At 71.4% G+C, this 114,550-nt stretch carries 100 protein-coding genes, 1 tRNA gene and 4 pseudogenes (2 of these 105 cut by a window edge); 67 read left to right on the plus strand and 38 right to left on the minus strand.

The genetic code is table 11. The features are described from left to right. Together ACZ418_RS09445 and ssgD are read right to left on the minus strand one after the other, a co-directional pair. A protein-coding gene (locus ACZ418_RS09445; protein ID WP_468359490.1) for an ABC-F family ATP-binding cassette domain-containing protein crosses the window boundary here: on the minus strand, window positions 1–1,414 show its 5' portion. It extends 212 nt beyond the left edge of the window; 1,414 of the gene's 1,626 nt are visible here — the first part of the coding sequence; the start codon lies at window positions 1,412–1,414; its stop codon lies off the left edge, out of view. Window positions 1,415–2,238: 824 nt separating this feature from the next. Then, complete coding sequence (gene ssgD, locus ACZ418_RS09450; protein ID WP_468359493.1) at window positions 2,239–2,655, minus strand: spore wall synthesis regulator SsgD; 417 nt, start codon at window positions 2,653–2,655, stop codon at window positions 2,239–2,241. A 209-nt stretch (window positions 2,656–2,864) separates the two neighbouring features. On the opposite strand from ssgD, the gene ACZ418_RS09455 reads away from it, so the two are divergent. Both ACZ418_RS09455 and ACZ418_RS09460 read left to right on the plus strand, forming a co-directional pair. Continuing rightward, on the plus strand, window positions 2,865–3,968 hold the full coding sequence (locus ACZ418_RS09455; RefSeq protein WP_468359496.1) for a WD40/YVTN/BNR-like repeat-containing protein: 1,104 nt from the start codon (window positions 2,865–2,867) through the stop codon (window positions 3,966–3,968). Window positions 3,969–4,027: 59 nt separating this feature from the next. Then, on the plus strand, window positions 4,028–4,366 hold the full coding sequence (locus tag ACZ418_RS09460; protein ID WP_468359499.1) for a plasmid stabilization protein: 339 nt from the start codon (window positions 4,028–4,030) through the stop codon (window positions 4,364–4,366). Window positions 4,367–4,376: 10 nt separating this feature from the next. On the opposite strand, the gene ACZ418_RS09465 is transcribed toward ACZ418_RS09460, so the two are convergent. Continuing rightward, window positions 4,377–4,673, minus strand: a complete 297-nt coding sequence (locus tag ACZ418_RS09465) for a YciI family protein (RefSeq protein WP_468359502.1) — start codon at window positions 4,671–4,673, stop codon at window positions 4,377–4,379. 60 nt (window positions 4,674–4,733) lie between these two features. Between ACZ418_RS09465 and ACZ418_RS09470 the strand changes: the two genes are divergently transcribed. Next, on the plus strand, window positions 4,734–5,474 hold the full coding sequence (locus tag ACZ418_RS09470; protein ID WP_468359505.1) for an endonuclease V: 741 nt from the start codon (window positions 4,734–4,736) through the stop codon (window positions 5,472–5,474). A gap of 78 nt (window positions 5,475–5,552) precedes the next feature. On the opposite strand, the gene ACZ418_RS09475 is transcribed toward ACZ418_RS09470, so the two are convergent. After that, entirely contained in the window at window positions 5,553–6,752 is a 1,200-nt protein-coding gene (locus ACZ418_RS09475; protein ID WP_468359508.1) for a saccharopine dehydrogenase family protein, read from the minus strand. A gap of 353 nt (window positions 6,753–7,105) precedes the next feature. Between ACZ418_RS09475 and ACZ418_RS09480 the strand changes: the two genes are divergently transcribed. Genes ACZ418_RS09480 through ACZ418_RS09490 form a run of 3 tightly spaced genes read left to right on the plus strand, consistent with a single transcriptional unit; the run spans window position 7,106 to window position 11,749 of the window. Then, window positions 7,106–8,266, plus strand: a complete 1,161-nt coding sequence (locus tag ACZ418_RS09480) for a CaiB/BaiF CoA transferase family protein (RefSeq protein WP_468359512.1) — start codon at window positions 7,106–7,108, stop codon at window positions 8,264–8,266. 43 nt (window positions 8,267–8,309) lie between these two features. Next, window positions 8,310–9,524 carry an acetyl-CoA C-acetyltransferase gene (locus ACZ418_RS09485; RefSeq protein ID WP_351806995.1) on the plus strand — a complete coding sequence of 405 codons (1,215 nt, stop codon included), beginning with the start codon at window positions 8,310–8,312 and terminating at the stop codon, window positions 9,522–9,524. A 41-nt stretch (window positions 9,525–9,565) separates the two neighbouring features. Next, window positions 9,566–11,749, plus strand: a complete 2,184-nt coding sequence (locus ACZ418_RS09490; protein ID WP_468359516.1) for a 3-hydroxyacyl-CoA dehydrogenase NAD-binding domain-containing protein — start codon at window positions 9,566–9,568, stop codon at window positions 11,747–11,749. Here the strand turns inward: ACZ418_RS09490 and ACZ418_RS09495 are convergent. Then, window positions 11,735–12,451, minus strand: coding sequence for a MerR family transcriptional regulator (locus tag ACZ418_RS09495; protein ID WP_468359519.1), 717 nt, complete (start codon window positions 12,449–12,451; stop codon window positions 11,735–11,737). The two genes, ACZ418_RS09490 and ACZ418_RS09495, sit on opposite strands and share 15 nt — an antisense overlap. Before the next feature lie 236 nt (window positions 12,452–12,687). Between ACZ418_RS09495 and ACZ418_RS09500 the strand changes: the two genes are divergently transcribed. The 3 genes from ACZ418_RS09500 to ACZ418_RS09510 are packed head-to-tail and all read left to right on the plus strand — an operon-like array spanning window position 12,688 to window position 15,608. Continuing rightward, entirely contained in the window at window positions 12,688–14,163 is a 1,476-nt protein-coding gene (locus tag ACZ418_RS09500; protein ID WP_468359522.1) for an amino acid permease, read from the plus strand. 42 nt (window positions 14,164–14,205) lie between these two features. Continuing rightward, complete coding sequence (locus tag ACZ418_RS09505) at window positions 14,206–14,694, plus strand: macro domain-containing protein (RefSeq protein ID WP_468359525.1); 489 nt, start codon at window positions 14,206–14,208, stop codon at window positions 14,692–14,694. After that, a complete protein-coding gene (locus tag ACZ418_RS09510; RefSeq protein WP_468359528.1) occupies window positions 14,691–15,608 on the plus strand; it encodes a PfkB family carbohydrate kinase in 918 nt (305 codons plus the stop codon). The genes ACZ418_RS09505 and ACZ418_RS09510 overlap by 4 nt, the downstream gene beginning before the upstream one ends. Window positions 15,609–15,620: 12 nt before the next feature. Here ACZ418_RS09510 and ACZ418_RS09515 read toward each other — a convergent pair whose 3' ends face one another. After that, on the minus strand, window positions 15,621–17,123 hold the full coding sequence (locus tag ACZ418_RS09515; protein ID WP_468359531.1) for a M1 family metallopeptidase: 1,503 nt from the start codon (window positions 17,121–17,123) through the stop codon (window positions 15,621–15,623). Window positions 17,124–17,322: 199 nt separating this feature from the next. Here ACZ418_RS09515 and ACZ418_RS09520 point away from each other — a divergent pair, with 199 nt between their 5' ends. Further along, the gene (locus tag ACZ418_RS09520; RefSeq protein WP_468359534.1) at window positions 17,323–19,302 is read left to right on the plus strand and encodes a Xaa-Pro dipeptidyl-peptidase; all 1,980 of its coding nucleotides are present in this window, start codon (window positions 17,323–17,325) and stop codon (window positions 19,300–19,302) included. Between the two features lie 134 nt (window positions 19,303–19,436). Here the strand turns inward: ACZ418_RS09520 and ACZ418_RS09525 are convergent, their stop codons facing one another. Beyond that, window positions 19,437–20,351, minus strand: a complete 915-nt coding sequence (locus ACZ418_RS09525) for an FAD-dependent oxidoreductase (protein ID WP_468360747.1) — start codon at window positions 20,349–20,351, stop codon at window positions 19,437–19,439. Between the two features lie 101 nt (window positions 20,352–20,452). On the opposite strand from ACZ418_RS09525, the gene ACZ418_RS09530 reads away from it, so the two are divergent. Beyond that, the gene (locus ACZ418_RS09530; RefSeq protein WP_468359537.1) at window positions 20,453–21,484 is read left to right on the plus strand and encodes an oxidoreductase; all 1,032 of its coding nucleotides are present in this window, start codon (window positions 20,453–20,455) and stop codon (window positions 21,482–21,484) included. A 68-nt stretch (window positions 21,485–21,552) separates the two neighbouring features. After that, entirely contained in the window at window positions 21,553–23,193 is a 1,641-nt protein-coding gene (locus tag ACZ418_RS09535) for an ABC-F family ATP-binding cassette domain-containing protein (RefSeq protein ID WP_468359539.1), read from the plus strand. Window positions 23,194–23,204: 11 nt separating this feature from the next. Here the strand turns inward: ACZ418_RS09535 and ACZ418_RS09540 are convergent, their stop codons facing one another. The 3 genes from ACZ418_RS09540 to ACZ418_RS09550 form a co-directional block, all read right to left on the minus strand. Next, on the minus strand, window positions 23,205–23,993 hold the full coding sequence (locus tag ACZ418_RS09540) for a calcium-binding protein (RefSeq protein WP_468359541.1): 789 nt from the start codon (window positions 23,991–23,993) through the stop codon (window positions 23,205–23,207). Between the two features lie 98 nt (window positions 23,994–24,091). Beyond that, complete coding sequence (locus tag ACZ418_RS09545; RefSeq protein ID WP_468359543.1) at window positions 24,092–24,667, minus strand: DinB family protein; 576 nt, start codon at window positions 24,665–24,667, stop codon at window positions 24,092–24,094. A gap of 90 nt (window positions 24,668–24,757) precedes the next feature. After that, window positions 24,758–27,154 carry a Tex family protein gene (locus tag ACZ418_RS09550; protein WP_468359547.1) on the minus strand — a complete coding sequence of 799 codons (2,397 nt, stop codon included), beginning with the start codon at window positions 27,152–27,154 and terminating at the stop codon, window positions 24,758–24,760. Between the two features lie 278 nt (window positions 27,155–27,432). Between ACZ418_RS09550 and ACZ418_RS09555 the strand changes: the two genes are divergently transcribed. Together ACZ418_RS09555 and ACZ418_RS09560 are read left to right on the plus strand one after the other, a co-directional pair. Continuing rightward, on the plus strand, window positions 27,433–28,392 hold the full coding sequence (locus ACZ418_RS09555) for a GlxA family transcriptional regulator (RefSeq protein WP_468359551.1): 960 nt from the start codon (window positions 27,433–27,435) through the stop codon (window positions 28,390–28,392). Window positions 28,393–28,559: 167 nt separating this feature from the next. Next, a complete protein-coding gene (locus ACZ418_RS09560; RefSeq protein WP_468359553.1) occupies window positions 28,560–29,195 on the plus strand; it encodes a DJ-1/PfpI family protein in 636 nt (211 codons plus the stop codon). On the opposite strand, the gene ACZ418_RS09565 is transcribed toward ACZ418_RS09560, so the two are convergent. Next, window positions 29,182–29,937: an enoyl-CoA hydratase/isomerase family protein gene (locus ACZ418_RS09565; protein WP_468359556.1), complete on the minus strand. Its 756-nt coding sequence runs from the start codon at window positions 29,935–29,937 to the stop codon at window positions 29,182–29,184. The genes ACZ418_RS09560 and ACZ418_RS09565 overlap by 14 nt on opposite strands. A gap of 129 nt (window positions 29,938–30,066) precedes the next feature. On the opposite strand from ACZ418_RS09565, the gene ACZ418_RS09570 reads away from it, so the two are divergent. Continuing rightward, window positions 30,067–30,642, plus strand: a complete 576-nt coding sequence (locus tag ACZ418_RS09570) for an HdeD family acid-resistance protein (RefSeq protein ID WP_468359559.1) — start codon at window positions 30,067–30,069, stop codon at window positions 30,640–30,642. A gap of 198 nt (window positions 30,643–30,840) precedes the next feature. Beyond that, window positions 30,841–31,335, plus strand: coding sequence for an ATP-binding protein (locus ACZ418_RS09575; protein WP_468360750.1), 495 nt, complete (start codon window positions 30,841–30,843; stop codon window positions 31,333–31,335). A 484-nt stretch (window positions 31,336–31,819) separates the two neighbouring features. Here ACZ418_RS09575 and idi read toward each other — a convergent pair whose 3' ends face one another. The 3 genes from idi to galE all read right to left on the minus strand — a co-directional run bounded on the left by idi (window position 31,820) and on the right by galE (window position 34,715). Next, the gene (idi, locus tag ACZ418_RS09580; protein WP_468359562.1) at window positions 31,820–32,413 is read right to left on the minus strand and encodes an isopentenyl-diphosphate Delta-isomerase; all 594 of its coding nucleotides are present in this window, start codon (window positions 32,411–32,413) and stop codon (window positions 31,820–31,822) included. Between the two features lie 189 nt (window positions 32,414–32,602). Beyond that, a complete protein-coding gene (locus ACZ418_RS09585; RefSeq protein ID WP_468359565.1) occupies window positions 32,603–33,544 on the minus strand; it encodes a cation diffusion facilitator family transporter in 942 nt (313 codons plus the stop codon). 199 nt (window positions 33,545–33,743) lie between these two features. Then, window positions 33,744–34,715 (minus strand): UDP-glucose 4-epimerase GalE, encoded by a 972-nt coding sequence (gene galE / locus ACZ418_RS09590; protein ID WP_468359568.1) that lies wholly within the window; start codon window positions 34,713–34,715, stop codon window positions 33,744–33,746. Window positions 34,716–34,986: 271 nt separating this feature from the next. Between galE and ACZ418_RS09595 the strand changes: the two genes are divergently transcribed. The 18 genes from ACZ418_RS09595 to ACZ418_RS09680 all read left to right on the plus strand — a co-directional run bounded on the left by ACZ418_RS09595 (window position 34,987) and on the right by ACZ418_RS09680 (window position 55,244). Further along, window positions 34,987–36,822: a DUF5941 domain-containing protein gene (locus ACZ418_RS09595; protein ID WP_468359571.1), complete on the plus strand. Its 1,836-nt coding sequence runs from the start codon at window positions 34,987–34,989 to the stop codon at window positions 36,820–36,822. After that, window positions 36,819–37,571 carry a phosphocholine cytidylyltransferase family protein gene (locus ACZ418_RS09600; protein WP_468359574.1) on the plus strand — a complete coding sequence of 251 codons (753 nt, stop codon included), beginning with the start codon at window positions 36,819–36,821 and terminating at the stop codon, window positions 37,569–37,571. The genes ACZ418_RS09595 and ACZ418_RS09600 overlap by 4 nt, the downstream gene beginning before the upstream one ends. Next, window positions 37,559–38,620: an iron-containing alcohol dehydrogenase family protein gene (locus ACZ418_RS09605; protein WP_468359577.1), complete on the plus strand. Its 1,062-nt coding sequence runs from the start codon at window positions 37,559–37,561 to the stop codon at window positions 38,618–38,620. The genes ACZ418_RS09600 and ACZ418_RS09605 overlap by 13 nt, the downstream gene beginning before the upstream one ends. Next, the gene (locus tag ACZ418_RS09610; RefSeq protein WP_468359580.1) at window positions 38,598–39,377 is read left to right on the plus strand and encodes a CDP-alcohol phosphatidyltransferase family protein; all 780 of its coding nucleotides are present in this window, start codon (window positions 38,598–38,600) and stop codon (window positions 39,375–39,377) included. The genes ACZ418_RS09605 and ACZ418_RS09610 overlap by 23 nt, the downstream gene beginning before the upstream one ends. Then, window positions 39,374–40,258, plus strand: a complete 885-nt coding sequence (locus tag ACZ418_RS09615; protein WP_468359584.1) for a glycosyltransferase family 2 protein — start codon at window positions 39,374–39,376, stop codon at window positions 40,256–40,258. Before ACZ418_RS09610 ends, ACZ418_RS09615 begins: the two co-directional genes overlap by 4 nt. 59 nt (window positions 40,259–40,317) lie before the next feature. After that, window positions 40,318–41,247 (plus strand): ABC transporter permease, encoded by a 930-nt coding sequence (locus ACZ418_RS09620; protein WP_468359587.1) that lies wholly within the window; start codon window positions 40,318–40,320, stop codon window positions 41,245–41,247. Then, window positions 41,234–42,055: an ABC transporter ATP-binding protein gene (locus tag ACZ418_RS09625; protein ID WP_468359590.1), complete on the plus strand. Its 822-nt coding sequence runs from the start codon at window positions 41,234–41,236 to the stop codon at window positions 42,053–42,055. Before ACZ418_RS09620 ends, ACZ418_RS09625 begins: the two co-directional genes overlap by 14 nt. A 360-nt stretch (window positions 42,056–42,415) precedes the next feature. Next, a complete protein-coding gene (gene hpnC / locus ACZ418_RS09630; RefSeq protein WP_468359593.1) occupies window positions 42,416–43,312 on the plus strand; it encodes a squalene synthase HpnC in 897 nt (298 codons plus the stop codon). Then, the gene (gene hpnD / locus ACZ418_RS09635) at window positions 43,309–44,271 is read left to right on the plus strand and encodes a presqualene diphosphate synthase HpnD (protein WP_468359596.1); all 963 of its coding nucleotides are present in this window, start codon (window positions 43,309–43,311) and stop codon (window positions 44,269–44,271) included. Before hpnC ends, hpnD begins: the two co-directional genes overlap by 4 nt. 23 nt (window positions 44,272–44,294) lie before the next feature. Further along, entirely contained in the window at window positions 44,295–44,402 is a 108-nt protein-coding gene (locus ACZ418_RS09640; protein ID WP_468360753.1) for a DUF6380 family protein, read from the plus strand. Next, entirely contained in the window at window positions 44,399–45,832 is a 1,434-nt protein-coding gene (hpnE, locus tag ACZ418_RS09645) for a hydroxysqualene dehydroxylase HpnE (protein ID WP_468359599.1), read from the plus strand. The genes ACZ418_RS09640 and hpnE overlap by 4 nt, the downstream gene beginning before the upstream one ends. 71 nt (window positions 45,833–45,903) lie before the next feature. After that, window positions 45,904–46,968 (plus strand): polyprenyl synthetase family protein, encoded by a 1,065-nt coding sequence (locus ACZ418_RS09650; RefSeq protein WP_468360756.1) that lies wholly within the window; start codon window positions 45,904–45,906, stop codon window positions 46,966–46,968. Between the two features lie 121 nt (window positions 46,969–47,089). Continuing rightward, a complete protein-coding gene (shc, locus tag ACZ418_RS09655; protein ID WP_468359602.1) occupies window positions 47,090–49,117 on the plus strand; it encodes a squalene--hopene cyclase in 2,028 nt (675 codons plus the stop codon). Between the two features lie 2 nt (window positions 49,118–49,119). Beyond that, complete coding sequence (locus ACZ418_RS09660; protein WP_468359605.1) at window positions 49,120–49,761, plus strand: phosphorylase family protein; 642 nt, start codon at window positions 49,120–49,122, stop codon at window positions 49,759–49,761. Window positions 49,762–49,766: 5 nt separating this feature from the next. Beyond that, a complete protein-coding gene (gene hpnH, locus ACZ418_RS09665) occupies window positions 49,767–50,792 on the plus strand; it encodes an adenosyl-hopene transferase HpnH (RefSeq protein WP_468359608.1) in 1,026 nt (341 codons plus the stop codon). Between the two features lie 4 nt (window positions 50,793–50,796). After that, window positions 50,797–51,924, plus strand: a complete 1,128-nt coding sequence (gene ispG / locus ACZ418_RS09670) for a flavodoxin-dependent (E)-4-hydroxy-3-methylbut-2-enyl-diphosphate synthase (protein WP_468359611.1) — start codon at window positions 50,797–50,799, stop codon at window positions 51,922–51,924. Between the two features lie 39 nt (window positions 51,925–51,963). Next, the gene (gene dxs, locus ACZ418_RS09675; protein ID WP_468359614.1) at window positions 51,964–53,862 is read left to right on the plus strand and encodes a 1-deoxy-D-xylulose-5-phosphate synthase; all 1,899 of its coding nucleotides are present in this window, start codon (window positions 51,964–51,966) and stop codon (window positions 53,860–53,862) included. After that, window positions 53,859–55,244 carry an aspartate aminotransferase family protein gene (locus ACZ418_RS09680; RefSeq protein ID WP_468359617.1) on the plus strand — a complete coding sequence of 462 codons (1,386 nt, stop codon included), beginning with the start codon at window positions 53,859–53,861 and terminating at the stop codon, window positions 55,242–55,244. Before dxs ends, ACZ418_RS09680 begins: the two co-directional genes overlap by 4 nt. Window positions 55,245–55,309: 65 nt before the next feature. On the opposite strand, the gene ACZ418_RS09685 is transcribed toward ACZ418_RS09680, so the two are convergent. Continuing rightward, on the minus strand, window positions 55,310–55,600 hold the full coding sequence (locus tag ACZ418_RS09685; RefSeq protein ID WP_468359620.1) for a hypothetical protein: 291 nt from the start codon (window positions 55,598–55,600) through the stop codon (window positions 55,310–55,312). A gap of 125 nt (window positions 55,601–55,725) precedes the next feature. Between ACZ418_RS09685 and ACZ418_RS09690 the strand changes: the two genes are divergently transcribed. Next, on the plus strand, window positions 55,726–56,349 hold the full coding sequence (locus ACZ418_RS09690; protein WP_468359623.1) for a helix-turn-helix domain-containing protein: 624 nt from the start codon (window positions 55,726–55,728) through the stop codon (window positions 56,347–56,349). After that, window positions 56,346–56,468 carry a DUF6126 family protein gene (locus ACZ418_RS09695; protein ID WP_388626906.1) on the plus strand — a complete coding sequence of 41 codons (123 nt, stop codon included), beginning with the start codon at window positions 56,346–56,348 and terminating at the stop codon, window positions 56,466–56,468. Before ACZ418_RS09690 ends, ACZ418_RS09695 begins: the two co-directional genes overlap by 4 nt. Before the next feature lie 16 nt (window positions 56,469–56,484). On the opposite strand, the gene ACZ418_RS09700 is transcribed toward ACZ418_RS09695, so the two are convergent. After that, complete coding sequence (locus tag ACZ418_RS09700; RefSeq protein ID WP_468359626.1) at window positions 56,485–57,282, minus strand: tyrosine-protein phosphatase; 798 nt, start codon at window positions 57,280–57,282, stop codon at window positions 56,485–56,487. Window positions 57,283–57,456: 174 nt separating this feature from the next. On the opposite strand from ACZ418_RS09700, the gene ACZ418_RS09705 reads away from it, so the two are divergent. Next, window positions 57,457–59,529, plus strand: a complete 2,073-nt coding sequence (locus tag ACZ418_RS09705; protein WP_468360759.1) for an alpha-galactosidase — start codon at window positions 57,457–57,459, stop codon at window positions 59,527–59,529. 161 nt (window positions 59,530–59,690) lie between these two features. Next, window positions 59,691–60,476: an SGNH/GDSL hydrolase family protein gene (locus ACZ418_RS09710; RefSeq protein WP_468360762.1), complete on the plus strand. Its 786-nt coding sequence runs from the start codon at window positions 59,691–59,693 to the stop codon at window positions 60,474–60,476. Between the two features lie 143 nt (window positions 60,477–60,619). Here ACZ418_RS09710 and ACZ418_RS09715 read toward each other — a convergent pair whose 3' ends face one another. The 3 genes from ACZ418_RS09715 to ACZ418_RS09725 form a co-directional block, all read right to left on the minus strand. Next, on the minus strand, window positions 60,620–61,234 hold the full coding sequence (locus ACZ418_RS09715; RefSeq protein ID WP_468359629.1) for a TetR/AcrR family transcriptional regulator: 615 nt from the start codon (window positions 61,232–61,234) through the stop codon (window positions 60,620–60,622). Between the two features lie 242 nt (window positions 61,235–61,476). After that, the gene (locus ACZ418_RS09720; protein ID WP_468359632.1) at window positions 61,477–62,661 is read right to left on the minus strand and encodes a glutamate dehydrogenase; all 1,185 of its coding nucleotides are present in this window, start codon (window positions 62,659–62,661) and stop codon (window positions 61,477–61,479) included. Next, window positions 62,658–62,828, minus strand: a complete 171-nt coding sequence (locus tag ACZ418_RS09725) for a hypothetical protein (protein WP_468359635.1) — start codon at window positions 62,826–62,828, stop codon at window positions 62,658–62,660. Before ACZ418_RS09725 ends, ACZ418_RS09720 begins: the two co-directional genes overlap by 4 nt. Window positions 62,829–63,058: 230 nt before the next feature. On the opposite strand from ACZ418_RS09725, the gene ACZ418_RS09730 reads away from it, so the two are divergent. Further along, on the plus strand, window positions 63,059–64,252 hold the full coding sequence (locus ACZ418_RS09730; protein WP_468359638.1) for an MBL fold metallo-hydrolase: 1,194 nt from the start codon (window positions 63,059–63,061) through the stop codon (window positions 64,250–64,252). Between the two features lie 307 nt (window positions 64,253–64,559). On the opposite strand, the gene ACZ418_RS09735 is transcribed toward ACZ418_RS09730, so the two are convergent. Next, a complete protein-coding gene (locus tag ACZ418_RS09735; protein WP_468359641.1) occupies window positions 64,560–65,507 on the minus strand; it encodes a hypothetical protein in 948 nt (315 codons plus the stop codon). Between the two features lie 1,214 nt (window positions 65,508–66,721). Here ACZ418_RS09735 and ACZ418_RS09740 point away from each other — a divergent pair. Together ACZ418_RS09740 and ACZ418_RS09745 are read left to right on the plus strand one after the other, a co-directional pair. After that, window positions 66,722–69,451: a DEAD/DEAH box helicase gene (locus ACZ418_RS09740; protein ID WP_468359644.1), complete on the plus strand. Its 2,730-nt coding sequence runs from the start codon at window positions 66,722–66,724 to the stop codon at window positions 69,449–69,451. Next, complete coding sequence (locus ACZ418_RS09745; protein WP_468359647.1) at window positions 69,448–70,788, plus strand: SWIM zinc finger family protein; 1,341 nt, start codon at window positions 69,448–69,450, stop codon at window positions 70,786–70,788. The genes ACZ418_RS09740 and ACZ418_RS09745 overlap by 4 nt, the downstream gene beginning before the upstream one ends. Before the next feature lie 637 nt (window positions 70,789–71,425). Here ACZ418_RS09745 and ACZ418_RS09750 read toward each other — a convergent pair. After that, window positions 71,426–72,259: a PIG-L family deacetylase gene (locus ACZ418_RS09750; protein ID WP_468359650.1), complete on the minus strand. Its 834-nt coding sequence runs from the start codon at window positions 72,257–72,259 to the stop codon at window positions 71,426–71,428. 546 nt (window positions 72,260–72,805) lie between these two features. Next, a complete protein-coding gene (locus ACZ418_RS09755; protein ID WP_468360765.1) occupies window positions 72,806–73,276 on the minus strand; it encodes a DIP1984 family protein in 471 nt (156 codons plus the stop codon). A gap of 563 nt (window positions 73,277–73,839) precedes the next feature. Between ACZ418_RS09755 and ACZ418_RS09760 the strand changes: the two genes are divergently transcribed. The 3 genes from ACZ418_RS09760 to ACZ418_RS09770 are packed head-to-tail and all read left to right on the plus strand — an operon-like array spanning window position 73,840 to window position 79,699. Next, on the plus strand, window positions 73,840–75,855 hold the full coding sequence (locus tag ACZ418_RS09760; RefSeq protein WP_468359652.1) for a hypothetical protein: 2,016 nt from the start codon (window positions 73,840–73,842) through the stop codon (window positions 75,853–75,855). After that, the gene (locus ACZ418_RS09765) at window positions 75,852–76,676 is read left to right on the plus strand and encodes a hypothetical protein (protein WP_468359655.1); all 825 of its coding nucleotides are present in this window, start codon (window positions 75,852–75,854) and stop codon (window positions 76,674–76,676) included. The genes ACZ418_RS09760 and ACZ418_RS09765 overlap by 4 nt, the downstream gene beginning before the upstream one ends. A gap of 17 nt (window positions 76,677–76,693) precedes the next feature. Continuing rightward, the gene (locus ACZ418_RS09770; protein WP_468359658.1) at window positions 76,694–79,699 is read left to right on the plus strand and encodes a WD40 repeat domain-containing protein; all 3,006 of its coding nucleotides are present in this window, start codon (window positions 76,694–76,696) and stop codon (window positions 79,697–79,699) included. 408 nt (window positions 79,700–80,107) lie between these two features. Here ACZ418_RS09770 and ACZ418_RS09775 read toward each other — a convergent pair whose 3' ends face one another. Further along, window positions 80,108–81,166: a LacI family DNA-binding transcriptional regulator gene (locus ACZ418_RS09775; protein ID WP_468359661.1), complete on the minus strand. Its 1,059-nt coding sequence runs from the start codon at window positions 81,164–81,166 to the stop codon at window positions 80,108–80,110. Window positions 81,167–81,315: 149 nt separating this feature from the next. Here ACZ418_RS09775 and ACZ418_RS09780 point away from each other — a divergent pair, with 149 nt between their 5' ends. The 18 genes and pseudogenes from ACZ418_RS09780 to ACZ418_RS09865 form a co-directional block, all read left to right on the plus strand. After that, the gene (locus ACZ418_RS09780) at window positions 81,316–82,440 is read left to right on the plus strand and encodes a substrate-binding domain-containing protein (protein ID WP_468359667.1); all 1,125 of its coding nucleotides are present in this window, start codon (window positions 81,316–81,318) and stop codon (window positions 82,438–82,440) included. 128 nt (window positions 82,441–82,568) lie between these two features. Beyond that, window positions 82,569–83,603 carry an ABC transporter permease gene (locus ACZ418_RS09785; protein ID WP_450986336.1) on the plus strand — a complete coding sequence of 345 codons (1,035 nt, stop codon included), beginning with the start codon at window positions 82,569–82,571 and terminating at the stop codon, window positions 83,601–83,603. Next, window positions 83,600–84,382, plus strand: a complete 783-nt coding sequence (locus ACZ418_RS09790) for an ATP-binding cassette domain-containing protein (protein ID WP_468359671.1) — start codon at window positions 83,600–83,602, stop codon at window positions 84,380–84,382. Before ACZ418_RS09785 ends, ACZ418_RS09790 begins: the two co-directional genes overlap by 4 nt. Window positions 84,383–84,398: 16 nt before the next feature. Then, window positions 84,399–85,415, plus strand: a complete 1,017-nt coding sequence (locus ACZ418_RS09795; RefSeq protein ID WP_468359675.1) for an aldose epimerase family protein — start codon at window positions 84,399–84,401, stop codon at window positions 85,413–85,415. A 332-nt stretch (window positions 85,416–85,747) separates the two neighbouring features. Continuing rightward, window positions 85,748–86,245: pseudogene (locus ACZ418_RS09800) on the plus strand (hypothetical protein); the annotation flags it as partial. Window positions 86,246–86,371: 126 nt separating this feature from the next. After that, window positions 86,372–88,121: pseudogene (locus ACZ418_RS09805) on the plus strand (sensor histidine kinase); the annotation flags it as partial. 95 nt (window positions 88,122–88,216) lie between these two features. Next, window positions 88,217–88,651 carry a roadblock/LC7 domain-containing protein gene (locus ACZ418_RS09810; RefSeq protein ID WP_228619279.1) on the plus strand — a complete coding sequence of 145 codons (435 nt, stop codon included), beginning with the start codon at window positions 88,217–88,219 and terminating at the stop codon, window positions 88,649–88,651. Window positions 88,652–88,653: 2 nt separating this feature from the next. Further along, a complete protein-coding gene (locus tag ACZ418_RS09815; RefSeq protein WP_468359678.1) occupies window positions 88,654–89,025 on the plus strand; it encodes a DUF742 domain-containing protein in 372 nt (123 codons plus the stop codon). Continuing rightward, window positions 89,003–89,602, plus strand: a complete 600-nt coding sequence (locus ACZ418_RS09820) for a GTP-binding protein (protein WP_388626882.1) — start codon at window positions 89,003–89,005, stop codon at window positions 89,600–89,602. The genes ACZ418_RS09815 and ACZ418_RS09820 overlap by 23 nt, the downstream gene beginning before the upstream one ends. A gap of 61 nt (window positions 89,603–89,663) precedes the next feature. After that, complete coding sequence (locus tag ACZ418_RS09825) at window positions 89,664–90,239, plus strand: GAF domain-containing protein (protein ID WP_468359683.1); 576 nt, start codon at window positions 89,664–89,666, stop codon at window positions 90,237–90,239. A gap of 189 nt (window positions 90,240–90,428) precedes the next feature. Further along, complete coding sequence (gene tdh, locus ACZ418_RS09830; protein WP_468359686.1) at window positions 90,429–91,457, plus strand: L-threonine 3-dehydrogenase; 1,029 nt, start codon at window positions 90,429–90,431, stop codon at window positions 91,455–91,457. A 45-nt stretch (window positions 91,458–91,502) separates the two neighbouring features. Continuing rightward, window positions 91,503–92,696, plus strand: coding sequence for a glycine C-acetyltransferase (locus ACZ418_RS09835; RefSeq protein WP_468359689.1), 1,194 nt, complete (start codon window positions 91,503–91,505; stop codon window positions 92,694–92,696). Window positions 92,697–92,727: 31 nt separating this feature from the next. Beyond that, the gene (locus ACZ418_RS09840) at window positions 92,728–93,630 is read left to right on the plus strand and encodes a LysR family transcriptional regulator (protein WP_468359693.1); all 903 of its coding nucleotides are present in this window, start codon (window positions 92,728–92,730) and stop codon (window positions 93,628–93,630) included. A 48-nt stretch (window positions 93,631–93,678) separates the two neighbouring features. After that, window positions 93,679–95,040: a B12-binding domain-containing radical SAM protein gene (locus ACZ418_RS09845; protein WP_468360768.1), complete on the plus strand. Its 1,362-nt coding sequence runs from the start codon at window positions 93,679–93,681 to the stop codon at window positions 95,038–95,040. Between the two features lie 57 nt (window positions 95,041–95,097). Next, window positions 95,098–95,682: a helix-turn-helix domain-containing protein gene (locus tag ACZ418_RS09850; RefSeq protein WP_468359696.1), complete on the plus strand. Its 585-nt coding sequence runs from the start codon at window positions 95,098–95,100 to the stop codon at window positions 95,680–95,682. Beyond that, on the plus strand, window positions 95,679–96,209 hold the full coding sequence (locus tag ACZ418_RS09855) for a GNAT family N-acetyltransferase (protein WP_468359699.1): 531 nt from the start codon (window positions 95,679–95,681) through the stop codon (window positions 96,207–96,209). Before ACZ418_RS09850 ends, ACZ418_RS09855 begins: the two co-directional genes overlap by 4 nt. A gap of 30 nt (window positions 96,210–96,239) precedes the next feature. Then, a complete protein-coding gene (locus tag ACZ418_RS09860) occupies window positions 96,240–96,599 on the plus strand; it encodes an MmcQ/YjbR family DNA-binding protein (RefSeq protein WP_468359704.1) in 360 nt (119 codons plus the stop codon). 44 nt (window positions 96,600–96,643) lie between these two features. After that, window positions 96,644–97,009, plus strand: a pseudogene (locus ACZ418_RS09865) (MFS transporter); the annotation flags it as partial. Here ACZ418_RS09865 and ACZ418_RS09870 read toward each other — a convergent pair. Both ACZ418_RS09870 and ACZ418_RS09875 read right to left on the minus strand, forming a co-directional pair. Continuing rightward, complete coding sequence (locus ACZ418_RS09870) at window positions 96,907–97,821, minus strand: transketolase family protein (protein WP_468359709.1); 915 nt, start codon at window positions 97,819–97,821, stop codon at window positions 96,907–96,909. The pseudogene ACZ418_RS09865 and the gene ACZ418_RS09870 sit on opposite strands and share 103 nt — an antisense overlap. Before the next feature lie 50 nt (window positions 97,822–97,871). Continuing rightward, complete coding sequence (locus ACZ418_RS09875) at window positions 97,872–98,579, minus strand: transketolase (protein WP_468359712.1); 708 nt, start codon at window positions 98,577–98,579, stop codon at window positions 97,872–97,874. Window positions 98,580–98,704: 125 nt separating this feature from the next. On the opposite strand from ACZ418_RS09875, the gene ACZ418_RS09880 reads away from it, so the two are divergent. Beyond that, a tRNA-Pro gene (locus ACZ418_RS09880) sits at window positions 98,705–98,781 on the plus strand. Between the two features lie 28 nt (window positions 98,782–98,809). On the opposite strand, the gene ACZ418_RS09885 is transcribed toward ACZ418_RS09880, so the two are convergent. The 7 genes from ACZ418_RS09885 to ACZ418_RS09915 form a co-directional block, all read right to left on the minus strand. Continuing rightward, on the minus strand, window positions 98,810–99,853 hold the full coding sequence (locus ACZ418_RS09885; RefSeq protein ID WP_468359715.1) for an MASE1 domain-containing protein: 1,044 nt from the start codon (window positions 99,851–99,853) through the stop codon (window positions 98,810–98,812). 123 nt (window positions 99,854–99,976) lie between these two features. Then, the gene (locus ACZ418_RS09890) at window positions 99,977–101,311 is read right to left on the minus strand and encodes a PP2C family protein-serine/threonine phosphatase (RefSeq protein WP_468359718.1); all 1,335 of its coding nucleotides are present in this window, start codon (window positions 101,309–101,311) and stop codon (window positions 99,977–99,979) included. 158 nt (window positions 101,312–101,469) lie between these two features. Further along, window positions 101,470–102,264: a COG4705 family protein gene (locus tag ACZ418_RS09895; RefSeq protein WP_468359721.1), complete on the minus strand. Its 795-nt coding sequence runs from the start codon at window positions 102,262–102,264 to the stop codon at window positions 101,470–101,472. A 215-nt stretch (window positions 102,265–102,479) separates the two neighbouring features. After that, complete coding sequence (locus ACZ418_RS09900; RefSeq protein WP_351808182.1) at window positions 102,480–103,007, minus strand: NUDIX hydrolase family protein; 528 nt, start codon at window positions 103,005–103,007, stop codon at window positions 102,480–102,482. Window positions 103,008–103,023: 16 nt separating this feature from the next. Continuing rightward, on the minus strand, window positions 103,024–104,214 hold the full coding sequence (locus ACZ418_RS09905; protein ID WP_468359724.1) for an amidohydrolase family protein: 1,191 nt from the start codon (window positions 104,212–104,214) through the stop codon (window positions 103,024–103,026). Between the two features lie 2 nt (window positions 104,215–104,216). Further along, on the minus strand, window positions 104,217–105,620 hold the full coding sequence (locus tag ACZ418_RS09910) for a type I glutamate--ammonia ligase (RefSeq protein WP_468359727.1): 1,404 nt from the start codon (window positions 105,618–105,620) through the stop codon (window positions 104,217–104,219). An 80-nt stretch (window positions 105,621–105,700) separates the two neighbouring features. Further along, on the minus strand, window positions 105,701–106,513 hold the full coding sequence (locus ACZ418_RS09915; protein WP_468360771.1) for an SAM-dependent methyltransferase: 813 nt from the start codon (window positions 106,511–106,513) through the stop codon (window positions 105,701–105,703). Between the two features lie 193 nt (window positions 106,514–106,706). Between ACZ418_RS09915 and ACZ418_RS09920 the strand changes: the two genes are divergently transcribed. Next, on the plus strand, window positions 106,707–107,567 hold the full coding sequence (locus ACZ418_RS09920; protein ID WP_468360774.1) for a Cof-type HAD-IIB family hydrolase: 861 nt from the start codon (window positions 106,707–106,709) through the stop codon (window positions 107,565–107,567). Window positions 107,568–107,594: 27 nt separating this feature from the next. On the opposite strand, the gene ACZ418_RS09925 is transcribed toward ACZ418_RS09920, so the two are convergent. The 5 genes from ACZ418_RS09925 to ACZ418_RS09945 all read right to left on the minus strand — a co-directional run bounded on the left by ACZ418_RS09925 (window position 107,595) and on the right by ACZ418_RS09945 (window position 110,888). Next, entirely contained in the window at window positions 107,595–108,398 is an 804-nt protein-coding gene (locus ACZ418_RS09925) for an SAM-dependent methyltransferase (RefSeq protein WP_468359730.1), read from the minus strand. Between the two features lie 78 nt (window positions 108,399–108,476). Then, window positions 108,477–109,124 (minus strand): endonuclease, encoded by a 648-nt coding sequence (locus ACZ418_RS09930; RefSeq protein ID WP_468359733.1) that lies wholly within the window; start codon window positions 109,122–109,124, stop codon window positions 108,477–108,479. Window positions 109,125–109,126: 2 nt separating this feature from the next. Next, entirely contained in the window at window positions 109,127–109,471 is a 345-nt protein-coding gene (locus ACZ418_RS09935; protein WP_468359736.1) for a DUF3140 domain-containing protein, read from the minus strand. A 30-nt stretch (window positions 109,472–109,501) separates the two neighbouring features. Continuing rightward, window positions 109,502–109,993 carry a Dps family protein gene (locus tag ACZ418_RS09940; RefSeq protein ID WP_468359739.1) on the minus strand — a complete coding sequence of 164 codons (492 nt, stop codon included), beginning with the start codon at window positions 109,991–109,993 and terminating at the stop codon, window positions 109,502–109,504. An 85-nt stretch (window positions 109,994–110,078) separates the two neighbouring features. Continuing rightward, window positions 110,079–110,888, minus strand: a complete 810-nt coding sequence (locus tag ACZ418_RS09945) for an alpha/beta hydrolase (protein ID WP_468359742.1) — start codon at window positions 110,886–110,888, stop codon at window positions 110,079–110,081. Window positions 110,889–111,043: 155 nt separating this feature from the next. Here ACZ418_RS09945 and ACZ418_RS09950 point away from each other — a divergent pair, with 155 nt between their 5' ends. From ACZ418_RS09950 to ACZ418_RS09960, 3 genes and pseudogenes are all read left to right on the plus strand, one after another. Beyond that, window positions 111,044–112,231: a thiolase family protein gene (locus tag ACZ418_RS09950; protein WP_468359745.1), complete on the plus strand. Its 1,188-nt coding sequence runs from the start codon at window positions 111,044–111,046 to the stop codon at window positions 112,229–112,231. 300 nt (window positions 112,232–112,531) lie between these two features. Further along, window positions 112,532–112,990, plus strand: a pseudogene (locus ACZ418_RS09955) (AMP-binding enzyme); the annotation flags it as partial. Window positions 112,991–113,098: 108 nt separating this feature from the next. Next, window positions 113,099–113,872, plus strand: a complete 774-nt coding sequence (locus tag ACZ418_RS09960) for a sulfite exporter TauE/SafE family protein (protein WP_468359749.1) — start codon at window positions 113,099–113,101, stop codon at window positions 113,870–113,872. Here the strand turns inward: ACZ418_RS09960 and ACZ418_RS09965 are convergent. Beyond that, window positions 113,861–114,550: the 3' portion of an HAD-IIA family hydrolase gene (locus tag ACZ418_RS09965; RefSeq protein WP_468359752.1), read on the minus strand. It continues 90 nt past the right edge of the window; the window shows 690 of its 780 coding nt (coding positions 91–780); its start codon lies beyond the right edge, outside the window; it ends in the stop codon at window positions 113,861–113,863. The genes ACZ418_RS09960 and ACZ418_RS09965 overlap by 12 nt on opposite strands.

Genomic DNA, 114,550 nt, shown 5'->3' on the forward strand with positions numbered 1-114,550 from the left:
GTGCCGGCTCGGCGAGCATCAACGCGGCCAGGGCCGCCCGGAACCGCTCGCCGCCCGACAGGGTGGCCGCCTTCTGGTCGGCCCGCGCGCCCCGGAACAGGAAGCGGGCGAGCCGCGCCCGGATCCGGTTGTTGGTGGCGTCCGGCGCGAACCGGGCCACGTTCTCGGCGACCGTCAGCGTGTCGTCCAGCACGTCCAGCCGCTGGGGCAGGAAACGCAGCGGCACATGCACCCGCGCCTCGCCGGCCACCGGCGCCAGCTCTCCGGCGACGGTCCGCAGCAGCGTCGTCTTGCCGGCGCCGTTGCGGCCGACCAGCGCGATGCGCTGCGGCCCGCGCAGATCGAGGATGCCCTCCACGCGCGCGTGGTAGGCCATTTCCAGCTTCTCCAGGGTGAGCACCTGCCGGCCGGGCGGTACGGCGGTGTACGGCAGCTCGACGCGGATCTCGTCGTCGTCCCGTACCGCCTCCACCGCCTCGTCCAGGCGCTCCCGGGCCTCGGCGAGCCGCTCCTCGTGCATGATGCGGTGCTTGCCCGCCGACTCCTGGGCGGCGCGTTTGCGGGCACCCATGACGATCTTCGGTTCGCGCTTGGAGTCCCACATCTTCTGCCCGTACCGATTGCGCCGGGCCAGCTTGACCTGGGCGTCGGACAGTTCGCGCCGCTGCCTGCGCACATCGGCCTCGGCGACGCGCACCATCCGCTCGGCCGCCTCCTGCTCGACGGCCACAGCCTCCTCGTACGCCGAGAAGTTGCCGCCGAACCAGGTGACCTCGCCGGAGCGCAGTTCCGCGATCCGGTCGACCAGGTCGAGCAGTTCCCGGTCGTGGCTGACCACGACCAGGACGCCCGGCCACGCGGAGACGGCCTGGTACAGCCGCCGGCGCGCATACAGGTCCAGGTTGTTGGTGGGTTCGTCCAGCAGCAGTACGTCCGGGCGGCGCAGCAGCAGTGCGGCCAGCCGCAGCAGCACCGACTCGCCACCGGAGACCTCGCCGACCGTGCGGTCCAGGCCGATGTGGCCCAGTCCGAGCTCGCCGAGCGTGACCAGGGCGCGTTCCTCGACGTCCCAGTCGTCGCCGAGCGTCTCGAAGTGCTCCTCGGCGGCGTCGCCCGCCTCGATGGCGTGCAGCGCGGCCCGCCGTTCGGCGATGCCGAGGGCCCGGTCGACGCGGAGCGTGGTGTCCAGGGTGACGTTCTGCGGGAGGTAGCCGACCTCGCCGGAGACCTTGACGTTGCCGTCGGCCGGAGTGAGTTCGCCGGCCAGCAGCTTCAACAGGGTTGACTTCCCTGATCCGTTGATGCCGACGAGGCCGGTCCGGCCGGGCCCGAAGGCGATGTCGAGGCCGTCGAAGACGGCGGTGCCGTCGGCCCAGGTGAAGGACAGGGACGTACAGGTGAGGGAAGATGACATGAGGGCCTCGCGAGGGGTTTCGTGCGGTCGGGTGGACGCATGTCGAGACACCGCGAGGCGGGAACCGAAAGGTCGTGGGGCACGAAGGGGCCACGGAGAGGGGGCCTGTGCCCGAGGACGGCTCGGACGCCGAGGTCGTACGCCGCGCACACACCTCAACCGGTGCGACGCGATGCCTCAGGACCTCAGACGAGCAACGTCCTTCTCCAATCGACGGCAACAGGACCGGTGTACACCGTAGGAGGGGGCCTGAGGGCTGTCAACGCAATTAAGTACGCCCCTGATCCGCTGATCCGCCGTGGACCGCCGCCACGCAGACCCCGCCGACGGCGACCGGCTCGACCGCGACCGCGCGCTGGAGGCCGTGGCCCGCATCGCCGCCGTCGTACGCGTCCCGGTCAGCGCGGACATCGAGGCCGACTGCGCCACGGACCTGGCCGGGGGCGTCGGCACGTACGGGCTGTGCTCGCTGCCGACCCGGTCGGTGTCAACATCGCGGACGCCCGGCACCAGGAGGCGGCGAGCCGCTGCGGCCCGTCGCCGAGCAGGCGAGCGAAGCGAAATGGGGTCCCTGGGACGAAATCGGGGGGGAGGACAGCCGCGGCCCGAGCGGCCGCCGATGAGGCGGGAGTGCCGCTGTTCGTCAACGCGCGGGGATCGACACGTTCCTGCGCGGCGCCAGGGGAGTGGACGCCACCCTGGAGCCGGCCGCCCTCGGCGCCGCCCTGGTCAGCGCCGGCTCCGGACGCGCCCGGGCCGCCCGCGTCCGGGAACGTACGGGGCGTCGGCCGGCGGATACGACCACGGCGAGCCGAACACCCTGCTCAGCAGGCGTCCCGCATCAGCTCGGCCAGGTCGCGGTCCAGGTCGAGCTGGAGGTGTTCGAGGCCGACGGGGACGAGCTCGCTGGTCGCCTCCAGGAAGCGCCGGACCGCACCCGAGCGCACATGCACGATCGCGGTGCCCTCGGGGGCGTGGAACTCCAGCACGGTGCGGTCGTAGCCGTACGGCCGTACCCGGACGTCCCCGTGCCCCTCGGCCTGCTGCAGCCCGGCCGTGAGCAGCTCACGGGAGAAGGTCCAGCACACCTCGACCCCTTCGAGGGTGGCCGGGGCCGGGAAGGCCATGACGACGGCGAACGGATCGCGTCGGTCGTAGCGCAGCGTGGCGGGAATGTTCGGCATGCGCGGTGCGGCGGCGACGAGACGGGCCTCTACGGGCTGCTCGATGACGGTGGACAACGCCTTGCTCCCTCGTGACGGCTGGACTACGCCCGGGTGCGTGACACCCGGCACCGGAAGAGACGACGGATCCGGCCGATCCGTGCACAGGAATCACGAGTGACCTCGGTCACCGCGTTCATGCACGGCGCGGCCCTCTCGTTTCCGCCTGTGGCGAAGGGGAGTTGGCCGCTGGACGGCGCGCGGCCGGTGGGCTAGCTTCGCCCGCCATGAGGCGCTTGGGGAGCACGCGACGCAGAGGACGCAGGAGCAGGCTGGTGGCGGCGGGGGTGGCGTGCGGGGCGGCGCTGGCCGCGCTGACCGTGCCCGCCGCCGAGGCAGGGCCCCTCGGGCAGGGGAGTCCGCACTGGGCGGCCAAGGACCCGGGCACCCCGCAGGTCCGCTTCCGGGGCCTTGCGGCCGTCGACCGGCACACCGCCTGGCTGGCCGGTACCGGCGGCACGGTGCTGCGCACCACCGACGGCGGAGCGAGCTGGCGGAACGTCTCTCCGCCGGGCGCGGCCGATCTGCAGTTCCGGGACGTCGAGGCGTTCGACGCGCGGCGCGCCGTGGTGCTGGCCATCGGCGAGGGCGAGGCCTCCCGCGTGTACCGCACCGACGACGGCGGGGCGACCTGGACGGAGTCCTTCCGCAACAGCGACCCGAAGGCGTTCTACGACTGCCTGGCCTTCTTCGACCGCCGGCACGGCCTTGCGATGAGCGACCCCGTGGACGGCAGGTTCCGCATCCTGTCCACGAGCGACGGCGGCCGCTCCTGGCGGGTGCTGCCCCCGGCGGGGATGCCGCCCGCCCTGGACGGTGAGGCGGGCTTCGCCGCGAGCGGCCAGTGTCTGGTCACCTCGGGCGCGAAGGACGTCTGGCTGGCCACCGGCGGCGGCGCCCACGCGCGCGTGCTGCACTCCGCCGACCGCGGACTGACCTGGACGGCCACCGACACACCGGTCCCGGCCGGCGACCCGGCCAAGGGCGTCTTCGCGCTCGCCTTCCGCGACCGCGACCACGGTCTCGCCGTCGGCGGCGACTATCGCCCCGGCCAGGCCTCGCCACAGGCCGCCGCGGTCACCGCCGACGGCGGCCGCACCTGGGCACCGGCCGCCACGCCGCCGCCCGCCTACCGCTCCGGGGTCGCCTGGCTGCCGCACAGCCGCACTGCCGCGCTCGCCGTCGGCCCCACCGGCACCGACCTCACCACCGACGCCGGCCGCACCTGGCGCACGATCGACACCGGCTCGTACGACACCGTGGACTGCACGCCCGACCTCAGCTGCTGGGCGGCCGGTGAGCAGGGGAGGGTCGCGCGGCTGGAACGCTGAGCCGAGCAGCCGGAACCGGGTACTCGGGTCGCACGGGAACCGAGACGAAGGGAGCCATCATGCCCGCCGGTTCCAGCTCCAAGCGCGAGCGTCAGTACGAGCACATCAAGAAGAGCGCGCAGGACCGGGGCGAGAGCACCGGCCGCGCCAAGGAGATCGCCGCGCGGACCGTGAACAAGGAACGTGCCCGTTCCGGCGAGTCCAAGACCGCGAGCCGCAGCTCGAAGCAGGACATGTCGTCCAGCAAGCGCGGTGGTCAGCGGTCGGGCAACCGGGTCGGTTCCCAGGGCCCGACCCGCGACCAGCTCTACAACGAGGCGAAGCAGCGCGGCATCGAAGGCCGTTCGCACATGAACAAGGACCAGCTGCAGCGCGCGCTGAACGCCAAGAAGGGATGACGAGCGACAGTCAGGCCGGCGTCTGCCGGTGGCGGGCCAGCTCCGGAGCCGTCTTCGTGGCGACGAACTCGATGATGCGATACGTGCACACGCCGCCGACGGCGAACGGGTCGCCCGCCACGATCTCCTCGATCCGGGCGCGGTCCTCGGCGACGGCGAGGATGACCCCGCCGTCCCGGGGGTTCTTGCGCCCGGAGGCCAGGAAGAAGCCCTTCTCGTACTGCTCCTCGAGCCACGCCACATGGTCCGGCAGCAGCGCGTCGACGGCGTCGAGAGGTGCGGTGTAGGTCAGCTCCAGTACGAACATGATCGCGAGCGTACCCCCCGGGTCCGACAACGGGCCCCGGGATCTACAGTTCAGGTCACCATGACGACCGTTGGCGTACCCGCGGGCTGGCCCGCGTCCGAGGAAGAGGCCCGCGCCGTGCAGGACGAGCTGCGCGGGCGGGTGGTGCTCGACGAGCGCGGACCCGAGCCGGGCACGGGCCGGGTCACCGGGGTCGACGTCGCCTACGACGACGAGCTCGACCTCGTCGCCGCGGCAGCCGTCGTGCTCGACGCCGCCACCCTGGACGTGGTGGCCGAGGCGACGGCCGTCGGCCGCGTCTCCTTCCCGTATGTGCCGGGCCTCCTCGCCTTCCGCGAGATCCCCACCGTCCGGGCCGCCCTGGACCGGTTGCCGTGCCCGCCCGGCCTGGTCGTGTGCGACGGCTACGGCCTGGCCCATCCGCGCCGCTTCGGGCTCGCGAGCCACCTCGGCGTGCTCACCGGCCTGCCGGTCATCGGCGTGGCCAAGAACCCGTTCACCTTCACGTACGACGATCCGCAGCAGGCGCGCGGCGCTTCCGCCCCGCTGCTCGCGGGGGACGAGGAGGTCGGGCGCGCGCTGCGCACCAGGGACGGCGTCAAACCGGTCTTCGTCTCCGTAGGCCACCGGGTGAGCCTGGACAACGCCGTGGCCCACACGCTCGCCCTGACCCCGCGCCACCGGTTGCCGGAGACCACGCGCCGGGCGGACGCCCTGTGCCGCCGCGCGCTGCGGGAGGCGGCACAGAGCGCCGCAGGCGGCGCTCAGGAGGCGACGACGCGCCAGGCGCCGACCTCCTGACACGCCGAGTCCGCCCCAGCTCACCGGCGCGGTCCCGTGCCGGCGCTACCTCGTCCGGGGGTGTCGGCTGCGAAAGTCTCATACGGGGGAGGGGGCGCTTGGACCGGTGGCCGCGACCCGGAAGGTGATCCCCGCGGCGCGCAGCCGTTCGGTCAGGGCGTCACCCATCGCCTGCGCCGTGGTGACCTGTCCGGCCGTGGGCGGGAGGTCGTCGAAGGCCAGGCTGAGGGCCGCCTCGGCGAACATCTTCGCCGTCTCGTCGTAGCCGGGGTCGCCGCCCGAGACCTCCGTGAACACGCGCCGCCCGCCGCCCTCGCCGACGAAGCGCACCGCGAACCGGCTCCGCGCCCGCTTCTCCGCGCTCGGCCCGTCCCCCGGCCGCAGCCGGCCCGACAACCAGCGCCGCGCGGGTGGCAGTTGCGCGGCCGCCAGCACCGCGCCGACGGCGGCGACCCCGCCGAGGGCGACCGGCAGGTGCCGTACCGCTGCGTAGTGCCGATAGCGGAAGTCGGGGCCGTACCGGTCGAGCACCTTCGCCGAGCGGCGCACGATCTGCGGGTCGACGGTAGGCAGCGGCAGCGCCCACGCGCCGACCTCCTTGGCGAACCGCGGCACGCCCGTCGGCGCCGCGACCCGGCGCCCCATCAGCCGCGGCTCGTGCCGGCCCCGTTCGCGCGCGGCGGCCAGCAGCTGCCGGCCGCGGGCGAACTGGTTCAGTGCCGAGGCCAGGGTGCCGCCGGAGAAGGCCGCGTCGGCGGTCACGTATCCGTCCACGGTCAGCGGCACGCCCTCCGGCAGCTGCCGGACCGTGAAGTACACGCCCAGGTCGTGGGGGACGGAGTCGAAGCCGCACGCGTGCACCAGGCGCGCGCCCGTCTCCCGCGCGCGTGCGTCGTGCCGGACGTACATCAGGTCCACGAACTCGGGCTCGCCCGTCAGGTCCAGATAGTCGGTTCCGGTGTCCGCGCAGGCGGCGACCAGCTCCTCGCCGTAGAGCACGTACGGCCCGACGGTCGTGGCGACCACGCGCGCGTGCTCGGCGAGGGCGCGCAGGGTCGCGGGTTCGGTCACATCCGCCCGCAGGACGCCGACGTCCGCCCCGCCGGGCAGGCGCTCGCGCAGCCGCTGCAGCTTGCGTTCGTCGCGGCCGGCCACCGCCCAGCGCAGGCCCTCGGGCGCGTGCGCGGCGAGATACTCCGCCGTGAGGGAGCCGACGAAGCCGGTGGCTCCGAAGAGCACGAGGTCGTAGGGACGATCCGTCCTGTTCAGCCTGCTCATGACACCCCTTGGTCCCGCAGCTCGCGCCGCTGTCGGTGGCTGAGGCTAGCGTGAGGAGTGCGAGTGTCGACGACCAGCCCGGAGGCAGCGGTGGCCACAGCCAGGAACGCCCCGACGAAGCGGGAGAAAGCGCGCGGGTTCCTCACTGCGGACGACGGCGGTCACCCACAGGGCCTCGTCGTCGGGCTCCGGCGCGAGGTCGTCGGCGCAGCCGCCTCTCACCCTCCTGGGTGATCCGCGTGGAGCCGGGCACTTGGCTAAGCGCTTGCTCGTTGGGTCTTGTGTCCGGTGGAACGCGTTCCTAGCATCACCGGTGTTACATCAGTTGTGTCACACACACGCTTGGGGGCCGCATGACGACGGCAGGGACGCCGGCGACGCCGGACGGCGGGCCGCTCTCCGGCGTGCGCGTGGTCGAGCTGGCCGGCATCGGGCCGGGCCCGTTCGCCGCCATGCTCCTCGCGGACCTGGGCGCGGACGTGGTCCGGGTGGACCGGCCGGGCGGCCCCGGCCTCGGCGTCGATCCCGCGTACGACGTCACCAACCGCAACAAGCGCTCGGTCGTGGTCGACCTGAAGGCCCCGGACGGCCCCGCACGCGTGCTGGACCTCGCCGAGCGGGCCGACATCCTCGTCGAGGGCTACCGCCCGGGCGTCGCCGAGCGCCTCGGCGTCGGTCCCGGGGACTGCCACGCCCGCAACCCCCGCCTGGTCTACGGCCGCATGACCGGCTGGGGTCAGGACGGCCCGCTCGCCGACCGCGCGGGCCACGACGTGTCGTACATCGCGCTGACCGGCACCCTCGGCATGACCGGCCGCCCGGACGAGCCCCCGGTCTTTCCGGCCAACCTGCTCGGCGACTACGCAGGCGGCTCCCTCTACCTGGTCGTCGGCGTCCTCGCCGCCCTGCACCACGCGCGCGTGACCGGCACCGGACAGGTCGTCGACGCCGCCATCGTGGACGGCGCGGCCCACCTCTCGGCGATGATCCACGGCATGCTCGCGGCCGGCGGCTGGCAGGACCGGCGCGCCGCCAACCTCCTCGACGGCGGCTGCCCCTACTACGGCACCTATGAGACCGCCGACGGCAAGTACATGGCGGTCGGCGCCCTGGAGGGGCAGTTCTACGCGGAGTTCCTGCGTCTGCTCGGCCTGGACGACCTGACACCGGCCCACAAGGACTGGAGCCGCTGGGGCGAGCTGCGCGAGCGCGTCGCCGCCCGCTTCAAGTCCCGCACCCGGGACGAGTGGACGGCGCTCTTCGAGGGAACCGACGCCTGTGTGGCGCCCGTGCTGTCCCTCCGCGAGGCCCCGCACCACCCGCACCTGGCCGCCCGCGGCACCTTCACCGACCACGCCGGCATCACCCAGCCGGCCCCCGCCCCCCGCTTCTCCGCGACCCCGACGTCCGTCCGTACCGGCCCCGCCCTGCCGGGCGCCGACACGGAGGCGGTGGCGCGGGACTGGGGGATACCCGCACCCGTGAACGGCGACCCGGTCACCGACGCCGACTGACCCGGCCCACCCCGCTCGGCCCACCCTCCCGAAAGGCACACCAGTGAGCACCGAAGCGTACGTGTACGACGCGATCCGCACCCCGCGCGGCCGCGGCAAGGCGAACGGCGCCCTGCACGGCACGAAGCCCATCGACCTGGTCGTCGGCCTCATCCACGAGATCCGCGACCGCTTCCCCGGCCTCGACCCGGCCGCCGTCGACGACATCGTGCTCGGTGTCGTCGGACCGGTCGGCGACCAGGGCTCCGACATCGCCCGGATCGCCGCGATCGCCGCCGGACTGCCCGACACGGTCGCCGGCGTGCAGGAGAACCGCTTCTGTGCCTCCGGCCTGGAGGCCGTCAACCTGGCCGCCGCCAAGGTGCGTTCGGGCTGGGAGGACCTGGTCCTCGCGGGCGGTGTGGAGTCGATGTCCCGGGTGCCGATGGCCTCCGACGGCGGCGCCTGGTTCAACGACCCGATGACCAACCTCGCGGTGAACTTCGTGCCGCAGGGCATCGGCGCCGACCTGATCGCCACGATCGAGGGCTTCTCCCGCCGGGACGTCGACGAGTACGCGGCCCTGTCCCAGGAGCGCGCCGCCACGGCCTGGAAGGAGGGCCGTTTCGACCGCTCGGTCGTCCCCGTCAAGGACCGCAGCGGCCTGGTCGTCCTCGACCACGACGAGCATCTGCGCCCCGGCACCACCGCCGACTCGCTCGCCAAGCTCAAGCCGTCCTTCGCGGACATCGGCGAACTGGGCGGCTTCGACGCGGTCGCGCTGCAGAAGTACCACTGGGTGGAGAAGATCGACCACGTCCACCACGCGGGCAACTCCTCCGGCATCGTGGACGGCGCCTCGCTCGTCGCGATCGGCTCCAAGGAGGTCGGCGAGCGCTACGGCCTCACCCCGCGCGCGCGGATCGTCTCCGCCGCCGTCTCCGGCTCCGAGCCGACCATCATGCTCACGGGGCCCGCCCCCGCCACCCGCAAGGCCCTCGCCAAGGCCGGCCTCACCATCGACGACATCGACCTGGTCGAGATCAACGAGGCGTTCGCCGCGGTCGTGCTGCGCTTCGTCAAGGACATGGGCCTCAGCCTGGACAAGGTCAACGTCAACGGCGGCGCCATCGCCCTCGGCCACCCGCTCGGCGCGACCGGCGCGATGATCCTCGGCTCGCTCATCGACGAGCTGGAGCGCCAGGACAAGCGCTACGGCCTCGCCACCCTGTGCGTCGGCGGCGGCATGGGCATCGCCACCATCGTCGAGCGCATCTGAACTCCCCGCGGAATCACCAGACCTCAACGGAGACGACTGTCATGACCGAGAGCACCACCATCCGCTGGGAGCAGGACGACACCGGTGTCGTCACCCTCGTCCTGGACGACCCCAACCAGTCCGCGAACACCATGAACCAGGCGTTCCGCGCCTCCATCACGGCGATCGCCGCGCGCGCGGAGGCCGAGAAGGACTCCATCCGCGGCATCATCTACACCTCCGCCAAGAAGACCTTCTTCGCCGGCGGCGACCTCAAGGACATGATCAAGGCCGGGCCCGAGGACGCCCAGCAGGTTTTCGACACCGCGACCGAGATCAAGAACGCGCTGCGCCGCATCGAGACCCTCGGCAAGCCGGTCGTAGCCGCCATCAACGGCGCGGCCCTCGGCGGCGGCTACGAGATCGCGCTCGCCTCCCACCACCGCATCGCCCTGGACGCCCCCGGCTCCAAGATCGGGCTGCCCGAGGTCACCCTCGGCCTGCTCCCCGCGGGCGGCGGCGTCACCCGCACCGTACGCCTGATGGGCATCACGGACGCGCTGCTGAAGGTGCTGCTCCAGGGCACCCAGTACAACCCCCGCCGCGCCCTGGACAATGGCCTGGTCCACGAGGTGGCCGAGACTCCCGAGGACATGCTCGCCAAGGCCCGCGCCTTCATCGACGCCCACCCCGAGTCGCACCAGCCCTGGGACGTCCCCGGCTACAAGATCCCGGGCGGCACCCCCGCGAACCCGAAGTTCGCCGCCAACCTGCCCGCGTTCCCGGCCAATCTGCGCAAGCAGACCAACGGCGCCCCCTACCCGGCCCCGCGCAACATCATGGCCGCGGCCGTAGAGGGCTCCCAGGTCGACTTCGAGACCGCGATCACCATCGAGACCCGCTACTTCACCGAGCTGGTCACCGGGCAGACCGCCAAGAACATGATCCAGGCGTTCTTCTTCGACCTCCAGGCCGTCAACTCGGGCGCCAACCGCCCGAAGGGCATCGAGCCCCGCCAGGTGCGCAAGGTCGCCGTCCTCGGCGCCGGCATGATGGGCGCGGGCATCGCGTACTCCTGCGCCCGCGCGGGCATCGACGTCGTCCTGAAGGACGTCTCCGTGGAGGCGGCGACCAAGGGCAAGGGTTACTCCGAGAAGCTGTGCGCCAAGGCCGTTGCCAAGGGCCGTACCAGCCAGGAGAAGGCGGACGCGCTGCTCGCCCGGATCACGCCCACCGCCGAGGTTGCCGATCTCGCGGGCTGCGACGCGGTGATCGAGGCCGTCTTCGAGGACACCGCGCTCAAGCACAAGGTGTTCCAGGAGATCGAGTCCGTCGTGGCGCCCGACGCGCTGCTGTGCTCCAACACCTCCACCCTCCCCATCACCACCCTCGCCGAGGGCGTGGAGCGGCAGGCCGACTTCATCGGGCTGCACTTCTTCTCGCCCGTCGACAAGATGCCGCTGGTGGAGATCATCAAGGGCGAGCGCACCGGTGACGAGGCCCTGGCCCGGGCCTTCGACCTGGTCCGGCAGATCAACAAGACGCCGATCGTCGTCAACGACTCGCGCGGCTTCTTCACCTCCCGCGTGATCGGCCACTTCATCAACGAGGGCGTCGCCATGGTCGGCGAGGGCATCGAGCCCGCCTCCGTGGAGCAGGCCGCCGCCCAGGCCGGCTACCCGGCCAAGGTCCTCTCCCTCATGGACGAACTGACCCTCACCCTCCCGCGCAAGATCCGCAATGAGACGAAGCGGGCCGTGGAGGAGGCGGGCGGCACCTGGACCGCGCACCCGGCGGAAGCCGTCATCGACCGCATGGTCGACGAGTTCGGCCGCCCCGGCCGCAGCGGCGGCGCCGGGTTCTACGACTACACCGAGGACGGCAAGCGGGCCGGACTCTGGCCGGGCCTGCGCGAGCACTTCACCAAGCCCGGGTACCGGATCCCGTTCCGGGACATGCAGGAGCGGATGCTCTTCTCCGAGGCGCTCGACACCGTACGCCTCCTCGAAGAGGGCGTCCTGACCTCGGTCGCCGACGCCAACATCGGCTCGATCTTCGGCATCGGCTTCCCCGGCTGGACCGGCGGTGTGCTCCAGTACATCAACGGCTACGAAGGCGGCCTGCCCGGCTTCGTTGCCCGCGCGCGGGAACTCGCCGAGGCGTACGGCGAGCGCTTCACCCCGCCCGCACTGCTCGTGGAGAAGGCCGAGAAGGGGGAGCCGTTCAGCGACTCAGTCCGCTCCTGACCCGCTGACCCACTCGCTCAGCTCTTCCCGCAACGAGCGCTGGAACGTCGTCAGCAGCGCCTGCACCACCAGAGGGTGCATGTGCGCCGACAGGGACTTCACGTCCCGGGCGTCACGCTCCGCCACCTCGCCGCGGAAGAGCTGGGAGAGCTCGTGGGCCGCGGCGCGCGAGTGCTCGATGAGCACCTTGCGCGCCGCGAGGATCGCTTCCTGCGACAGCGGTACGTCGAGCAGCTGAACCCCGAGCCGCAGCAGCCCGGAGTCCACCCGGAAGATGTCACCCTCCGCGCCCTCGGCCCGCATGACGACGTTCATCGCCGCCAGCCGCTCCACATCGTCGGCGGCGAGCGGCCGTCCGGCCCGCCGTTCCAGCTCCTCCCGCGACACCGTGTCGACCGCGTCCGGCGCCCAGGACGCGACCACGGCACGGTGGATGGCCAGGTCGTGCGGGGTGAGGTCGGCGGGCAGCTGCCCGAGGTAGCGCTCGATCGCCGACAGGGTCATGCCCTGCTGCTGCAACTCCTCGATCAGCGCCAGCCGCGCCAGGTGGTCAGGCCCGTAGTGCCCCACCCGGCGGGGGCCGATCACCGGGGGCGGCAGCAGGCCCTTGCTGCCGTAGAACCGCACGGTGCGCACCGTGACGCCCGCCCGGGCGGCCAGCTCGTCGATGGTGAGGGGCGTGTCCCCGGCATCGGTCGTCATGTGCAGCAGTATCGCTGTCTCACCAGTGGTGTGAAACCTCGGGTGAACGTCATGCGAACTCTGCGTTGATCGTGTGAGAAGTAACGCTGTGTGACATGGGCCACCGCGTAGTCACCGATCCTTCTGGGAAGCTGCTGGCTTGGTCTGTGCCGCGACCCGACACAGGGTGGTGCGGACCAAGCCCTGCACGTCCCCCGGGCCCACGAGGCCCGGGCGCACCAGGAAGTGAACCACCCGTGAGCAAGGACGCCGTGGAATCGGCACAGGCCCCCGCCCGCACCGAGGCGGCTCAGGCGGACCGGACGCCCGCGGACGCGGGCGACGCCGGTTACAGCAAGGACCTCAAGGCCCGCCACGTCAACATGATCGCCATCGGGGGCGCCATCGGCACCGGACTCCTGCTGGGCGCCGGCGGCCGCCTGCACAACGCGGGACCGGCACTCGCCCTGGCCTACCTGGTCTGCGGCGTCTTCGCCTTCTTCGTCGTCCGGGCCCTCGGTGAACTGGTCCTGTACCGCCCGTCCTCCGGGTCCTTCGTGTCCTACGCCCGTGAGTTCCTCGGCGAGAAGGGCGCCTATGTCGCCGGCTGGATGTACTTCCTGAACTGGTCGACCACCGGCATCGCCGACATCACCGCGATCGCGCTCTACACGCACTACTGGAGCATGTTCACCAGCATCCCCCAGTGGGTGCTCGCCCTGATCGCCCTCGCGGTGGTCCTGGCCGTGAACCTGATCTCGGTGAAGATCTTCGGCGAGATGGAGTTCTGGTTCGCGATCATCAAGGTCGCCACCATCGTCGGCTTCATGCTGATCAGCATTTTCCTGCTCGCCACCCAGCACAAGGTCGGCGGCCACACCCCCGGCCTGAGCGTCATCACCGACCACGGCGGGCTCTTCCCGCACGGTGCGATGCCGGTCGTCCTGGTCATGCAGGGCGTGATCTTCGCCTACGCCGCCCTGGAGCTGGTCGGTGTCGCCGCCGGCGAGACCGCCGAGCCGGAGAAGGTCGTCCCGCGCGCGGTGAACTCGATCATGTGGCGTGTGGGCCTGTTCTACGTCGGCTCGGTCGTGCTGCTCGCCCTGCTGCTGCCCGGCTCGGTGTACTCCGCCGACGAGAGCCCGTTCGTCACGGTCCTGTCGAAGATCGGCGTCCCGGCGGCCGGTGACGTGATGAACCTGGTCGTCCTGACCGCGGCCATGTCCTCGCTGAACTCCGGCCTGTACTCCACCGGCCGCATCCTGCGCTCCATGGCCATGGCGGGCTCCGCCCCGAAGTTCACCGCCCGTATGAACCGCAGCCAGGTTCCCTACGGCGGCATCCTGCTGACCTGCGCGGTCTGTGTGCTCGGCGTCGGCCTGAACTACCTGATGCCCAGCCAGGCCTTCGAGATCGTGCTGAACGTCGCCTCCCTCGGCATCATCAGCACCTGGGTGATCATCATGCTCTGCCACATGATCTTCGTCCGCCGCGCCCGCGCGGGCCTGGCGACCCGGCCGCACTTCCAGCTGAAGTTCAGCCCGGTCACCGAGATCGCCACGATCGCGTTCCTGCTGATCTGCCTCGGCATGATGTGGAACGACCCCGACGTCGGCCGGAAGACCATCCTGCTGATCCCGGTGATCGCCGTCATGCTGGTCGCCGGCTGGTTCGGCGTGCGCCGCCGGGTGTCGAAGAACACCGACGACGAGCTCGCCGAGCTCACGAAGTAGCAGCTCAGCGCCACTGTCAGTGGCATCGCCTACGGTGGCGTCATGTCGGAGATCACGTATGTCCGGGGTGACGCCACCGTGCCGTTCGGCAAGGGCGTCAAGGTGATCGCCCATGTCAGCAACGACATCGGCGGCTGGGGGAAGGGCTTCGTACTCGCGCTCTCACGACGCTGGCCGGAGCCGGAGGCCGCGTACCGCGCCTGGCACCGCGACCGCGCACAGAACGACTTCGGGCTGGGCGCCGTCCAGCTGGTCCGGGTCGAGCCGTATGTATGGGTGGCCAACATGATCGGCCAGCGCGGCATCCGCAGGGGCAGCAAGGGGGTCCCCGTCCGCTACGAGGCGATCGACACCGCCCTCGACCGGCTCGCCGGCGAAGTGATCGAAATGGGCGCCTCCGTGCACATGCCCCGCATAGGCTGCGGCCTGGCGGGCGGCACCTGGTCCCGCATAGAGCCGCTCATCACCGAGCGGCTGGTCAAGCGCGGCATCGCGGTCACGGTGTACGACCACGGAGAGGGCAGCCGATGAGTTCACACCCACCTGCGACGGACGTCCTGGTGCTGGGCGGAGCCGGCGTCGACACGATCATCCACGTCCCCGAACTGCCCCTCCCGTACGCCGACAGCTACATGATCGACTCCGGGATCCGCACCCGCGCCGGGCAGACCGGCGACTTCGTCGCGCTGGGCCTTGCCGCACTCGGCCTGCGCGCCCACCACCTCGACCTGGTCGGCGACGACCCCGAGGGCGACCTCGTGCGGGCCCTGCACCACGAGCACGGCATCGGACTGACCGCGCTCCCGCAGCCCGCCGGCACCAAACGGGCGGTCAACCTCGTCGGCCCGGACGGCCGCCGCCTGTCCCTGTACGACACCAGCCGAGCCCGCCCCGGCGACCGCTTCCCGCCGGAGATGCTGCGCATGCTGGCCGGATCGAGCCGGCATGTGCACGTGACCATCACGCAGCCCTGCGCCGGGGCCCTGCCGGTGCTCACCGCGACGGGCGTATCCCTGTCCACGGATCTGCACGACTGGGACGGGGAGAACCCGTACCACGAGCCGTTCGCATACGCCGCGGACGTCGTCTTCCTGTCGGCCGCCGCCCTGACCGACCCCGAGCGGACCATGCGGCGCATCACCGAGCGGGGGCGCGCCGAGGTGGTCGTCGCCACCGCCGGAGCCAAGGGCGCGTATCTGCTGGCCGACGGCGAGCTGACCCGCGTGCCCGCGGCGTTGCCGCCCGCGCCGGTGGTGGACTCCAACGGCGCGGGCGACGCCTTCGCCGCCGCGTTCCTCTACGGCCGCCTCGCCGGCGAGCCACCCGAGACCTGCGCCCGCTACGGCGCGGTGGCGGGCGCCCACGCCTGCACCGTCCCGGCCTCCCGAGCGGAGTCGATAGACCGGGACGAGCTGCTCAAACGGGCGGCAGAGCCGAGACCCTAGCCAGTGCGGGGATCAGTGCGCGTGCGCGGCGTGGATGTCGTTCGTCGCCTCGATCTTCTTCCACGACTTCGGCTGGGTCACCGCCGTGTCCGCCTTCGCCGGGGACGCGGCGCGTGCGGCGGACGCGGCCGGCTTCGACGGCTGGAACAGCCAGGTGTCGAACAGCGCCGCGAGGGGCTTGCCGGAGACCTGCTCGGCGTACTTCTGGAAGTCGGCCACTGAGGCGTTGCCGTACGCGTGCTCCTGCGGCCAGCCCTTCAGAATGCGGAAGAACGCGTCGTCACCGATCTCGTTGCGCAGCGCCTGGATGGCGAGCGCCCCGCGGTCGTAGACGGCGATGTCGAACTGGTCGTCGGGGCCGGGGTCGCCGGGCTTGACCGTCCAGAACGCGTCATCGGCCGGATGGGAGCTGTAGACGTAGTCGGCGAGTTCCTGCGTGGTCCCCTCGCCCTCGTGCTCCGACCACAGCCACTGCGCGTACCGGGCGAAGCCCTCGTTGATCCAGATGTCCTTCCAGCCCTTCAGCGACACGTCGTCGCCGTACCACTGGTGGGCCAGCTCGTGCACGACCACCGAGGTGTTGGAGCCGTTCGCGAACTGCTTCGGGCTGTAGTAGACGCGGGTCTGGGTCTCCAACGCGTACCCGGTGGTGGTGTTCGGCACGTATCCGCCGGCCGTGCTGAACGGATACGGCCCGAAGTAGCCGCTGAGCCAGTCGACGATCTCCCCGGTGCGCTCCACGCTCGCCCGCGCGGCCCCGTCGTTGTCGCCGAGGTCCTTGCTGTAGGCGTTGACGACCGGCACCCCGCCGTCGGAGGTGCCGGTCGTGATGTCGAACTTCCCGATGGCGAGGGTGGCCAGATAGGTCGCCTGCGGCTTGTTCTGCCGCCAGTTGTAGCGGGTCCAGCCCAGCTTCGAACTGGTCGACTGCAGCGTGCCGTTGGAGAGGGCCTGGGTGCCGTCCGGCACGGCCACCGACACGTCGTAGGTGGCCTTGTCGCTCGGGTGGTCGTTGCTCGGGAACCACCACCAGGCGGCCTCGGGCTCGTCGGCCGCGACCGCGCCGTCGGGCGTGCGGTGCCACGTGTTGAAGCCATAGGCGCTCTTCGTCGACGGCACCCCGCTGTAGCGGACCACCACCGTGATCGGCGTGCCCTTGGCCAGCGGCGTCCTCGGCGTGATCACCAGCTCGTGCTGCCCGGAGGTGGTGAAGGCGGCCTTGGTGCCGTTGACCCGCACCTCGCTCACGTCCAGCAGGAAGTCCAGGTCGAAACTGGACAGGTCCTGGGTGGTCCGCGCCAGGATCGTCGCCGTGCCCTGCAACTGGTCCGTCGTCGGCCGGTACTGCAGCCTCAGGTCGTAGTGGGAGACGTCGTAGCCGCCGTTGCCGTAGTACGGGTAGTAGGGGTCGCCGATGCCCGGCGCGCCGGGGGAGAAGCTCGCGGCCGATGCCGGGATCGCCAGCAGGAGGGAGGCCGCCGCGAGTGCGCCCGGCGCGATGATTCTGCGGTGCACGTCAGCTCCAAGTCGTCGGGACTTCAAGTCCGTTCGGAAGGTCCTTCGGGGAAAGCCGTTCGGAGCCTATTCAGTCCCTGTGGCCCCTGACCTGTCCATGACCCCCGCTGTCACACGATCGCCATTCGGCCGTCACGTGCCTGCGGAGTGCCGTGAAGTCCCCTTCTGTAGCGGGAGTTGACCGGAGTACCGTCCGGGCATGCCGATTCGCACCCTCATCCGCACGCGCTTCACGATCTGGAGAGCGCTCGCGACCGCGGTCGTCGCCATCCTGACGGCCGCCTTCGTCACCCCGTCCGCCGCACAGGCCGCCACCGGCGCGAGCCGGGCGCCGCGCGAGAGCCGGCCCGTCTACTCCTACGCCCACGCCGTCCGCGAGTCCGTATGGGTGGACACGGGGCTCGACGAGGACGGCGACGGCCACGCCGACCGCGTCGCCGCCGACATCGTCCGGCCCGCCGAACCCGCCCGCCAGGGCCGCAAGGTGCCCGTCATCATGGACGCCAGCCCCTACTACTCCTGCTGCGGACGCGGCAACGAGAGCCAGGTCAAGACGTACGACGCGCAGGGGCACGTCGTCCAGATGCCACTTTTCTACGACAACTACTTCGTTCCCCGCGGTTACGCCTTCGTGGGCGTCGACCTCGCCGGCACCAACCGATCCGACGGCTGTGTCGACGTCGGCGGCCGCTCCGACATCCAGTCCGCGAAGGCCGTCGTCGACTGGCTGAACGGCCGCGCCAAGGCGTACACGAGCCGGACCGGGACGAAGACCGTCACAGCCACCTGGACCAACGGCCGGACCGGCATGATCGGCAAGAGCTGGGACGGCACGATCGCCAACGGCGTCGCCGCCACGGGCGTCAAGGGCCTGAAGACGATCGTCCCGATCAGCGCCATCTCCTCCTGGTACGACTACTACTTCGCGCAGGGCGCCCCGCTGTACGACGGCGGCCCCGACGAACTGGCCGGTTACGTCGAGAGCGACGCGGCGCACGCCCACTGCGCCGCCGAACAGAAGAGACTCGCCGACGGCAGCCCGCGCAGCGGCGACTGGACGTCGCTGTGGACCGAGCGGGACTACGTCAAGGACGCGGCCAAGGTGCGCGCCAGCGTGTTCCTGGTGCACGGCATGCAGGACCTCAACGTCCGCACCAAGCACTTCGGCCAGTGGTGGGACGCGCTGGCGAAGCACGGTGTGCACCGCAAGATCTGGCTGTCCCAGACCGGCCATGTCGACCCCTTCGACTACCGGCGCGGCGCCTGGGTCGACACCCTGCACCGCTGGTTCGACCATGAACTCCTCGGCTACGGCAACGGCATCGACCGCGAGCCGATGGCCGACCTCGAACGCCACCCCGACCAGTGGGTCACCTCCCGCGTCTGGCCCCCGCAGACCACCCGTACCACCGTTGTGCACCCGGCTCCCGGCACCCAGGCGGGCGTCGGCACGCTCGGCCTGCGCCCGGCCACCGGCACCGAGACCTTCACCGACGACCCGAAGCTGAGCGAGACCGACTGGGCGGCCCACCTCACCACGCCGACCCCGGAGAAGGCCGGCTTCCTCACCGCGCCGCTCACCCGCGACCTGCGCCTGTCCGGCTCGTCCACGGTGACGGTGACCGCGACACCGACCACCACCTCGGCCCACCTGTCCGCCGTCCTGGTCGACCTCGGCCCGGACACCATCCGGGACTACGCCGACAGCCACGAGGGCATCACCACCCTCACCAACCGCACGTGCTGGGGCGAGAGCACGGCCGGGGACAGCGCCTGCTTCAAGGAGACGGCGGCCAAGACGGCCAAGGTCGACTACACCGTGTTCAGCCGCGGCTGGGCCGACCTCGGCCACTACGCCTCCCTGGCCAAGGGCGTCCCGCTCACCCCGGGCAAGGCGTACACGATGACTCTCCGTCTGGCGGCCACCGACCACGTCGTCCCGAAGGGCCACCGCCTGGCCCTGATCATCGCGGGCACGGACAAGGACCTCATCGACCCGCCGTCCACGAAGCCGACTCTCACGGTCGATCTGTCCGGTACGACGGCGTCCCTGCCGCTGGTCGGCGGCGCTCCGGCGCTCGCCCGGGCCACCGGTGGTACGACGGCCATGGCTCCCGCCCCGGCACGGCTGACCGGCGTCCGTGCACCGCACGCCACCCAGCACATTCCGGCGAACTGACCGACGCCGGGTCACTGCGTGGCTTGGGCCGTCCGGCGCCTGCGGGTTCGTCGTCGCTGGTCGCGCCCACGCGGCGGAGCCGCACATCGGTACAGCCCCGCGCCCCTTCGGGGGCGCGGCCCCCATGCCACCGTTCAGGCGGCCGGGAACGCCAGCCCGGCCGCCTCCCGTGCACAGCCCCACGCCACCGTGATTCCGGCCCCGCCGTGCCCGTAGTTGTGCACCAGCACACGGCCGCCCGGCAGCGGCTGCCGTTCCAGTCGTACCGCGTCCCGGGCCGGGCGCAGTCCCACGCGGTGGCCCAGCACGCGCGCCTGCGCGATCTCCGGCCGGACCGCCGCGCACCGGGCCACGATCGCCGCCGCGGTGGCCGGGTCCGGCTCCAGGGACCAGTCGTCCTCCTCCGCCGTACCGCCGAGCAGCAGCCCGCCCGGCTGCGGGATGAAGTACGTGGACGCGGCGGAGGAGTGGTCGACGGAGGTGAACCAGGTCGTGATCCCGGGGTTCTCCACGACCACCAGCTGCCCGCGCACCGGACGCACCGCGGGATCCGGCACCAGGGAACGCGCGCCCAGACCCGTGCAGTTGACCACCACCCGCGCGGGCACCGCGGCGAGGTCGGTCACCTCGCGCACCTCGGCCGCGCCTCCGGCCTTCGCCAGCCGCTCCCGCAGCCACGCCAGATGCACCGGCATGTCGATCACCGGCAGTCGCGCCGCGAGACCGTCGGCCACCGCCCGCAAGCCGGCCACCCGGCCCGCCCAGGTGCCCAGTTCGTCCAGCCGGGTCCCCCGGTGTACGCCGTCGACCAGGCGTACGCCCGTCTCCTCCGGCCGGTCCGCCAACTCCTCGTACACGGCGAGGGACGCGAGCGCCCACGCACCGACCAGAGGCTCGGGTTCGATGCGGTACGGCCACCACAGGCCGCCGGCGACCGCCGAGGTCGAACGCTCGGCGGGCTCCCGTGCCCACACCCGCACCCGGCGCCCGGACTCCGCCAGGACCACGGCCGTCGTCAGCCCGGCGATCCCGCTCCCGACCACGATCACTTCGTCACTCGGCTCGCTGTTCACGCCAGGACGATAGGCTCTGTCCGGAAGACTCTGTCATGCTGCGATCACATCGGTGCCGGTGTGGGGATACTCACAGCATGTCTGCCGCATACGTGACCTTCGGTCTGGCACCGGCGATCCGCGCCGGCGGTGTGCTCGCCGACGGCGGCTACCAGGTCCACCGCGACTTCGTGGACTTCGTCGTGGACGGCCGTCCGCTGCTGTTCCGGCTGTCCGACCTCGACGCCGTCTCCCCGCTCGCCTCGGACATTCCGCCCGCCATCTTCACCGAGCAGGTGCGCGCACTGCTCCTGGAGGCCGAACCGCCGCTCCCGGACGGCCGGTTCGTCATCTACGGCTGCCCCGACTGCGCCGACCTGGCCTGCGGGGCGGTCACCGCCGTCATCGAGCGCGACGGCGACGACTACGTCTGGCGGGACTTCGCCTGGCAGACGGACGAGCACGCCGACCTGGAGCTGAACGGCTACCACGGCATAGGGCCGTTCCGCTTCCGGGGCGCCGAGTACCGCGCCGCACTCGGCGCCCTGATGCAGGGCGGCTCCGAGCCCCGTCGGCGGGTGCTGCTGATCGGCGCCCGGGTCGCTGTGCTGGCCAAGCTGGCCGCCGCGCTGCGCACCATCGGGATCGGCGCCGACATCACCCAGGACGCCCGGGCCGTCCCCGCGGAGGAACTGCGCGGTTACGGCGCGGTCGCCTTCGGCCGCGCGGTCGGGGAGGCCGACCGGGCCGCCGTACTGGAGGCCTTCGAGCGCGCCGGGGTCGACATCGCCCGCGTGGACGGTCTGGCCCCGATCGTGCCGCTGCTGGTCGCCCAGATCGAGCACGCCCTCGACCGCAGCCCGCTCCCGCAGCGCCGGCTCGTGGGGCTGGCCGCCGCCGACGGCGCCGCGCACGTCGAGGTGACCTCGGCCTGCCGGGTACGGATCACCGCCTACCGCCTCGACCGGCTCTACCGCACCCATACCCGCGAGCTGTTCGACGGCGTCCTGGAGCCCGGCCGGCACCGCGTCCCGCTGGACCCGAAGGCGGTCAAGGGGGAGGCGTACGTCGTCGCCCGCACGACGGGAGGCGTGCTCACGGCACCGGTCACCGGAGGAAAGCGGGGCTGAGGCGCGGTGCGGGGTCGCCGGAAACGTGGCTGAGGCGCGGGGGCGGGCCCATTAGGATCGGCCTCCTGATGACTGCCACCCTCGTCGCCAAGAACCTCGCCGCCGGGCACGGTGACCGTTCCCTCTTCTCCGGGCTGGACCTCGTCGTCGCGCCCGGCGACGTGATCGGTCTCGTCGGTGCCAACGGCGCGGGCAAGTCCACCCTGCTGAACCTGCTCGCCGGACTCACCCCACCCGAACAGGGCGAGCTGCGGCTGTCCCCGCCGGCCGCGACCGTCGGTCATCTGCCGCAGGAGCCGGAGCGCAGGCCGGGGGAGACCGTCCGGGAGTTCCTGGCCCGTCGTACGGGTGTCGCCGAGGCCCAGCGCGTCATGGACGAGGCCACTCAGGCGCTCGTGGACGGGTCACCCGGTGCCGACGACGCCTACGCGACCGCGCTGGAGCGCTGGCTCGGCCTCGGCGGCGCCGACCTGGAGGAGCGTGCGGAGGAAATCGCCGACTCGCTCGGCCTCGCCGTCGACCTGGACCAGCCGATGACCGCGCTGTCCGGCGGCCAGGCGGCCCGCGCCGGGCTTGCCTCGCTCCTGCTGTCCCGCTACGACGTCTTCCTCCTGGACGAGCCCACCAACGACCTCGACCTCGACGGCCTGGAGCGCCTGGAACGCTTCGTCACCGGGCTGCGTGCCGGCACGGTCGTCGTCAGCCACGACCGCGAGTTCCTCACCCGCACGGTCACCAAGGTCCTCGAACTCGACCTGGCCCAGCGGCAGATCAACCTCTACGGCGGCGGCTACGAGGCCTATCTGGAGGAGCGCGAGGTCGCCCGGCGGCACGCACGCGAGGATTACGAGGAGTACGCCGACAAGAGGGCTGCCCTCCAGGACCGCGCACAGACGCAGCGGGCCTGGATGGACAAGGGCGTGAAGAACGCCCGGCGCAAGGCAGGCAACGACAACGACAAGATCGGCCGTAAGTTCCGCAGCGAGGCCAGCGAGAAGCAGGCGGCCAAGGCGCGGCAGACCCAGCGCATGATCGAGCGCCTGGAGGCGGTCGAGGAGCCGCGCAAGGAGTGGGAACTGCGCATGGAGATCGCCGCCGCCCCGCGCTCCGGAGCGGTCGTGGCGACGCTGCGGGACGCCGAGGTCCGGCGCGGCGACTTCACCTTCGGGCCGGTGTCCCTGCAGATCGACTGGGCCGACCGGGTCGCGGTCACCGGGGCCAACGGCGCCGGCAAGTCCACCCTGCTGGGCGCGCTGCTCGGCCGTGTCCCGCTCGACTCGGGGCATGCGGCGCTCGGCTCGGGCGTCCTGGTCGGCGAGGTCGACCAGGTCCGCAAGCTCTTCCACGGCCCCGAGACCCTGCTGGACGCGTTCCACGCGGCCGTCCCCGACACCGAGCCGGTCGAGGTCCGCACCCTGCTCGCCAAGTTCGGCCTGAAGTCCGACCACGTGCTGCGCCCGGCCGCGACCCTCTCCCCGGGCGAACGCACCCGCGCCGCCCTCGCGTTGCTCCAGGGACGGGGAGTGAACCTCCTCGTCCTGGACGAGCCGACGAACCACCTCGACCTGCCCGCCATCGAACAGCTGGAGTCCGCCCTCGACTCCTACGAGGGCACCCTGCTGCTGGTCACCCACGACCGGCGCATGCTGGACGCGGTCCGGGTGACCAGGCGGCTGGAGGTCGCGGACGGGAAGGTGACGGAGCGCTAGGGACCGCCGGGTCAGCCTGTGGTGACGTCGACGTAGTCGCCGGAGGCCTTGGCCGGGCCGGTCGTGCCGGTCCCGGCGAAGCTCCAGCGCCAGTAGCCGTCCGCGGTGGCCGTCGCCGTGGTCTTGAGAGCGCCGCCGGTGCCGCTGGTCACCGTCTTCACGGTGCTGTACGTCGTGGTGCCGGCCTTGCGGAACTGGAGCTTCACCGACTGGCCCGCGTAGCCGCTGTAGGTGCCGCCCTTGCCCCAGTCGGCGCGCGTCAGCGCGCCCTTGACGGTGATCGTGGCACCCGCGGCCACCGGCTCGGGGGAGGCGTCGACGGTCAGCTTGGCGGCACGCTTCATCAGGAAGGTGCCCGCGTTCTCCGTGTTGACGTAGTCGGAGTCGTTGGCGTCCACGGACGTCCAGATGTGCCAGGTACCGGCGTTGGCGTTGATGAGCATCGCGTTCGGGTCGATGACGATGCTGGCGGTGCAGGTCGATGTGGTGGTGCTTCCGGAGACCGGGGTGCACGTCAGCGGAGTGTCGGAACCGGGGCCGGCGAAGCCGTCGGGGTTGTCGAACGAGCCGTGGTAGAGCCAGCCGTAGGCGTCCTTGATCCCCGAGTTGTCGCTCGCGCTGATGCTGAGGGTGACCGTCTTCTTCGTCATCGCGCCCAGCACGACCGGCTGGCCGCCGTTGACGACGGCCAGCAGAACCTGCGTGTCACCGTCGCCGGAGTCGGCCTGGGCGGCCGTCACGGTGAAGGCCGACAGTGCCAGTGCGCCCGACAGGGCCGCAACGGCGGAACGTCTGAACATGTGTCCCCCCATGAGAATGAGTCTTCGCCCGGAAGCAGGCGGAAGTCGAAACCGATCGAATGCTAGTGATCCGGCCGATTTCTCAACAGACGTTTCCGTCAAGCCTTCTCGGCCGCCCGCTGCACCCGCTCCCGGTGCGCCGCCCAAGCGGCCCGGTCGCCGGGCGCCATGTTGGTGCCGTCCGGCCGCTGCCCCGTCGCCCCGTCGATCAGCTCCCGCACGATGTCGGCGTGCCCGGCGTGCCGCTGGGTCTCGGCGACCATGTGGGTGAGGCTGTGGTGCAGCGTCACCTCCCTGCCCTCGTCCCCCGGTATCCGCCCCACCGCGTCCAGGGGCAGTGAGGCGATGGTCTCGTCGGAGTGCGCCCAGGCGGCGCGGTACCGGCCGACGATGTCCTGGCGGCTCTCGTCCGGCCGGGCCCACAGGTCGGCGTTGGGTTCCGCGTCCCCGGTGATCCACAGGGGCGTGCCGTCGAAGGGACGGCCGTAGGCCGCGCCGAAGTACAGGGCTTCGGCGCCGGTGAGGTGCTTGACCAGTCCCAGCAGATTGGTCCCCGTGGGGGTCAGGGGGCGCCGTACGTCGTACTCCGACAGGCCCTCGAGCTTCCACAGCAGGACATGGCGGGCGTCCTGCAGATACACCTGGAGGTCGTGCTTGGGATCCGTGACGGTCATGGGGTGAGTCTGGCAACCAGGTGATCTCCGGGCACCCGGTTTTGCGGGTCCGGGCCGGACGATCGGCTCGCCCGGCCCGGACCCCACCCGTCAGCGCTTCTTCGGATCCAGCAGACCGGCCCGCCGCAACGCGTCGGCCATGGCGCTGTTGGCCGGCGGCGGCGCCTGGCGGCCGCCCCGGTCGCCGCCACGGCCCTCACGCCGGCCCTGGCCACCGCCCTGTCGCTGCTGGGGCGGCCGGGCGCCGCCACCGCGCTGCTGCCGGCCGCCGCCCTGACCCTGCGGCGCGGCCTCGTCGTCCAGGCGCAGGGTCAGCGCGATCCGCTTGCGCGGGATGTCCACGTCGAGGACCTTCACCTTGACGATGTCACCCGGCTTGGCGACCTCGCGCGGGTCCTTGACGAACGTCCTGGACATTGCCGAGACGTGCACCAGGCCGTCCTGGTGGACGCCGACGTCCACGAACGCGCCGAACGCGGCCACGTTCGTCACCACGCCCTCCAGGATCATCCCGGCGGACAGGTCGGAGATCTTCTCCACGCCCTCCTTGAAGGTGGCCGTCTTGAAGGCGGGACGCGGGTCACGCCCCGGCTTCTCCAGCTCCTTCAGGATGTCCGTCACGGTCGGCAGACCGAACGTGTCGTCCACGAAGTCGGCGGGCCTCAGCGAGCGCAGCACACCGGTGTTGCCGATGAGGGAGGCGACCTCCTGGCCGGTGGTCTTCACCATGCGGCGAACCACCGGGTAGGCCTCGGGGTGCACGCTGGAGGCGTCCAGCGGGTCGTCGCCGCCCCGGATGCGCAGGAAGCCCGCGCACTGCTCGTACGCCTTCGGGCCGAGCCGCGCCACCTTCTTCAGCTCCCCGCGGGACCGGAACGGGCCGTTGGCGTGCCGGTGCGCCACGATGTTCTCGGCGAGACCGGAGGAGATGCCCGACACCCGGGAGAGCAGCGGAACGGACGCGGTGTTGACGTCCACGCCGACGCCGTTCACACAGTCCTCCACCACCGCGTCCAGCGAGCGGGACAGCTTCACCTCGGACAGGTCGTGCTGGTACTGGCCGACGCCGATCGACTTGGGGTCGATCTTCACCAGCTCGGCCAGCGGGTCCTGCAGCCGACGGGCGATGGAGACCGCGCCGCGCAGCGACACGTCCATGTCCGGCAGTTCCTGCGAGGCGTACTGCGAGGCCGAGTACACCGACGCGCCCGCCTCGGACACCATCACCTTGGTGAGCTTCAGCTCCGGGTGCCTGGAGATCAGTTCGGCGGCGAGCTTGTCGGTCTCGCGGGAGGCCGTGCCGTTGCCGATCGCGACCAGCTCCACCGCGTGCTCCCTGGCGAGCCGCGCGAGCTTGGCGATCGCCTCGTCCCACTTGTTGGCCGGGACGTGCGGATAGATCACGTCCGTGGCGACGACCTTGCCGGTCGCGTCGACCACGGCGACCTTGACGCCCGTACGGAAACCGGGGTCCAGGCCCAGCGTCGCCCGGGTGCCGGCCGGAGCGGCCAGCAGCAGGTCGCGCAGGTTCGCCGCGAAGACGTTCACCGCCTCGTCCTCGGCGGCCGTCCGCAGCCGCAGCCGCAGGTCGATGCCGAGGTGGACGAGGATGCGGGTGCGCCAGGCCCAGCGGACGGTGTCCGTCAGCCACTTGTCGGCGGGGCGGCCCCGGTCGGCGATCCCGAACCGGTTCGCGACGATGCTCTCGTACGACGACGGAACCGATGAGGACTCGGCCGGCTCCTCCGGCTCCAGCACGAGGTCCAGGACCTCCTCCTTCTCGCCGCGCAGCATCGCCAGGATCCGGTGCGAGGGCAGCTCGGTGAACGGCTCGGCGAAGTCGAAGTAGTCGGCGAACTTCGCGCCCGCCTCCTCCTTGCCCTCCCGCACCTTCGCGGCCAGCCGCCCGCGCACCCACATGCGCTCGCGCAGCTCGCCGATCAGGTCGGCGTCCTCCGAGAACCGCTCGGTGAGGATCGCCCGCGCGCCCTCCAGCGCGGCCTGTGGGTCGGCGACCCCCTTGCCGGCGTCCACGAACGCGGCTGCGGCCGCGAGCGGCTCCACCGTCGGGTCGCCCAGCAGGCCCTCCGCCAGCGGCTCCAGGCCCGCCTCGCGCGCGATCTGCGCCTTGGTACGCCGCTTGGGCTTGTAGGGGAGGTAGATGTCCTCCAGCCGCGCCTTGGTCTCGGCGCCGCGGATGCGCGCCTCCAGCTCGTCGGTCAGCTTGCCCTGCTCGCGCACCGACTCCAGGATCGCCGTCCGCCGCTCCTCCAGCTCCCGCAGATAGCGCAGCCGCTCCTCGATCGTGCGCAGTTGCGCGTCGTCGAGCATCTCGGTCGCTTCCTTGCGGTAGCGGGCGATGAAGGGCACCGTCGAACCGCCGTCGAGCAGTTCCACCGCGGCCTTCACCTGCCGCTCCCGTACGCCGAGTTCCTCGGCGATCCTGCCTTCGATGGATCCTGCTCCGATGGATCCGGGTGTCGTCACGATCCCGTACCGCCTTCTCCACTGAGGTTGCGCGGCAATTGTGGCAGGTGACACCGACAACCGGGGATCAGGGCGGCACCCCGGCGGGCCGCCGGGGTGCCGGGCCGTTTATAGGCCCGGCTCCCGCGCGGCGGACGAGGCCCCGCCGAACAGATCTCCTCCCGCCGGACTACCGGGGTCCTGGCAGCCTCACCGACCGGTGGTCACACCCGGCCATGGCAGAAAAGGTGGGAAACACGTCATTGCGGCCGTGAATCCGGGGGCGAAGAATCGAGGACATGCCGCAGCGCACGCTCCTCTTCGTCCTCTTCGACGGCGTCCAGAGCCTCGACGTCACCGGCCCTCTGGAGGTGTTCGCGGGTGCCGAGAAGCACACGCCGGGCACCTACCGGGTCCGTACGGCCTCGCTGGACGGCGGACCGGTGCGCACCTCCAGCGGCCTGACCCTCGTACCGGACGAGGCGCTCACCACCACCGCCGACCCGCACACCCTGCTGGTGCCCGGCGGCGAGGGCACGCGCCACCCCGACCCCCAGGTGATCGACTGGCTGCGCGCCCGCGGACCGCGCGTCCCGCGCCTGGTCTCGGTGTGCACGGGCGCCATCCTGGTCGCCGCCGCCGGACTCCTCGACGGCCGCCGGGCGACGACCCACTGGGCCTACTGCGACAAGCTCGCCCGCGACCACCCGGCGGTCGCCGTGGATCCGGAGCCCATCTACGTCCGGGACGGGCACGTCGCCACCTCGGCCGGGGTGACCTCCGGCATCGACCTGGCCCTCGCCCTGGTCGAGGAGGACCTGGACCGGGATGTCGCGCTCGCCGTCGCCCGGCATCTGGTGGTGTTCCTGCGCCGGCCCGGCAACCAGGCGCAGTTCAGTGCCCAGCTCGCCGCGCAGACCGCGCAGCGCACACCGCTGCGCGAGGTCCAGCGCTGGATCGCCGAGCACCCGGCCGACGACCTGACGATCGACGCGCTCGCCGCCCGCGCCCGGCTTTCACCACGCCACTTCGCACGCGCCTTCCGCGAGGAGACCGGCATGACCCCCGGCCGCTACGTCGACCGGGTCCGCCTGGAACACGCCCGCCGCCTGCTGGAGGACACCCCCGACAACATCGAGGAGGTCGCCCGCTCCAGCGGCTACGGCACCCCCGAGGCCATGCGCCGCGCCTTCATCAAGACCCTCGCCACGCCCCCGGCCGAATACCGCCGCCGCTTCCGCCCGGCCGCGGCCCCCTGAGCCGGCCGCCGGCACCGACGTTCTGCGCCCGGCGACGGCCCACCGAACAGGCCGTCGCCGACGGACGCCCGCATCGGCCCTTGCCCGTCGAGGCCCCACATCGCCCCTGATACTCCGCCGCGCCCGCCCAACGACTTCAGCACGGACGTTCACCGAAGGGACACCCCATGCAGATCGCCATCGTCGTCTACGACCGGTTCACCGCCCTCGACGCCGTCGGCCCCTACGAGATCCTCTCCCGCCTCCCCGGTGCCGAGACCGTGTTCGTCGCCGAACGCACCGGTCCCGTCCGCACCGACACCCGTGCGCTCGGGGTCGTCGCCGACCGTTCGCTGGCCGAGGTGACGCGGCCGGACCTCGTGGTCGTCCCGGGCGGCCCGGGGCAGAGCGACCTGATGGAGCACCGGCCCCTGCTGGACTGGCTGCGCGATGTCGACGCGACCAGCACCTGGACCACCTCGGTGTGCACGGGGTCGCTGCTGCTGGCCGCCGCAGGCCTGCTGGAGGGCCGGCGTGCGACCTCCCACTGGCTGGCGCTCGACCAGCTGAAGCGGTTCGGCGCCGAACCGGCCGAGGAGCGGGTGGTGTCGGACGGAAAGTACGTCACCGCGGCCGGTGTCTCCGCCGGCATCGACATGGCCCTCACCCTGGCCGGCCGCATCGCCGACGACGAACACGCCCAGGCCCTCCAGCTCGCCACGGAGTACGACCCGCAGCCGCCCTACGCCGCCGGCTCCCCGCGCAAGGCCCCCGCCCACCTCGTCGAGCAGTTGCGGGCGCGGAGCCGTTTCATCCTGAAGTAGACACGCTCCACGTGAACCGCGGCTGCCGGCGCTCCAGGAACGCGGCGACCCCTTCCGCGGTGTCGGGGTTGCCGCGGGCCGCCCGCGCCCAGTGGGCGTCCCGGTCGGTACGGCCGCCCGCGAACTCCTTCGCGGCGGCCTGGGTCAGCTGCGAGCGGGAGACCAGGACCCGCGCCAACTCGGCGACCCGCTTGTCCAGTTCGCCCTCCGGCAGCACCTCGTCCACCAGCCCGGTGGCGAGCGCCCGCCCGGCGTCGATCAACTCGGCCGTGAACAACAGGTACTTCGCGGTGGCCGGACCCACCAGCGACACCAGCCGACGGGTTGAGGAGGCCGGATAGACGATGCCGAGCCGCGCCGGAGTCACGCCGAACAGCGCGCCCTCCTCCGCCAGTCGCAGGTCGCAGGCCGCGGCGAGCTGTGCGCCGCCGCCCACGCAGTGTCCGCGCACGGCGGCCACGGTCGGCTTGGGGAACGCGGCGAGCGCCTCCTCGGCGGCCACGGCGAGTCCCTGTGCCTCCTCGGGGGAGCCCTGGAGCGTGCTGATGTCCGCGCCCGCGCAGAAGGTTCCGCCCGCACCGGTGAGCACCAGTGCCCGTACGACGGGGTCGTGCTCCAACTCGTCCAGCAGCGGCGGGAGGGCCCGCCACATCGCGGCCGTCATGGCGTTGCGCTTGGCCGGGTTGCGGATGACGACGGTGGCGACAGCGCCTTCGATGCGGTGCGACAGCTGGGGCTCCATGCGCGGATCGTATCGGGGGGTCCGGCGGGCCCGGAGAGCGCGGGTCGGCAGACGCGGCACGTTACGAAACCTGCCCAATGGGGACAAAGAGGGAGGGGGTGGCAGGCGGCGTGGACCGAGGAGGTGGCGATGGCCAGGGCCGGCACACGCAGAGACGGCGCGACGAAACTCCACCGTGGCTTCAGCCTGCTCACCGCGCTCGGTGTGCTCCTCGTGCTCGCCGGGATCGTCGGACTCGTCTACACCGGGGTCGCCACGCTCACCTCGATGCTGCTCTTCGGCTGGCTGCTGCTGATCGGCGGGATCGTCGGTCTGGTGCACGCGATCCAGGCCCGCGGCACCAGCTTCTTCTGGCTCGGTGTCATCGTCGCCGCCCTGAACATCGCGGCCGGCGTCGTCGTCATCCGCCTGCCGCACGCGGCGGCGGCCGCGCTCACCATGTTCGCCGCGCTGCTGTTCCTCTCCGCGGGCCTCTTCCGGCTGGTCGGCGGCCTGGTCGTGCGCGGACCGCAGCTCGGCTGGACGCTGCTGCTCGGCGCCTTCGACCTGCTGCTCGGGATCCTGGTGCTCGGCTCGTGGCCGAGCAGCAGTCAGTACGTCATCGGTGCCTTCTTCTCGCTCGCCCTGCTCTTCGACGGCCTCGGCCTCGTGGCCACCGGCTACGGCGGGAGCCGTGTCGTCGGGCTCGTCTCCCAGCGGGGGTAGCCCAAACCCGTACGACCCGATTAGTTCGCGAACCGGCGTCCGGGCGACAGGAACAGTCCCACACGTGACCGTGTCATACGCACTCGGTCAGAAACCGCTCGATACCCGCTGACTTGTGTTCAGTCCTGGGGGTCGGAGCGCATCGTTACCAACACTCGACGTGTGGTGACAATCGAGCGCGAGGGTGGCGACCGGACGATGGACAACCACGGGCGCGGGGACGGACCGCGCCCAGCGGGGGGCGCCGAGCGGCTGCCCGATCCACTGCCGTACGAAGGCGTCTGGCGGTTCACCGCCGCCGCGGTGGACGCCTCGGTCCCGCAGGCCCGGCACGCCGTACGGGACCTGCTGCTGCGCCAGGGCGTGCCGGTCTCCGACGAGCTGGTGTACGGCCTGCTGCTGATCGTCTCGGAGCTGGTCACCAACGCTGTCCGGCACGCGGCGCTGCTGTCGCCGATGCTGGCCGTGGAGGTCGCCGTCGGGGCCGAGTGGGTGCGGGTGTCCGTGGAGGACAACCATCCCTACCGTCCGACGGCCCTGGAGGCCGACCACGGCCAGACCGGTGGCCGGGGCCTGCTGCTGGTCCGCGAGGTGGCGCGGGAGGCGGGCGGGACGGTCGACGTGGAGCACACCGCGAGCGGCGGCAAGGTGATCTGGGCCGCCCTGCCGCTCAAGCCCGCGACGCTCCTGTAGCTAAGACGGCGAGGCGGCCACGGCCCGGGTCGGCGTGACCACTGAACGCAGGCCGGTCGGCCCCGCAGATCGGCGGGACTGCCATAACGCTGCAGGTCGGCGGGACCGTGGAACGGCAGGCCGGTGTGTGCGGCGACCGGTCAGGCGGCGAGGTTGCCGAACCGCAGGCGGTCGGCCCCGCAGGGCGGCGGGACTGCCATAGCGCTGCAGGTCGGCGGGACCGTGGAACGGCAGGCCGGTGTGCGTGGCGACCGGGGGCAGGCGGCGAGTGCGCCCGAGGTCGGCGAGGTTGCCGAACCGCAGGCGGGGTGAGACTGCGGGTTGGTGGGAGTGACGTAGGGCTGCAGGTCGGCGGACCGCGAAACCTCAGGCCGGTGTGCGTGAGGACCCGGCAGGTGGCGGGGCTGCTGTGACCCATGGCCGACGAGGCCAGGCCCGCCGGTGCTGTCGTGGTGCCGCAGGCCCGCGTGTTGGCGTGGGTGGGTCACCAGCCCGCGGACGGGCCCGTCAGTTCCCTGATCGCCGGGCGGGACGCGTCCAGGACCGTCATGAACCAGGCCGAGAAGGGGTCGCGGGCGTGTCGCTCGGCCAGCTCGGCGGCCGTCACGAAGGCGGTCTGGGCGACCTCCTCCGCGTCCGGCGCGAGCGGCGCCTGCACCAGGCCGACGAACAGGTGGTTGTACTCCTGCTCGACCAGGCCCGAGGCGGGGTCCGGGTGGTTGTAGCGGACCGTGCCCGCCTCCGCCAGCAGCGAGGGCGACACGCCGAGCTCCTCGAACGTGCGCCGGGCCGCCGCGGCGAACGGCGCCTCGCCCGGGTACGGGTGGCCACAGCAGGTGTTGGACCACACGCCGGGGGAGTGGTACTTGCCGAGCGCCCGCTGCTGCAGGAGCAACCGGCCCTGTTCGTCGAAGAGGAACACCGAGAACGCGCGGTGCAGCTGTCCCGGCGGCTGGTGCGCGGCGAGCTTCTCCGCCGTGCCGATCGTCACACCCTTCTCGTCGACCAGTTCCAGCAAAATCGCCTCTGCGGTGCCATTCGACGAGCTGTGCGTCGCGGTGGCAGGTGTGATCGGCATACCCATCCTTCGCCTCGGTCTTCGCACCCCAAGTCTGCCGTACGAATCCGGCACTCCCGGCACTTCCCGGCACGTCCGCGCGCGGCGCGGCACGGAATGCGGACCCGGTAGATCATCGTGCCCGGTCAGGAGATCACGGAACCGTCCGAGGCGGGTGTCGAACGTCTGTGCGTACGCCTGTGTGTGCCGTCAGTGGCACAGTCGCGCCTCGTGCTCCGCGTGCCCGCTCGGCTCCAGCTGGAAGGTGCAGTGCGCCACGTCGAAGTGGTCGCCGAGGCAGCCCTGCAGCTCGTGCAGCAACTTCTCGTGGCCGACGGCGCTGAGCACGTCCGAGCTGACCACCACATGCGCCGACAGCACCGGCATCCCGGAGGTGATCGTCCACGCGTGCAGGTCGTGTACGTCCTTCACGCCGTCCAGCGCCAGGATGTGCGCCCGCACCTCGGCCATGTCGACGTTCTTCGGTGCCGCCTCCAGCAGCACGTCCAGCGTCTCGCGCAGCAGCTTCAGTGTCCTCGGCACGATCATCAGGCCGATGACCAGCGAGGCGACCGGGTCGGCGCCCTGCCAGCCGGTGGTCAGGATCACCGCCGCCGACACCAGCACCGCGAACGAGCCCAGCGCGTCCGCGGCGACCTCCAGGAAGGCGCCGCGCACGTTCAGGCTCTCCTTCTGCCCGCGCATCAGCAGGGTCAGCGAGACCGAGTTCGCGACCAGGCCGATCAGACCGAACACGATCATCAGGCCGCCGCGGGTCTCCGCGGGCGTCACGAACCGCTGGATCGCCTCGTACAGGACGTATCCGCCGACCCCGAGCAGCAGCACACAGTTGGCCAGGGCGGCGAGGATCTCGGCGCGGGCGTAGCCGAAGGTGCGGTTGGTGCTCGGCGGGCGGTTGGCGAAGTGGATCGCGAGCAGGGACATGCCGAGGCCCACCGCGTCGGTCGCCATGTGCGCCGCGTCCGCGATCAGCGCGAGCGAGTCCGCGACCAGACCGCCGACGATCTCCACCACCATGATCGTGAGCGTGATGCCCAGCGCGATCCGCAGTCGGCCCCGGAACGCGGCCGCGGCCGTACCCGTGGGCGGCGCATGGCTGTGCGCGTGCCCGTGGTCGTGCCCTGCCCCCATGACGTCCGCCCTTTCGTATCCGTCCGGCTTGGCCCAGTGAACTACGGGTGGGGGGTATGGGGCAACGCGGCACTGAACACCGTTGTCATGTGCCTTGACCTGCGGAAACGTTCCGCAGGTCAGAATGGGTGAGGCTCATCGGCTCATCCTCGGTCCGTCCTCGGCTCGGGTCCGCCCTCGGCTCAGGTTCGTCCTCGACTCAGCCGCCGTGATGCAGCTGCCAGCCCTGCCAGGCCGAGGCGACCATCTCGTGGACCCCGCGCCGGGCCCGCCAGCCCAGCTGCTCGGCAGCCCGCGCGGCCGAGGCGACCGCGCGCGGCGTGTCCCCCGGCCTGCGCGCCTCCACCACCGGCTCCCGGCGGTCCCCGGAGACCTCCCCGATGACCGTGATCAGCTCGCGCACCGAGACGCCCTCGCCCCGCCCGATGTTCAGCGTCAGATCGCCGGACACGCCCCCGTCGGCGAGCCGGCGCGCCGCGGCGAGGTGGGCCTCGGCGAGGTCGGCCACATGGATGTAGTCCCTGATGCAGGTGCCGTCCGGCGTCGGATAGTCGGCGCCGAAGATCCGCGGGGCCTCGTCGCGGGTGAGCCGGTCGAAGACCATCGGCACGATGTTGAACACACCGGTGTCCGCGAGCTCCGGCACCGCCGCGCCCGCCACGTTGAAGTAGCGCAGGCACACCGTGGAGATTCCGTGCGCTTTTCCGGCCGCCCGCACCAGCCACTCACCGGCCAGCTTGGTCTCGCCGTAGGGGTTCACCGGCGCACACGGGGTGTCCTCGGTGATCAGGTCCACGTCCGGGTTGCCGTACACCGCCGCCGACGAGGAGAACACCAGGCGGTCGATCCCCGCCTCGGCGACCGCGTCCAGCAGTGTGGCCAGACCGCCGACGTTCTCCCGGTAGTACCGAGTGGGCTGCGCCACCGACTCGGCGACCTGCTTGCGCGCCGCGAGATGGACGACGCCCGTGACGTCGTACTCGGCGAAGACCCGCTTCAGCCGGTCCCCGTCCAGCGTCGAGCCCTCGACCAGCGGGACGTCCGCGGGCAGCCGGGCGGGCACCGCCGCCGACAGATCGTCCAGCGCCACGACGCTCTCCCCGGCGCCGGCCATGGCCCGTGCCACATGCGCCCCGATGTATCCGGCTCCGCCGGTGATCAGCCACGTCATGGTCGTTCACCTTATGCCGAGGTGCCGACGCGCCGGGTGTCCCGGATGCCCTGGTCTGCGCCGACGGGTTTGTGGGGTGGGCCCCGGATCCCCGATGATGATCGCGGCAAAGGCCGGGGCAGCCCCCGTGGGCCGGGCCGTGAACGGCCGGTGAACAAGGGCTCCCGCCCATCGGATAGCCTCTGCCGACATGCCGCCCGGGTGCCGCTGGCAGGGCGCCCCACCACGAAAGAGACCGGCGCTCGCGTCGGCACCCAGGGAGTGAGTTCGGTTGTCGACCGCCATCGTCACCGGTCAGCCGGTCCCCGGATCGTCCCTCGAGAACGATCTGCGGTCGCTCGGCTTCGACGTCCGGGTGGCAGCGGACGCCGCCGAGGCGGAGACCCTGCTCGCCGCGGCGCCCGCCAGCGACCGTGTGGCCCTGGTCGACGCGCGCTTCGTCGGTCACCGGCACACCCTGCGTCTCGGCCTGACCGACCCGCGCTTCGCTCTCTCCGCGATCCCCGGCGCCGTCACCGCCCAGCCGGCCGCCCGGCAGGAGCTGGCCCGGGCCGTGGCCCGCGAGACCTCCGTCGGCGCAGGCACCGCGCATGGGGGTGCCCCCGCGCGAGCGAAGTCGAGCGTGGGGGACGTGGACAGCCTCGCCGACCGCGTCGTCACCGCCCTCGACGCCGACGGCTGCGAGGTGCACCGGCCGGAACTCGGCAGCCTGGTCGCCGCCGTCCCCGCCGACCCGCAGGCCCGCAACGAGGCACGGCAGGCCGTCGCCGCCGTCGACGACGAGGCCGTACGCCTGAGGTCGGCGGTGAAGTCCCGCGACGGCTTCTTCACCACCTTCTTCATCAGCCCTTACTCGCGCTACATCGCCCGCTGGTGCGCCCGTCGCGGTCTGACCCCGAACCAGGTCACCACGGCCTCGCTGCTCACCGCGCTCATCGCGGCGGGCTGCGCGGCCACGGGCACCCGCGGCGGCTTCATAGCAGCCGGTGTGCTGCTGATCGCCTCCTTCGTGCTGGACTGCACCGACGGCCAGCTCGCCCGCTACGCCCTGAAGTACTCCACGCTCGGCGCCTGGCTCGACGCCACCTTCGACCGGGCCAAGGAGTACGCCTACTACGCCGGCCTCGCGCTGGGAGCGGCCCGGGGCGGCGACGACGTGTGGGCCCTCGCCCTCGGCGCGATGGTCCTGCAGACCTGCCGGCACGTGGTCGACTTCTCCTTCAACGAGGCCAACCACGACGCCGCCGCCAACACCAGCCCCACCGCCGCGCTCTCGGACAAGCTCGACAGCGTCGGCTGGACGGTGTGGGTGCGGCGGATGATAGTCCTGCCGATCGGCGAGCGCTGGGCGATGATCGCGGTCCTCACCGCGGCCACCACGCCCCGGATCACCTTCTACGTCCTGCTCGTCGGCTGCGCCTTCGCCGCGACCTACACCACGGCCGGACGCGTCCTGCGCTCCCTCACCCGCAAGGCCCGGCGCACCGACCGGGCCGCCCGGGCGCTGGCGGACCTCGCCGACTCCGGACCACTGGCGGACGCCCTCGGGCGGGTCGCACAGCGGGGCCTGCCCGGTCTCGCCGTGCCCGCCGCAGCCTTCCTGGGCGGTGCCGCGGTGGTCGCCTGCTCCGCCCTCACCGGCCACGGCTCGGTGCTGCCGGCGATCGGCGCCCTGGTCTACGTCCTCACCTCGGCCCTCGCCGTCGCCCGCCCCCTCAAGGGCACCCTCGACTGGCTGGTCCCGCCCTTCTTCCGGGCCGCCGAGTACGGCACCGTGCTCGCCCTCGCCGGTGAAGCAGGGGTGAACGGCGCCCTCCCCGCGGCTTTCGGCCTGGTGGCGGCCGTCGCCTACCATCACTACGACACGGTGTACCGCATCCGCGGCAACGCCGGAGCGCCCCCGGCCTGGCTGGTGCGCGTCATCGGGGGGCACGAGGGGCGGACGCTGCTCGTCACCGTCCTGGCCGCGGTGCTCACCGCCTCGCAGTTCACGGTCGCGCTCACGGTCCTCGCCGTGGCCGTCGCCCTCGTGGTGCTCGCCGAGAGCATCCGCTTCTGGGTCTCCGCAGGGGCCCCAGCCGTACACGACGAAGGAGAACCCGCATGATCGGCCTCGTGCTGGCGGCCGGCGCCGGACGGCGTCTGCGCCCCTACACCGACACCCTGCCCAAGGCGCTGGTGCCGGTGGGGCCCGCGGGCATAGAGGGCGAACCCACGGTCCTCGACCTCACCCTCGCCAACTTCGCCGAGGTCGGTCTGACCGAGGTCGCGATCATCGTCGGCTACCGCAAGGAGGCCGTGTACGAGCGCAAGGCGGCCCTGGAGCAGAAGTACGGCCTCAAGCTCACCCTCATCGACAACGACAAGGCCGAGGAGTGGAACAACGCCTACTCCCTGTGGTGCGGCCGTGACGCGCTCAAGGACGGTGTGATCCTCGCCAACGGCGACACCGTGCACCCGGTCTCCGTCGAGAAGACACTGCTCGCGGCCCGCGGCGAGGGCAAGAGGATCATCCTCGCGCTGGACACCGTGAAGTCCCTCGCGGACGAGGAGATGAAGGTCGTCGTCGAGCCCGGGAAGGGCATGACGAAGATCACCAAGCTGATGGACCCGGCCGAGGCCACCGGCGAGTACATCGGCGTCACCCTGATCGAGGGCGATGCCGCCCCCGAGCTGGCCGACGCGCTGAAGACGGTCTGGGAGACGGACCCGCAGCAGTTCTACGAGCACGGGTACCAGGAGCTGGTCAACCGCGGCTTCCGGATCGACGTGGCGCCGATCGGCGACGTCAAGTGGGTCGAGATCGACAACCACGACGACCTCGCCAAGGGACGGGAGATCGCGTGCCACTACTGACCCGGCTGATTCCCTCGCCGGTCGTCGTGGACATCCGCCCGGGTGCCCTGGACGACCTGGCCTGTGTCCTCGCCGACGAGCGCATCGCGCAGTCCGGCCGGCTCGCCGTCGCCGTCAGCGGTGGCTCCGGCACCAAGCTGCGCGAGCGCATCGCCCCCTCGCTGCCCGGCGCCAGCTGGTACGAGGTCGGCGGCGGCACCCTCGACGACGCGATCCGGCTGGCCGGCGAGATGAAGTCCGGCCACTACGACGCCGTGGTCGGCCTCGGCGGCGGCAAGATCATCGACTGCGCCAAGTTCGCCGCGGCCCGCGTCGGCCTGCCCCTGGTCGCCGTGCCGACGAACCTCGCGCACGACGGCCTGTGCTCGCCGGTCGCCACCCTCGACAACGACGCGGGGCGCGGCTCCTACGGCGTGCCGAACCCCATCGCGGTCGTCATCGACCTGGACGTCATCCGCGAGGCCCCGGCCCGCTTCGTCCGGGCCGGCATCGGCGACGCGATCTCCAACATCAACGCGGTCGCGGACTGGGAGCTGTCCCACCGCGTGACGGGCGAGAAGGTCGACGGTCTCGCCGCGGCCATGGCCCGCCAGGCGGGCGAGGCGGTCCTGAGGCACCCCGGCGGCATCGGCGACAACGACTTCCTCCAGGTGCTCGCCGAGGCACTGGTCCTCACCGGTATCTCGATGTCGATCTCCGGCGACTCCCGGCCCGCTTCCGGCTCCTGCCACGAGATCAACCACGCCTTCGACCTGCTCTTCCCCAAGCGGGCCGCCGCCCACGGCGAGCAGTGCGGGCTCGGCGCTGCCTTCGCGATGTATGTGCGCGGGGCGCACGAGGAGGCGGTCCACACGGCCGGGGTGCTGCGGCACCACGGCCTTCCGGTGCTGCCGGAGGAGATCGGCTTCAGCGTGGACGAGTTCGTCCGCGTCGTGGAGTTCGCCCCGGAGACCCGCCCCGGCCGTTACACGATCCTCGAACACCTCGCCCTCAAGACGAACCAGATCAAGGACATCTACGCCGACTATGTCAAGGCCATCGGTAGCTGAACTCCGTCCGGTCGTCCACCCCGCGGGGGTGAAGGACCGGCGCAGCGGTGAGCACTGGATGGGACGCCTCTACATGCGAGAGGTCTCCCTGCGCGTCGACCGCTACCTGGTGAACACCAGGGTCACGCCCAACCAGCTCACGTACCTGATGACCGTCTTCGGCGTGCTCGCGGCCCCGGCACTTCTGGTTCCGGGGATCCCGGGCGCCGTGCTCGGCGTGGTGTGCGTCCAGATGTATCTGCTGCTGGACTGCGTCGACGGCGAGATCGCGCGCTGGAAGAAGCAGTACTCGCTGAACGGCGTCTACCTGGACCGGGTCGGCGCCTATCTGACCGACGCCGCCGTGCTCACCGGCTTCGGCCTGCGCGCCGCCGACCTGTGGGGCGGCGGCCGTATCGACTGGCTGTGGGCCTTCCTCGGCACGCTCGCCGCGCTCGGTGCCATTCTCATCAAGGCCGAGACCGACCTGGTCGGCGTCGCCCGCCACCAGGCCGGCAAGCCCCCGGTCAAGGAGGCCGCCGCCGAGATGCGTTCCTCCGGCATGGCACTGGCCCGGCGTGCCGCCGCCGCGCTCAAGTTCCACCGGCTGATCCTCGGCATCGAGGCGTCCCTGCTGATCCTGGTCCTGGCCATCGTGGACCAGGTGCGCGGCGACCTGTTCTTTACCCGGCTGGGCGTCGCGGTGCTGGCCGGCATCGCCCTGCTGCAGACCCTGCTGCACCTGGTGTCCATCCTCGCCTCCAGCAGGCTGAAGTGAGCACGGCCATGCGGGTCGGCGCCGTCATCATCACCATGGGCAACCGGCCCGAGGAGCTGCGGGCCCTGCTCGACTCGGTCGCCAAGCAGGACGGCGGCCGAATCGAGGTGGTCGTCGTCGGCAACGGCTCGCCGGTCCCGGACGTGCCCGACGGCGTACGGACGATCGAGCTGCCCGAGAACCTGGGCATCCCCGGCGGCCGCAACGTCGGCATAGAGGCCTTCGGTCCCGGCGGCCGGGACGTCGACATATTGCTCTTCCTCGACGACGACGGGCTGCTCGCCCGTCATGACACCGCCGAGCTGTGCCGCGAGGCCTTCGCCGCGGACCCGCAGCTCGGCATCATCAGCTTCCGCATCGCCGATCCGGAGACCGGCGAGACCCAGCGCCGCCATGTGCCCCGGCTGCGCGCCTCCGACCCGATGCGCTCCTCCCGGGTCACCACCTTCCTGGGCGGTGCCAACGCCGTCCGCACCAGAGTGTTCGCCGAGGTCGGCGGGCTGCCGGACGAGTTCTTCTACGCCCATGAGGAGACCGACCTGGCCTGGCGGGCCCTCGACGCCGGCTGGATGATCGACTACCGGTCGGACATGGTGCTGTACCACCCGACGACCGCGCCCTCGCGGCACGCGGTCTACCACCGCATGGTCGCCCGCAACCGCGTGTGGCTGGCCCGCCGTAACCTCCCCGCCCTCCTGGTCCCCGTCTACCTCGGGGTCTGGATGCTGCTCACCCTGGTCCGCCGCCCCTCCCGTCCGGCCCTGCGGGCCTGGTTCGGCGGGTTCAAGGAGGGCTGGACCACTGGGTGCGGTCCCCGCCGCCCGATGCGCTGGCGCACGGTGTGGCGGCTGACCCGGCTGGGCCGGCCCCCGGTGATCTGAGAAGCTTCTCTTACCGAAGAGAGCAAGCTTCTTACCCAAGAGAGTCCGGATTTCCACTCGTGAGTCACACAACCCATGACGGCGGTGTCGCGGTGAGCGCGATACCGTCGCCCGACGAGGGGCTGACGGCGGCGCAACTCGCCGCCAAGTACGGGCTCGCCGTGAGCGGCGCCCGGCCCTCGCTGCCCGAGTACGTCCGCCAGCTGTGGGGGCGGCGCCACTTCATCCTCGCCTTCTCCCAGGCGAAGCTGACGGCGCAGTACAGCCAGGCCAAGCTCGGCCAGCTGTGGCAGGTGGCGACGCCCCTGCTGAACGCGGGCGTGTACTACTTCATCTTCGGCGTGATCCTGCACGCGAGCCGCGGCCTGTCCCAGGACGTGTACATCCCGTTCCTGGTCACGGGCGTGTTCGTGTTCACCTTCACGCAGAGCTCGGTCATGTCGGGTGTCCGGGCGATCTCCGGCAACCTGGGCCTGGTGCGCGCCCTGCACTTCCCGCGCGCCTCGCTGCCCATCTCCTTCTCGCTGCAGCAGCTCCAGCAGCTGCTGTTCTCGATGATCGTGATGTTCGTCGTGGCGATCGGCTTCGGCAGCTACCCGAGCCCCGCCTGGCTGCTGATCGTGCCGGTCCTGCTGCTGCAGTTCCTGTTCAACACCGGGCTCGCGCTGATCGTGGCCCGCATGGGCGCCAAGACGCCGGACCTCGCCCAGCTGATGCCGTTCATCCTGCGCACCTGGATGTACACCTCCGGCGTGATGTTCTCCATCAACAAGATGATGGAGGGCCGCTCCGAGATCGCGGTCCGGCTGCTCCAGGTCAATCCGGCCGCGGTCTACATGGACCTGATGCGCTACGCGCTGATCGACGGCTACGGCGCCTCGAACCTGCCGCCGCACGTGTGGGCCATCGCGCTGTTCTGGGCCGTGGTCGTCTTCGCCGGCGGTTTCGTGTACTTCTGGAAGGCGGAGGAGAGGTATGGCCGTGGCTGAGCAGAACGCCGAGCGGAGCACCGGGCAGAACGCCGTGCAGCACACGGGGGAGCGTCGCCCCACGGTCATCGCGGACGACCTGCACATCGTCTACCGCGTCAACGGCGCCAAGACGGGCAAGGGCAGCGCGACGGCCGCCCTGAGCCGCATCATCAAGCGCGGCGAGGAGCGCGGGGTGCGCAAGGTGCACGCCGTGCGCGGCGTGTCCTTCGTGGCCTACCGCGGCGAGGCCATCGGCCTGATCGGCTCCAACGGCTCGGGCAAGTCCACCCTGCTGCGCGCCATCGCCGGCCTGCTGCCCGCCGAGAAGGGCAAGGTCTACACCGACGGCCAGCCCTCGCTGCTCGGCGTCAACGCGGCCCTGATGAACGACCTGACCGGTGAGCGCAACGTCATCCTCGGCGGCCTCGCCATGGGGATGTCCCGGGAGCAGATCAAGGAGCGCTATCAGGACATCGTCGACTTCTCGGGGATCAACGAGAAGGGCGACTTCATCACCCTGCCGATGCGCACGTACTCCTCCGGTATGGCCGCCCGGCTGCGGTTCTCCATCGCCGCCGCCAAGGACCACGACGTCCTCATGATCGACGAGGCGCTCGCCACCGGCGACCGCAAGTTCCAGAAGCGCTCCGAGGAACGCATCCGGGAACTGCGCAAGGAGGCCGGCACGGTGTTTCTGGTCAGTCACAACAACAAGTCCATCCGTGACACCTGCGACCGCGTCCTGTGGCTGGAGCGCGGGGAGCTGCGCATGGACGGACCGACCGAAGAGGTCTTGAAGGAGTACGAGAAGTTCACGGGCAAGTAGCCCGTTTCGGCCAGGGCCCCGCCGGAAGCCGTCCGGCGGGGCCCGGCGTCTGCAAAGGAACCGTCAACTCCGTTTGGCGTCAGGAATCTTGACGCCAATCGGTGTGTTGTTGTGATGTGCAGGACACCCCGACGGACCTTGCTGCGTTGTACAACGTAAGCTGTACCGGTGCCGGAAAGCGGCAAGTGGGGCGATAATGCGCGACACCCTGCGCCAGGGCGCCCCCGCGGATTGCCGGGCGGCGTGTCCGAAATAGTGTCTATTGGGTCGGCAGTGTAGAACGGGAGATGTGACGGCAATGGCTACGGAAACTCCCCAGCTCAACGCAGCATGTGCCGTCCCCGCGCCGGGCAGCGCCCGATGACGGCCACCGAAACGGCGCCGGATCCGGAACGCGCCACCCTGGACAAGGCCACGAGCGAGAACTTTCCCGTGGCCCCCTTCTTCCTGCCCAAGGCCTGGCGCGAGGACCTCATGGCCGTCTACGGCTTCGCCCGTCTGGTCGACGACATCGGCGACGGCGACCTCGCCCCCGGCGGCGCCGACGCCCGGCTGCTCGGCGTGTCGCCCGCCGAGGCCGCGGACCGGCTGGTCCTCCTCGACGCCTTCGAGACCGACCTGCGCCGCGTCTTCGACGGCACCCCGCACCACCCGCTGCTGCGCCGTCTCCAGCCCACCGTCCGCCGCCGCTCCCTCACCCCCGAGCCGTTCCTCGGCCTGATCGCCGCCAACCGCCAGGACCAGCTCGTCACCCGCTACGAGACCTACGACGACCTGCTCGCCTACTGTGAACTGTCCGCCAACCCCGTCGGCCGCCTCGTCCTCGCCGTCACCGGCACCTCGACCCCCGAGCGGATCCGGCTGTCCGACAGGATCTGCACCGCGTTGCAGATCGTGGAACATCTCCAGGATGTCGCCGAGGACCTCGGCCGTGACCGGATCTACCTCCCGGCCGAGGACATGAAGCGCTTTCACGTCGAGGAAACGGATCTCTCCGCGAAAAGCGCGAGCGCATCGGTGCGCGCCCTGGTTGCATACGAGGCGCAACGCGCCCGCGTTCTGCTGAATGAAGGCGCCCCCCTGGTGGGTAGCGTCCACGGCAGGTTGAAGCTGCTGCTCGCGGGGTTCGTGGCGGGGGGAAGGGCGGCGATCAGGGCGATCGCCGCCGCCGAATACGACGTACTTCCCGGCCCGCCCCGACCCGGCAAGGTCCAGTTGCTGCGTGAGGCGGGCGTGATCCTGCGAGGAGAGGGGTGATCCGGACCGTGGATTCTCCGTCGCACGTGTCCGCACCGGTACTCGCCGCCTACAGCTACTGCGAGACCGTCACCGGGCAGCAGGCACGCAACTTCGCCTATGGCATCCGCTTGCTGCCCACACCCAAGCGCCGCGCCATGTCGGCGCTGTACGCGTTCTCCCGGCGCGTGGACGACATCGGCGACGGCGACCTGGCCGACGAGGTGAAGCTGAAGCGGCTGGAGGACACCAGGGCGCTGCTCGGCCGGGTCCGTCAGGACGAGGTCGAGGAGGACGACACCGACCCGGTCGCGGTCGCTCTCGCCCATGCCGCACGCGCTTTCCCGATCCCGCTCGGCGGCCTCGACGAGCTGATCGACGGCGTCCAGATGGACGTACGCGGCGAGACCTACGAGACCTGGGACGACCTGAAGGTCTACTGCCGGTGTGTCGCCGGTGCCATCGGCCGGCTCTCGCTCGGCGTGTTCGGCACCGAACCGGGCGCGCGCGGCGCCGAGCGCGCACCCGAGTACGCGGACACCCTCGGCCTCGCCCTGCAGCTGACCAACATCCTCAGGGACGTCCGCGAGGACGCGGCCGGCGGCCGTACCTATCTGCCCGCCGACGACCTCGCCAAGTTCGGCTGTTCGGCCGGGTTCGACGGGCCGACGCCGCCGGAGGGTTCCGACTTCGCGGGCCTCGTGCACTTCGAAGTACGGCGGGCCCGCGCCCTTTTCGCCGAGGGCTACCGGCTGCTGCCCATGCTCGACCGGCGCAGCGGCGCGTGCGTCGCCGCCATGGCCGGCATCTACCGCCGGCTGCTGGACCGCATCGAGCGCGACCCGGAGGCCGTGCTGCGCGGCCGGGTCTCGCTGCCCGGACGCGAGAAGGCCTATGTCGCCGTACGCGGTCTGTCCGGTCTGGACACCCGGCATGTGAGCCGCCATGTCTCCCCGCGTTCCGTCAGGAGGCGCGCCTGATGGACCTCACCGAACCAGGAGACATGCGGCAGGCAACCCTCCACCGCGGCGTGGCGTCCCTGACTGCGACGGCCGAGCGTGCACGGTTCCACCTGCACGCTCGGTACGCATGGAAGGACGCAGCAGCATGAGCGAAGGCTCACGCCCCGCAAAGGCGCACGGCACCGCGGAACCCGAGGGCGCCGCAGGCCGCCGCGCGGTCGTGGTCGGCGGCGGGCTCGCCGGGATCACCGCAGCGCTCGCGCTGGCCGACGCGGGTGTCCGCGTCACCTTGCTCGAAGGCAGGCCCAGGCTGGGCGGCCTCGCCTTCTCCTTCCAGCGCGGCGACCTGACCGTCGACAACGGCCAGCACGTGTACCTGCGCTGCTGCACCGCCTACCGCTGGTTCCTCGACCGCATCGAGGGCGCGGCGCTGGCACCGCTGCAGGACCGCCTGGACGTGCCCGTCGTCGACGTCGCCAAGCCCGAGGGCAGGCGGCTCGGCCGGCTGCGGCGCGACCCGCTGCCCGTCCCCCTCCACCTAGGACGCAGCCTGGCCGCCTATCCGCACCTCTCGCTCGCCGAGCGCGCCGCGGTCGGGCGGGCCGCGCTCGCGCTGAAGGGGCTCGACCTCGCCGATCCGACCCTGGACACCCAGGACTTCGGCAGCTGGCTGGCCGCACACGGCCAGTCGGCGCGCGCCGTCGAGGCCCTGTGGGACCTGGTCGGGGTCGCCACCCTCAACGCGGTCGCGGGCGACGCCTCGCTGGGGCTCGCCGCGATGGTGTTCAAGACCGGTCTGCTGTCCGACCCGGGCGCGGCCGACATCGGCTGGGCCCGCGTCCCGCTGGGCGAACTGCACGACCGGCTGGCCCGCAAGGCGCTCGACTCCGCGGGCGTCCGTACCGAGGTCCGTACACGCGTCACCTCCGTCTCTACCAACGAAAACGGCACGTGGAGCGTTCAGGTTCCCGGCCAGCGCCTGGAGACGGACGCCGTCGTCCTCGCCGTACCCCAGCGCGAGGCCCACGACCTGCTGCCGCCCGGCGCCCTCGACACCCCCGAGCAGCTCCTCGCGATCGGCACCGCGCCGATCCTCAACGTCCATGTCGTCTACGACCGCAAGGTGCTCGCGCGCCCCTTCTTCGCGGCCCTCGGCACGCCCGTGCAGTGGGTCTTCGACCGCACCGACGCCTCCGGGCTGACCGAGGGTCAGTACCTGGCACTGTCCCAGTCGGCCGCGCACGGAGAGATCGACCTGCCGGTCGCCGAACTGCGCGAACGCTATCTGCCCGAGTTGGAGCGGCTGATTCCGGGTACGCGGGGCGCCGTGGTGAAGGACTTCTTCGTGACCCGGGAGCGCACGGCCACGTTCGCCCCCACCCCCGGCGTCGGGCGGCTGCGGCCCGGCGCCCGCACCAAGTCCCCCGGCCTGTACCTGGCCGGAGCGTGGACCGCCACCGGGTGGCCCGCGACCATGGAGAGTGCGGTCCGCAGTGGAGTGAGCGCGGCCGACGCCACACTCAGCGCCCTGGGCCGGCCCCGCCCCCGCCATCTCTTCGAGTTCGAGGAGGCGGCCTGATGCTCGATCAGGAGCCCGCGGCAGGCCCCCGCACCCCCGGTACCGCAACAAGAGGAGAGACTGTGCCCACTGTGCCCCCGGCCTCGACGCCCGCCCCACGGGCCGCGGTGGACGTGACCGCGCTGCTGGAGCGCGGCCGCACCCTGGCCACTCCGGTCCTGCGTGCGGCCGTCGACCGGCTGGCGTCTCCCATGGACACCGTCGCCGCCTACCACTTCGGCTGGATCGACGCCCAGGGCAACCCGGCCGACGGCGACGGCGGCAAGGCCGTGCGTCCCGCGCTCGCCGTGCTCTCCGCCGAGGTCACCGGCGCCGCGCCCGAGGTGGGCATCCCCGGTGCCGTCGCCGTCGAACTCGTCCACAACTTCTCGCTGCTGCACGACGACCTGATGGACGGCGACGAGCAGCGCCGGCACCGCGACACCGTCTGGAAGGTGCACGGCCCCGCCCAGGCGATCCTGGTCGGCGACGCCCTGTTCGCCCTCGCCAACGAGGTCCTGCTGGAACTCGGCACCGTCGAGGCCGGCCGCGCCACCCGCCGGCTCACCACCGCCACCCGCGCCCTGATCGACGGTCAGGCGCAGGACATCTCCTACGAGCACCGCGACCGGGTCAGCGTCGAGGAGTGCCTGGAGATGGAGGGCAACAAGACCGGCGCGCTGCTCGCCGCCTCCAGCTCCATCGGCGCGGTCCTCGGCGGCGCGGACGACGCCACCGCCGACGCGCTGGAACGGTACGGCTACCACCTCGGCCTGGCCTTCCAGGCGATCGACGACCTGCTCGGCATCTGGGGCGACCCGGAGGCGACCGGCAAGCAGACCTGGAGCGACCTGCGCCAGCGCAAGAAGTCCCTGCCGGTCGTCGCCGCGCTCGCGGCCGGCGGCGCCGCCTCCGAGCGGCTCGGTGAGATGCTCGCCGCCGACGCCAAGAGCAGCGACTTCGAGAACTTCTCCGAGGAGGAGTTCGCGGCGCGCGCGGCTCTCATCGAGGAGGCCGGCGGCCGCGACTGGACGGCCGAGGAAGCACGCCGTCAGCACACCGTCGCCATCGAAGCCCTCGACGCCGTCGACATGCCCGACCGGGTGCGCGACTCCTTCACGGCGCTCGCCGACTTCGTCGTCGTACGAAAGAGATGATCACTATCGGCCCAACACGCCTCGCGTAGTCGCCGGCCGGTGTCCGAGGATCGACATCAGGACACCGGCCGACGGCGGACCCACAGCAGCACGACTCGCACGACTGCACGAAGGGGAAGCCATGACAGCGACGACCGACGGAAGCACCGGGGCGACTGTGCCGTCCCGCGCTGCCGCGGCCAGCGAAACCACCGCCATCACCACCCCCGAGGCGGCCGGGGTACAACAAGCCGCCGCGTGCGCCGCCCGGCGCGCCACCGACTTCCTGCTCGCGCGGCAGGACGCCCAGGGCTGGTGGAAGGGCGACCTGGAGACCAACGTCACCATGGACGCCGAGGACCTGCTGCTCCGGCAGTTCCTGGGCATCCGGGACGAGAGGACGACGCAGGCCGCCGCGACGTTCATCCGCGGCGAGCAGCGCGAGGACGGCACCTGGGCCACCTTCTACGGCGGGCCCGGCGAGCTGTCCACCACCGTGGAGGCCTATGTCGCCCTGCGCCTGGCCGGCGACGCTCCCGACGAGGCGCACATGGCCAAGGCCTCCGCCTGGATCCGTGAGCGCGGCGGTATCGCCGCCGCCCGTGTGTTCACCCGGATCTGGCTCGCCCTGTTCGGCTGGTGGAAGTGGGAGGACCTGCCCGAGCTGCCGCCGGAGCTGATCTACTTCCCCACCTGGTTCCCGCTCAACATCTACGACTTCGGCTGCTGGGCGCGGCAGACGATCGTGCCGCTCACCGTCGTCTCCGCCAAGCGCCCCGTGCGCCCGGCGCCGTTCCCGCTGGACGAGCTGCACACCGACCCGGCGAACCCCAACCCGCCGCAGCCGCTCGCCCCCGTGGTGAGCTGGGACGGGCTGTTCCAGCGGCTCGACAAGGTGGTCCGCGGCTACCGCAAGGTCGCCGTGCGCAGACTCCGCAGGGCCGCGATGAACTCGGCGGCCCGGTGGATCATCGAACGGCAGGAGAACGACGGCTGCTGGGGCGGCATCCAGCCCCCGGCCGTGTACTCGGTCATCGCCCTGCACCTGCTCGGCTACGACCTCGAACATCCCGTGATGCGCGAGGGCCTCGCCTCGCTGGACCGTTTCGCCGTATGGCGCGAGGACGGCGCCCGGATGATCGAGGCCTGCCAGTCCCCGGTGTGGGACACCTGCCTGGCCACCATCGCACTCGTCGACGCGGGCCTGCCCGTCGACCATCCGCAACTGGTCAAGGCGGCCGACTGGATGCTCGGCGAGGAGATCGTCCGGCCCGGCGACTGGGCCGTACGGCGGCCCGGGCTCCCGCCGGGCGGCTGGGCGTTCGAGTTCCACAACGACAACTACCCCGACATCGACGACACCGCCGAGGTCTCCCTCGCGCTGCGCCGGGTCAGGCACCACGACCCCGAGCGCGTGGACCGGGCGATCGGGCGCGCGGTGCGCTGGAACCTCGGGATGCAGTCGAAGAACGGCGCGTGGGGCGCCTTCGACGTCGACAACACCAGCCCGTTCCCGAACCGGCTGCCGTTCTGCGACTTCGGCGAGGTCATCGACCCGCCGTCGGCCGATGTCACCGCGCATGTCGTGGAGATGCTCGCCGCGGAGGGCCTCGCCCACGATCCGCGCACCCGGCGCGGCATCGACTGGCTGCTGGCCGAACAGGAGCCGGACGGCTCCTGGTTCGGCCGCTGGGGCGTCAACTACATCTACGGCACGGGCTCGGTGGTGCCCGCGCTGACCGCGGCCGGGCTGCCCGGCTCGCACCCGGCGATCCGGCGGGCCGTGGCCTGGCTGGAGAGCGTGCAGAACGACGACGGCGGCTGGGGCGAGGACCTGCGCTCCTACAAGTACGTCAAGGAGTGGAGCGGCCGTGGCGCCTCCACGGCCTCGCAGACCGCGTGGGCGCTGATGGCGCTGCTCGCGGCGGGGGAGCAGGACTCCAAGGCCGTCGAGCGCGGCATCCGGTGGCTCGCGGACACCCAGCGGGAGGACGGCAGCTGGGACGAGCCGTACTTCACCGGCACCGGCTTCCCCTGGGACTTCTCCATCAACTACCACCTGTACCGGCAGGTCTTCCCGCTCACCGCGCTCGGCCGTTATCTGCACGGCGACCCCTTCGAGCGCGGCCTCCTCGCCGGGAAACCGCTTCCCGAGGCAAAGGGGAGCTGACCTTGAGCACCCAGCCCGCACCGCCCCCGTTGCTGATCGCCTGCGCGCTCGGCATCGAGCATCTCGCCCTGCGCACCGGGGACAGGAGCGGGGCGGACGGGCCGGTCAGCTTCCTCCGTACGGGCATGGGCCCCCGTGCGGCGGAACGCTCCCTCACCCGGCAGCTCGCGGTCCCGGCGCTGGCCGACGCGGCCGTACTGGCCACCGGCTTCTGCGCCGGGCTCGCCCCGGGCATGCACCCCGGCGACCTGGTGGTCGCCGAGGAGACCCGGGACCCGCGCGGTGCCGTCGCCTGCGTCGGCACCGAACTGCTCGTCAAGGAACTCGTGCGCATCCTGCCCGGACGCACGGTCCACACCGGCCCGCTCACCGGCTCCGACCATGTCGTGCGGGGCCATGAGCGGTCCGACCTGCTCGCGACCGGCTCGATCGCGGTCGACATGGAGTCGGCGGCCACGCTCCTCACGGCGGTCCGCGGCGGTGAACGCCCGGTCGCGGCCGTACGGGTGGTCGTGGACGCTCCTGAACATGAACTCGTCCGGATCGGCACCGTACGCGGTGGAATATCGGCTTTCCGCGTTCTTCGTTCTGTTCTTCCCGCATTCTTCGAATGGCACCGTTCTTTGCTGCTCCCCCGGAGGTGAGCCAGATGGCCATGCCGTTGCGCCAGACCGTCAAGGTCGCTACATACCTGTTCGAACAGAAGCTCAGGAAGAGGGACAAGTTCGCCCTGCTGGTCGAGCTGGAGCCGCTGTTCGCGTGCAACCTCAAGTGCGAGGGCTGCGGCAAGATCCAGCATCCGGCGGGTGTCCTCAAGCAGCGCATGCCCGTCGCCCAGGCCGTGGGCGCGGTGCTGGAATCCGGTGCGCCGATGGTGTCCATCGCCGGTGGCGAACCGTTGATGCACCCTCAGATCGACGAGATCGTACGGCAGTTGGTCGCCAAGAAGAAGTTCGTGTTCCTGTGCACGAACGCCCTTCTCATGCGCAAGAAGATGGACAAGTTCAAGCCCTCGCCGTACTTCGCCTGGGCCGTGCACATCGACGGGCTGCGCGAGCGGCACGACGCCTCCGTGGCGAAGGAGGGCACCTTCGACGAGGCGGTCGAGGCCATCAAGGAGGCCAAGCGGCGCGGTTTCCGGGTGACCACCAACTCCACCTTCTTCAACACCGACACCCCGCAGACCGTCATCGAGGTGCTGAACTACCTCAACGACGACCTGAAGGTGGACGAGATGATGCTCTCGCCCGCCTACGCCTACGAGAAGGCCCCCGACCAGGAGCACTTCCTCGGTGTGCAGCAGACCCGCGAGCTGTTCAAGAAGGCCTTCGCGGGCGGCAACCGCAGGAAGTGGCGGCTCAACCAGAGCCCGCTCTTCCTGGACTTCCTGGAGGGCAAGGTCGACTTCCCCTGCACGGCGTGGGCGATCCCGAGCTACTCGCTCTTCGGCTGGCAGCGCCCCTGCTATCTGATGAGCGACGGATACGTGTCCACGTACCGCGAACTCGTCGAGGAGACCGACTGGGACAAGTACGGCCGCGGCAAGGACCCGCGCTGCGCCAACTGCATGGCGCACTGCGGCTACGAGCCGACCGCCGTACTCGCCACGATGGGCTCCCTGAAGGAGTCGCTGCGGGCGGCGCGCGAGACGATGACGAGCGGAAAGCAGGGCTGAGGCGATGACCGCCGTCCCCTTGGGCGTTCCCGAGGTACCGGCCCGGCCGGTCGCGCCGCGGCGGCAGTCGCGGCAGATCCACGTCGGGCCGGTGGCGGTCGGGGGCGGAGCCCCGGTGTCGGTGCAGTCGATGACGACGACCCGTACGTCGGACATCGGCGCCACCCTGCAGCAGATCGCGGAACTCACCGCGTCCGGCTGCCAGATCGTCCGCGTCGCCTGCCCCACCCAGGACGACGCGGACGCCCTCGCGACCATCGCGCGCAAGTCGCAGATCCCGGTGATCGCGGACATCCACTTCCAGCCGAAGTACGTCTTCGCGGCCATCGAGGCCGGCTGCGCGGCGGTCCGGGTGAACCCCGGCAACATCAAGAAGTTCGACGATCAGGTGAAGGAGATCGCGCGCGCCGCGGGGGACCACGGCACGCCGATCCGGATCGGCGTCAACGCGGGCTCCCTGGACAGGCGGCTGCTGCAGAAGTACGGCAGGGCGACCCCCGAGGCGCTGGTCGAGAGCGCTCTCTGGGAGGCCTCCCTCTTCGAGGAGCACGACTTCCGGGACATCAAGATCTCGGTCAAGCACAACGATCCGGTCGTGATGATCGAGGCCTACCGGCAGCTCGCCGAGAGCTGCGACTACCCGCTGCACCTGGGGGTCACCGAGGCCGGCCCGGCGTTCCAGGGCACGGTCAAGTCGGCCGTCGCCTTCGGGGCGCTGCTGTCCCGGGGCATCGGCGACACGATCCGGGTGTCGCTCAGCGCTCCGCCCGCCGAGGAGGTCAAGGTCGGCATCCAGATCCTGGAGTCGCTGGGCCTGCGGCAGCGTCGTCTGGAGATCGTCTCCTGCCCGTCCTGCGGGCGGGCCCAGGTGGACGTGTACAAGCTCGCGGATGAGGTCACGGCGGGCCTGGACGGCATGGAGGTGCCGCTCAGGGTCGCGGTGATGGGGTGCGTGGTGAACGGTCCTGGCGAGGCACGTGAAGCCGACCTCGGAGTTGCCTCGGGCAACGGAAAGGGGCAGATCTTCGTCAAGGGCGAGGTCATCAAGACCGTCCCCGAGTCGAAGATCGTGGAGACCCTCATCGAGGAGGCCATGAAGCTCGCCGAGCGGACGATCCCCGCAGACGAATGAGTTGAGCACAGCACGGCACGGACCGAGAGGGGGCCCAGCGTGACCATTCTGGAGACCATCCGGACACCACGCGACCTGAAGGCGCTGTCCGAGGCGGAACTCGGCGAACTGTCCCACGAAATACGCGAGTTCCTGGTGCAAGCGGTATCGAGGACCGGCGGTCACCTCGGGCCCAACCTGGGGGTGGTGGAACTGTCCATCGCGCTCCACCGGGTCTTCGAGTCACCGGTCGACCGCATCCTGTGGGACACCGGCCACCAGTCCTACGTCCACAAGCTGCTGACGGGTCGTCAGGACTTCTCCAAGCTGCGCGGCAAGGGCGGACTGTCCGGCTACCCCTCGCGCGAGGAGTCCGAGCACGACGTCATCGAGAACAGCCACGCCTCCACCGCGCTCGGCTGGGCCGACGGCCTCGCCAAGGCCAACCAGGTGCAGGGGGAGAAGGGCCATGTGGTCGCCGTCATCGGCGACGGCGCGCTGACCGGCGGCATGGCCTGGGAGGCGCTGAACAACATCGCGGCCGCCAAGGACCGCCCGCTGATCATCGTCGTCAACGACAACGAACGCTCCTACGCACCGACCATCGGCGGCCTCGCCAACCACCTGGCCACCCTGCGCACCACCGACAGCTACGAGAAGGTCCTGGCCTGGGGCAAGGACGTACTGCTGCGCACCCCGATCGTCGGGAACACGATCTACGAGTCCCTGCACGGCGCGAAGAAGGGCTTCAAGGACGCCTTCGCCCCGCAGGGCATGTTCGAGGACCTGGGCCTGAAGTACGTCGGCCCGATCGACGGCCACGACATCAAGGCCGTCGAGTCGGCGCTGCGCCGGGCGAAACGCTTCCACGGCCCGGTCCTGGTCCACTGCCTCACCGAGAAGGGCCGCGGCTACGAGCCCGCCCTCGCCCACGAGGAGGACCACTTCCACACCGTCGGCGTGATGGACCCGCTGACCTGCGAGCCCCTGGCTCCCTCCAACGGTCCGTCCTGGACCTCGGTGTTCGGCGACGAGATCGTGCGGATCGGCGAGGAGCGCGAGGACGTGGTCGCGATCACGGCGGCCATGCTGCACCCGGTCGGCCTCGGCCGGTTCGCCGAGCGCTTCCCCGACCGCGTGTGGGACGTGGGCATCGCCGAGCAGCACGCGGCCGTGTCGGCGGCCGGCCTCGCCACCGGCGGGCTGCACCCGGTCGTCGCCGTCTACGCCACCTTCCTCAACCGCGCCTTCGACCAGCTGCTGATGGACGTCGCCCTGCACCGCTGCGGGGTCACCTTCGTGCTGGACCGGGCCGGTGTCACCGGCGTGGACGGGGCCTCGCACAACGGCATGTGGGACATGTCGATCCTCCAGGTCGTCCCCGGCCTCAGGATCGCCGCCCCGCGCGACGCCGGCCAGCTGCGGGCCCAGCTGCGCGAGGCCGTCGCCGTGGACGACGCACCCACTCTGGTGCGCTTCCCGAAGGAGTCGGTCGGCCCGGACGTCCCGGCGGTCGACCGGGTCGGCGGCATGGACGTCCTGCACCGCGCCGAACGCCCCGAGGTGCTGCTGGTGGCCGTCGGCGTGATGGCCCCGGTGTGCCTGCAGGCCGCCGATCTGCTCCAGGCGCGCGGCATCAACTGCACGGTGGTGGACCCCCGTTGGGTCAAGCCGGTCGACCCCTCGCTGCCGGGCCTCGCCGCCGAGCACCGGCTGGTGGCCGTGGTGGAGGACAACAGCCGCTCCGCGGGCGTCGGTTCGGCCGTGGCGCTGGCCCTCGGCGACGCCGACGTGGACGTGCCGGTACGGCGGTTCGGTATCCCGGAGCAGTTCCTCGCGCACGCAAAGCGCGGCGAGGTGCTGGCCGACATCGGTCTCACGCCCGTCGAGATCGCCGGGCGGATCAGTGGGAGCCTGGCCGCCAAGGACGCGGGCGGGCCGGCCAAGGAGAGTGAATGAGCACGGAGTTCGACCTCGGCGCGCTGCTCGCCGAGCGTGGAGCCGAACGCTACGAGCTGCACACCAAGTACCTCAATCCGCAGCTCCCGCGCATGTTGCACACCATCGGCTTCGACAAGGTCTACGAGCGGGCCGAGGGCGCCCACTTCTTCGACGCGGACGGCAACGACCACCTGGACATGCTCGCCGGGTTCGGGGTGATGGGCCTCGGCCGCCACCACCCGGTGGTCCGCAAGGCGCTGCACGACGTGCTCGACCTGGACCTCGCCGACCTCACCCGGTTCGACTGCCAGCCGCTGCCCGGACTGCTCGCCGAACGGCTCCTCGCCCACAGCCCGCACCTGGACCGGGTGTTCTTCGGCAACAGTGGCACGGAGGCCGTGGAGACAGCGCTGAAGTTCGCCCGGTACGCCACCGGCAAGCGCCGCATCCTCTACTGCGACCACGCCTTCCACGGACTGACCACCGGCTCGCTGTCGGTCAACGGCGAGAGCGGCTTCCGGGACGGCTTCGCCCCGCTGCTGCCCGACACCGCCGTACCGCTCGGGGATCTCGACGTCCTGGCGCGGGAGCTGAAGAAGGGCGACGTGGCCGCCCTGATCGTGGAGCCGATCCAGGGCAAGGGGGTGCACGAGGCTCCGCCCGGCTATCTGCGGGCCGCGCAGGAGCTGCTGCACAGGCACAAGGCGCTGCTCATCGCCGACGAGGTGCAGACCGGTCTCGGCCGCACCGGCGACTTCTATGCCTACCAGCACGAGGACGGCGTCGAACCCGACCTGGTGTGCGTGGCCAAGGCTCTGTCCGGCGGATACGTCCCGGTCGGCGCCACTCTGGGCAAGGACTGGATCTTCAAGAAGGTCTACTCGTCCATGGACCGGGTCCTGGTCCACTCGGCGAGCTTCGGCTCCAACGCGCAGGCGATGGCATGCGGACTCGCCGTGCTGTCGGTCATGGAGAACGAGCAGATCGTCGCGGGCGTACGCAAGACGGGCGAGCTGCTGAAGTCCCGGCTGACCGCACTGATCGACAAGTACGAGCTGCTCGCCGACGTCCGCGGCCGGGGCCTGATGATCGGCATCGAGTTCGACAGGCCGTCCTCGCTGAGGCTGCGCAGCCGCTGGACCATGCTCCAGGCCGCCCGCAAGGGCCTGTTCGCACAGATGGTCGTCGTACCGCTGCTGCAGCGGCACCGGATCCTCACCCAGGTCTCCGGCGACCACCTGGAGGTGATCAAGCTGATCCCGCCGCTGATCATCGACGAGGCGGACGTCGAACGGTTCGTGGAGGCGTTCACGGCGGTGATGGACGACGCGCACAGCGGCGGCGGCCTGATGTGGGACTTCGGCAAGACCCTGATCAAGCAGGCGGTGGCCAACCGCTGATGCCACTGCGTCCGCCCGCGTCCCGCACTGGCAGGCCCGGTGCGGGACGCGGGTCCGTCAGGCGGTCACATCCAGTAGACCTGCGTGAACAGGATGATGGGCCAGGCGAAGCCGAGCGCCCCCAGGATGGCCCCGGTGGCGGCCATCCACAGCCGGCCGATGCCGCGAAACGCGTAGTGGATGCCCATGACGCCGAAGGCGAAGGCGAGCCCGCCCGCGATGAGCATCACGGGGATCAGAGCGAGCGTGAGCCGTGGGCACAGGCCCGCCGCTGCCGCGAGCCCCAGCCCCAAGGCGGCCGGGCCGAGCAGCGTGGCGGGCGAGTCGGTTCCGTCGGGTGGGGCGTTCCCTGCCATACATCCCCCCTTTTTTGAACGCGTTCAAAACTTGGGCCGATGGTAGCAGGTGGAACGGGATCCGAGATTTTTGCCTATCAGGCAAAAAAATTGCCAGTAGGGCAAAGCTGCGGCTGAATGAAGGCATGAACGCCTCAGACGCCGGGCCCCCGGCGGACCCGGGCGGCGAGCTGGCCGCCGTCGCACCGCAACTGCGGGCACTGCGCCGGCGTGCCGGCCTCACCCTGGAGGCCGCGGCCCGCGCCGCCGGGCTCTCACCGGCCCATCTGTCCCGGCTGGAGACCGGACAGCGGCAGCCGTCGCTGCCGATGCTGCTGGCCCTCGCCCGTATCTACGGTACGACCGTCTCCGAACTGCTCGGTGAGACGGTCGCCGACCGGGACGCCATCGTGCGGGCCGGGGACATGGAGCCGACCCGGGCGGGCGGCTGGACGTACTTCCAGGCCGGGGCGCCGGGCCGCGGCATGCAGGCCCTGCGCGTGCGCGTGCCGTACGGCTCGCAGGGCGACATCGTGCGCGTCCACCCCGGCGAGGAGTGGCTCTACGTCCTGCGGGGCCGGCTGCGGCTGCGCCTCGGTGACACCGCGCATCTGCTCGCCCCCGGCGACAGCGCGCACTTCGACTCGCTCACCCCGCACCGTCTCGCCGCCGAGGACCACGACGGCGTCGAGCTGCTGTTCGTCCACACCCTGCTGCAGAGCCCCACGGCCACGCTGTGTCTGGGGCCACTGACCGGAGAGCTGCCATGAGCGACCTGGAGACGAAGTTCCCCCGTTCCCTGTGGATCCGCCTGATCATCTACATCGCCCTCGGCCATGTCCTGGCCGGGTTCCTCTTCCTGCTGTTCGCGCTGGGCGCGAAGAACTGACGCGACGGCCCGCCGGTCAGTCCAGCAGGCGCTCGCGCAGCACGTCGCGGGACGCCGGGGTGAGACCGAGACCCCGTTCCAGGTAGGTGTCCACCCCGCCCCAGGTCTGCTCGATGGTCTCGAACGCCGCGTGGAGGTACTCGGCGCGGGCGTCGAAGAGCGGGCTGAGCAGCTCCATGATCTCCGGGGTGTACGCGGTGTCCGCGCTGCCGCTGCGGCGGACCTTGTACCGCCGGTGCTTGGCGTTGGACTCCAGGTAGTCGGCGACGATCGCCTCGCGCTCCACACCGAGTGCGAGGAGTGTCACAGCTATCGAGATGCCCGCGCGGTCCTTGCCCGCCGCACAGTGCATCAGGGCGGGCACGCTGTCCTCGACGAGCGCGCGCAGCACCTGGGAGTGTTCGGCGGTGCGCTCCCTGACGATCGACCGGTACGAGGCGATCATCCGGGCCGCCCCCTTGCCGTCGGACAGGATGCCGCGCAGCTGGTCGAGGTTGCCGTCGCGGACCATCTTCCAGAACTCGGCGCCGTCCGCCGGGTCGCTCAGCGGCAGGTTCACGTTCCGCACACCGGGCAGCTCGACGTCCGGGCCCTCCAGCTTCTGGTCGGCCGCGTTGCGGAAGTCGAAGATCGTGTGCAGGCCCAGGGAGGCGAGGAAGGCCGCGTCGTCCTCCGTCGCGTGGGCCAGGTGCCCGCTGCGGAACAGCACGCCATGACGCACCCGCCGTCCGTCCGTGGTAGGCAGTCCGCCCACGTCACGGAAATTGCGCACACCGGCCAGCTCCGGCTCGGTCGACGGGACCTGCTGCGTCACGGGGGCTCCTCCCGGGTCGGGCCCCGCCGTCGCGTCTCGCCGGCGGGCGCTCCGTCGACCATACGACATCGGTTTCCTCGGGCAAGGAGTTGTCCACAGGCATTGTCACCAGGGGCTCCGCCACCCGATGATGTTGGCACTTGAGCGGATCTGTTGGCACCTGTGAGGTCTTACGTGGTGGACATCGCCGAAGACGGTCGTACCTGGCTCCTGTCGGGGCCCACCAGTAGCTATGCCCTGCATCTCACCGACGCGGACGAGCTGCTCCACCTGCACTGGGGGACGCGCATCGCCCTTCCGGACGCGGAGGCCCTCGCCATGGACCCGCTGCCCGGCTACTGGCCCTTCGAGTCCCCGCTGGACGGCCGCGAGGAGTACCCCGTCGAGGGCGGCCCCCGCTTCGTCCGCCCCGCCCTGTCCGCGCGCACCGAGGAGCGCCGCGGCACCGAGTGGCGTTTCGTGTCGTACGAGGCGGAGGGCGACGAGCTGCGGCTGCGCTTCGACGACGACGGCCTCGCCGTCACCCTGCACTACCGGATGCGCGGTGACGTCGTCGAGCGCTGGGTCACGGTGGCGAACGGCATGCACGCACGCGTGGAGCTGCTGCGCGCCGACGCGGCCACCTGGACGCTGCCCGACCGCGACGGCTGGCGGCTGTCCCAACTGCACGGCCGCTGGGCGGCCGAATCACGCCTCACCGCCGCCCCGCTCACCTACGGCGAGAAGGTCATCGGCAGCCGCCGCGGCCACACCGGCCACCAGTACCTGCCCTGGGTGGCGCTCGACACCGACGCCACCGAGGAGCACGGCGAGGTCTACGGCTGTGCGCTCGGCTGGTCCGGCTCCTGGCGCATCGCGGTCGCCCAACTCCCGGACGCGCGCGTGCAGATCACGGGCGGCGCCGGCTACGACGACTCGGGCCTGCTGCTCCTCGAGCCGGGGGAGTCGTACACCACTCCCCTCTTCGCCGGCCTGTGGAGCGACGGCGGTTTCGGCGGCGCGAGCCGCACCTGGCACGCCTACCAGCGCGCGCACGTCATCCCGGACGCCGACCGGGACCGGCCGGTGCTGTTCAACTCCTGGGAGGCGACGACCTTCGACATCTCCGAGGAGCAGCAGCTCGCACTCGCCCGCCGGGCCGCCGCCATCGGCGTGGAGCTGTTCGTCGTGGACGACGGCTGGTTCGGCGCCCGCACCAGCGACCGCGCGGGCCTCGGCGACTGGACCCCCAACCCCGACCGCTTCCCGCACGGCCTGAAGCCCCTCGCCGACCAGGTGCACGGCCTCGGCATGCAGTTCGGCATCTGGGTCGAGCCCGAGATGGTCAACCCGGACAGCGACCTGTACCGCGCCCACCCCGACTGGGTGCAGTACCAGCCGGGACGGAAGCGGACCGAACTGCGCAACCAGCTCGTCCTCAACCTCGCCCGCGAGGACGTCCAGGAATACCTCTGGGAGCAGTTGGACACCCTGCTCTCCAGCGCGCCGATCGACTATGTGAAGTGGGACTTCAACCGCTGCTTCACCGACGCCGGCTGGCCCGGAGAGCCGTACCCGCAGCGCCTGTGGGTGGACCACGTCCGCGCCTTCTACGCCCTGCTGGACCGGCTGCGCGCCGCCCACCCGCAGGTCGCCTTCGAGTCCTGCTCGGGCGGCGGCGGCCGGATCGACCTCGGTGTCATGAGCCGCACCGACCAGGTGTGGACCTCCGACAACACCGACCCGCTCGACCGGCTCGCCATCCAGCACGGCTTCAGCCAGATCCACCCCGCCCGGGTCATGGCCGCCTGGGTCACCGACAGCCCGAACACCCAGCTCAACGGCCGGGTCAGCTCGCTGCGGTTCCGCTTCGTCAGCGCCATGGCGGGCGTCCTCGGGGTCGGCGGCGACCTCAGCGAGTGGACCGACCAGGAGCTGGCCGAGGCCCGGCAGTGGGTCGAGCTCTACAAGGAGATCCGCCCGGTCGTCCAGCAGGGCGAGCTGTACCGGCTGCGGCCCCCGGCCGGGGGTCTGAGCGCCGTCCAGTACGTCCTGGGCGAGGAGACGGTGGTCCTGGCCTGGCTCCAGGCGCAGAGCCACGGCGAGCCGGTGCCGGCGCTGCGCCTGCGCGGACTCGACCCCACGGCGTCGTACGAATGCCGAGAAACGGGTGAAGTTCACCGGGGTGCGGTCCTGCTGCACCACGGGCTGCGCACCGCGCTCAAGGGCGACTTGGATGCGACGGTTGTCCGGTTGCGTCGCATCTGAGACGCGCCATGTTCCGGATCAGCCCTATTCCTGGATTGGCAAACTATTTAACGGTGGCACATCTCACCGTTCGTCAACCCCTCCTTACGGTCGCGTAGGTCACATCCGACGGTGAATCATGGTGCGACGTGGCAGACGATTCGAAGAATGACAACAGATCAGTGATCGGGTCGTACGTGGCGGTGGGGGACAGCTTCACCGAGGGCGTCGGCGACCCGGGGCCCGACGGGGCGTTCGTGGGCTGGGCCGACCGGTTCGCGGTACTGCTCGCCGACCGGCAGCCCGAGGGGAACTTCAAGTACACCAATCTCGCGGTACGCGGAAAGCTGCTCGACCAGATCGTGCAGGACCAGCTCCCGAAGGCCGTCGAACTGGCCCCGGACCTGGTTTCCTTCTGTGCGGGCGGCAACGACATCATCCGGCCCGGCACCGACCCGGACGAGGTGGCCGAGCGCTTCGAGCGGGCCGTGGCCCGGCTGACCGAGGCAGCCGGCACGGTCATGGTGACGACCGGCTTCGACACCCGTGGCATCCCCGTGCTCAAGCATCTGCGCGGCAAGATCGCCACGTACAACGGGCACGTCCGCGCCATCGCGGACCGGTACGGATGTCCCGTGCTCGACCTGTGGTCGCTGAAGTCCGTGCAGGACCGCAGGGCTTGGGACAGCGACCGGCTGCACCTCTCGCCCGAGGGGCACACGCGCGTGGCGCTGCGCGCCGGTCAGGTCCTCGGTCTGGAGGTCCCGGCCGACCCGGAGCAGCCGTGGCCGCCGCAGCCGCCCCGCGGCACCCTGGAGATCCGCCGCGACGACGTCCACTGGGCCCGCGAGTACCTCGTCCCCTGGATCGGCCGCCGCCTGCGCGGTGAGTCCTCCGGCGACCATGTGACGGCGAAGGGCACCGTGTCGCCCGACGACATCAAGATGCGCATCGCCTCGGTGGCCTGACCGCACCGACGTGCCCCGCATCGTGTGGCTTGCGGTGCGGGGCACGGGCGTTCATGGGTGCGCGTGGCTCAGTCGTCGGTGAGCGTGCCTGCCCGGAGCCGATCCCGCAGCGCCCGTGGCCCCAGCTTCGCCGGGCAAGACACCTAGCGCTCCGTCAACGCCTCCCGGGCCAGGCCCAGTTCCCGTGCGAGCGCGTCGTCGACCCATTCCTGCGCGCGCGTCCGCGGCACGGCTCCCGGGTACGACGTCAGCTGCACGGCGAGCCCGTCCAGCAGCGCGGTCAGTCGCAGCGCGGCACCGGCCGGATCGGCACAGGCGAACTCGCCCGCCGCCACGCCCTCGGCGATGACCTCGGTGATCGCCGCCTTCCACTGCTTGTCCAGGTCCCGGGTGACCTCCCGCAGGGCCGGCTCCCGCAGCGCCACGGCCCAGCCCTCGATCCACAGCCGCCAGCCCTTGGCCTGCCCGGTCGGCGCGTACCAGCGCACCGCGGCCCGCAGCCGGCGCAGCGCGGACGTCCGTCGGCCCAGCAGTTTGCGCAGATGCGCGAGGTCGTCCTCGGCCGCGTAGGTGAACGCGGCGGCGACCAGCTTCTCCTTCGTCGAGAAGTGGTACAGCACCAGCGCGTTGCTCACCCCGAGCGCGGCCGCGACGTCGGCGATCCTGACCGCCGCCACGCCCCGCGCCTCGATCTGTCCGATGGCGGCCCGCAGCAGTTCCTCCCGCCGCTCGGCCACGCTCAACCGCACTCTCGCCACGCGGTCACCCTACACAGCCGCCCGGACATGCGCCGACGACCTCTCGACGCCCCTGTGCGGCCGGGGCAGCAGCACCGCACTACTGACTGCTCGTTCAGTCAGTAAGTTCGCGGCTGGCAAGCGGTCCGGTCAGCCCGCGCCCGGAGGAGTCTGGACGGCGATTCTCGCGCTCGCGTTCTTCCTGCCGTACGGCCTGCTCGTCGCCGAACTCGGCGCGTCCGGGGCGGGCTCGCCCGGGCCCGTCACCGGTACCACCCGAAGCGGTCCGCGATCACCGGCAGCCGGTCGGTCACCAGGGCGTGGGCGGCCGCGCGCGGGGTCGTGCCGTCGGCTTCCGCACGGTCGAGGACCAGGCCGATCAGGGCGCGCATGGAGCGCCGGATGTACGCGAAGGCCTCGTCGGCGTCGGCGCCGATGTCGCCGAACAGGGTCCACCACCACCAGGCGTTCGTACCGGAGTTGACCACCACGTCCGGCAGCACGGTGACCCCCCGCGCGGCCAGCCGCTCCTCCGCCTCCGGCAGCACGGGCATGTTGGCGGCCTCCACGATCCAGCGGGCACGGATCCGGTCCTGGTCGGCGGTGTCGATCGCGTACGACACGGCCGCCGGCACGAGCACCTCCGCGTCGGCGGACAGCCAGGCGTCGCCGGGCAGTTCGCGGTCGCCGGGGCGCAGCACACGGCGGTCGACGGCGCCGTAACCGTCCCGCGCGGCCAGCAGGGCCTCGACGTCCAGCCCCGCGGGATTGGCGATGGTCCCCTTGATGTCGGCGACCGCCACCACCGTCAGCCCCGCGCGTGCGAGGAACCGTGCCGTGGCCCCGCCCATCGTGCCGAGCCCCTGCACCGCCACCCGGGTGCCCGGGTACGGGACGCCCGCGCGGTCCAGCGCCGCGAGCACCGACTCGGCGACCCCGCAGCCGCCGGCCAGTTCGTCCAGGCCGATGCCGTCCACCTCGACCGCGAAGGCGGCCGCGAGCCGCTCGCGGGCCGCCGCCTCGTCGTCCAGCAGGGGGTACACGGCCTGGACGGAGGAGACCAGACCCGCCTCGGCCGCCGCGCGGTCGACCAGGTCCTGGGTGAGGCCGAGGTCCTCGCCGGTGGTCCAGAAACTCTCGATGTACGGCCGCATGGCGCGCAGATAGCGCACCAGCAGCCCGTACGCCCCCGGGTCCTGGGGATCGCAGTCGATGCCGCCCTTGGCGCCGCCGAGGGGCACATAGCGCGCCTCGGGGTCGTAGTGCAGCGCCTCCTTCATCGTCATGCCGCGGGCGAGCCCCGCCACCTCCTGAAGCGTGCAGCCGGGGCGCATCCGCAGCCCGCCGCTGGCCACGCCGCGCACCAGCCGGTCCACGACCAGGAAGCCCCGGCGGCCGGTGAGGTGGTCGGTCCAGACGAGCGACATCAGTGGGGCGGTGGCGGTCATGGGATCTCCTCGGGGACGGTGATCAGGGTGGGGCCGGGCCGGTCGAGGGCCTCGGTCACGGCACGCGCACGTGGCCGTATCTCCGCGCGGGTGAAGGCACGGGCGAGATCGACGACGTCGCGCTGTTCGGGGCGGAGCGCGACCTGCTCGGTGGGGAGGTCGGACATGGTGCCTCCAAGGCGGCCGCGGACGGTGGTCGGCGAAGGGCGCCGGGCAGAGCTCCACTGAACGCCTTACTGAATCGTCAGTCAGTATCCGGAGCCGGTCCGCGCCCTGTCAACGAGCTGAACCGGGGTCCAGTGGCGTGCCCCGGGCTCCGCGGCGGCACCCCGGCGGGGCCGGGCTGTCGTAGGGGCCGACCATAATGGGGACCTCACCCACTTCACCGGGAGGTACCGTGACCGGACTGCGTTCCTCGAGCTCCGGGCTCCGCGCCCTGCGGCCCGCGGCCTTCGGCGCGGAACCGGGCGGTGAGCGCCTGGCACGCATCCGCCGCTCCCCCCACTTCAAGGACGGTGTCTTCCAGAACCCGGGCGGTACCGCGCGCACCCGGCCCTCCGGCTCCACGCTGGAGCTCGCGAAGGTGTTCCTCGACAAGGAGACCCGGCCCCTGCGCGCCCCGAAGGGCACCGTCCCGGTGCATCCCACGACCTTCGCCGACCTGGCCAAGCCGCCCGCCACCGGACTGCGGCTGACCTGGATGGGCCACTCCAGCGTCCTCGCGGAGATCGACGGTCGCCGGGTCCTGTTCGACCCCGTCTGGGGCGAGCGCTGCTCCCCGTTCCCCTTCGCCGGCCCCAAGCGGCTGCACCCCGTGCCGCTGCCGCTGGCCGCGCTCGGCGAGGTCGACGTGGTCGTCATCTCGCACGACCACTACGACCACCTGGACCTGCCCACGATCAAGGCGCTGGCCGGCACGGACACCGTGTTCGCCGTGCCGCTCGGCGTCGGCGCCCACCTCGAGCACTGGGGCGTCTCCCCGGACCGGCTGCGCGAGCTGGACTGGCACGAGTCGACGCGGGTCGGCGGCCTCACCCTCACCGCGACGCCCGCCCGCCACTTCTGCGGCCGCGGCCTGCGCAACACCCAGCACACCCTCTGGGCGTCCTGGGCCGTCACCGGCGAGGAGCACCGGATCTACCACAGCGGTGACACGGGTTATTTCGAGGGCTTCAAGGACATCGGTGCGGAGCACGGCCCCTTCGACGCCACGATGATCCAGATCGGGGCCTACAGCGAGTTCTGGCCCGACATCCACATGACTCCTGAGGAGGGCCTGCGCGCCCACCTCGACCTGCAGGGCGGAGCGCCGCACGGCGCGCTGCTGCCGATCCACTGGGGCACGTTCAACCTGGCGCCGCACGCGTGGGCGGAGCCGGGTGAGTGGACGAACGATGCGGCCGAGGAAGCCGGCCAGGCAGTGGCGTTCCCGCGGCCGGGTGAGCCGTTCGAGCCGGCGGGGAGGCTGCCGGTGGAGGCATGGTGGCGGGCGGTGTCCGGTCCGATCGCGCACCCCTGGCGGCGTCCCCGGAGTACTGAGGGTGTGGCCGAGACGATCAAGAGGGATCTCGACCTCGCTGGTGAGCGGTGACGTCGGTCGGCATTCCTCGGGGAAATCGGCACCGCTCTCGGCGCCCTCGGTGCAACTGGGGAGGCTCTGTCGTTGACCCCGGACAGGCCACACCACCATCGTCGACATTCGCATCGACCTGGTGGAATCACCACGTTGGGCTGCCCGGCGAAGCTCGCTTCGCCGGACCGACGGGAGAAGCCGATCTACACAGCGCGTGGACCGCGATAGCGTCCGACAGGCCCTCAGCGGCGTCCACACCACGGCGGTGAGTCTGCAGCGGCCGTAGGGTGCCCGGCGGCCGTCCATGCCTCAGCCCTCGAGGAGATCACCCTGGGGGGAAGATTCCCGGCAGGTAGCCTCTGGCAGGGGACAGATCCCGCCAGTCGAGGTCCCCCTCCTCCACGGGTGCTACTCGCCAGTCGTCCTCCTCGTTCAAACTGTGGAACGCCTCGTGCAGGAAGCCGGGGAGTACCTCGCTGTCCCGACGGCCCGGGCGGCGCCGGTCCTCAGGAACCGTCCAGTCGGCCGCGAAAAGAGTGCCGTCGATGTAGAGCGTGCGCTCCTGGCGAGGCCGGTGGCGGGCGAGCAGGCCCAGGATGTCGTCGCGAAGGCCCGCGGTTTCATTGCGTCGAGCCGCCCGTTCCACACGCTGCAGCACCGGCGCCAAGACGCCGAGTGTCACGCCGAGCGCCGCGAAGCCCGCCACGACGTAGTCGCCCAGAATGAGTGGTTCCTGATGGGCGAAGGCGTCCAGGAACGGCGCGTAGTAGGCCAGCACATGCAGGTCCGGGTCGACGGGAAGGTCTACGGCGCGAGGGGCGGCTGTGTCCGGGTCGATCGCCGTCAGACGCATGGGGCTATGGGGGGAGGAGAAGTGCACCGCGCTCGCGTATGCGATCTTCGGCACTTCGCCCTTAATGGTCTTGACTGTCCTCTTCTGTTCCTCCATGGCTTCGCGCAGCTCATTCGTCAGCGGGCCGGAGCGGCCCTTGGCTTCCGCGACGACATAACCGCCGACGGTCCGCTCTCCGAAGAAGTCCGCCCGGCTCCGGCCGGGGGCGAAGGTGAGATTGTAGGCGGAGGCGTAGCGGGCGACATGCATGAAGAACCGGACGGACAGCTGCCTCTCGGCGAAGATCTGGCACATGGCCTGCCCCAGGGTGTAGGACAGCATGCCCTTCTCGGAGGGGTCGAGCTCGCGGGCGAGGTCGGTACGTGTGATGCGACGGACCGGATCATCGCTCCAGCTGAGATAGGCGGGCAGGACCGCCACCCTGTGGCACCACTCGTACGCCGACGACCTCCCGTGCTTGGCCTGGTCGTACGGGGCCCTGCCCGTGATGAACAACGCGCGCGCCAAGTCCTGCGGCAGGACTGGCAGATCCTGCTCGACGGGGACGCCGGTGCCGGCCGGGAAGAGCGTGGCGTTGGTTTGCACGTGCGCGGGGCCATTGAAGGACATCGTCGCCGCTTTCCGGGTTCAGGACCGTCAGACACAGACCGTGAGGATCGTCGTACCGGCATCTCTCTATCACCCCGGTCCGCAGTCCGCCCCGGCATCAGCGGAGACGGAAGCCGGAACTCTGGCTCGCCACAAGGCTCCGGCCGCGCCGGGCAACTGTGTCCGCGTGCCGCCCTGAAGGCGACGGGCGGGTCGGGCCGCGTCGGCGAGGACGGGGGAGCGGTGAGCGTGGCGGGGGGCGACCTGGCTGTCCTGGTCCAGATGCTCTCGGACATGGCACCCGAGAAACGCGCACGCGTCCTGGATGCGGTCGACGGCCGCCACCGTGAGCGGAAGCCACCAGCGGAACAGCACTTTGTGCCGCTGCCGACGCGGGGATCCGCGTCATCGGGCTTGGACATTCACGTCCGGCAGGCGCCTGAGGAGGGCGGTGTCTCCTCAAACGCCTCGCAACGCCGAGCAAGTCCCAACCGGTAGGCCGCGCCACGAGACGGAGCGTCCATGATGGCGGAGAGTTTCACTATGAGGTTGTCCGCTCCGGTAGCGTTGAGGCAATCCGGTCGGCGGACTCGCGGCTGGGTCAATCAGTAGGAAAACCGGCGGCTGGCGCGGCTGGGGGACATCGGCAGAGGAACCAGACGATGGCCACGGTCTACCGTGTGGTGACCATAAACGACGAAGGCCAGGAGCGGAGCGCTCGGTACTTCGATGTGGACGGTCGGGACATCGATGATCGCCACCCGTCCAGGGGGCTTCTCCCTTCCCCGCAACGGCAGCCTGAGGATCCGCCCGTCACTCCGGAGCCGGAGCAGGTATCACCCGTTTTCAGGACCGTCGTGTTCAACCCGGCGTGGTGGGAGGATCTGAGGGGGTGCACGGCTGTGTTCCTGCCGGGCGATCCCCCGCGCTCCGGACGGATCGCTTTCCACGCCCAGGATGGGCGGCTGCCGGCCGGTGCTCCTACCGAAGAACTCCTGGTGGTCCTGCCGCACGGTCGCGGAGGACGGCGACGGACCGTTCCCGCGGTGGTGTGCCCGCTCGCCGACGTTCTGCCGTTGCTGCTCGACGAACCGCCGGAGCGGCTTACCGCGACAGGTGCCGCATGGCGCCACGCGGCCCTCTACGCGCTGCACATGGCCGGCCGAGGGCTGTTGCTGCCCGGGCTGAGTGCCGGCGGGTACGACGCCTGGAGGCTGGGGCCGTTCTCGCAGGAGGACGCCGGCTGGGTACGGGCATTGGCCGGATCCCTTGACCCCGCCGCGTACGCGACTCCGTTGCAGCAGGCCGGGCGTGGACGTACTCCGCTGCTTCTGCCGCATCCGTACGACCGGCTGCGTCTGTTCCTGGACGCGGTGGCCGACTTGCTGCCGCGCACGCCCGCCGCTGCCGCCGCTGCAGGGCAGGCCGCTTTCGCCGGCCGGGACCCCAGGCATCTGCCGGGGCTGTGGAGCTGGGCCGCCAAGGTCGCCGACGGTCGGGACGCCGGTGTCCAGCTCTCCCTCCGGCTTGAACTGCCGGACACGGAGGGGTACTTCGACAGCGCCGACGACGGCGCGGGCGCGGGCACTGCGGACCGCCTCGGAGCGGCGGTGCGGTGCGTGCCCCAGGTGCGCTCGCTGGCGGATCCGTTGCTGCTCGCCGACCTGGCCGAGGTGCGATGTGGGACCGTGGACGGATTCGGTCCTCGTGACCGTGCGCGGATCGACGCGACGCTGCGTGCGGCCGCCGAGGTCTGGCCCGTACTCGCCGGACTGCTGGAGCCGGCCGGGCCGGACGCACTGGACGTGGACGACGACGCCTTTCGCGCCCTGCTGGACGGTGGCATCGGTGCCCTGGCACGGGTGGGTGTGGCGGTGCACCTGCCTAAGGACCTGGTCCGGGACCTCGTCGTACAGGCAGTCGTCGAGCCCGGGAGCGGTTCGCCGGACGAAGAACCGGAGGGATCGGGCTTCTTCACACCCGACGCGCTGCTCTCCTTCCGCTGGGAGCTGGCGGTGGGCGACCGCACTCTCACCCCTGCGGAGCTCGACCGGCTGGCACAGGCCGGGCGCTCGCTGGTGCGGCTGCGGGACCAGTGGGTCGTCGTCGACGAGGCGCTGGTCCGCAAGGCCCGGATTCGATCACGCGAACTGGGCGCCCTGGAGGCACTGACGGCCGTCCTCACGGGCGAGGTGGCGGGCGACGACGGATCCGTCACCCCGGTGCGGCCGAACGGATGGCTTGCCTCCCTCCACGACCGGCTGACCGCACCGGAGCACGCCGCGGATGCCGAGCTGCTGCCTCCCGCCGGGTTGGAGGCCACCCTGCGCGGGTACCAGCTGCGTGGCCTGGCCTGGCTGGACCGCCTCACCCGTCTCGGCCTGGGCGCCTGCCTCGCGGACGACATGGGGCTCGGCAAGACGATCACCGCCATCGCCCTCCACCTGCGCCGGCAGGAGGATCCGAGGACGGCCTGCGGCCCCACCCTGGTGGTGTGTCCCGCCTCGCTGCTCGGCAACTGGGGGCGGGAGATCGACAGGTTCGCGCCCGGCACGCCCTGGCGCCGTCATCACGGATCCGCACGTGACCTCGGTGACTTCCGGCCCGGGGAGATCGTCCTCACCACCTACGGCACACTCCGCCGTGACCTGCCCGACCTCTGCGAAGCCGGACCGTGGGGACTTGTCGTAGCCGACGAGGCGCAGCACGCCAAGAATCCCGCCTCGGTCACTGCCAAGGCCATGCGCGCCCTCCCTGCCCAGGCCCGGGTGGCGCTCTCCGGCACACCGGTGGAGAACAACCTCACCGAACTCTGGTCGCTCCTGGACTGGACCACGCCCGGTCTGCTCGGCCCGCTCACCGCCTTCCGGGACCGCTACGGCCGGGCCGCCGAACGCGCCGCCCGCGGCAGCGAGGCCGAGGCTGACGCGGCGGCCGCCGGACGACTCGGCCGCCTCATCCGCCCCTTCGTGCTGCGCCGCCGCAAGTCCGACCCGGGCATCGCCCCCGAGCTGCCGCCCAAGATCGAGACCGACCACCCAGTCCGGCTGACCCGGGAACAGACAGTGCTGTACGAGGCACAGGTACGGGAGTCGATGGACGAGATCCGCAACGCACAGGGCATCACCCGGCACGCCCTGGTCCTCAAACTCCTCACTGCCCTCAAGCAGATCTGCAACCATCCCGGCCACTACCAGAAGGAGGAGACGACGGCCCGCCTCACCGGACGCAGCGGCAAACTCGAACTCCTCGACGAACTGATCGACGTCCTCCTGGCCGAGAACGCGTCCGTGCTGGTCTTCACCCAGTACACGCGGATGGCGCGGATGCTGCAGGCGCATGTGGCCCGGCGCGGTGTGCGGACGCTCCTGCTGCACGGCGGGACACCGGTGCACCGCCGTGAGGAGATGGTCGACGCCTTCCAGAGGGGCGAGGTCCCGGTGTTCCTGCTTTCTCTGAGAGCAGCCGGCACCGGCCTCAACCTCACCCGGGCGTCCCATGTCGTCCACTACGACCGCTGGTGGAACCCCGCCGTCGAGGACCAGGCCACCGACCGCGCCTACCGTATCGGCCAGACCCAGCCGGTCCAGGTCCACCGGCTGATCACCGAAGGCACCGTCGAGGAGCGCATCGCACAGCTCATCTCGTCCAAGCGCGACCTGGCGGACTCGGTCCTCGGCGGAAACCGGGGAGAGGCCGCGATCAGCGACCTGACCGACGACGAACTCGCCGACCTGGTCGCCCTGCACACCACCGCCGACCGGAGCAGCCGATGAGCCGCAACGGCACAGGGAAGCGCCGCGTTGATCTGGTCCTCCCGAAGCCGCCGCCGGTACCGGGGCAGCGGAAGCTGACGGACGGGCCGTGGGGCATCCTGTGGATCGCAGCCCTGGAAAGTCCCCGCAGACGGGACTCCGGGCACGCGGCCAGGCTCGACCGTGCTCGCACCTATGCCCGGCGCGGGGCGGTCGGAGACATCACCGTACGCGCGGGCGAACTGTCCGCCCGGGTCACCGGTAGTGGCCGCCGCCCGTACAGGGTCACACTCCGCGTTCCCGAACTGCTCGAGGCGGAGGTGGACCGGCTGCTTGAGGCATGGACGGACGACGTCGACGCCGCCGCCGAACTGTCCCGCGGGGAGCTCGGCGAGGCAACCGCGCGCATCGCCGTCTCCGAAGACATCGCCCTGGTACCCAGGCCCGGCCTCACCGACTACGAGTGCACCTGCCCTGACTGGGGCTTCCCCTGCAAACACGCAGCAGCGGTCTCCTACCAGTACGCCCGGGCCATCGACGCCCGCCCCGACGCCCTCCTGCTTCTCCGCGGCCACCACGTGGACTTCCTGCGTGAGGAAGCAGCGCTCCGGTGCGCCGAACGCGAGGCCGCCGCTGCCGAACAGGCCGCTGAAGAAGCGGAACTGACCAGGGCGGGCGCGGCTCGCGGAGTCCCGGCCGGCGAGGCGTTCGCGCGGGCCAGGCAGGAAGGCGGACTGCCTCCCCTGCCGGAGCTTCCCGCCCCGGAGACCGGGGCCGCCACCGTCGGGCCGTTCCCGGATCCGGGCCACGAGGACAGCCTTGTGGCCCCCGACCGGCTGCGCACGCTGGCCGACGACGCCGCCCACCGTGCCGCCGACGCCTACAGCCACGCGGTCGCCACCGGAGGCGCCCCCGCCGCCCGGCTCTGGCTCGACACCGACCCCTGGCTGGACACCGTCCGGCGCGCGGCACGAGCGGACGGCGATCCTCGCGTCGTCGGCCGTCTGCTGAACAGTTCAGACCAGGCGCGTGCACGGCTCGCGCGGGCAAGCGCGGCGTGGAAGCACGGGGGCCAACCCGCGCTGGCCGTCCTCGACGGAGGCCAGGTGCCACCGCGTGCCGCGGAGACCGCGGCACGCGAACGACTCCTCACCCGGCCGCTTCCCGGCCTGCCCGGCCCTCCCCTGCTGCGCCGCACCGGCGGCCGCCTCCAATTGGTCGGTCACGACATCGAGTTGCGGTACGGACCGGACGGTCACTGGTACCCGTTCCGCAAGCGGTCCGGCCAGTGGTGGCCGGCCGGCCCTCCCTCCCAGGACGCCGTGGAGGCTGTGCTGCCAATCCTGCCGGGGACATGACCGGCCGGATCAGCTCCGATACCTCGTCCGGTGGTCACTCGGGGACGACTACCCCCGGTCCATGCCCACCAGCACACCGCAGGCCCGACCGACGGCAAGCCCTCGAACCGGACGACACCCGGCGACTTGCACAACGCCCACTCAGATCTCGAAGAGGCCGGGACACCACGGTGTGGCCGGAGGCTTGGTGCCCCGGACGACGACCCGTGAAGACCTCGACCTGGTGAGGGAGGGCTGACCGCGGACGTACTGCAAGCGCATGACGCATGCGCTTGCAGCTTGTCCGCGGCTGAGCGGAAGCCAGCTCTTCGAGCTATCGACGGGGCGCCGCGTTGGCAGGGGCGGGGCAGGCATCGGAGTATCGGCCGCTGATCGGATCAGACCGCCGGGCTTGTGACCTGGGCTGTCGCGCACCTTCCGAGTCAGCAGCCCGCAGGTCTCCCACCCGTGCGGTTGCCAGGTGGGTTGGGGACGAGCGCGGTGTCGGGTCGGACGTGCGGACGCGCGTGGACGCCGTCGGCGAGGGCCTGGACGCGGGCTGCCGGAGCGGAACTCGCGTGGACAAGGCTCCGGGTGTGTGAACCGCTTGATCGCGCCGTGCGGTCGACGCGCTTTACCGGCCGGTCGGACGGGCGGATCAGCGCAGTCCGGCGAAGAGATCGTTCTCGGGTATGGCCGCGCCGGTGGCGTCCTGGACACGTAGGAAGGTCTCCATGCCCATCAACTCGCCGAACCTCTCCTTGCCCATCCTGAGGAAGAAGATGTTCTCGCCCTGACTGGCGTGCGCGGCCAACGCGTCGAACTTCTGACCGCTGAACGCGGTGGTGTCCACCCATGTGGTGATCTCGTCGTCGGGGAGACCGATCTCGGCCATCGCGGCGGCCTCGGCAGGATCCGGCTCCGGCATGTCCCCACCGAACTCGCGCATGATTTCGCCGAACCGCTGCATCATCGAGCGGGGCATCGTCGTCCAGTACACCTTCGGTGTCAGCGCAGTCATCTCCAGCGCCGCCATCGTGATGCGGTGGGCCTGGATGTGGTCGGGGTGGCCGTAGAAGCCGTTCTCGTCGTAGGTGACGACCACATCAGGTCGGTAGTGTCGCATGAGTTCCGCGAGTCGGGCCGCGCCTTCCTCCACGGGGGTCTGCCAGAAGGATCCGGGGGCGCCGTTGCTCGGCCAGCCCATCATCCCGGAGTCGGCATAGCCCAGCATCTCCAGATCGCTGACCTTCAGGACGTCACAGCTCGCCACGAGTTCCTGACGGCGCATCAAGGCGACCGCCGCCGGATCGTGCCCGGGATCGCCCGGCTTGACACCCCCCGGTCCGTCACCGCAGCCTCCGTCGGTACACGTCACGAGAACCGTGCGGATGCCTTCCGCCGCGTACCGTGCGAGGACCCCTCCGGTTCCGGTGGCCTCGTCGTCGGGGTGGGCGTGTACTGCCATGAGCGTCAAGGGCCGGTCAGTCATGAAGCAGTCCTCCTGCAGAAATACGTCTTGGTCCGAGTGCGCGGCGGGCGTACCGCGATGCTGGGGCCCGGCAGGCGGGCGACCTTGTGGTCTCCGTGCTCCCCGCCCGTGCGGCGCCGGTCCCTCGGTCGATGCAACCGTGCCGACCGGACCTGCTGTTCCCGGCGCGGCGGCTTGGCCTTCCAGGCGACCGCCGGTGGCCAGCGTCCTCAAACGACCTGGCTTTCGCGGAAGTCTCGTTCACGACAGATGGAGGAGCGCCGTCAAAATCGCCAACAATAGCCGCCGGAGATCGCCGTTCTCCATGGTGCTGCGATGTGGAAAGCCCCGAACCCGCCCTCGCTGCCCCGGATCTGCACGTGGTGATGTGCTGTGCGATGTGCGCCGTTACCTGTACGCGGTGCTGAGCTGCACTGTCAATTGGGGAGTCGAACCCCCGCGTTGCTCTTCACGCGCCAGGAGTGGGCTGGAAAACCGCCGGCCCTCGGTGTGTGCACGCCTCCGAAGCTGCTACCTGCTCCACATCGTCCCAGCTTGCTGGACTACTCAGTCCAGCAGGTCGACCTCCCAGTTCGTACGCTGGATCCGCACATCGACCTCGCGGATCTCCCGGGCGAGTGCATCCGCCTGGCCACGCAGTTCCGCGACCGGAAGCGCGGAAAGCATCATCAGCTCGGACCGAAGCTGCCGGCCGTATCCCCGCTCACCCTTACCCGCCGCAGCGTCCGCCGCCGCGGTGACCACAGAGTGACGCAACCGCAGGACATCCCGGCGTGCGAGGGCATCGGTGAGCGTGCCGTCCGGACCCATCTCCACGGTGGCATTGGTCCGGTTGATCCGTTGGATCAACGTTTCCAGAGCGTTGAGCACCTCACCGGCCTCAGCCAACAGCTGAGCTGCATCCTCGGCCGGTGTCTCCCCTTCCTGGTACCGCGCACTGCTGACGATGCGCGCTCGCAGCTGTTCCACACGGCGCGTCGCCTCTGCACGTTCTGCCAGTGCCTCAGCAAGCTTCATCTCCACCTCCCCCTCCATGAGCCCGCACGAGTATACGAGTGCGAACCAGCGCATACGCACCCGGATTTTGATCCGCCGGAGCCCCGACCAGCCACTGGAGTGAGAGCGGACAGCCGCTACGAGTGCCACGAAAGAGAAGGCGCGATAGTGCCGCAGCATGTCCTCGGGATAGACCGCCATGTAGTGCTCGGTGGCGCACAAATTTCGTGACCGAGAATCTTGGCGACGATATGCGGGGGCAGTCCACTACTGACGGCCTCGCTCGCGAACAGCCTCCAGAAGTCCGCAAGTGGCCCGTTCCGGAGGTCATGCCTGTGGCCCCTCGTGACGACCTCGACCTAGCGCGGCTCCGGCGCACCCGGTGATCGGCCTGAGGGTGTGGGCCGTCCTGGTTTGATGGCGACTCGACCGGGGGCGGCGCCCCGAGCGACCGGTCGGCGGGCCTGCGTCACGTGCGGCCGAACTCCGGTCTGTGACAGCTCTGTCCTGGGCGGGCCGGTACGATCGCCGGGGCGGTCTCTGCCAAGGCCGCATGTTGGCATTCCCGGGCGGGGAGGAACGGCATGGGGGATGCGGCGGCCGCCGGCGCTGGACCGTTGCGCGCACTGCTCATGGGTGTGAGCCGCTTCGCCCCGGCTGTCGCAGAGGTCGAGGAATCCGCGCCCGGTCGGCACGGCTGGGACGCACTGCCGTTCGTGCCCGAGCTGATGTCCAGGCTGGAGCAGGCGTACGGAAAGCTTTCGTACGACGTAACTGCCGTACGGGATCCCGACCGCAAGACAGTGCGGCAGAGCTGGACCGACGCGAGCGAAGAGCAGTACCGCATCGTGCACGTCATCTCGCACGGCACATCGACGCCGACCGGTCGGGGTCGGAACAAGGCGGCCGAGGGCTCGGAGCGGCTGTCCATGGTGCCGTCGTGTGGCGATGCCGGGGTCGGAACCGACGTGAGCCTCTGGGTGCAAGAGGCAAACGGCCTGCCGCACCCCGTGCTGTTCCTGGTCGACCTGTGCCGTGCCGGACGTACGGCTCGGATAGCGCAGTTGGCCCAGATCCCCGACGACCAACTGCACGCCTGGGTGATCGCGGCCACCAGCCCGGACCGCGCGGCCTACGACGGCGCGTTCAGCACGGCCGTGGCCGAGGTGCTGGAGGAGATAGCGGCCAACGGCCTCGACACGTCGCCGTTGCTGCGCTACGTCCGGTGGGACCGGGTGACCTCGGCGATTCAGCTCAGGCTGGGCGAGATCAACAGTCGGCAGAAGGTCCACTCCACCAAGGTCGACACGTCACAGCCGCTTGAATTGCCGTTCTTCCCCAACCCGAACTGGGTCAGTGACCCACGGCTGGAACGGCTCCAGGCGGTCGATGCGCCTGTGCGGGCGTTCGTCGCAGACCTGGGCGCCGAGCACTTCATCGACCGTGTCGGCGATCACTTCGTGGGCCGCAGCCGGCTGCTCGCCGACCTCGCGCCCTGGGTGGACGACCCAGCCGGCGTCGGGCTGCGCGTCGTCACCGGGGCACCCGGGTCCGGCAAGTCGGCTCTGCTGGGGGCGCTGGTCTGCGCCGGACACCAGGAGATCGTCCGGGCCGCGCCCGACATCCGCAAGCACCTCGCGGCGCAGCAGCCCGACGGCGTCCCCTCACCGAACCCGATCCTGGCGGCGATCCACGCCCGCAACCGCGACCTCCAGGCCATCCTCACCTCACTGGCCCTGCAGTGGGGACTCCAAGGCCACGACGCCGCCGCACGCAACGAGCCGTGGACCGTACCGGACCTGATCGAGGAACTGTCGCTGCTCCCGGCCGTCCCGCCGCTGATCTTCGATGCCTTGGACGAGGCCGACGACCCTGTCGACCTGATGCAGCGGCTGTTGTTACCGCTGGTGGAAGCCGTACGTCCGGACGGTCTGCCCGTAGTTCGGCTCCTCGTCGGCACACGGCGCGGCACGCGCTTCCAGCTGCTCCTGGATCAGGCCGTGCGGCGCGGCGCCCTGCTCGACCTCGACGATGTACCGGACGACGAGCTGCGCGCCGATCTCGCCCGGCACCTGGCGCTTCGACTCGCCGAACTCCCCGGCTACCGCGAGGCGTCCCGGCGCCCCGTCCGCACCACGCTGGCTCGGGCGATCGCCACCACCCTCACGCAGGATCCCAGGACTACGCGGGAGTGGGGCCCGTTCCTCGTGGCCCGCATCTACGGCCGTGCCCTGGAGACGCTCGAAGCACCGGCGGACGTGGTAGCCGCCGCGCACCTGGGCGCGAGCGTTCCGCTCACGCTCCCCGGCGTACTGGAACTCGACCTGAGCCTGCATCCGGAAGGCTCGCGCCTGCGGGCCGTGCTGGCCGCGGTGGCCTGGGCCAAGGGAGAAGGTTTCCCCACCGAAGCCGTTGCCGCCGTCGCGCCCGAGTTCGACCCCGAGGTCGGCGACCACAACGTCCGGCTGCTTCTGGAAGCCAGCCGTTTCTATCTGCGTACCGGCGTGGAGAGCGACGGTTCCACGCTCTACCGGCTCTTCCACCAGGGCCTGGCCGACTACCTCAAAGCAGTTCCTTACTCAAGCGGAGGCCTGGAGTGAAGATCGTCGGGATCCACGGAATCGGCAATCACCGGCCGGGCGAGTCGGCCGAGACGGCCGCCAAGAACCTGTCTGAGGTCTGGGCCAAGCACCTGGGCGCGGACGTACAGGTGGTCTACTACGCCGACCTGCTCCGGGAGCAGGGCCGCCAGAGCGACGACGCGGATCTGGAGGACCTTACGGAGGCGGAGGAAGAGCTGGTGCTCGAGCTCCTCGCCGCCCAGCGTTCAGACGCCGCCACCGCTGCCGGGTCCGGACGCGTCGCCCAGGGACTGCTGACCGCCCTGCTACGCGACGGCATCGCCGACATCGCAGAGAGCTGGGCGTGCCCCGAATGGCTCATGGAGTGGTTCATGGTCCGCTGGGCCAAGGAGGTCGCCGCCTACCAGGCCCCGGGCCCGGCCCGGGACGCGGTTCAGCAGCGGCTGCACGACACGATCGTCCAACATCGGCCCGACGTCCTGATCGCCCATTCCCTGGGATCCGTCGTGGCGTACGAAACGCTGCACCATGAGGGCACACCGCACATACCGCTGTGGGTGACGGTGGGCTCGCCGCTCGCCCTGTCCAAAATGGTCTTCGACCGGTTGGTTCCCAAGCCCGAGGGAGGCAGAGGCGTACGACCGCAGGCGGTGGGCCGCTGGACGAACCTGGCCGACCCCGGAGACCCGGTCGCCATTCCCGTCAAGGGGGTCTCGCGGCGCTTCCGCGGCGTCGAAAGCGACGAACACGACGTCATCCACCAGGGGTTCAAGTTCCACCACGCGGAGTACTACCTGAAGTCGGGTGCACTCGCCCGGCTGTTGGGCACGGTGGCGTGAGAGAAGCACAGGGCGGCATGAACGAAGTCCGGCAGGAGGGGTTGGAGGAACTCCAGTGGGAGGAGGACGAGGAACTCCATTGGGAGGAGCAGGCAGATCTCCGACGGGTCCAGGAGGAACGCCGGCGGGACATCGCCCGCCGGGTCTTCGGTCGGCTCACCGCTCCCATCAGTGTGGACGGCACACCGCGCTGGGACCTCGCTTCGCCCTACCTGCTGCGGCACGCCGCCGAACACGCGGCAGAGTCCGGCCAACTGCGGCGCCTCTTCCAGGACTGGGAGTTCCTCGTTCACGCCGACCCCCACTCGGTGCTGGGCTTCGGTGCCCTGCTGGAGGCCGAGACGCCGACCCAGGCCCTGCCGGTCTACCGGGCCTCGTTGGTGGAGCACGCCTCTGCCGGGCCGGACGCGCGGCGCCACATCCTCGCGGTCGACGCGGCCCGCCATCAGTGGCCGGGCGTCAGCCATCGGCTCTACCACCCCCGCCATGCGTTGCCCACGCCATGGCAGTGCCGCTGGTCCACAGCGAGCAACATCAGCTTCGCGCTCCGGGCCGCCCTCGCACACGATACGCCGGTCTCGTCGGTGGCCACCGGAACGGTCGACGGGTGGTCCTTCGCCGTGACCACCTCGGTGGACGACAGGGCGGCCAGGGTCTGGGACCTGACCACCGGTACCCTCCACCGCGAGTTGCACGGGCACACGGCGCCGCTGACGGCTGTGGCCGCAGCAGGCCCTTCTCCCTTCGTCGTGTTCACGGCCGCGGAAGACGGCACCCTGCGGTGCTGGCATCCGTACAGTGGCGAGACCCTTTGGGAGACCACCGCTCACGACGGCGAGGTGCGCGATCTCCAGCTGCACGACCCGGACGGCGTGTCGGCCCTTGTGACCTACGGCGGCGACGGCACGGTGACCCTCCGGGACCTGGGTACGGGGATGGCCTACCAGGTCTTCACCGACGTGCCGTGCTCGGGCGGCATGGTCGTCACCGACACCGGTACGGACGACATGATCGCCGTCGTCGGCGAGGGGCAGCTGCTGTCCCTGGATCCCCGGACGGGAGCGGAACGGTTCCGGGCGCAGGTCGGCGACTCCCCGGTTACGGCCGTCGCCGCAGCTCACATCCGTCAAAGCCCGGCAGTGGTCGTCACCAACGCCGACGGCACGGGCCGCGTCTTCGACCTCCTCGACGGTGACCTGCTCACCACGCTGCACTGCTCTCCGGATTCCATGGCCACGCTCGCAGTCGTCGACACAGGGCAGGACTGCGTGGCCGTCACCGGCGGAGGCGACGGGACGATCCGGCTGTGGGAACTGGAGCGCGGCGGCGGGCCGTTGCGCCAGCTCACCGGGCACTTCGCCGAAATCACGGCACTTACCTGGTACTTCGCCCTGTCTGCCAAAGAAGCCGACGCACAGCGCCGCCTGGATGCGGACGCCAACCTCCCCGCTCTGCCGAAGAGCACCAGACAGCGTTGGCGACGCACAGAGCAGGACCACAAGGCGCGGTTGCTCGCATCGCTGGCCGGATACGTACTGCTGTCGGCATCCGCCGACCACACCGTGCACGAATGGAACATGGCGGACGGCAGCCTGAGGCAGACCTTCACCGCCCACACGGACACACCGCGCTCGATCAGCGTCACGGACGTCGTGGGCCGCCCGGTGGCGATCAGTTCCGGATACGACCGCACGGCGCGCGTCTGGGCCCTCGACGACCGGCGCGCCCAGATCGCGGGCAGCGTCACACACCCGCTTCCGGTCGGCTCCCTCGCCATCGCGCGGGTGAACGGCCGGAACCTGGTCGCCACAGGGTGCGGCGACCAACGGCTGCGGGTGCTGACCGCGTCGTACGGCAGGTCGGAGGGGATCCACCTCAACGGGACGGGCAAGGTGACGGCGGTGGGCCTCGGGACGACGAGGGAGGGCCCCCTCGCCGTTGTCGCCACCGACGACGGAAGGCTGACCGCCCGTCGGCCCGAGACAGGCGAGCGGCAGTGGCAGTGCACGCCGTCGGACGCGCCCCTGTCGGCCCTCGCGGTGGGCGGCTCGAGACGGCACCCCGTGGTGCTGGGCATCGACCCGACGGGCGGTGACCGGCTGCGCGTCCATTCGCTCACCTCCGGACGCCCGGTCCTGTACGGCCTGCACGGCCGGGAGGGCGTCTCGGCGGTTGCCGCCGGTCGGATCCGGGAGAAGCCGGTAGCGGTCACCGGCCACCACGACGGCGCCGTCGGACTGTGGAGCCTGACCTCCGGCGCACTGCGCAGAATCTTCCCCGCCGCGGGCGCGCGCGTGGTGAGCGTCGCCCTCGGCACCACGGCTCTTGGATCGCTGGTCGCCGCCGCATGCGACGACGGACGGATACGGGTGTGGGACGAGGGGACCGGCCAGCTGCGGTGCCTCGTCTCCACAGGCGACATGCCGATGATCGCGGTCGGCGAGTCGCGGGGCCGCCCGGTGCTGGTCGTCGCATGCCGGCTGAGCAACACCATCCGCTTCTGGGACGCCGAGACCGGCGAGTCGCACGCCGTCGTGTCCTTGCCCGAAGCCGTGGGTGCCCTGGCCATGACGGACGGTGTCCTTGCCGTCGGGTACGGGCGGGAGTTGGCCGTCTTCAGCGCCGCCGACAACCCCGGGCCCTGGGACGACGTCGCAGCGGAGCCGGAGCCGTCGAGCGCCCCGGACGAGGCGATGCAGGTCGACGACGAGCGTCCCGCGCGGCGAGGTGGGCGGCTGTTCCACGAGGATCTGACGGTCCTGGCCTTCATCTGCCGGCAGGACACCTCCCAAAGCCTGTCCGACGTGAAGGCGGCCTTCTGCTCGGACTTCAGTCGCCAGACGCTGAAGGCGAGCCTACGCACCCTGCAGCAGAAGGGCCTGGTCGAGGAGGCGGACGGGCACGGCCGCTACCGGCCGACGGCATGGGGCCGGGAACGGGCGGAGAGGGCCGTACGGAACAAGGCCCTGATCAAGAGGCACTGCCTCTTGGGTGGTTGGTGCGCATACTGCTCGCCGCACTGACGGCCAGCGCGTCACCGTCCGCCGCTGCCTCCTGCGGTGGCATACGTGTGTGCTGCGTGGGGTCGTGCGCGCGCTGGTCTCGAGGACGAGGAACTGCTTGCGGCGCGGCTCACGTGGGTGCCCACGGCCACCGAGGCCGAGGGCTGTGTCGATGCCCGGACCGACGCGGCGCAACAGCCGTTCCCGGGCGGCGATCGAGCAGGCGGGCGTACGGTTCGAGGGCGTGCGGAGCCCCCTCGGCCGCCGGCAGCCGACGACAGACCCACCGGCCTCGAACCCACCCTGATCGCGGGCGCCCGGGACTCGGTTCCGCATCAGCGACCGCCGTTCACGGCCTCCGGCGTCTGACTGTCCGGCTCCTCCCGGCCGGTGCCGGCGGCGCAGGCCAGATCCGTGCCATGCGTCGGCTCAGTCATGGCGCGGCCCTTCGGCTGGGATCTCGCCGGAGCCCCGCTCGATCAGCCGGGTCGGCACGGTGACGGTGCGGGTGGGCGACTCGTCGCCGTCCAGCCTGCGGAAAAGCATCTCGGCGGCTGTCCTGCCCACCCGCTCGACGTCCTGGGCGATGACGGAGATGCCCGGGCTGAGGATGTCGGCCAGGGGGAAGTCGTCGAAGCCCACCTGGGCGACGGAGTCCTGCAGGCCCATGGCGCGCAGCGCCTGGACGGCGCCTATGGTCACGAAGTTCTGGCTGGTGAACAGTGCCGTCGGCGGATCGGGCAGCGAAAGGACCTGCTCGGTCGCGGCGATTGCAGCCTCCTCGCTGGACCCGACGTGGCGGACGATCTCGTCGTCGTACTCGATGTGCGCGACTTCCAGGGCGTGCCGGTAGCCGTCGAAGCGCTGGGCGGCGGTGGGGATGGAGGCGCGGTCGCCGAGGTAGGCGATGCGGCGGTGGCCGGTCTTCAGCAGGTGGTTGACGGCGGTGATGGCACCCTGCCGGTTCTCGGAGACGACGGCGTCCGCGTCCAGCAGGCCGGCCTCGCGGTCGACGAAGATCATGCGGGTGCCGGTGTGCTGCTCGTTGATGAGATAGCTCTGGTCGCGTCCCGCGGGGACGATCACCAGCCCATCGACCCGGCGGTCGATGAGCGCCTGGGCCAGTTCCCTTTCGCGGGCCGGGTCTTCGTCGAGGCTGCCGACCAGCACCAGCACTCCGCGTTCCCGGGCCACGTTCTCCACGGTGCGGGTCAGGACGGCCGAGAAGGGGTTGGCCGCGTCCTCGACGAGCATGCCGATGGTGGCGGTACGGCCGTCGCCGCGGCGCAGGCTGCTGGCCGTGAGGTTGGGACGGTAACCCAGTTTGTCGGCGGCCTCGCGGACCCTGGCGACGATCGCCGGATCGACGGTGGGGACGCCGTTGAACACGCGCGAGACGGTCTTGATGGCCACTCCGGCCAGCGCCGCGACCTCACGCATGGTGGGGCGGCTGCGGGTGGACCGGGGCGCGGCCTCGCCCTGAGTCATCGTTGTCTCCAACCGGTTGTGCGTTACCTACTCGTTGCCCGCGCATGTCTATCAGCGTCTTGACGGGCTCGTCCATACAGGCCCAGTATCTCGCCAAGTCAACGTTGTCTCAGCGTCGGCCAAGGGACGGCTCCGAAAGGGATCAAGCCATGAACATCTCCACCAGCCAGGTGTCGAGCCGCCGTAGTCGGCGGACCCGGGCGGCAGCGATCGGCGTCACCGTCTGCCTCGGCGCCACGCTCGCGGCCTGCGGTTCTTCGAACGGGAGCTCCTCTTCGTCCGCGTCGGGCGGCGGCAAGGTGGGTGTCTCGCTGATCCTGAAGACGCTCACCAACCCGTACTTCGTGAGTATGGAGAAGGACGCCAAGACCCAGGCGGCCAAGGACAACGTGAGTCTCACGGTGGCGGCGGGCAACAGCGACGGCGACACCCAGACCCAGATCACCGCCATCGACAACGCCGTATCGCGCGGGGACAAGGGCATCCTCATCACCACCAACGGCGACGCCGTGAACGCCGCCCTGAACCGGGCCAAGCAGGCCGGCCTGTTCGTGATCGCCCTGGACACCGCGCCCAACCCGCCCAGCACGGCGGACATCACCTACGCCACCGACAACGAGCAGGCGGGCAAGCTCGACGGCCAGTACGCGGCGGCCGCCCTGAACGGCAAGCCGGCGGTCATCGCCATGCTCGACCTGTTCAACAACCAGGTCGTCTCCGTGGACATCAACCGTGACCACGGCTTCCTGGAAGGCATGGGCATCGACCCCGGCAGCAAGACCGAGAACGGCAAGGAAGCCAAGTCCGGCAAGTACACCGGCGGCAAGGGCGGCAGCTACACGATCGCCTGCCACCAGCCCACCCAGGGCGCCATCGACGGCGGCCGCACCGCGATGGAGAACTGCCTGTCGGCCAACCCGAACATCAACGTCGTCTACGCGATCAACGAGCCCGCGGGCGAGGGCGCGTACAACGCGCTGAAGGCGGCAGGCAAGCAGAAGAACGTCGCGATCTACGCCATCGACGGCAGCTGCGCCGGCCTGAAGAACCTCACCAGCGGCGAGTTCGCCGCCGACGCGGTGCAGTACCCGGGCAAGATGGCGGCCCTCGGCGTCAGTTCCATCGCCAAGCTGGCCCGCGGCGGCAGCAAGCCCAGCGTGACCAACGGCAAGTCCTTCTACGACACCGGCACCGCCCTCGCCGCCGCGAAGCCCCTCGGCGGCCTGACCGTGCAGTCCCCGTCGCAGGCCGCCTCCGCCTGCTGGGGCAGCTGACGCCCCGAACGGGTGCGACTGCCCCGAGCCGGGTGCGACGCCGGAAGCCGCCGTGACGGCACCGGCGTCGCACCCGCACCACACGAGCCCATGAGCCCGTACCAGGGAAGACACCGGAAGGACCCCCTGTGACCACTCACGTGGACCCTCAAGCCGCACCGGCACCGGCGGAGGAGTTCCTCAACCGGCCCGCCACCCTCAGCCAGCGCATCCACTCGGTGCTGCACCGTCAGCCGGCGCTCAGTCCGGCCATCGTCCTGGTGCTCGCCGCGGTGGTGTTCTCCCTGGTGAACGAACGCTTCTACGCGTTGCAGAACCTCTCGCTGGTCGCCCAGCAGGTGGCCGTCATCGGTTCGCTCGCCGTCGGGCAGACGGTCATCATCCTCACCGCCGGCATCGACCTGTCGATCGGCGCCGTCATGGTGCTCGCCTCGCTGCTGATGTCGAAGCTCGTCGCGGACAGCCACTGGCCCGGCTGGCTCGCCCTGCTGGCCGGTGCGGTCGTCGCGATAGCCGCCCAGGCCGTCAACGGCCTGCTGGTGACCAAGGTCAAGCTGCCGCCCTTCATCGTCACCCTCGGCACCCTCAGCGTCTTCACCGCGATCACCCTCATCTACGCCAAGGGCCAGACGGTGTCGCTGCAGCCGGGCAACATCCTCATGTGGAGCGGCCAGACGGTCTCCCTCGGCCAGCTGAACCTGACCTACGGCGTCCTGCTCATGATCGCCCTGTACGCAGTGGTCGGCTACGCCCTGCGCTACACCGCCTGGGGACGCCACCTCTACGCGGTCGGCGATGACATCGAGGCCGCCCGCCTCGCCGGCATCTCCGTCAACCGTGTCCTGCTCAGCGCCTACATGCTGGCCGGTCTCACCATCGCCGTCGCGGCCTGGGTCCTCGTCGGCCGGGTCGGCGGCGGCGACCCCAACAGCGGCCTCAACGCCAACCTGCAGTCCATCACCGCCGTCGTCATCGGAGGCACCAGCCTCTTCGGCGGACGCGGCGTCGTCTTCGGCTCGCTGATCGGCGCGCTGATCGTCCAGGTCTTCGTCAACGGCCTGGCACTGGCCGGCATCGACCCGAACTACCAAGTCCTCGCAGTCGGCGTCCTCGTGATCGCGGCTGTCTCCGTCGACCAGTGGATCCGGAGTGTGAAGTCGTGACGACCGCCACCGCCCCCGTTCTCGAGGCCAAGGGCCTGGTCAAGGTCTTCGGCAGGGTCGTCGGCCTCAACGACGTCGACCTCACCCTCCATCCCGGCGAAGTCCTCGCCGTCATCGGCGACAACGGCGCCGGCAAGTCCACCCTGATCAAGTGCCTTTCCGGAGCCCTCGTCCCCGACCAGGGCAGCATCCTCGTCGACGGCAGGGAAGTCCACTTCAAGCGGCCCCAGGACGCCCGGGACGCCGGCATCGAGACGGTCTACCAGACCCTCGCCGTGGCCCCCGCACTGGACATCGCCAGCAACCTCTTCCTCGCCCGCGAGATCCGCCGCAAGGGCATCCTCGGCTCGGTGTTCCGCATGCTCGACACCGGCGAGATGAAGAAGCAGGCCGCCGACCACATCAAGCGGCTCGGCATCGGCACGCTGCAGAACATCAACCAGGCGGTGGAGACGCTCTCCGGCGGCCAGCGGCAGTCCGTGGCCGTCGCCCGGACCGCGGCCTTCGGCGGCCGGGTGGTGATCCTCGACGAACCCACCGCCGCCCTCGGCGTCCGCGAGACCGGCCAGGTCCTCAAACTCGTCCGCGACCTGCGCGACCAGGGCCTCGGCGTCATCCTCATCAGCCACAACATGCCCAATGTCTTCGAGGTCGCCGACCGCATCCACATCCAGCGACTCGGCGGCTGCGCGGGCGTCATCACCCCGCAGTCCCACTCGATGGAGGACGCGGTGGCCATCATGACGGGCGCGAAGAAGCTCGCCCCCGAAGCGAGCTGAAGGGAACAGACGGGGAATGACCGCCGAGTACCGGATCGTCGAGGACCGTCTCGGCGGCGAACCCACCCTTGTCGTCTCCGCGCCGGACGATGCGGCACGCGCCGTCCTCGCCCTGCGTGGAGCGACGCTGCTGAGCTGGCAGGTCAGGCACGGAGCAGCAGGCCGGCTGAAGGAGCTGACGGACGGCTACCGCGACGAAAAGGAACTGCTTGCCCAGGACGGCGTACGTGCCGGCCTGATGGCCCCCTTCACCAACCGCGTGGCCGACGGCCGCTACCACTACGACGGACACGATCACGACCTGCTGCCCGGCCGCCTCGGCGACCGCACGATCTACCACGGCTTCGCCCGCGAAACACCGTTCGAGCTCGTCCACGCCACCACGGCGGCCGACTCGGCCCGACTGCTGCTTTGCACCAGGAGCATCAGACCGGGCCGGCACCCCGGCTACCCGTTCGCCCTCGACCTCGAAGTCGAATTCGCCATCACGGCGCGGGAGCTGAGCATCGAGGTCCGCGCGACGAACATGGGCGACACCACCCTCCCTTTCGCGGCGGGCTGGCACCCGTACTTCTCCCTGTCGCGCCCCATCGACGACCTGGTCCTGCACATCCCCGCCCACACCCTGATCCGCACCGACGCCTCCCTTATCCCGCTGGACGGCTCGGGCGCCCTGCTATCGGTGGACTACTGCCCCGAGATGGACTTCCGGACGCCGAGACGACTCGGCGACGCGGTCATCGACGCCTGCTTCGCGGACCTGACCCCCGGTCCCGCAGGCCGGATCGAGACGGTGCTCAGCGACCCGGCGACCGGTGAGGAACTGCGGGTGTGGCAGTACGGCGGCTTGATGCACGTCTTCACCGGAGACACGCTGGCACGCGACCGGCGCGCCTCCATCGCGCTCGAACCCGTCGAGGCGATGACCAACGCCTTCAACCGCCCCGAACACGCCGCCGGCCTCGCCCTCGGGCCCGGGCAGCGCCGCGGGTTCAGCTTCGGCGTCGAGTACGCGGCCGCCTCGCGGATCTGACACCCCGAACTGCCCCGGGTGGCCGTGGCGTTCACCCGGGTCGTGCACGCGCATCCCGAGATCGCACCCCAGTCAAGGCCAAAGCGAATACTCTCCGTAACGGTTTGCCCGCGGTGACCGTCACGTCGTCGTGATGGATTCCATGCGGGGCGCGTTGAGGTGTTTCAAGTTCAACTCCCGTGCGCGGCACGGTAATCGGTCTGTCGTGCGAGGCCTCATACCAGAGCGGGACCAATCCTGCGGGACTTTGTCAACTGCCCCCCGCGCATGAGGGGAAGGCGACTACTGTCAGTGGCCGCATGGCAGCCCGACGGACTAGTACGAGGACGCAGATGTCTCACCTCCGAGCACCGGCCGCCCGTGCCGATCGCCGAGAGGGCGGCAGGCACGGGCGACCGGTCGCCCGACCCGCTCCCGCACTGCCCGAGACGCACATACGGCCCCAGCTCATGCGGCTCGCCGTGCTGCCGCCCCTAGCGGTCGCGCTGAGCGCCACCGCCGCCGTGCTGTTCAGCATCCGCTCCTCCGGCATCCGCACCGGGCCCATGCTGTGGGCCGTACTCGCCGGAGCGGTCACCGTGGCCGTCGCCGGCATCCTCATCGCCGCCGTGGCCGCCGACCGGGCCGCCCGTTCGGTCTCCGACCGCGTCGACGCGCTGCGCCGTACCGCCGCGCGCGGCGAGGCCGATCTGCACGCCCTGGTCGACGCGCTGCGCCAGGGGGAAGCCCCGCCGCAGCGCACCTCGCGCCGCCGGCCGCCCGAGGACGCCGACGACTTCGAACTGCTCGCCGCCGACCTGGCCCGGGGGGGGGGGGGGGGGGGGGGGGCAGGGGGGGGGGGGGAGGGGGGGGGGGGGGGGGGGGGGGGGGGGGGGGGGGGGGGGGTACTACCCCCCCCCCCCCCTCCCCCCCCCCCCCCCCCCCCCCCCCCCCCCCCCCCCCCCCCCCCCCCCCTCCTTCCCCCCCGCCGCGCAGCTCTCCAGCCAGGCGGGCAGCGAGCAGAAGCTGGAGGTCTTCGTCAACCTCGCGCGCCGGCTCCAGTCCCTCGTGCACCGGGAGATCTCGATCCTCGACGACCTCGAGAACGAGATCGAGGACCCCGACCTGCTCAAGGGCCTGTTCCACGTGGACCACCTGGCCACCCGCATCCGGCGCCACGCCGAGAACCTCGCCGTGCTCGGCGGCGCCGTCTCCCGGCGCCAGTGGAGCAACCCGGTCAGCATGACCGAGGTCCTGCGCTCCGCCATCGCCGAGGTCGAGCAGTACTCCCGGGTCAAGCTGGTGCCGCCGATCGACGGTGAACTTCGCGGCCACGCCGTCGCCGACGTGATCCATCTGCTCGCCGAACTCATCGAGAACGCCTCGGTGTTCTCCGCCCCGCAGACCCAGGTGCTGCTGCGCGCCAACCTCGTCACCTCAGGGCTCGCCGTGGAGGTCGAGGACCGCGGGCTCGGCATGCCCGTCGGCGAGCAGAACCGGATGAACGCCCTGCTCGCCGACCCCGACCAGGTCAACGTCGCCAGCCTGCTGGCCGACGGCCGCATCGGCCTCTACGTCGTCTCCCAGCTCGCCCGACGGCACGGCATCCATGTGCGGCTGCAGACCAACATCTACGGCGGTGTGCAGGCCGTACTCGTGGTCCCGCAGGCGTTGTTGGGTACGGCGCCCGGGGCGGACGTGCACCGGCCGCAGGATCCGGCGGACACCGGGGCGTCGCCGCAGGTACGGCTTCCGGGCCAGAACGGTGGCCAGGGACAGGGCTGCCAGGGTCAGGGTCAGGCCGGTGCCTTTGACCGGCGGTCGGGGCACGAGCGAGGGCCCGCGTCGGCGCCCGCAGCTGTGCCGGCGCCGGTGCCGGGAGCGCGGTCCGGCGATGTCAGCCCCGCGCACGGCGGTGCCGGGCCGGAGGCCGAGCCCGCCGCCGGCCCGGGAGCCGTGGCCGGGGGAGGCCCGGTAGCGGCTTCCGCGGGCGAGGGCGGCTCACCGGGCGACCCGGCCGAGGCGACCGGCCGGCGGCGGCACGCCCAGCGCGGGAGCGGGCGGACCGGCGCCGGGAGCGGGGACGTAGGGCCCGGCGAGAGCGGTGACGGCCGGCGGAACGGAGGCGGTCTCGCCCCGCTTCCGGTGCGCGGCGCCCGGCAGGACCGGCCCACCCCCGCCGAGGCCGTGCCCGGCATCGGCACCGGGGACCGGGCGGCGATCGAGGCGCACGCGGGCATCCTGCCCACCCCGCGCAGCGGCACCGTGCGCGGCACCACGAACAAGCCCCAACTGCCCCGCCGCCGTGCCCAGGAGCACATCGTCCCCCAGCTGCGCGGCGGCCCCGCACCCCGCCAGGAGGGCGACACCGTCCCGGGCCACGACCCGGGGCTGATGGCGGCCTTCCAGCGCGGGATCGGACTCGCCGAGGCGCAGCAGCACATGGAGCCCGCCCACATGGAGCCCGCCCAGAGGGACTCGCCTCATGGGGACGCCAGCCATGCCGTCGCCTTCCTGATGGACCATCACCTCCAGTCCTCTGCACCCGAGCTCACCGACCCACCACGTGTACAGCCCGAACACATGGGATCCCACCACATTGGTTCCGACCACATGGGCCCCGACCACAGGGACCCAACCCCCATATCCCAGGGGCGCACCCACGCGCCCGCATCCGACGGTGCCCGTGGCGCCGGCCGGCCCGACGGGAGCGCACCCGCCGGCTGACGCCCGCACCATACCCACCCCCCATCACCACGACCACTTACCCCCCAACCGCCAGCGCTCCCGCAGACCTTCGTACCCCAAGGAGTCGATCCACCATGGCGAGCGATGCGCCGACCGCCCACGCATCCGACCTCGACTGGCTGCTGAGCGGCCTCGTGCAGCGCGTACCGCACACCACCAGCGCGGTGCTCCTGTCCTGTGACGGGCTGGTGAAGTCCGTGCACGGCCTCGACATCGACAGTGCCGACCACATGGCGGCCCTGGCCTCCGGCCTGTACTCCCTCGGCCGCAGTGCGGGCGTCCGGTTCGGCGACGGCGGGGACGTCCGTCAGGTCGTCGTCGAACTCGACTCGACGCTGCTGTTCGTCACCACCGCCGGCTCCGGCACCTGCCTGGCCGTGCTCGCGGGCCGCGAGGCCGACGCCGCCGTGCTCGGCTACGAGATGGCGATGCTCGTCAAGAGCGTCCGCCCGTACCTGGTGACCGCCCCTCGACAGCACGCCGTCGAACCCACGGCGACGAGGCCTTGAGCGTGGCCGCAGCCGGCGACGGGCCCTGGCTGGACGACGCGGCCGGTCGGCTGGTGCGCCCGTTCACGGTCAGCAACGGACGCACCGAGCCCAGCGTCGCCCTGGACCTGATGTCGCAGGTGATGGCCACCGGCGTCACCCCCCTCGGCTATCTCGGCCCCGAGCACGCCCAGGCGCTCGACCTGTGCCGGGCGCCCGTCTCGGTCGCCGAGGTCGCCGCGCATCTGAAACTGCCCGCGGTGGTCACCAAGGTGCTGCTCTCGGACCTCGTCGACTGCGGGGCGCTGACCACCAAGCCCCCCGCTTTCCACCACACACCCACTGACCGGTCTCTGCTGGAGGCAGTGCTCGATGGACTACGACGACAGCTCTGACCCGTTCCCGACCGCGCTGAAGATCCTGGTGGCGGGCGGGTTCGGGGTCGGCAAGACGACCTTCGTGGGCGCGGTCAGCGAGATCGCGCCGCTCAGCACGGAGGAGCTGCTCACCACGGTCAGCGTCGGCACGGACAGTCTCGACGGCGTCGAGAACAAGATGGAGACCACGGTCGCCATGGACTTCGGCCGGATCACCCTCGATCCGGACCATGTGCTGTACCTGTTCGGCACCCCGGGGCAGGAGCGCTTCTGGTTCATGTGGGACGAACTGTCCGAGGGCGCGCTCGGCGCGGTGATCCTCGCCGACACCCGCCGGCTGCAGGACTGCTTCGCGGCCGTGGACTTCTTCGAGGAACGCGGACTCGGTTTCATCGTCGCCATCAACGAGTTCGACGGCGGCTACCGCTACGACCCCGAGGAGGTGCGTGCCGCCATCGACCTGGACCCCGCGATCCCCGTTGTCAGGTGCGACGCCCGGATCTCCAGCTCCGGCGTGCAGACCCTGCTCACCCTCGTACGCCACCTCCTCGCCCACGCCCCCGCGACGGCGCCGAGCCATGGCGCCCACATGTGATCCCGCCCTACCGCCCACGGAGTTCCCCTATGAGGCACGCCCACAGCGCTGGAGCCCGGCCATGACCTACGAGCCGCCCCGGCCGGTCCGGGGTCTGCTCCTCACCCCCGAGGACAAGGAGGCCCCCGCCCGCGTCCACCGACTGCGCCTGCTCGGCCTCGCGGACCGTCCCGACCCGGCGCTGGACGCCTTCGCGGACCATCTCGCCCGGCTCACCGGCGCGCCCTACGCCATGGTCAACTTCGTCGGCGAGGACCACCAGTTCTTCGCCGGCCTGTGCGTCCCCGCCGTCGCGCCGCTGCTCAGGGAGGACGGCAGCAGGCCGGTGTTCGGCCGGGTCCTGCCGCGTGAGCACGGGTTCTGCCCCCATGTGGTGGTCCGCCGCAAGGCACTGGTGCTCGAGGACGTCCGCGACTATCCGCGGTTCGCCGGAAACCCCGTGGTGGACGAGTACGGCATCCGCTCCTATCTCGGCGCCCCGCTCATCGACAGCTCCGGCATGGCCCTCGGCACCGTGTGCGCGGCCGACACCGAGCCCCGGGCGTGGGGCCGTTCCGGCCTGGAGACCATCAAGGCGCTGGCCGCCGATCTCGTCGTACGCCTCGAACGGAGCGCCGAGGACGGGCTGCCCCTGTGACGGGCCAGGGCGGCCCTTCGCCGTCGGCACCTGGGGCGTGAAGGAAAGCTGAGGCGGCGGTTAAGAAAAGCTCGATGGACCCGCGGCCCGCGCGTACGGCAGATTGCAGGGTGATTCCACCCCTCTGACCCGGTGCGGGCCTCTTCGGCATGCCCGCGGGCCGGGACCTCACCCACAGGAGCCGCACGCGTGAAGGCGCTGGTCAAGGAGAAGGCGGAGCCGGGGCTCTGGCTGACGGACGTCCCGGAGCCCGAGATCGGCCCGGGTGACGTACTGATCAAGGTCATGCGGACCGGTATCTGCGGCACCGACCTGCACATCCGGGCCTGGGACGGCTGGGCGCAGCAGGCGATCCGCACCCCGCTCGTGCTCGGGCACGAGTTCGTCGGGCAGGTCGTCGAGACCGGCCGGGACGTGACGGACATCCGCATCGGCGACCGGGTCAGCGGCGAGGGCCATCTGGTGTGCGGCAAGTGCCGCAACTGCCTGGCCGGCCGCCGCCATCTGTGCCGCGCCACCGTCGGGCTCGGCGTCGGCCGGGACGGTGCCTTCGCCGAGTACGTCGCCCTGCCCGCCTCGAATGTCTGGGTGCACCGTGTCCCCGTCGACCTCGATGTCGCCGCGATCTTCGACCCCTTCGGCAACGCCGTGCACACCGCGCTGTCCTTTCCGCTGGTCGGCGAGGACGTGCTGATCACCGGTGCCGGACCGATCGGCCTGATGGCCGCCGCCGTGGCCCGGCACGCGGGCGCCCGCAACGTCGTCATCACCGACGTCAGCGAGGAGCGCCTGGACCTGGCCCGCAAGATCGGCGTGAGCCTCGCCCTGAACGTCGCGGAGACCTCCATCGCCGACGGACAGCGGGAGCTGGGCCTGCGCGAGGGCTTCGACATCGGCCTGGAGATGTCCGGCCGCCCCGAGGCCATGCGGGACATGATCGCCAACATGACGCACGGCGGCCGCATCGCCATGCTCGGCCTGCCGGCCGAGGAGTTCCCGGTCGACTGGGCCCGGATCGTCACCTCGATGATCACCATCAAGGGCATCTACGGCCGCGAGATGTTCGAGACCTGGTACGCGATGTCGGTCCTGCTGGAGGGCGGCCTGGACCTCGCCCCCGTGATCACCGGCCGGTACGGCTACCGCGACTTCGAGGCCGCCTTCGCCGACGCCGCGAGCGGCAAGGGCGGCAAGGTCATCCTCGACTGGACCGCCTAAGCGACGTCAATCCCCAGCCGCGCCAGCACTTTCAGGAGCTTCCCCATGTTCGACACCGTCCGCGACGACCTGCGCGCCACCCTCGACGAGATCCGCGCCGCCGGCCTGCACAAGCCCGAGCGGGTCATCGGCACCCCGCAGTCCGCGACCGTCAACGTCACCGCCGGCGGCCGCCCCGGCGAGGTCCTCAACTTCTGCGCCAACAACTACCTCGGCCTCGCCGATCACCCCGAGGTGATCGCCGCCGCCCACGAGGCCCTGGACCGCTGGGGCTACGGCATGGCCTCGGTCCGCTTCATCTGCGGCACCCAGGAGGTGCACAAGGAGCTGGAGGCCCGGCTGTCCGCGTTCCTCGGCCAGGAGGACACGATCCTGTACTCCTCCTGCTTCGACGCCAACGGCGGTGTCTTCGAGACCCTGCTCGGCGAGGAGGACGCGGTGATCTCCGACGCCCTCAACCACGCCTCCATCATCGACGGCATCCGCCTGTCCAAGGCCCGCCGCTTCCGCTACGCCAACCGCGACCTCGCCGACCTGGAGGCGAAGCTGAAGGAGGCGTCCGACGCGCGGCGCCGGCTGATCGTCACCGACGGCGTCTTCTCCATGGACGGCTACGTCGCCCCGCTGCGCGAGATCTGCGACCTCGCCGACCGCTACGACGCGATGGTCATGGTCGACGACTCGCACGCCGTCGGCTTCGTCGGCCCGACCGGCCGCGGCACCCCCGAACTGCACGGCGTCATGGACCGCGTCGACATCATCACCGGCACCCTCGGCAAGGCCCTCGGCGGCGCCTCCGGCGGCTATGTCGCCGCCCGCGCCGAGATCGTCGCCCTGCTGCGCCAGCGCTCGCGGCCGTACCTGTTCTCCAACACCCTGGCCCCGGTGATCGCCGCCGCCTCCCTGAAGGTCCTCGACCTGCTGGAGTCCGCCGACGACCTGCGGGTCCGGTTGGGCGAGAACACCGCGCTGTTCCGCCGCCGGATGACCGAGGAGGGCTTCGACGTCCTCCCCGGCGACCACGCCATCGCCCCCGTGATGATCGGCGACGCGGCCGAGGCGGGCCGCATGGCCGAGCTGCTGCTGGAGCGCGGTGTGTACGTGATCGGCTTCTCCTACCCGGTCGTCCCGCAGGGCCAGGCCCGCATCCGCGTCCAGCTGTCCGCAGCGCACTCCACCGAGGACGTCAACCGCGCGGTCGACGCCTTCGTCGCGGCCCGCGCCGAGCTGGCGGCCTGAGCAGGGCGGACGCCTTGCGATAATTGACCGCATGATCGAGGCACGGCGGCTCCACATCCTCCGTGCGGTGGCCGACCACCGCACGGTCACCGCGGCGGCCGCCGCGCTGTACCTCACCCCGTCGGCCGTGTCCCAGCAGCTGACGGCCCTGGAGCAGGAGACCGGTCACCGCCTGGTCGAGCGCAGCGCCAAGGGCGTACGGCTCACCCCGGCCGGCGAGATCCTGCTCAGCCACACCAACGCCGTCCTCGCCCAGCTGGAGCGGGCCGAGGCGGAGCTGGCGGCCTACGGCTCGGGCGAGGCGGGCACGGTCACCGTGGCCGCCTTCGCGACCGGCATCGCCCAGGTCGTGGCCCCGGCCGTGGCCCGGCTCGCCCACTCCGCGCCCGGCATCCGCATCCGCGTCCAGGACGCCGAGGGCGACGCGAGCCTGCCCATGGTCCTGGACCGGCAGGTCGATGTGGCGGTGGCCGTGGAGTACCGGGGTGCCCCGCCCGCCGACGACCCCCGGCTCACCCACGTCCCGCTCTACGCCGAGCCGTTCGACGCGGTCGTACCCGTCGGCCATCGCCTCGCTGACACCGCCGAGGTGCCCCTCGCCGAGCTGGCCAAGGACCCCTGGATCGGCCCGTATCCCGGCAACCCCTGCCACGACGTGGTCGTCCTGGCCTGCGAGAGCGCCGGTTTCCAGCCACGCCTGGAGCACTCCTCCGACGACTTCCGCGCGGTCGTCGCGCTCGCCTCGGCCGACGCGGGCGTGGCCCTCGTACCGCGCTCGGCGCTGAACGGCATGGACCTCACCGGCGTCGTCGTACGCCCCGTCGACGGTGTGGCCCCGACCCGCCGCGTCTTCGCCGCCGTACGGCGCGGCGCCGAGGGGCACCCGCTGATCCGCCCGGTGCTGGACGCCCTGCGGGAGGCGGCCGGGGGGTAGGGAACCGGCCATCGGTCGCACGCAGTCTGGGAGGTCATGCGTGTGACGATGATCCTCCCGGCCCTGACCGAAGCGACCAGCCCGCTGTTCCGGCCCATCAAGTACTCGCTGTTCCCGCCGCTGGGCCTGGCCACCCTGGCCGGCTACCTCGACCCGGACGACGAGGTCACGCTCCTCGACGAACACGTGGAGCGCATCGACCTTGCGGCCCTGGACACCCCGGACCTCCTGGTGGTGCAGCCGTACATCACCTCGGCCCGGCGCAGCTACGAGATAGCCGACCACTTCCGGGCCCGGGGCGTCCATGTGGCCATGGGCGGTCTGCACGTCACCTCGCTGCCCGAGGAGGCAGCGGCCCACGCCGACACGATCTTCACCGGGCCCGGCGAGGACACCTGGCCGCTGTTCCTGAAGGACTTCCGCGACGGCGTACCGGCCCGCCGCTACGACTCCACACAGCGCACCCTCGCCGGACTGCCACCGGTACGCCGCGACCTGATCAAGCGGCACCTCTACCTCGTGCCCAACTCGATCGTGGTCTCCCGCGGTTGCCCCCACCACTGCGACTTCTGCTACAAGGACGCCTTCTTCGAGGGCGGCAAGTCCTTCTACACCCAGGCCGTCGACGACGCCCTCGCCGAGATCGACCGCCTGCCCGGCCGCCACCTCTACTTCCTCGACGACCACCTGCTGGGCAACCGGCGCTTCGCCGAGGCCCTGTTCGACGGCATGCGGGGGATGGGCCGGCTGTGGCAGGCGGCGGGCACGGTCAGCTCCGTGCTCAGGCCCGACCTGCTGGAGCGGGCGGTGGAGGCGGGCCTGCGCAGCCTGTTCGTCGGCTTCGAGACGGTCAACGACGCCAACCTCGCCGAACGGCGCAAGAACCAGAACATCGGCACCGACTACGCGGCCGCGGTACGACGCCTGCACGACGCCGGGGTGATGGTCAACGCCAGCTTCGTCTTCGGGCTCGACCAGGACGGTCCGGACGTCTTCGACCGCACCGTGGAGTGGGCCGTCGAGCAGGGCATCGAGACGGCGACCTTCCACATCATGACGCCGTACCCGTCGACCGGGCTGTGGAAGCAGCTGGAGTCCGAGGGACGCATCGTGCACCGCGACTGGGACCTGTACGACACCCGCCACGTCGTCTACCGGCCCAAGGGCATGACACCCCGTCAGCTGGAGGACGGCTACTGGCGGGCCTACCGCGACTTCTACCGCTGGTCCAGCATCTGGCGCGGCTCGGCGGCCCAGCCGGGCCGGCCCGAGCGGCTGCGGCACCTGGCCTACGCGGGCGGCTGGAAGAAGTTCGAGCCCGCCTGGGACCTGCTGATCCGCTCCCGCCGGGTGGTGCGGGCACTGCCGATGCTGGAGCGGACGCTCGCGGCGTTCGGCGGTCGGGAATGAGGAGAACCCTGGAGCCCCTGGAGAAGCTCGTCTCAAATATGGCATAGAATCCCTGATATGAAACAGGATCATGTCGCATCGGCCCCGGAGCCCGTCGACGTCCGGCTCGGCGCCCGCCTCGCCGAACTGCGCGCCGAGCACGGCTGGTCCCTGGGGGAGCTGGCCGAGCGCAGCGGGGTGAGCCGGTCGACCCTGTCACGTGCCGAGCGCGCGGAAATCAGTCCCACCGCCTCCGTGCTGAACCGGCTCTGCCATGTCTACGGACGCACGATGTCCCAGCTGCTCAGCGAGGTCGAGGCGGCACCCGCGCCGCTGGTCCGGGCCGCCGACCAGCCGATCTGGGAGGACCGCGGCTCCGGATTCGTCCGGCGGTCCGTGTCCCCGCCGCACGCCGGACTCCGCGGCGAACTGGTCGAGGGCCGGCTCGCACCGGGTGCCGACATCGCCTACGACCGCCCGCCCGTGACCGGTCTGGAACAGCATCTGTGGCTGCTCGACGGCAGCCTGGAGGTGACCGACGGGGAGCAGGTCCACCACCTGGACCCCGGAGACTGCCTGCGGATGCGCGTCTTCGGCCCCACCCGGTTCCGGTGCGCCGGCCCCATCGAGGCACGGTACGCGCTGGCGGTGGTGCGGCCATGAGGCTGGAACGCTGGAACGCCGCACAAGTACGAGAGCGGGCGGGGGAGTTGGCGGAACTGCTGACCGACACCGTGGCCGGTGGCGCCTCGGTCGGCTTTCTCGCGGCGCTCACGCACGAGGAGGCCACCGCCTGGTGGCGGGAGCGGGCCGAGGCGACGGCGGCGGGCCGGCTCGCCGTCTGGGCGGCACTCGACGGCACCGAGCGGCCGGCCGGAACCGTGAGCCTGGCCTACGCCGACAAGCCGAACAGCCGCCACCGCGCGGAACTGGTGAAGCTGATGGTGCACCGCTCCGCGCGCGGACAGGGCCTCGGCCGCCGCCTCCTCGCCACCGCCGAGGACGCCGCCGCGGCCGTCGGCATCACCCTGCTCCACCTCGATACCGAGACCGGCAGCCCGGCCGAGCACCTCTACCGCTCGGCCGGCTGGGTCCGGGCCGGTGTCATCCCCGACTACGCGGAGAGCCCCGGCGGCGAGCTGCGCCCGACGACCCTGTACTACAAGCGGCTGGGGCCGCCGGCCGGGTGACTGTCAGTGCCAGGAGCTACCGTGCGTTGCATGCCGGATGCCGAAGACGTACGCCGTATCGCCCTGTCCCTGCCGGACACCACGGAGAAGGTCGCCTGGAGCATGCCCACGTTCCGGGTGGCCGGGAAGATGTTCGCGACCCTGCCGGAGGACGAGACGTCCATCGCCGTGCGCTGCCCCAAGGAGGAGCGCGACGAACTGGTGCTGGCCGAGCCGGAGAAGTTCTGGATCGCCGACCACGAGGCCCAGTTCGCCTGGGTCAGAGCGAGACTCGCCGCGCTGGAGGACGAGGACGAGCTGCGCGCCATCCTCGTCGACTCCTGGCGGCAGGCCGCACCGCCCCGACTCCTCGACGCGCACCCCGAGTTGGGGCTGCCGCCCGGGGAGTGAAAATCCCCCGTGCGCGGGCGCCGGGCGTGGCATCATCCCGCGTGGCGCAGCCGGGCGCGGGGATGTCGTTCTGGGGCGTGATGTGGGCGACCAGTGTGCAGACCCAGGTCCCGCCGGACGTGCTCAACCGCATCCACGCCTACGACGTGGCCGGCTCCCTCGCCATGATGCCGGTGGGCCAGGCTCTCGCGGGCCCGGCGATACGCGACCTGGTCCGAGCGGACGCGCCCGCGCGGGGCTGTATCAATATGCGGCTCCGCCGCGCGGGCGCGATCAGCCCCTACGCACCCACAGTCGCGCACGGTGCTCAGCCGGTTCGGCGCGTGGGCGCCATGAAGCGCCCGATCCGGTCGCGCAAGGACGCCGGGTCCAGCCCGTGCGCGGCCGCATGCTCCTCGATCGTCCCGTAGCGGCGCAGCTCGCGGCGGCCCACGCCGAGGCCCAGTACCCGGTGCGGCACGTCCGCGAGCGCCTCGCTCACCGCGGTCGTCGAGGTGCCCGCGAGATACGGCTCGACCAGGACGACATCGGTGCCCGCCGACTCCGTGACCCGGCGCAGGCCCGCCCCGTCGAAGGGCCGCACCGTCGTCGCGTACAGGACCGTCACGTCCAGGCCCTCCGTGGCGGCGAGGACCGAGTCCAGCACCGGGCCCACGGCGAGGACCACACCCCGGCGGCCCTCGCGGACGGCGACGAAGTGCCGGCCGTCGATCAGCCGCCCCTGCCGGTTGGCCTGCACGGACAGCCGTACGTACACCTTGTCGTCGCCCGCGGCGACCGCGTGGCGCAGCAGTGTCTCGGCCTCGTCCGGATGCCCGGGCACATGCACGGTCCAGCCGTCCAGCGTGTCGAGCAGCGCCACATCGCCCGGGGCCATGTGCGTGTAGCCGCCGGCCGGCCAGTCGAAGGAGGCGGCCGCGCTCACCAGCACCGCCCCCGTGTTCTGGTGCCCGAGATCCAGCTTGACCTGCTCGAACGGCCGCTCCACGAGGAAGCTGGCGAAGGTGTGCACCACGGGCCGCAAGCCGGTCAGCGCCAGCCCCGCCGCCGCCCCGACCAGCAGCTGCTCGCGGATGCCGACGTTGACGACCCGGTCGGGATGCCGGGCCATCGCCTCGCGGAAGCCGTCCTTGCCGATCTCGGCGAGGACCACCGCGACACGCGGGTCCTCGTCCAGCAGCCGGGAGACGACGGGGGCGAAACGGTCACGCATGGTGTCCATGAAGCTGTGCCCTTTCCGATGAGCGGGGAGAGTCAGGTGAGCGGGGAGAGTCAGGCGTTCTTCGGCTCGACGCGGGCCACGACCACATGCGGCCGCCCGGGATGCGGCGCGGTGAACGCGGCGTACAGCGCCTCGTGATCGCGCCCGTCGACGGTCACCGCCGACCAGCCCGCGGCCTCGAACCGGGCGGCGATCCCGCCGGGCAGGGCGTGGCTGGCGGAGGAGTTGTCGACCACGATCGTGTGCAGCCGGTCCAGGCCGGCGGGCCCGGCGAAGGCGATCGCCTCGTGGTTGCTGCCCTCGTCCAGCTCGGCGTCCCCGATCAGCACCCAGACCGCCGGGTCGTGCAGCCCCTGCGCCCGCAGCCCCAGCGTGCTGCCCACGGCGATCGGCAGCCCGTGCCCGAGCGAGCCGCTGCCGATCTCGGCACCCGGCACCAGCACCCGGTCCGGGTGATGCCCGAGAGGGGAGTCGTACGACCCGAACCCGGGCAGCCACTCCACCGGCACGAACCCCTTCGCGGCCAGCACCGCGTAGTACGCCATGGGCCCGTGCCCCTTGCTCAGCAGGAACCGGTCACGGGCGGGATCGTCCCGCCGCTCCGGCGTCACCCGCAGCACCCGGTCGTAGAGCACCCACAGCACGTCGAGGGTGGAGGTGGCCGCCGGTCCGTGCTTCTCGTCGCCGGTCATCAGACTCATCAGGCCGGGCAGGTCGTCGTACCCGTACGTGCGGTTCTCGTCCGTCGCGATCGTCATGCCGACGATCGTGCAACCTCAACCAAGCTTGAGGTCAACCGGGAAACCGGTGCGCGATCAGCGAGCGGAGTGCGGTATTGTTTCCCTGCACGTTGCGACCGGGGAAACCCCAGGTCAAACGGCACCGGGACGTGGCGCAGCTTGGTAGCGCACTTGACTGGGGGTCAAGGGGTCGCAGGTTCAAATCCTGTCGTCCCGACCAGCTTTCCTGCCGGTCGGAGGCCGTTTTCTCAGGGATGAGGAGACGGCCTTTGTCGTGTCTGTCCGTCTCCGGCCGCCTTCTCGCCGGTCGCCTGCTCCCCGTCCGGATCAGGGAGGAGGCGGCGGTGGTCGCCGGCGGCGATCTTGGCCGCCATCGCGGCGAGCTGTCCCACGGCCCACGCGATCTCCCGCTGGTTCTGGTTGTGCTCGCTGACGACCGCCGCGAGCAGCAGCGCGGTCAGCGCGGCGGAGCCGTTGAAGGCCTGCAGGGTGATCATCTTGGTGAGCAGGTCGTGACCGGCGAACGGGCCCGATCTCTCGGCAGCGGCGATGATCGCGAAGGTCGACACGGCCAGCGCGCAGGGTGCGGCCCCGGCCAGCTGGAAGCGGAAGGCCGCCCAGATCAGCAGCGGGAACCCGAGGAACAGCAGGGGGGTGTGGCCGGTCATGAGGAATCCCACAACGCCCGTGGCCGCCACGAGCAGCAGGGCCTCCGCCCACCGGGCCGTTCGCGCGTTCCTCGGCCGGTGTGCCGAGCGGAGGACGAGCAGGACCGGCGTGACCACCAGGACGCCCATCGCGTCGCCGGTCCACCAGACCGACCATGTCGGCCAGAAGTCACCGGGGCGCAGCACCCCGGCGAGGGCCAGGGTCCCGCTGCCCGTCGTCGCGCTGACCAGCATCCCGGTGAACGCACCGAGAAAGATCAGCGCGAGCGCGTCCCGCGTTCGGTGCAGATCCGCACGGAAGCCCGTACGGCTGAGCAGCAGATAGGAGCAGACGGGTGCGAGGGTGTTCCCCGCCGCGATGGCGAGCACGGCCGGGAGCGACGGCCCGAGCGAGATGTTGACCAGGAACGCGCCGAGTGCGATACCCGGCCAGACCCGTGGGCCGCGCAGGAGCAGGCTCGCCACCGCGATACCGCTCGGCGGCCACAGCGGTGTGACCTGGCCACGCACGAGCTGCTGGAGCAGGCCCAGCCTGGCCGAGCCGTAGTACAGCGCGGCGATGACGCAGATCTCCAGGGCGGCCGGACCACTGCGCCGGAGCCCCGGATGGCGCGCGACAGTCATTGGGCGACCTCCGCTTCGACATCGCCCCGAACCCGTCATCCGAACCCATCATCCGCCGGATCCCCCGTATCCTCCACGCGGCCGACCGGCCCGGAAGCGGCGACCGGTGTGCCGGCCCGGGGGTCAGGCGGGCGGTGTGCGCAGGGCGAGGATGGCCATGTCGTCGTGACCGTCGCTGGGGTGGTGATCGGCCAGTACCTGAACGAACTCCGGCAGGGGGAGGGCGGCATGGACCGCGGCGAGACCCGCGAGTTCGCTCATGCTCTCGTCGATGGAGTGGCCGGGATGCTCGATCAGCCCGTCGGTGTAGAAGACGACGGTGGCCTGCGGGGGCAGGAGGCGGGTGTGGTCCGGGCGGGGCTGCTCGACGTCGACACCGAGCGGCAGTCCGGGCTCGGCGAGCAGATAGGTCACGCGGCGCTCACGGGTGACCACCAGCGGCGGAACGTGACCTGCGGTGCTCCAGTTCAGCCGCCAGCCGGGTCCCTCCGGTTGGATGCGGGCCAGGGTGGTGGTCGTGACGCGGTTGTTCGAGACCATCTCCAGGGTCCGGTCGAGCTGGGCGAGAATCGCGCCGGGCGGACTGCTCTGGTCGAACACGAGAGCGCGCAGCATGTTCCGGGTGGCGGCCATGGCGGCCGCGGCCTGCAGATCATGGCCGACCACGTCACCGATGACGATCGCCACGACGTTGTCGGGCAGGGGGATGGCGTCGTACCAGTCCCCGCCGAGCTGACTGGGCTCGGCGGCGGGCCGGTAGATGGCGGCCGCGGTGAACGGCCGCAGGTCGGGCAGGGTGGGCAGCAGAAGCCGCTGGAACTGCTCGGCTCCGAGGCGAATCCGTTCGAACAGGCGGACGTTCTCGATCGCGATGCCTGCGGCACTGGCCAGGGCCACGACGACGCTCTCGTCGTGCATGTCGAAGGGCTGTCCGTCGGTTCGCTCGGAGAGGTAGAGGTCGCCGTAGATCTCGCCGCGCACGGTGATGGCGACGCCGAGGAGCGTGCGCATGCGCGGGTGGCCGGCCGGGAATCCGGCGGAGGAGGGATGGCCCTGGATGTCGTCGATCCGCAAGGGGTCGGGGTAGCGGATCAGGTGCCCGAGGACGCCCAGACCACGAGGCAGTCCGGCCGCGGCCAGCGCATCGCGTTCCGGCTCGGACAGACCGGCCGAGATGAACTGCTCCAGGTGTTCTCCGGACTCGTCGAGCACGCCCAGGGCGCCGTAGCGGGCGCCGACCAGCTCCATGGCGGTCGTCACGATACGGTGCAGCACCGCGGGCAGCTCCACCTCACGGCTGATGGCCATCACCGCATCCAGCAGGCCCTGCAGCCGGTCCATGGAGGACAGCAGGGCACCCATCTGCTCGTCGATCCGGCCCAGCTCGGACCGCAGACGCATGCGCAGGTCGGGGACATACGGCTGGCCGGGCTCTCTCCCTGCCTTCTCTCCCGCCATTCCGGCCTCCTGACACGACCCTGGTCCATGCGGGACGGCGGCATCACCTTCGATTGTGGCATCGGTGCCCTGGTCGGGCGGTGTGACGGCGGCCCGCACCGCAGGTGAAGGGCCTCGCCGGCGCTGCCGAGCGAGGCCCTTCGCGGTGCCGGGCGGCTTCAGGCGGTTCGGACGTCCTGACGTGACACGGCCAGGTAGCCGACCAGTCCGAGAATGGCCACCGTCCAGGACAGGGTCACCGGGCCGAGTCCCCAGTCCAGGCCGCCGCGCTTGCCGGGCAGGGCCATCCAGTCGGCGAGGGAGGCGCCGAGCGGGCGTGTGATGACGTACGCCGTCCAGAACGCGGTCACCGCGCCCAGCAGGCGGGCGCGGTGGGCGAGGGCCGGGACGCAGATCGCCACGGCGAACAGCACGACCGAGCCCAGGTAGCCGAGGCCGATGGTCGCGGTGAGGTCGCCCGCCGCGGTGCCCAGCGCGAACGTTGCGAGGACGGCCGCCCAGTAGAAGAACTCGCGGCGCCGGGTGCGGATGGAGTGGATGGACAGGGTGCGCTCGGTGGCGTACCAGAGGGCGAAGACGGCGGCCAGGGCGATCATGAACAGCGGGGTGGACAGGGTGTACGGGACGCCGAGGCCCACGTGGAGCACGTCCGCGGCCATCGTGCCGAACACGCTGACCATGACGATCGCCGTCCAGTAGATCCAGGCCACGTACCGGCGGACGGCGAACTGGAGCACGAGCGAGGCGACGAAGGCGAGACCGCCGAGTCCGACCGCGGGAATCGGGCCCAGCAGATGGGCGAGGAAGTCGGAGGCGGTCTCGCCCATGCCGGTGGTGAGGACCTTGATGATCCAGAAGTAGACGGTGACCTCCGGCACCTTGTTCGCGCTCTCACGTATGCGCGCGCGTGCCTGCGCGCGAGGCCGGTCGTCCAGGACGTGCTCAGTGCTCATGGTCCGCACCTTCGCACGCCCAACTGGCGTTCCCCCAGATGCCTTTGCCATTGTTTTGGGGCTTCTGGTGCAGCTGTTGCCATGGGCCGCCGCGAGCCTGAACGCAACCTGAACGCGACGGCGAAACCGCTGGTCGGCGGCCTGACCGGCCTGATAGACAGGCGGGTCAGGCGACCGCGGCGGCGGAGCGGACGGGCGGCGCCGGGCCGCCGGCCTCAGAAGGCCAGACCCACGTGCGCGAGCGCCTGCTTCAGCAGCACCCCGTGCCCGCCCGGCATCTCGCTCTGCACCGCCGGTGAGGCGGCCTCCTGCGGGCTGAACCAGACCAGGTCCAGCGCGTCCTGCCGGGGGCGGCAGTCGCCGGTGACCGGGACGATGTAGGCGAGGGACACCGCGTGCTGGCGTGGGTCGTGGTACGGCGTGATGCCCGCCGTCGGGAAGTACTCCGCGACCGTGAAGGGCTGCAGGGAGGCGGGGACCCGGGGCAGAGCCACCGGGCCGAGGTCCTTCTCCAGGTGGCGCAGCAGGGCGTCGCGGACCCGCTCGTGGTGCAGGACGCGGCCGGAGACCAGGGTCCGGCTGACCGTCCCGTCCGGGCCGATCCGCAGCAGCAGTCCGATGCTGGTCACTTCGCCGCTGTCGTCCACGCGCACGGGCACGGCCTCGACGTACAGGATCGGCATCCGGGCCCTGGCCATTTCCAGCTCGTCCGTGGACAGCCAGCCGGGCGTCGTCTCGGTCATGTCAGACATTGCTTGATCATACTTTCCGGGTGGGGCGCCCGCTGGGATCGCGGGCCGGGTCGGATACGGGCGGTCCGTAGAGGCGCAGGGCGTTGTCGCGGCCGGTCCAGGCCGCGATCCGCAGGGCGTCGGGCAGACTCAACTCGTCGGCGTCGACACGGGCTTGCAGCAGATCGGCGAGCCCCTGCCGGAAACACAGGGCGCCCAGGTGGTGGAATTCGGCCACCCCGTAGGCGTCGGAGCTGTACAGCAGTTTGCGGAAGGGGGTGATCTCCAGCGCCTCCTCCAGGACCGCCCGGCAGCGGGCCGGGCCCGTGTGGTGCAGGGCGAGGCCCACGTCCAGGTACACCTGCTCGAACACCGCGGCCAGATAGGCGGCCTGGCGGTGGTACGGCCAGCAGTGCAGCAGCAGCACCGGGACCGTGCCGGACGTCCGCCGCAGCCAGTCGGTCAGCAGGGCCGGGTCGGCGTGGTGCAGCCGCAGGTCGGCGTCGCCGAACCCGGTGTGCAGCTGCAGGGGCAGGCCGAGGTCGACGGCGGTCCACAGCAGGTGCCGTACCAGTACCGGATCGGTGAGCCGGCCGCCGCCCCCGTCCGGTGCCGCCGCGAGCCAGTGCCGGGCGGCCTCGGTCACCTCGGCGTCCGCCGGGCGCGCCGGGTCCAGGGCGAAGCCGGTGCGGTAGGCGGCCACCGACTTCACCGCCACCACGCCCGGCCGGCGTGCCGCGTCCTCGGCGGCGGCACGGAAGCGGGCCGCGTACTCGCCCGGCTCGACGCCCCGCGCGGCCACCGCCTCCGCCACCTGCTCCAGCCGTACGACCTCGAAGGCGGCGGCGCCGGCGGCCTCCGCCAGCTCGGCCGGGCAGGTGAGCGGGTGTGGGGCGTAGCCGGTGTCCACGAGGAACACCCCGGCTCCCGCGGCCCGCAGAAAGCGGCGGTTGACCTCCCGCCAGCCCAGTTCCGCGCGGCCGGCCACATAGTCGGCCGCCGGGGCGTGCCGGGGGAGGTCCAGCACAGGCGCGCAGTGCCGGCGTACCGCCACACCGGCCGGGGTGTCGAAGGGTGAGACGCCGGGCCAGGCCTCGCCCTCGGTCAGCAGCGAGGCGAACTCCTCGGGCGCGAGGTCGGCCGTCACGGCGCCGTGGCAGTGGTGGTCCACCAGCTCCAGCTGGGCGAGGGCCTCGTGGACCGGACCCGGCGTGGCCATGGTCAGTACACCCAGCGGTAGGCCGCCGCCACCCGCGCGTCGTCCAGGTCCCGGGCGGCGGCCGCCTCGCCGAGCCGTACGGCGGTCACCGCGTCCGCGAGGACCGGGCCCAGCGCCGCCCGCAGTACCCGGTCCGCCCGGAACTGCTCGACGGCCTGGGGCAGCGACTGCGGCAGCCGCCGTACGCCGAGCGCCGCCGCCTCGTCCGGGCCGTACCGGGCCGGGTCGCCGGTGATCTCCTCCGGCAGGGCGAGGGACGAGTCGATCCCGTCCAGGCCGGCGGCGATGACACAGCCGAGGGCGAGGTAGGGGTTGGCGGCCAGGTCGACCGGTTTCACCTCCAGGTTCGCCTCCTGCTCCCGGCGGCCCGCCGAGCCGGTGATCACCCGCAGCGCGGCCTCACGGGTCTCCCGGCCCCAGGCGGTGAACACCCCGGCCCACTGGGAGGGTCTGAGCCGCAGATAGCTGGCGGGGCTCGGTGCGGTGACCGCCGTCAGCGCGGGCAGGCGGGCCAGGATCCCGGCCGTGAAGGACTCCGCCTCGGGTGTCATGCCGTGGCGGCGCTCCCCGCCCGCGTGCAGGTTCGTGCCGCCGCGCCAGCAGGACAGATGGACATGACCGCCGTTGCCGACGCCCTCGGCGGACACCGCGGGCGAGAACGACACCCTGAAGCCGTGCCGTTGTGCGACCGCCCGGATCGTCTGCCGCACCAGCACGCTGCGGTCGGCCGCCGCCACCGGGTCCAGCGCGCCCGCCGAGACCTCGAACTGCCCGGCCGCGTACTCGGGATGGAGCTGGTCGACGGGCACGTCCTGCGCGTCGAACGCGGCCAGCAGATCGGCGGTGTAGTCGCTCAGCTCGACCTGCCGGATCGCGCCGTACGCCGGGCCGGACACCGCCGGAACGAACTCCCCGGGCGGTGCCGAGCCGAGCCCGACCGCCCACTCGACCTCGATCGCCGCCTTGAAGGCGAGTCCGTGCCGGTCGGCGGCGTCGGCGACGATCCGGCGCAGAAAGGTTCGGGCACAGCCGGGGTGCCGGGCGCCCTCCTGGGTGATCCGGTCCACCGGCGCCCACGCCCAGCCGGGCTGCCCGGCCAGCTCCACCAGCCCGTCCAGGTCCGGATACAGACGCAGGTCACCGTCCGGGGAGCCGAGGACGTCGGTGGTGACGATCGAGTCGTCGGCGAGGAAGGTGTCGAACACCGGGGACATGCCGACACCCCAGGACACGGCGGCTTCCAGCCGCGCCGTCGGGACCGTCTTCACCCGGCAGACGCCCGCGGTGTCCACATAGGCCAGCACGATCCCGCGTACGCCCCGCGCGGCGAGGTCGGCCGTGAGTCCCGCGACCCGGCGCAGATCCTCCGGGCGCCCGCCGGGCACGGGGTCGGCAAGGGTGGTCATACGTCCTCCTCGGCCATACGTCGTCCTCGGCTTCGGTCCGCGCCGTCGTCCTTCTCGGCGCCGGTCCGCCCGTGCCGGCGTCAGGGTTTCACGGCCACGGCGCCGAACTGCGGCACCGCGGCGGCGGATTCCGCCCCGGCACGCCACTGCGAGCAGGGCACCAGCCCCGGCTCGACCAGCTCCAGGCCCTCGAGGAAACCGGCGATCTCCTCGCGGCTGCGGGCGGTGATCGGCGGGGTGGCGTTGGCGTTCCAGAACTCCATCGCGGCCCGGTTGCCCTCGCCGCCCACGTCTGCGTCGTAGGTCGGGTGGGTGAGGACGAGGTGGCTGCCCGAGGGCAGCGCCGCCATGAGCCGCCGCACGATGTCCCGGGCCTGGTCGGTGTCCAGGACGAAGTTCAGGATGCCCAGCATCATCAGCCCGACCGGCCGGGTCAGGTCCAGGGTCTCGGCGGCGCGCTGCAGGATGCCGTCCGGGTCGTGCACATCGGCGTCGATGTAGTCGGTGACGCCCTCGGGGGAGCTGGTGAGCAGCGAGCGGGCGTGCACGAGCACGATCGGGTCGTTGTCGACGTACACGATCCGTGACTCGGGGGCGATCCGCTGCGCGATCTCGTGGGTGTTCTCGACGGTCGGCAGGCCGGTGCCGATGTCGAGGAACTGCCGGATCCCGCGCTCGGCGGTCAGGAAGCGCACCGCACGGGCCAGGAACTCCCGGTCCGCGCGGGCCACCGCCCGGATCACCGGGAACATCCCGGCGACGTGCTCACCGACCCGCTGGTCGACCTCGTAGTTGTCCTTGCCGCCGATCCAGTAGTTCCACACCCGGGCGTTGTGCGCCACGGAGGTGTTCAGCTTCTCCGGTCCGGCCGTCGGGGAGTGGCCCTCGGTCACGTCGTCGCCCTTCTCCGGTTCTCGGTTCTCCGCCGTCATTGTGCCGCCCGGTGATCGCGCTGTCCCGGGAACCGCGCACCGTGGGCGGTTCGGGACGACTTTGGGACGTTTCGGTGCATGAGGGACCGGCTCCGGGACGTTCCGGCGCATGAGGAACACTGGACCGGTACGCCGTCCCGACCGGAAGCAGGACATGCCCGCCACACCCACGCCCCTCCTGGACCACCCCGGCCTGCCCGCCGGCCCCGTCGACATCCGGCTGGTCGTCACCGACATGGACGGCACGCTGCTGGACGACGCCAAGCGGATCCCCGACGGGCTGTGGCCGATGCTCGCCGAGCTGCGCCGGCGGGGTGTGCTGTTCAGCCCGGCGAGCGGCCGCCAGTACGCCACGCTGGCCCGGCAGTTCGCATCGGTCGCCGAGGGGATGGTGTTCATCGCGGAGAACGGCACGTACGTGGTCCGCGACGGCGTCGAGCTGAGCTCCGACACGATGGAGAAGTCCGTCGCGGCCGGGGTGGCCCGTACGGTACGACGGCTGGTCGCGGACGGCGCGGACGTCGGCGCCGTGGTCTGCGGCAAGCGGGCGGCCTACGTCGAGCGGACCGACGAGGCGTTCCTGGCGGAGGTCCGCAAGTACTACGTCGAGCACCGGATCGTCGAGGACGTCACCGCCGTCCAGGACGACGTGATCAAGGTCGCGCTGTTCGACTTCGGGTCCGCCGAGCACACCACCGCCCCGGCGCTCTCCGGGTTCGCCACCACCCATCAGGTCGTGGTCTCCGGCGAGCACTGGGTGGACGTCATGAACCGCACCGCGAACAAGGGCACCGCGCTGCGCGGCCTGCAGCGGGCGCTCGGCGTCACACCGGCGCAGACCATGGTCTTCGGCGACTACCTCAACGACCTGGAGATGCTCGACGCCGCCGAGTGGTCCTTCGCCATGGCGGGCGCCCACCCCGAGGTCGTCCGCCGGGCCCGCCACCTCGCCCCGTCCAACAACGACAACGGCGTGCTGCGCACCATCGCCCACGTGCTCGGGATCACCGGGTAGCGGTGTGCGCGCCCCGGTCGGCGCCGGTCAGCGGAGGATGCCGACTCCGCCGTACAGGGAGACCGGGCCCGCGCCGTCCGGTGCCCGCGTGTGCCGCCAGCCGTCGACCGGGACGACACCCGGCTCCAGCAGGTCGAGTCCCTCGAAGAAGGCGGCCACCTCGTCCCGGGACCGGGCGACCAGGGTCACCCCGCCCGCGGCGTACGCGGCGATGCCCTTCTGGACGTTCTCCGGCTCGAAGTCGGCCGTCATCGTCGACAGCACCAGGCAACTGCCCGGCGCCAGCGCCTCGACCAGCGTCGACACCACCTCGTGGGCGCCGTCCTCGTCGGCGACGAAGTGCAGTAGCGCGATCAGGGACAGGGCCACCGGACGGGCGAAGTCCAGGACCTGGGCGGCCTGTTCCAGGATGGCACGCGGATCGCGGGCGTCGGCCTGCACATACTCCGTCACGCCCTCGGGGGTGCCGCGCAGCAGCGCGCCCGCGTGGGCCAGCACGATCGGGTCGTTGTCGACGTAGACCACGCGGGCGTCGGGCGCCACCGACTGGGCGATCTGGTGCAGGTTCGGCTCGGTCGGTATGCCGGTGCCGATGTCCAGGAACTGGCGGATGCCGGCCTCGGCGAGCGCGCGCGTGGCCCGCTGCATGAAGGCCCGGTTGGCGCGCGCGGCCTGCGGTGCGCCGCCCCCGTCCACCGCCGCGATCTGCCGGCCGAGCCGCTCGTCGACGGGATAGTTGTCCTTGCCGCCGAGGAACCAGTCGTACACCCTGGCCGGATGCGGCCGTGTGGTGTCGATGTGCTGTGCGGCCGCCGGCTCGGTCCCCGTCACGCGCTGCTCCTTCACTCCCGCCGAATGCACTCCCACCGAATGCACTCCCGCCGAAATGCGAGCAGCAGTCTGACACGATCATGACGCGCGGCGCAGACAGTCCTCGGCCACCTCCTTGTCGAGCGCGGCCCGCACCAACGCGGCGGCCAGCACGGCCGGTTCGGTCTTCCCGGCGAGCTTGGTGAGCTTGTCCGGATCCTTCGGCAGGCCGAGCCGCTGTGCCCCGGACAGCGCCTTGTCGTCCAGATAGGGCGCTACTTCGGGCCACACGCGCTGGGCCTCGCGCAGGAAGATGTCGGCGCCGGCCGGACCGACCCCCGGCTCCTCCTGGAGCAGCCGCTTGAGTTCCCCGGTGTCGCCGTGCGCCTCCTCGTGCAGCCGGCGCAGGTCGCCGGACCAGCGGTCCAGCAACAGCTCTGCGCCGTCGCCGAGTTGGCTGGCGGTGCGCTCGTCGTAGCGCCGGTAGCCGCCGCGGCCGAGCGCGTCCACCCGCTGCTGCCAGTCCGCGTCGGCCATGCGGCGCGGGCTGTCCAGGTGGTCCTCGTGCAGGGCCTGCGCGGCGGCCACCGCGACGGAGGCGCGGATCCGGGCGCTGAGCAGCAGGGCCAGCACCAGCAGCCGGTACAGCGGCTGCGGGGCGTCCTTCAGTTTGATGCCCGCCTCCTCGGCGTAGGTCCGCCCGTACTGCGACAGCAGCTCGTGCAGGACCCTCTCGTCGCGGTTCATGGCTACGGCTTGAGCGGGTCGTGGCCCAGCGTCATCAGCCGGTGCCGGCGACGGGTGTCCTCCGGTGCCCTCTCCGGCTCCGGCTCGTCCGCCATGTCGACCAGGTCTCCGACCGTGTCGACGACCTTGTGCATCACGCGGATGTCGTCGTCGGTGAGGTCGGTACGGCGCTTCTGGAGGATGGCGAGGACATGCTGTCCGGTCTCCGTGCCCGCCTCATCGGGCAGCGGCTCGGTCGCCTCGTCGGCGTCCCGGACCCGCAGCCAGGCCGCGAGCTCCGCCGAGGTCATGTTCACCACGCGGTGGAAGTCCTCCCACAGCGCTTCGATTTCGAGGGAGTCGGCCATGGGTCTCCCCTTCCGTGCGGGGGTGTCGTGCTAACTGGGGGCGGTCTCACGCGGGTGGTTCTCGGCCTGGAACATCCAGCGCTGCTTCTCCAGGTCGGCGGTGACGGAGATCAGCAGGTCCTGGGTGACCGGGTCGGCCTCAGCCGTGGCCGCGATCCGTTCCCGGAGCCGGCCGACGGCCGTTTCGAGCGCCGACACCATCAGCTCCACCACCTCGGTGTCGCGCAGCCAGCCGTCCTTGGTGCCGGGCAGCGCGAAGGTCGCGGCGATGGTCTCGGGCCGGCCGTCCGGAGGCACGCCCAGTGCGGCGGCGCGTTCGGCGACCGTGTCGGAGTGGGCGCGGACCGTCGCCACCACCTCGTCGAGCTGGAGGTGGATCGACCGGAACCGCGGGCCCACGATGTTCCAGTGCGCCTGCTTGCCGATCAGCGAGAGTCCGAGCAGGTCCACCAGGGTGTTCTGCAGGGCGGTCCCGGTGACGCCGAGCGCCTCCTCGGGCAGCGTGCTCTTCACCACCGTCATGCTGCGTCCGTCCCCTTTCGCCAGTTCGGTTCGGTCGTGTCCGAAGGGGCGGGTGCCCAGCGGCCGGGAGAACAAACAGGCCTGATCAGCGGGCCAGCGACCGGTCCAGGAAGCGGATGACCTCGGCGAATACGTCCTTCTTGTCGGTCTCGTGGAACACCTCGTGCCGCGCCCCGGTGAAGATCCGCTCGGTCGGCCGGGAGCCGGCCAGCCGCTCCACGCCGATCCGGCTGCCGGGCAGCGGCACCAGCCGGTCGTCGTCCCCGTGCAGCCACAGCAGCGGCAGCGGGCCGATGTCACCGCCCCGGTCGACGGTCTCCAGGGTCCGCACGAACGCCTCCAGCGTCGGCCGCTTCATGGGCCCGTGCCACACCAGCGGATCGGCCGCGTAGGCGGCGCCGACGGCCGGGTCCCGGGAGAGCGCGGCCGGGCTCACCGGGGTGTCCGGGATCTCCGGAAGGGCCAGCAGCTGCCCCGGCAGCTCCCAGGCGCCGATCACGGGCCCGGACAGGATCAGCGCGCTCAGTTCGGCGCCGTACCGCTGGGCGTAGCGGGCCGCGATCAGCCCGCCCATGGAGTGGCCGACCAGGACGAGCGGCAGTCCGGGGTGCGCGGCCCGGGCGAGGTCCGCCACCGCGTGCACATCGGTGACCACGTCCTCGAAGTCCTCGATCAGCACCCGCTCCCCGGCCGACCTGCCGTGGCCGACGTGATCGGGCCCGTACACGGCCGCGCCGTGCCCGGTGAGCACGGCCGCGAGCTCGTCGTACCGGCCCGCGTGCTCGCCGTATCCGTGCACCACCAGGGCCAGGTACCGGGGTGCCGGGTGCGGCCACTCGCGTACGGCGACCGGGCCGTGGGTGCCGTCGAGGGTGTGCTCGCGGACGTGGTGCATGTCTCCTCCGGGTGTGTCGGTGAAGCTCCGGGGGGATCTTCCCAGCGGGCCGGTCGGAGGTCTATAGTCCAAAACTAGCAGTGCTAATTAAGTGTTCCCGTGTGGTCCGCCGATCGACAGTGCCGTCGATCGGTCGTAGGTCAGGAGTCGAAGCCGTGCGTCCCGTCCACTTCGCGGCCGCCCGCCGCACCCCCATCGGCAAGCTGCGCGGAGCCCTGTCCTCCGTCCGGCCCGACGACCTGGCGGCGACCGTGATCCGCCATCTGGTGGCCGATGTGCCCGCCCTCGACCCGGCCCGGATCGACGACGTCTACTGGGGCGCGGCCAACCAGGCCGGCGAGGACAACCGCAACGTCGCCCGCATGGCCGCCCTGCTCGCCGGACTGCCCGAGTCGGTGCCCGGCGCCACCGTCAACCGGCTGTGCGCCTCCGGCCTCGAAGCGGTCACCGCCGCCGCCCGCACCATCGCCGCAGGCGAGGCCGACATCGTGATCGCGGGCGGCTCCGAGTCCATGAGCCGCGCCCCCTTCGTGCTGCCCCGCCCCGACGAGGCCCTGCCCCCGCGCATCGAGACCTACGACACCCGGCTCGGCTGGCGCCTGGTCAACCCGGCGATGAAGGACCTGCACGGCCTGCTGTCCATGGGCGAGACCGCCGAGGAGGTCGCCGAGCGGTACGGCATCTCCCGTGCCCGCCAGGACGCGTTCGCCCTGCGCAGCCACCAACTCGCCGCCGCCGCACGCAAGAACGGCCACTTCGACGACGAACTCCTGTCCGTGGAGCGGCCGGACGGCATCACGGTCGAGCAGGACGAGTGCGTCCGCGAGGACACCTCGCTGGAGAAGCTGTCCAGGCTGAAGCCGGTCTTCCGCCAGGGCGGCACGGTCACCGCGGGCAACGCCTCCCCGATGAACGACGGCGCGGCCGGGCTGCTCCTGGTCAGCGAGGAGGCCCTGAACGAGCTGGGCCTGGAGTCCCTCGGCCGCTATGTCGCGGGCGCCTCCGCCGGGGTCCACCCCGATGTGATGGGCATCGGCCCGGTCCCCGCCACCCGCAAGGCGCTGGCCCGGGCCGGCTGGGACATCACCGACCTCCAGGAGGCCGAGTTCAACGAGGCGTTCGCCGCCCAGGCGCTCGCCTGCGTCGACCAACTGGGCATCGACCCCGACCTGGTCAACCCCACCGGCGGAGCCATCGCCCTCGGCCATCCCCTCGGCTGCTCGGGCGCCCGCATCCTGACGACACTCCTGCACCGCATGCGCCGCACGGGCGGCGAGCGGGGGCTCGCGACCATGTGCGTGGGCGTGGGGCAGGGCAGCGCGGTGCTGGTCGAGCGGCACTAGCGCATTTCCGACGGGGGGATCTGGTCAGTCGAGCCGCAGCAAGGAAACGGAGCAGCACTCCATGGCGACCCCGTCCGTCGCCGCCGTCCTCGCCGAGAACGCCCGGCGTCGCCCCGGGAAGACGGCGCTCGTCGAAGGCGATCTGCGGCTGCCCTTCGCGGAGGTGTGAGGCAGCGCCCTGGCCCGGGCGGGCGCGCTCACCGGGCTCGGGGTACGGCCGGGCGACCGGTGGCGTTGATGGCCCCCAACACCGCCGAGTTCCCGGTCGCCTACTACGCCATCGCCGCGGCGGGCGGGTTCGCCCGCGCCGAGGTGGAGGGCCGCATCGAGCTGCTGCCGCCCGGCGAGCTGGGCGAGGTCGTCGTCCGGGGCCACAACGTCTTGGAGGCCCTGGTCGACGGCTGGTTCCGCACCGGCGACCTCGGCACCAAGGACGAGGGGGGCTTCCTGAGGATCGTCGACCGCAAGAAGGACGTCATCATCCGCGGCGGCTGCAACGTGTACCCGAGGGAGGTCGAGGAGGTGCTGATGCGCCACCCCGGCATCGCCCAGGCCGCGGTCATCGGCCTGCCCGACGAGCTGCACGGCGAGGAGGTCTGCGCCGTCGTCGTACCGGCGGCGGGCGCCGTGCCCGACGCCGCCGGGATCATCGAGTGGTCGAAGGAGCACCTCGGCCGGCACAAGTGCCCGCGGCGCGTGGAGTTCACGGACGCCCTGCCGCTCGGGCCCAGCATGAAGGTGCTCAAGCGGGAGCTGTAGGCGCAGTACATGAAACGGTCATAGTAGGCGGAAGCGTTCGCGGCAGGGGTCACCTGACGAGACGATCCTTACGCCGGAGGCTTGTCAGGACATAGCATCGGTCCCCGCATGAACACGATGACGCTCTGGCACATGTCCGGCTGGGGGTTCGCGGCGCTCGCCTTCGCGGCCCTGCTCGTCGGCTTCTCCAAGACCGCGGTGAGCGGGGCCAACACGGTCAGCCTCGCCATCTTCGCCGCGGTCCTGCCCGCCCGCGCCTCCACCGGCGTCCTGCTGCCCGTCCTGATCGCCGGTGACGTCCTCGCCGTCCTCACCTACCGGCGCCACGCCCACTGGCCCACCCTGTGGCGGCTGTTCCCGGCCGTCGCGGCCGGGGTGGTGGTCGGCACGCTGTTCCTGATGTGGGCCGACGACGGGATCGTACGGACCTCGATCGGCGCGATCCTGCTGCTGATGGCGGGGGTGACGGTGTGGCGGCGGCGCACGGCGGACGCCGGGGCGGAACCTGACCGGGTCACCTCGCGCGCCGGCCGCGCGAAGGCCCGCTCGTACGGCGTGCTCGGCGGGTTCACCACGATGGTCGCCAACGCCGGCGGCCCGGTGATGTCGATGTACCTGCTGTCCGCCGGGTTCAGGAAGCTGGGCTTCCTCGGCACCTCGGCATTCTTCTTCCTCATCGTGAACGTCTCGAAGGTGCCGTTCAGCGCGGGCCTGGGCCTGATCGACGGCCGTTCGCTGCTCCTCGACGCGGTACTCGCCGTCTTCGTCGTGCCCGGTGCGCTGTTCGGCAAGTGGGCTGTGCACAGGATCAACCAGCGACTCTTCGAACAGCTCGTGATCGCGGCGACGATCGTGGGCGGGCTGCAACTGCTACTGCGCTAGCCCCAGCAGCGCCGGGAGGTCCGCGAAGGAGTCCAGGACATGGTCCGGTGTGCCGCTCGCGCCCTCCAGCGTCTCCTGCTGGAACTTCCCCGTCCGCACCAGCACCCCGGTGAGCCCTGCTCGTTGCGCCGCGAGGACGTCGGACTCCACGTCGTCGCCCACCATCAGCGCCTGCCCGGCGTCCATCCCCAGCCGGGCCAGCGCCGCCTCGAAGAAGGCCCGGGACGGCTTGCCCGTCACCTCCGCCTCCGTGTGCGCGGCCTTCTCCAGCCCGAGCAGAAAGGCACCGGAGTCCAGCTGCAGCCCGGCGTCGGTCCGCCAGTACAGGTTGCGGTGCATGGCGACCAGCCGCGCACCCCGCTGGAGAAACCCGAACGCCCGGTTGAGCGAGGCGTAGTCCAGCTCCGGCCCGGCACCGCCGAACACGACCACCTCGGGATCGTCGTCGACCAGGGTGACCTCGCCGAGGTCCTCCCCGATGTCCCCGCTGTTGAGCAGCGCGCAGCGGGCGCCCGGGAAGTGCTCGGCGAGGTGGGCGGCGGTGACGGCGGGCGCGGTGAGGACGTCCGCGGCACGCACGTCGAAACCGGCGCCGCTCAGCGTCTCGGCGATCGACGCCCGGGTACGGGACGTCGTGTTGGTCACCAGCGCCACGCCGAGTCCCGCCGCGCGGATCGC

The sequence above is a fragment of the Streptomyces sp. NPDC030820 genome (assembly GCF_055572075.1).

Coding starts and splice junctions, on each gene's coding strand:
- ACZ418_RS09695 (WP_388626906.1), top strand. CDS start 56,346: ATGAGCGACCTGGAGACGAAGTTCCCCCGTTCCCTGTGGATCCGCCTG.
- galE (WP_468359568.1), bottom strand. CDS start 34,715: ATGACGTGGCTGATCACCGGCGGAGCCGGATACATCGGGGCGCATGTG.
- ACZ418_RS09545 (WP_468359543.1), bottom strand. CDS start 24,667: ATGACCGTCACGGATCCCAAGCACGACCTCCAGGTGTATCTGCAGGAC.
- ACZ418_RS09755 (WP_468360765.1), bottom strand. CDS start 73,276: ATGAAGCTTGCTGAGGCACTGGCAGAACGTGCAGAGGCGACGCGCCGT.
- ACZ418_RS09640 (WP_468360753.1), top strand. CDS start 44,295: ATGCGGCAGGCAACCCTCCACCGCGGCGTGGCGTCCCTGACTGCGACG.
- ACZ418_RS09455 (WP_468359496.1), top strand. CDS start 2,865: ATGAGGCGCTTGGGGAGCACGCGACGCAGAGGACGCAGGAGCAGGCTG.
- ACZ418_RS09610 (WP_468359580.1), top strand. CDS start 38,598: ATGTCAAGGCCATCGGTAGCTGAACTCCGTCCGGTCGTCCACCCCGCG.
- ACZ418_RS09905 (WP_468359724.1), bottom strand. CDS start 104,214: ATGGCCACGCCGGGTCCGGTCCACGAGGCCCTCGCCCAGCTGGAGCTG.
- shc (WP_468359602.1), top strand. CDS start 47,090: ATGACAGCGACGACCGACGGAAGCACCGGGGCGACTGTGCCGTCCCGC.
- ACZ418_RS09530 (WP_468359537.1), top strand. CDS start 20,453: ATGTCTGCCGCATACGTGACCTTCGGTCTGGCACCGGCGATCCGCGCC.
- ACZ418_RS09855 (WP_468359699.1), top strand. CDS start 95,679: ATGAGGCTGGAACGCTGGAACGCCGCACAAGTACGAGAGCGGGCGGGG.
- ACZ418_RS09840 (WP_468359693.1), top strand. CDS start 92,728: ATGATCGAGGCACGGCGGCTCCACATCCTCCGTGCGGTGGCCGACCAC.
- ACZ418_RS09490 (WP_468359516.1), top strand. CDS start 9,566: ATGACCGAGAGCACCACCATCCGCTGGGAGCAGGACGACACCGGTGTC.
- ACZ418_RS09480 (WP_468359512.1), top strand. CDS start 7,106: ATGACGACGGCAGGGACGCCGGCGACGCCGGACGGCGGGCCGCTCTCC.
- ACZ418_RS09680 (WP_468359617.1), top strand. CDS start 53,859: ATGAGCACGGAGTTCGACCTCGGCGCGCTGCTCGCCGAGCGTGGAGCC.
- ACZ418_RS09475 (WP_468359508.1), bottom strand. CDS start 6,752: ATGAGCAGGCTGAACAGGACGGATCGTCCCTACGACCTCGTGCTCTTC.
- ACZ418_RS09920 (WP_468360774.1), top strand. CDS start 106,707: ATGCCCGCCACACCCACGCCCCTCCTGGACCACCCCGGCCTGCCCGCC.
- ACZ418_RS09900 (WP_351808182.1), bottom strand. CDS start 103,007: ATGACCGAGACGACGCCCGGCTGGCTGTCCACGGACGAGCTGGAAATG.
- ACZ418_RS09795 (WP_468359675.1), top strand. CDS start 84,399: ATGACCGCCGAGTACCGGATCGTCGAGGACCGTCTCGGCGGCGAACCC.
- ACZ418_RS09845 (WP_468360768.1), top strand. CDS start 93,679: ATGATCCTCCCGGCCCTGACCGAAGCGACCAGCCCGCTGTTCCGGCCC.
- idi (WP_468359562.1), bottom strand. CDS start 32,413: ATGCCGATCACACCTGCCACCGCGACGCACAGCTCGTCGAATGGCACC.
- ACZ418_RS09870 (WP_468359709.1), bottom strand. CDS start 97,821: ATGGACACCATGCGTGACCGTTTCGCCCCCGTCGTCTCCCGGCTGCTG.
- ACZ418_RS09510 (WP_468359528.1), top strand. CDS start 14,691: ATGAGTTCACACCCACCTGCGACGGACGTCCTGGTGCTGGGCGGAGCC.
- ACZ418_RS09535 (WP_468359539.1), top strand. CDS start 21,553: ATGACTGCCACCCTCGTCGCCAAGAACCTCGCCGCCGGGCACGGTGAC.
- ACZ418_RS09685 (WP_468359620.1), bottom strand. CDS start 55,600: ATGGCAGGGAACGCCCCACCCGACGGAACCGACTCGCCCGCCACGCTG.
- ACZ418_RS09520 (WP_468359534.1), top strand. CDS start 17,323: ATGCCGATTCGCACCCTCATCCGCACGCGCTTCACGATCTGGAGAGCG.
- ACZ418_RS09850 (WP_468359696.1), top strand. CDS start 95,098: ATGAAACAGGATCATGTCGCATCGGCCCCGGAGCCCGTCGACGTCCGG.
- ACZ418_RS09770 (WP_468359658.1), top strand. CDS start 76,694: ATGAACGAAGTCCGGCAGGAGGGGTTGGAGGAACTCCAGTGGGAGGAG.
- ACZ418_RS09555 (WP_468359551.1), top strand. CDS start 27,433: ATGCCGCAGCGCACGCTCCTCTTCGTCCTCTTCGACGGCGTCCAGAGC.
- ACZ418_RS09890 (WP_468359718.1), bottom strand. CDS start 101,311: ATGGCGGGAGAGAAGGCAGGGAGAGAGCCCGGCCAGCCGTATGTCCCC.
- hpnC (WP_468359593.1), top strand. CDS start 42,416: ATGACGGCCACCGAAACGGCGCCGGATCCGGAACGCGCCACCCTGGAC.
- ACZ418_RS09560 (WP_468359553.1), top strand. CDS start 28,560: ATGCAGATCGCCATCGTCGTCTACGACCGGTTCACCGCCCTCGACGCC.
- ACZ418_RS09885 (WP_468359715.1), bottom strand. CDS start 99,853: ATGACTGTCGCGCGCCATCCGGGGCTCCGGCGCAGTGGTCCGGCCGCC.
- ACZ418_RS09505 (WP_468359525.1), top strand. CDS start 14,206: ATGTCGGAGATCACGTATGTCCGGGGTGACGCCACCGTGCCGTTCGGC.
- ACZ418_RS09780 (WP_468359667.1), top strand. CDS start 81,316: ATGAACATCTCCACCAGCCAGGTGTCGAGCCGCCGTAGTCGGCGGACC.
- ACZ418_RS09835 (WP_468359689.1), top strand. CDS start 91,503: ATGTTCGACACCGTCCGCGACGACCTGCGCGCCACCCTCGACGAGATC.
- ispG (WP_468359611.1), top strand. CDS start 50,797: ATGACCGCCGTCCCCTTGGGCGTTCCCGAGGTACCGGCCCGGCCGGTC.
- ACZ418_RS09565 (WP_468359556.1), bottom strand. CDS start 29,937: ATGGAGCCCCAGCTGTCGCACCGCATCGAAGGCGCTGTCGCCACCGTC.
- ACZ418_RS09540 (WP_468359541.1), bottom strand. CDS start 23,993: ATGTTCAGACGTTCCGCCGTTGCGGCCCTGTCGGGCGCACTGGCACTG.
- ACZ418_RS09930 (WP_468359733.1), bottom strand. CDS start 109,124: ATGAACCGCGACGAGAGGGTCCTGCACGAGCTGCTGTCGCAGTACGGG.
- ACZ418_RS09470 (WP_468359505.1), top strand. CDS start 4,734: ATGACGACCGTTGGCGTACCCGCGGGCTGGCCCGCGTCCGAGGAAGAG.
- ACZ418_RS09745 (WP_468359647.1), top strand. CDS start 69,448: ATGAGCCGCAACGGCACAGGGAAGCGCCGCGTTGATCTGGTCCTCCCG.
- ACZ418_RS09600 (WP_468359574.1), top strand. CDS start 36,819: ATGATCGGCCTCGTGCTGGCGGCCGGCGCCGGACGGCGTCTGCGCCCC.
- ACZ418_RS09960 (WP_468359749.1), top strand. CDS start 113,099: ATGAACACGATGACGCTCTGGCACATGTCCGGCTGGGGGTTCGCGGCG.
- ACZ418_RS09750 (WP_468359650.1), bottom strand. CDS start 72,259: ATGACTGACCGGCCCTTGACGCTCATGGCAGTACACGCCCACCCCGAC.
- ACZ418_RS09760 (WP_468359652.1), top strand. CDS start 73,840: ATGGGGGATGCGGCGGCCGCCGGCGCTGGACCGTTGCGCGCACTGCTC.
- ACZ418_RS09940 (WP_468359739.1), bottom strand. CDS start 109,993: ATGACGGTGGTGAAGAGCACGCTGCCCGAGGAGGCGCTCGGCGTCACC.
- ACZ418_RS09810 (WP_228619279.1), top strand. CDS start 88,217: ATGGCGAGCGATGCGCCGACCGCCCACGCATCCGACCTCGACTGGCTG.
- ACZ418_RS09895 (WP_468359721.1), bottom strand. CDS start 102,264: ATGAGCACTGAGCACGTCCTGGACGACCGGCCTCGCGCGCAGGCACGC.
- ACZ418_RS09720 (WP_468359632.1), bottom strand. CDS start 62,661: ATGACCGCCACCGCCCCACTGATGTCGCTCGTCTGGACCGACCACCTC.
- ACZ418_RS09875 (WP_468359712.1), bottom strand. CDS start 98,579: ATGACGATCGCGACGGACGAGAACCGCACGTACGGGTACGACGACCTG.
- ACZ418_RS09585 (WP_468359565.1), bottom strand. CDS start 33,544: ATGGGGGCAGGGCACGACCACGGGCACGCGCACAGCCATGCGCCGCCC.
- ACZ418_RS09860 (WP_468359704.1), top strand. CDS start 96,240: ATGCCGGATGCCGAAGACGTACGCCGTATCGCCCTGTCCCTGCCGGAC.
- ACZ418_RS09775 (WP_468359661.1), bottom strand. CDS start 81,166: ATGACTCAGGGCGAGGCCGCGCCCCGGTCCACCCGCAGCCGCCCCACC.
- ACZ418_RS09820 (WP_388626882.1), top strand. CDS start 89,003: ATGGACTACGACGACAGCTCTGACCCGTTCCCGACCGCGCTGAAGATC.
- ACZ418_RS09935 (WP_468359736.1), bottom strand. CDS start 109,471: ATGGCCGACTCCCTCGAAATCGAAGCGCTGTGGGAGGACTTCCACCGC.
- ACZ418_RS09690 (WP_468359623.1), top strand. CDS start 55,726: ATGAACGCCTCAGACGCCGGGCCCCCGGCGGACCCGGGCGGCGAGCTG.
- ACZ418_RS09465 (WP_468359502.1), bottom strand. CDS start 4,673: ATGTTCGTACTGGAGCTGACCTACACCGCACCTCTCGACGCCGTCGAC.
- ACZ418_RS09570 (WP_468359559.1), top strand. CDS start 30,067: ATGGCCAGGGCCGGCACACGCAGAGACGGCGCGACGAAACTCCACCGT.
- ACZ418_RS09460 (WP_468359499.1), top strand. CDS start 4,028: ATGCCCGCCGGTTCCAGCTCCAAGCGCGAGCGTCAGTACGAGCACATC.
- ACZ418_RS09910 (WP_468359727.1), bottom strand. CDS start 105,620: ATGACCACCCTTGCCGACCCCGTGCCCGGCGGGCGCCCGGAGGATCTG.
- ACZ418_RS09945 (WP_468359742.1), bottom strand. CDS start 110,888: ATGCACCACGTCCGCGAGCACACCCTCGACGGCACCCACGGCCCGGTC.
- ACZ418_RS09575 (WP_468360750.1), top strand. CDS start 30,841: ATGGACAACCACGGGCGCGGGGACGGACCGCGCCCAGCGGGGGGCGCC.
- ACZ418_RS09495 (WP_468359519.1), bottom strand. CDS start 12,451: ATGACGACCGATGCCGGGGACACGCCCCTCACCATCGACGAGCTGGCC.
- hpnH (WP_468359608.1), top strand. CDS start 49,767: ATGGCCATGCCGTTGCGCCAGACCGTCAAGGTCGCTACATACCTGTTC.
- hpnE (WP_468359599.1), top strand. CDS start 44,399: ATGAGCGAAGGCTCACGCCCCGCAAAGGCGCACGGCACCGCGGAACCC.
- ACZ418_RS09725 (WP_468359635.1), bottom strand. CDS start 62,828: ATGTCCGACCTCCCCACCGAGCAGGTCGCGCTCCGCCCCGAACAGCGC.
- ACZ418_RS09825 (WP_468359683.1), top strand. CDS start 89,664: ATGACCTACGAGCCGCCCCGGCCGGTCCGGGGTCTGCTCCTCACCCCC.
- ACZ418_RS09625 (WP_468359590.1), top strand. CDS start 41,234: ATGGCCGTGGCTGAGCAGAACGCCGAGCGGAGCACCGGGCAGAACGCC.